96 protein-coding genes and 1 tRNA gene (1 of these 97 running past the window's edge) are annotated in these 114,850 nt (G+C 66.9%); 37 read left to right on the top strand and 60 right to left on the bottom strand.

The genetic code is table 11. From position 1 onward, the window contains the following. Positions 1-108: 108 nt before the first annotated feature. From RI032_RS13455 to aspS, 4 genes are all read right to left on the bottom strand, one after another. On the bottom strand, positions 109-741 hold the full coding sequence (locus RI032_RS13455; RefSeq protein WP_029379762.1) for an esterase/lipase family protein: 633 nt from the start codon (positions 739-741) through the stop codon (positions 109-111). A gap of 75 nt (positions 742-816) precedes the next feature. Then, positions 817-1,338 (bottom strand): GNAT family N-acetyltransferase, encoded by a 522-nt coding sequence (locus RI032_RS13450; protein WP_019337539.1) that lies wholly within the window; start codon positions 1,336-1,338, stop codon positions 817-819. 31 nt (positions 1,339-1,369) lie between these two features. After that, the gene (locus RI032_RS13445) at positions 1,370-1,696 is read right to left on the bottom strand and encodes a DNA primase (protein WP_322547139.1); all 327 of its coding nucleotides are present in this window, start codon (positions 1,694-1,696) and stop codon (positions 1,370-1,372) included. A 16-nt stretch (positions 1,697-1,712) separates the two neighbouring features. Beyond that, a complete protein-coding gene (gene aspS, locus RI032_RS13440) occupies positions 1,713-3,464 on the bottom strand; it encodes an aspartate--tRNA ligase (RefSeq protein WP_257472210.1) in 1,752 nt (583 codons plus the stop codon). A 158-nt stretch (positions 3,465-3,622) separates the two neighbouring features. Between aspS and RI032_RS13435 the strand changes: the two genes are divergently transcribed. Beyond that, positions 3,623-4,366, top strand: coding sequence for a DUF3011 domain-containing protein (locus tag RI032_RS13435; RefSeq protein WP_322547138.1), 744 nt, complete (start codon positions 3,623-3,625; stop codon positions 4,364-4,366). A gap of 76 nt (positions 4,367-4,442) precedes the next feature. Here the strand turns inward: RI032_RS13435 and RI032_RS13430 are convergent, their stop codons facing one another. The 3 genes from RI032_RS13430 to blaL2 all read right to left on the bottom strand — a co-directional run bounded on the left by RI032_RS13430 (position 4,443) and on the right by blaL2 (position 7,354). Beyond that, entirely contained in the window at positions 4,443-5,087 is a 645-nt protein-coding gene (locus RI032_RS13430; protein ID WP_322547137.1) for a hypothetical protein, read from the bottom strand. Positions 5,088-5,142: 55 nt separating this feature from the next. Next, positions 5,143-6,357 (bottom strand): cation:proton antiporter, encoded by a 1,215-nt coding sequence (locus RI032_RS13425; protein WP_322547136.1) that lies wholly within the window; start codon positions 6,355-6,357, stop codon positions 5,143-5,145. A gap of 85 nt (positions 6,358-6,442) precedes the next feature. Continuing rightward, positions 6,443-7,354 carry a L2 family extended-spectrum class A beta-lactamase gene (gene blaL2, locus RI032_RS13420; RefSeq protein ID WP_322547135.1) on the bottom strand — a complete coding sequence of 304 codons (912 nt, stop codon included), beginning with the start codon at positions 7,352-7,354 and terminating at the stop codon, positions 6,443-6,445. 175 nt (positions 7,355-7,529) lie between these two features. On the opposite strand from blaL2, the gene ampR reads away from it, so the two are divergent. Continuing rightward, positions 7,530-8,393, top strand: a complete 864-nt coding sequence (gene ampR, locus RI032_RS13415; RefSeq protein ID WP_010481573.1) for a LysR family transcriptional regulator AmpR — start codon at positions 7,530-7,532, stop codon at positions 8,391-8,393. Between the two features lie 91 nt (positions 8,394-8,484). Here the strand turns inward: ampR and RI032_RS13410 are convergent, their stop codons facing one another. Then, on the bottom strand, positions 8,485-10,350 hold the full coding sequence (locus tag RI032_RS13410; protein ID WP_322547134.1) for an ABC-F family ATP-binding cassette domain-containing protein: 1,866 nt from the start codon (positions 10,348-10,350) through the stop codon (positions 8,485-8,487). Positions 10,351-10,684: 334 nt separating this feature from the next. Here RI032_RS13410 and RI032_RS13405 point away from each other — a divergent pair, with 334 nt between their 5' ends. Both RI032_RS13405 and ybaL read left to right on the top strand, forming a co-directional pair. Then, positions 10,685-13,072, top strand: a complete 2,388-nt coding sequence (locus tag RI032_RS13405) for a TonB-dependent receptor plug domain-containing protein (protein WP_053443412.1) — start codon at positions 10,685-10,687, stop codon at positions 13,070-13,072. A 209-nt stretch (positions 13,073-13,281) separates the two neighbouring features. Further along, the gene (ybaL, locus tag RI032_RS13400) at positions 13,282-14,979 is read left to right on the top strand and encodes a YbaL family putative K(+) efflux transporter (RefSeq protein WP_010481567.1); all 1,698 of its coding nucleotides are present in this window, start codon (positions 13,282-13,284) and stop codon (positions 14,977-14,979) included. 275 nt (positions 14,980-15,254) lie between these two features. Here ybaL and RI032_RS13395 read toward each other — a convergent pair whose 3' ends face one another. Then, positions 15,255-16,541 carry an O-acetylhomoserine aminocarboxypropyltransferase/cysteine synthase family protein gene (locus RI032_RS13395; RefSeq protein ID WP_322547133.1) on the bottom strand — a complete coding sequence of 429 codons (1,287 nt, stop codon included), beginning with the start codon at positions 16,539-16,541 and terminating at the stop codon, positions 15,255-15,257. 182 nt (positions 16,542-16,723) lie between these two features. Here RI032_RS13395 and RI032_RS13390 point away from each other — a divergent pair, with 182 nt between their 5' ends. The 3 genes from RI032_RS13390 (at position 16,724) to RI032_RS13380 (ending at position 19,688) form a co-directional block, all read left to right on the top strand. Beyond that, positions 16,724-17,461, top strand: coding sequence for a winged helix-turn-helix domain-containing protein (locus RI032_RS13390; RefSeq protein ID WP_010481563.1), 738 nt, complete (start codon positions 16,724-16,726; stop codon positions 17,459-17,461). Then, entirely contained in the window at positions 17,458-18,747 is a 1,290-nt protein-coding gene (locus tag RI032_RS13385; RefSeq protein WP_010481562.1) for an ATP-binding protein, read from the top strand. The genes RI032_RS13390 and RI032_RS13385 overlap by 4 nt, the downstream gene beginning before the upstream one ends. A gap of 140 nt (positions 18,748-18,887) precedes the next feature. Continuing rightward, complete coding sequence (locus RI032_RS13380; RefSeq protein ID WP_134957840.1) at positions 18,888-19,688, top strand: MipA/OmpV family protein; 801 nt, start codon at positions 18,888-18,890, stop codon at positions 19,686-19,688. A 72-nt stretch (positions 19,689-19,760) separates the two neighbouring features. On the opposite strand, the gene clpB is transcribed toward RI032_RS13380, so the two are convergent. After that, positions 19,761-22,346 carry an ATP-dependent chaperone ClpB gene (clpB, locus tag RI032_RS13375; RefSeq protein ID WP_164194028.1) on the bottom strand — a complete coding sequence of 862 codons (2,586 nt, stop codon included), beginning with the start codon at positions 22,344-22,346 and terminating at the stop codon, positions 19,761-19,763. Between the two features lie 181 nt (positions 22,347-22,527). Next, positions 22,528-23,349 carry a DUF3014 domain-containing protein gene (locus RI032_RS13370; RefSeq protein WP_260363526.1) on the bottom strand — a complete coding sequence of 274 codons (822 nt, stop codon included), beginning with the start codon at positions 23,347-23,349 and terminating at the stop codon, positions 22,528-22,530. A gap of 170 nt (positions 23,350-23,519) precedes the next feature. On the opposite strand from RI032_RS13370, the gene RI032_RS13365 reads away from it, so the two are divergent. Next, a complete protein-coding gene (locus RI032_RS13365) occupies positions 23,520-24,230 on the top strand; it encodes a glutathione S-transferase (RefSeq protein WP_322547132.1) in 711 nt (236 codons plus the stop codon). A 27-nt stretch (positions 24,231-24,257) separates the two neighbouring features. On the opposite strand, the gene RI032_RS13360 is transcribed toward RI032_RS13365, so the two are convergent. The 4 genes from RI032_RS13360 to RI032_RS13345 all read right to left on the bottom strand — a co-directional run bounded on the left by RI032_RS13360 (position 24,258) and on the right by RI032_RS13345 (position 29,683). After that, positions 24,258-25,868 carry a SulP family inorganic anion transporter gene (locus tag RI032_RS13360; RefSeq protein ID WP_322547131.1) on the bottom strand — a complete coding sequence of 537 codons (1,611 nt, stop codon included), beginning with the start codon at positions 25,866-25,868 and terminating at the stop codon, positions 24,258-24,260. Between the two features lie 610 nt (positions 25,869-26,478). Next, on the bottom strand, positions 26,479-28,197 hold the full coding sequence (locus tag RI032_RS13355; protein WP_164193724.1) for a thiamine pyrophosphate-dependent enzyme: 1,719 nt from the start codon (positions 28,195-28,197) through the stop codon (positions 26,479-26,481). 109 nt (positions 28,198-28,306) lie between these two features. Then, positions 28,307-29,164 carry an SH3 domain-containing protein gene (locus tag RI032_RS13350; RefSeq protein WP_322547130.1) on the bottom strand — a complete coding sequence of 286 codons (858 nt, stop codon included), beginning with the start codon at positions 29,162-29,164 and terminating at the stop codon, positions 28,307-28,309. Positions 29,165-29,200: 36 nt separating this feature from the next. Then, positions 29,201-29,683, bottom strand: a complete 483-nt coding sequence (locus RI032_RS13345) for a DUF3574 domain-containing protein (protein WP_322547129.1) — start codon at positions 29,681-29,683, stop codon at positions 29,201-29,203. Positions 29,684-29,897: 214 nt separating this feature from the next. Between RI032_RS13345 and RI032_RS13340 the strand changes: the two genes are divergently transcribed. From RI032_RS13340 to otsA, 4 genes are all read left to right on the top strand, one after another. Next, positions 29,898-32,333, top strand: coding sequence for a TonB-dependent receptor plug domain-containing protein (locus RI032_RS13340; RefSeq protein ID WP_322547128.1), 2,436 nt, complete (start codon positions 29,898-29,900; stop codon positions 32,331-32,333). Positions 32,334-32,499: 166 nt separating this feature from the next. Next, positions 32,500-33,258, top strand: coding sequence for a trehalose-phosphatase (otsB, locus tag RI032_RS13335; RefSeq protein WP_010481547.1), 759 nt, complete (start codon positions 32,500-32,502; stop codon positions 33,256-33,258). 39 nt (positions 33,259-33,297) lie between these two features. Continuing rightward, positions 33,298-35,079 (top strand): glycoside hydrolase family 15 protein, encoded by a 1,782-nt coding sequence (locus tag RI032_RS13330; protein WP_029550881.1) that lies wholly within the window; start codon positions 33,298-33,300, stop codon positions 35,077-35,079. Then, entirely contained in the window at positions 35,076-36,440 is a 1,365-nt protein-coding gene (gene otsA, locus RI032_RS13325; protein ID WP_043402878.1) for an alpha,alpha-trehalose-phosphate synthase (UDP-forming), read from the top strand. The genes RI032_RS13330 and otsA overlap by 4 nt, the downstream gene beginning before the upstream one ends. Before the next feature lie 72 nt (positions 36,441-36,512). On the opposite strand, the gene RI032_RS13320 is transcribed toward otsA, so the two are convergent. From RI032_RS13320 to rluD, 4 genes are read right to left on the bottom strand one after another with little or no spacing between them, the layout of a single operon-like run. Beyond that, positions 36,513-36,950: a thiol-disulfide oxidoreductase DCC family protein gene (locus tag RI032_RS13320; protein WP_322547127.1), complete on the bottom strand. Its 438-nt coding sequence runs from the start codon at positions 36,948-36,950 to the stop codon at positions 36,513-36,515. Further along, positions 36,925-37,431, bottom strand: coding sequence for a DUF4166 domain-containing protein (locus RI032_RS13315; protein WP_019338720.1), 507 nt, complete (start codon positions 37,429-37,431; stop codon positions 36,925-36,927). The genes RI032_RS13320 and RI032_RS13315 overlap by 26 nt, the downstream gene beginning before the upstream one ends. Positions 37,432-37,451: 20 nt before the next feature. After that, positions 37,452-38,222, bottom strand: coding sequence for a peptidoglycan editing factor PgeF (gene pgeF / locus RI032_RS13310; protein WP_057504401.1), 771 nt, complete (start codon positions 38,220-38,222; stop codon positions 37,452-37,454). Further along, positions 38,222-39,211: a 23S rRNA pseudouridine(1911/1915/1917) synthase RluD gene (gene rluD, locus RI032_RS13305; RefSeq protein ID WP_010481528.1), complete on the bottom strand. Its 990-nt coding sequence runs from the start codon at positions 39,209-39,211 to the stop codon at positions 38,222-38,224. The genes pgeF and rluD overlap by 1 nt, the downstream gene beginning before the upstream one ends. Positions 39,212-39,325: 114 nt before the next feature. Here rluD and RI032_RS13300 point away from each other — a divergent pair, with 114 nt between their 5' ends. Further along, positions 39,326-40,213 (top strand): outer membrane protein assembly factor BamD, encoded by an 888-nt coding sequence (locus RI032_RS13300; RefSeq protein ID WP_029379759.1) that lies wholly within the window; start codon positions 39,326-39,328, stop codon positions 40,211-40,213. Positions 40,214-40,403: 190 nt separating this feature from the next. Next, positions 40,404-41,606, top strand: a complete 1,203-nt coding sequence (locus RI032_RS13295) for a lipase family protein (protein ID WP_322547125.1) — start codon at positions 40,404-40,406, stop codon at positions 41,604-41,606. 120 nt (positions 41,607-41,726) lie between these two features. Here the strand turns inward: RI032_RS13295 and RI032_RS13290 are convergent, their stop codons facing one another. The 3 genes from RI032_RS13290 to sucC all read right to left on the bottom strand — a co-directional run bounded on the left by RI032_RS13290 (position 41,727) and on the right by sucC (position 45,651). Then, a complete protein-coding gene (locus tag RI032_RS13290; RefSeq protein WP_322547124.1) occupies positions 41,727-43,361 on the bottom strand; it encodes an NAD+ synthase in 1,635 nt (544 codons plus the stop codon). A gap of 224 nt (positions 43,362-43,585) precedes the next feature. Continuing rightward, a complete protein-coding gene (gene sucD, locus RI032_RS13285) occupies positions 43,586-44,461 on the bottom strand; it encodes a succinate--CoA ligase subunit alpha (RefSeq protein ID WP_005410793.1) in 876 nt (291 codons plus the stop codon). A gap of 20 nt (positions 44,462-44,481) precedes the next feature. Next, a complete protein-coding gene (gene sucC / locus RI032_RS13280) occupies positions 44,482-45,651 on the bottom strand; it encodes an ADP-forming succinate--CoA ligase subunit beta (protein ID WP_004154430.1) in 1,170 nt (389 codons plus the stop codon). Positions 45,652-46,056: 405 nt separating this feature from the next. Between sucC and RI032_RS13275 the strand changes: the two genes are divergently transcribed. Continuing rightward, a complete protein-coding gene (locus RI032_RS13275; RefSeq protein WP_019336430.1) occupies positions 46,057-47,670 on the top strand; it encodes a sensor histidine kinase in 1,614 nt (537 codons plus the stop codon). Between the two features lie 60 nt (positions 47,671-47,730). Beyond that, positions 47,731-49,104 (top strand): sigma-54-dependent transcriptional regulator, encoded by a 1,374-nt coding sequence (locus RI032_RS13270; protein ID WP_322547123.1) that lies wholly within the window; start codon positions 47,731-47,733, stop codon positions 49,102-49,104. Between the two features lie 130 nt (positions 49,105-49,234). On the opposite strand, the gene pilB is transcribed toward RI032_RS13270, so the two are convergent. Continuing rightward, a complete protein-coding gene (gene pilB, locus RI032_RS13265; RefSeq protein ID WP_322547122.1) occupies positions 49,235-50,962 on the bottom strand; it encodes a type IV-A pilus assembly ATPase PilB in 1,728 nt (575 codons plus the stop codon). 291 nt (positions 50,963-51,253) lie between these two features. Further along, the gene (locus tag RI032_RS13260; RefSeq protein ID WP_322547121.1) at positions 51,254-51,697 is read right to left on the bottom strand and encodes a pilin; all 444 of its coding nucleotides are present in this window, start codon (positions 51,695-51,697) and stop codon (positions 51,254-51,256) included. A 361-nt stretch (positions 51,698-52,058) separates the two neighbouring features. Here RI032_RS13260 and RI032_RS13255 point away from each other — a divergent pair, with 361 nt between their 5' ends. From RI032_RS13255 to coaE, 3 genes are read left to right on the top strand one after another with little or no spacing between them, the layout of a single operon-like run. Beyond that, positions 52,059-53,318: a type II secretion system F family protein gene (locus RI032_RS13255; RefSeq protein ID WP_322547120.1), complete on the top strand. Its 1,260-nt coding sequence runs from the start codon at positions 52,059-52,061 to the stop codon at positions 53,316-53,318. Positions 53,319-53,326: 8 nt separating this feature from the next. Then, entirely contained in the window at positions 53,327-54,190 is an 864-nt protein-coding gene (locus tag RI032_RS13250) for a prepilin peptidase (RefSeq protein WP_032128827.1), read from the top strand. A gap of 11 nt (positions 54,191-54,201) precedes the next feature. Then, on the top strand, positions 54,202-54,813 hold the full coding sequence (gene coaE / locus RI032_RS13245) for a dephospho-CoA kinase (protein WP_322547119.1): 612 nt from the start codon (positions 54,202-54,204) through the stop codon (positions 54,811-54,813). Positions 54,814-54,871: 58 nt separating this feature from the next. On the opposite strand, the gene RI032_RS13240 is transcribed toward coaE, so the two are convergent. The 6 genes from RI032_RS13240 to rimK all read right to left on the bottom strand — a co-directional run bounded on the left by RI032_RS13240 (position 54,872) and on the right by rimK (position 59,935). Next, entirely contained in the window at positions 54,872-55,258 is a 387-nt protein-coding gene (locus RI032_RS13240) for a hypothetical protein (protein WP_049481722.1), read from the bottom strand. A 496-nt stretch (positions 55,259-55,754) separates the two neighbouring features. Next, positions 55,755-57,122 (bottom strand): sensor histidine kinase, encoded by a 1,368-nt coding sequence (locus RI032_RS13235; protein WP_322547118.1) that lies wholly within the window; start codon positions 57,120-57,122, stop codon positions 55,755-55,757. Continuing rightward, on the bottom strand, positions 57,085-57,762 hold the full coding sequence (locus RI032_RS13230; RefSeq protein WP_005410804.1) for a response regulator transcription factor: 678 nt from the start codon (positions 57,760-57,762) through the stop codon (positions 57,085-57,087). The genes RI032_RS13235 and RI032_RS13230 overlap by 38 nt, the downstream gene beginning before the upstream one ends. Positions 57,763-57,770: 8 nt before the next feature. After that, positions 57,771-58,244, bottom strand: coding sequence for a hypothetical protein (locus tag RI032_RS13225; RefSeq protein ID WP_019336437.1), 474 nt, complete (start codon positions 58,242-58,244; stop codon positions 57,771-57,773). An 89-nt stretch (positions 58,245-58,333) separates the two neighbouring features. Continuing rightward, on the bottom strand, positions 58,334-58,810 hold the full coding sequence (locus RI032_RS13220; protein WP_010481495.1) for a hypothetical protein: 477 nt from the start codon (positions 58,808-58,810) through the stop codon (positions 58,334-58,336). A 246-nt stretch (positions 58,811-59,056) separates the two neighbouring features. After that, on the bottom strand, positions 59,057-59,935 hold the full coding sequence (gene rimK, locus RI032_RS13215) for a 30S ribosomal protein S6--L-glutamate ligase (RefSeq protein ID WP_164136207.1): 879 nt from the start codon (positions 59,933-59,935) through the stop codon (positions 59,057-59,059). Between the two features lie 167 nt (positions 59,936-60,102). On the opposite strand from rimK, the gene RI032_RS13210 reads away from it, so the two are divergent. Further along, a complete protein-coding gene (locus RI032_RS13210; RefSeq protein ID WP_224328455.1) occupies positions 60,103-60,468 on the top strand; it encodes a hypothetical protein in 366 nt (121 codons plus the stop codon). Positions 60,469-60,532: 64 nt separating this feature from the next. Here the strand turns inward: RI032_RS13210 and RI032_RS13205 are convergent, their stop codons facing one another. Continuing rightward, the gene (locus RI032_RS13205; RefSeq protein ID WP_322547117.1) at positions 60,533-61,717 is read right to left on the bottom strand and encodes a hypothetical protein; all 1,185 of its coding nucleotides are present in this window, start codon (positions 61,715-61,717) and stop codon (positions 60,533-60,535) included. 19 nt (positions 61,718-61,736) lie between these two features. Between RI032_RS13205 and RI032_RS13200 the strand changes: the two genes are divergently transcribed. Next, positions 61,737-62,690 (top strand): PoNe immunity protein domain-containing protein, encoded by a 954-nt coding sequence (locus RI032_RS13200; RefSeq protein ID WP_322547116.1) that lies wholly within the window; start codon positions 61,737-61,739, stop codon positions 62,688-62,690. 1 nt (position 62,691) lies between these two features. On the opposite strand, the gene RI032_RS13195 is transcribed toward RI032_RS13200, so the two are convergent. Continuing rightward, a complete protein-coding gene (locus tag RI032_RS13195) occupies positions 62,692-63,096 on the bottom strand; it encodes a DUF805 domain-containing protein (RefSeq protein ID WP_322547115.1) in 405 nt (134 codons plus the stop codon). A gap of 294 nt (positions 63,097-63,390) precedes the next feature. Here RI032_RS13195 and RI032_RS13190 point away from each other — a divergent pair, with 294 nt between their 5' ends. Next, on the top strand, positions 63,391-64,125 hold the full coding sequence (locus RI032_RS13190) for a hypothetical protein (RefSeq protein ID WP_322547114.1): 735 nt from the start codon (positions 63,391-63,393) through the stop codon (positions 64,123-64,125). Positions 64,126-64,261: 136 nt separating this feature from the next. Here the strand turns inward: RI032_RS13190 and RI032_RS13185 are convergent. Together RI032_RS13185 and RI032_RS13180 are read right to left on the bottom strand one after the other, a co-directional pair. Continuing rightward, positions 64,262-64,335, bottom strand: a tRNA-Gly gene (locus RI032_RS13185). Positions 64,336-64,463: 128 nt separating this feature from the next. Next, complete coding sequence (locus tag RI032_RS13180; protein ID WP_049454768.1) at positions 64,464-66,317, bottom strand: autotransporter domain-containing esterase; 1,854 nt, start codon at positions 66,315-66,317, stop codon at positions 64,464-64,466. Between the two features lie 207 nt (positions 66,318-66,524). Here RI032_RS13180 and thiS point away from each other — a divergent pair, with 207 nt between their 5' ends. The 4 genes from thiS (at position 66,525) to RI032_RS13160 (ending at position 70,235) form a co-directional block, all read left to right on the top strand. Further along, entirely contained in the window at positions 66,525-66,725 is a 201-nt protein-coding gene (thiS, locus tag RI032_RS13175; RefSeq protein WP_010481472.1) for a sulfur carrier protein ThiS, read from the top strand. 106 nt (positions 66,726-66,831) lie between these two features. Beyond that, positions 66,832-67,626, top strand: a complete 795-nt coding sequence (locus RI032_RS13170) for a thiazole synthase (RefSeq protein ID WP_010481470.1) — start codon at positions 66,832-66,834, stop codon at positions 67,624-67,626. After that, positions 67,626-68,360 carry a tRNA (guanosine(46)-N7)-methyltransferase TrmB gene (trmB, locus tag RI032_RS13165; protein WP_010481468.1) on the top strand — a complete coding sequence of 245 codons (735 nt, stop codon included), beginning with the start codon at positions 67,626-67,628 and terminating at the stop codon, positions 68,358-68,360. Before RI032_RS13170 ends, trmB begins: the two co-directional genes overlap by 1 nt. Before the next feature lie 27 nt (positions 68,361-68,387). Then, a complete protein-coding gene (locus RI032_RS13160; RefSeq protein ID WP_049413367.1) occupies positions 68,388-70,235 on the top strand; it encodes an SLC13 family permease in 1,848 nt (615 codons plus the stop codon). A gap of 337 nt (positions 70,236-70,572) precedes the next feature. Here RI032_RS13160 and RI032_RS13155 read toward each other — a convergent pair whose 3' ends face one another. Further along, positions 70,573-70,908 carry a Rieske (2Fe-2S) protein gene (locus RI032_RS13155; protein ID WP_134959206.1) on the bottom strand — a complete coding sequence of 112 codons (336 nt, stop codon included), beginning with the start codon at positions 70,906-70,908 and terminating at the stop codon, positions 70,573-70,575. 178 nt (positions 70,909-71,086) lie between these two features. Between RI032_RS13155 and RI032_RS13150 the strand changes: the two genes are divergently transcribed. From RI032_RS13150 to RI032_RS13135, 4 genes are all read left to right on the top strand, one after another. Continuing rightward, positions 71,087-71,368, top strand: coding sequence for a hypothetical protein (locus RI032_RS13150; RefSeq protein WP_010481462.1), 282 nt, complete (start codon positions 71,087-71,089; stop codon positions 71,366-71,368). 75 nt (positions 71,369-71,443) lie between these two features. After that, positions 71,444-72,160, top strand: coding sequence for a fumarylacetoacetate hydrolase family protein (locus tag RI032_RS13145; RefSeq protein WP_322547113.1), 717 nt, complete (start codon positions 71,444-71,446; stop codon positions 72,158-72,160). Positions 72,161-72,214: 54 nt separating this feature from the next. Next, on the top strand, positions 72,215-72,619 hold the full coding sequence (gene mscL / locus RI032_RS13140) for a large-conductance mechanosensitive channel protein MscL (protein WP_010481458.1): 405 nt from the start codon (positions 72,215-72,217) through the stop codon (positions 72,617-72,619). Between the two features lie 243 nt (positions 72,620-72,862). Then, positions 72,863-74,284 (top strand): M28 family peptidase, encoded by a 1,422-nt coding sequence (locus RI032_RS13135; protein ID WP_109814713.1) that lies wholly within the window; start codon positions 72,863-72,865, stop codon positions 74,282-74,284. A gap of 184 nt (positions 74,285-74,468) precedes the next feature. On the opposite strand, the gene RI032_RS13130 is transcribed toward RI032_RS13135, so the two are convergent. The 8 genes from RI032_RS13130 to RI032_RS13095 all read right to left on the bottom strand — a co-directional run bounded on the left by RI032_RS13130 (position 74,469) and on the right by RI032_RS13095 (position 86,285). Continuing rightward, positions 74,469-75,302 carry a TrmH family RNA methyltransferase gene (locus tag RI032_RS13130; RefSeq protein WP_071306356.1) on the bottom strand — a complete coding sequence of 278 codons (834 nt, stop codon included), beginning with the start codon at positions 75,300-75,302 and terminating at the stop codon, positions 74,469-74,471. Further along, the gene (locus RI032_RS13125) at positions 75,295-76,812 is read right to left on the bottom strand and encodes an alanine/glycine:cation symporter family protein (RefSeq protein ID WP_010481454.1); all 1,518 of its coding nucleotides are present in this window, start codon (positions 76,810-76,812) and stop codon (positions 75,295-75,297) included. Before RI032_RS13125 ends, RI032_RS13130 begins: the two co-directional genes overlap by 8 nt. 180 nt (positions 76,813-76,992) lie before the next feature. Then, positions 76,993-77,532, bottom strand: coding sequence for a GNAT family N-acetyltransferase (locus tag RI032_RS13120; RefSeq protein WP_029379754.1), 540 nt, complete (start codon positions 77,530-77,532; stop codon positions 76,993-76,995). Further along, the gene (locus tag RI032_RS13115; protein WP_010481452.1) at positions 77,525-80,650 is read right to left on the bottom strand and encodes an efflux RND transporter permease subunit; all 3,126 of its coding nucleotides are present in this window, start codon (positions 80,648-80,650) and stop codon (positions 77,525-77,527) included. Before RI032_RS13115 ends, RI032_RS13120 begins: the two co-directional genes overlap by 8 nt. Next, complete coding sequence (locus tag RI032_RS13110; protein ID WP_010481451.1) at positions 80,647-81,753, bottom strand: efflux RND transporter periplasmic adaptor subunit; 1,107 nt, start codon at positions 81,751-81,753, stop codon at positions 80,647-80,649. The genes RI032_RS13115 and RI032_RS13110 overlap by 4 nt, the downstream gene beginning before the upstream one ends. Positions 81,754-82,026: 273 nt before the next feature. Further along, complete coding sequence (locus RI032_RS13105) at positions 82,027-84,090, bottom strand: TonB-dependent copper receptor (RefSeq protein ID WP_322547112.1); 2,064 nt, start codon at positions 84,088-84,090, stop codon at positions 82,027-82,029. Between the two features lie 72 nt (positions 84,091-84,162). Continuing rightward, positions 84,163-84,594 carry a DUF2946 family protein gene (locus RI032_RS13100; protein ID WP_071306359.1) on the bottom strand — a complete coding sequence of 144 codons (432 nt, stop codon included), beginning with the start codon at positions 84,592-84,594 and terminating at the stop codon, positions 84,163-84,165. Between the two features lie 707 nt (positions 84,595-85,301). Beyond that, on the bottom strand, positions 85,302-86,285 hold the full coding sequence (locus tag RI032_RS13095; protein WP_010481448.1) for a LysR family transcriptional regulator: 984 nt from the start codon (positions 86,283-86,285) through the stop codon (positions 85,302-85,304). 207 nt (positions 86,286-86,492) lie between these two features. On the opposite strand from RI032_RS13095, the gene cysK reads away from it, so the two are divergent. Continuing rightward, positions 86,493-87,452 carry a cysteine synthase A gene (gene cysK, locus RI032_RS13090; RefSeq protein ID WP_010481445.1) on the top strand — a complete coding sequence of 320 codons (960 nt, stop codon included), beginning with the start codon at positions 86,493-86,495 and terminating at the stop codon, positions 87,450-87,452. A 211-nt stretch (positions 87,453-87,663) separates the two neighbouring features. Further along, on the top strand, positions 87,664-88,263 hold the full coding sequence (locus RI032_RS13085; RefSeq protein ID WP_010481443.1) for an O-acetyl-ADP-ribose deacetylase: 600 nt from the start codon (positions 87,664-87,666) through the stop codon (positions 88,261-88,263). A 92-nt stretch (positions 88,264-88,355) separates the two neighbouring features. Here the strand turns inward: RI032_RS13085 and RI032_RS13080 are convergent, their stop codons facing one another. The 8 genes from RI032_RS13080 to gap all read right to left on the bottom strand — a co-directional run bounded on the left by RI032_RS13080 (position 88,356) and on the right by gap (position 100,158). Continuing rightward, the gene (locus tag RI032_RS13080; protein WP_010481441.1) at positions 88,356-89,504 is read right to left on the bottom strand and encodes an iron-sulfur cluster assembly protein; all 1,149 of its coding nucleotides are present in this window, start codon (positions 89,502-89,504) and stop codon (positions 88,356-88,358) included. A gap of 129 nt (positions 89,505-89,633) precedes the next feature. Further along, the gene (locus RI032_RS13075; RefSeq protein WP_010481439.1) at positions 89,634-90,638 is read right to left on the bottom strand and encodes a class I fructose-bisphosphate aldolase; all 1,005 of its coding nucleotides are present in this window, start codon (positions 90,636-90,638) and stop codon (positions 89,634-89,636) included. Between the two features lie 196 nt (positions 90,639-90,834). Further along, complete coding sequence (gene pyk / locus RI032_RS13070) at positions 90,835-92,301, bottom strand: pyruvate kinase (RefSeq protein ID WP_322547111.1); 1,467 nt, start codon at positions 92,299-92,301, stop codon at positions 90,835-90,837. Positions 92,302-92,511: 210 nt separating this feature from the next. Further along, positions 92,512-93,165 carry an HAD hydrolase-like protein gene (locus RI032_RS13065; protein WP_010481434.1) on the bottom strand — a complete coding sequence of 218 codons (654 nt, stop codon included), beginning with the start codon at positions 93,163-93,165 and terminating at the stop codon, positions 92,512-92,514. Next, positions 93,162-94,337, bottom strand: a complete 1,176-nt coding sequence (locus tag RI032_RS13060; protein ID WP_010481432.1) for a phosphoglycerate kinase — start codon at positions 94,335-94,337, stop codon at positions 93,162-93,164. The genes RI032_RS13065 and RI032_RS13060 overlap by 4 nt, the downstream gene beginning before the upstream one ends. 639 nt (positions 94,338-94,976) lie before the next feature. Further along, entirely contained in the window at positions 94,977-96,353 is a 1,377-nt protein-coding gene (locus RI032_RS13055) for a DUF3999 domain-containing protein (RefSeq protein WP_010484085.1), read from the bottom strand. Then, the gene (locus RI032_RS13050; RefSeq protein ID WP_197657448.1) at positions 96,353-99,028 is read right to left on the bottom strand and encodes a DUF2339 domain-containing protein; all 2,676 of its coding nucleotides are present in this window, start codon (positions 99,026-99,028) and stop codon (positions 96,353-96,355) included. Before RI032_RS13050 ends, RI032_RS13055 begins: the two co-directional genes overlap by 1 nt. A 125-nt stretch (positions 99,029-99,153) precedes the next feature. Further along, positions 99,154-100,158 (bottom strand): type I glyceraldehyde-3-phosphate dehydrogenase, encoded by a 1,005-nt coding sequence (gene gap, locus RI032_RS13045; protein WP_010484083.1) that lies wholly within the window; start codon positions 100,156-100,158, stop codon positions 99,154-99,156. A 193-nt stretch (positions 100,159-100,351) separates the two neighbouring features. On the opposite strand from gap, the gene RI032_RS13040 reads away from it, so the two are divergent. The 3 genes from RI032_RS13040 (at position 100,352) to RI032_RS13030 (ending at position 103,031) form a co-directional block, all read left to right on the top strand. Continuing rightward, the gene (locus RI032_RS13040; RefSeq protein WP_322547110.1) at positions 100,352-100,981 is read left to right on the top strand and encodes an OmpW/AlkL family protein; all 630 of its coding nucleotides are present in this window, start codon (positions 100,352-100,354) and stop codon (positions 100,979-100,981) included. Positions 100,982-101,400: 419 nt separating this feature from the next. Beyond that, a complete protein-coding gene (locus RI032_RS13035) occupies positions 101,401-102,219 on the top strand; it encodes a S1/P1 nuclease (protein WP_322547109.1) in 819 nt (272 codons plus the stop codon). An 11-nt stretch (positions 102,220-102,230) separates the two neighbouring features. Then, entirely contained in the window at positions 102,231-103,031 is an 801-nt protein-coding gene (locus RI032_RS13030; protein ID WP_257472278.1) for an MBL fold metallo-hydrolase, read from the top strand. A 57-nt stretch (positions 103,032-103,088) separates the two neighbouring features. Here the strand turns inward: RI032_RS13030 and RI032_RS13025 are convergent, their stop codons facing one another. From RI032_RS13025 to RI032_RS13015, 3 genes are read right to left on the bottom strand one after another with little or no spacing between them, the layout of a single operon-like run. Then, complete coding sequence (locus tag RI032_RS13025; protein WP_049481686.1) at positions 103,089-103,652, bottom strand: hypothetical protein; 564 nt, start codon at positions 103,650-103,652, stop codon at positions 103,089-103,091. Next, on the bottom strand, positions 103,649-104,890 hold the full coding sequence (locus tag RI032_RS13020) for a M56 family metallopeptidase (protein ID WP_049437102.1): 1,242 nt from the start codon (positions 104,888-104,890) through the stop codon (positions 103,649-103,651). The genes RI032_RS13025 and RI032_RS13020 overlap by 4 nt, the downstream gene beginning before the upstream one ends. Further along, the gene (locus tag RI032_RS13015) at positions 104,883-105,248 is read right to left on the bottom strand and encodes a BlaI/MecI/CopY family transcriptional regulator (RefSeq protein ID WP_010484077.1); all 366 of its coding nucleotides are present in this window, start codon (positions 105,246-105,248) and stop codon (positions 104,883-104,885) included. The genes RI032_RS13020 and RI032_RS13015 overlap by 8 nt, the downstream gene beginning before the upstream one ends. Before the next feature lie 118 nt (positions 105,249-105,366). Between RI032_RS13015 and RI032_RS13010 the strand changes: the two genes are divergently transcribed. After that, positions 105,367-105,924 (top strand): flavin reductase family protein, encoded by a 558-nt coding sequence (locus tag RI032_RS13010; RefSeq protein ID WP_019660006.1) that lies wholly within the window; start codon positions 105,367-105,369, stop codon positions 105,922-105,924. Between the two features lie 34 nt (positions 105,925-105,958). Beyond that, complete coding sequence (locus RI032_RS13005) at positions 105,959-107,911, top strand: acetyl-CoA hydrolase/transferase C-terminal domain-containing protein (RefSeq protein WP_312250919.1); 1,953 nt, start codon at positions 105,959-105,961, stop codon at positions 107,909-107,911. Between the two features lie 86 nt (positions 107,912-107,997). Here RI032_RS13005 and RI032_RS13000 read toward each other — a convergent pair whose 3' ends face one another. The 6 genes from RI032_RS13000 to RI032_RS12975 form a co-directional block, all read right to left on the bottom strand. Next, on the bottom strand, positions 107,998-108,303 hold the full coding sequence (locus RI032_RS13000) for a HigA family addiction module antitoxin (protein WP_010484074.1): 306 nt from the start codon (positions 108,301-108,303) through the stop codon (positions 107,998-108,000). A 38-nt stretch (positions 108,304-108,341) separates the two neighbouring features. Further along, positions 108,342-108,593 (bottom strand): type II toxin-antitoxin system RelE/ParE family toxin, encoded by a 252-nt coding sequence (locus RI032_RS12995; RefSeq protein WP_322547108.1) that lies wholly within the window; start codon positions 108,591-108,593, stop codon positions 108,342-108,344. A gap of 271 nt (positions 108,594-108,864) precedes the next feature. Beyond that, a complete protein-coding gene (gene tkt / locus RI032_RS12990; protein WP_228354737.1) occupies positions 108,865-110,862 on the bottom strand; it encodes a transketolase in 1,998 nt (665 codons plus the stop codon). 215 nt (positions 110,863-111,077) lie between these two features. Beyond that, positions 111,078-112,397, bottom strand: coding sequence for a dicarboxylate/amino acid:cation symporter (locus RI032_RS12985; protein WP_043403118.1), 1,320 nt, complete (start codon positions 112,395-112,397; stop codon positions 111,078-111,080). Positions 112,398-112,454: 57 nt separating this feature from the next. Then, entirely contained in the window at positions 112,455-114,170 is a 1,716-nt protein-coding gene (locus RI032_RS12980; RefSeq protein ID WP_322547107.1) for a BatD family protein, read from the bottom strand. Further along, positions 114,167-114,850 carry the 3' portion of a tetratricopeptide repeat protein gene (locus tag RI032_RS12975; RefSeq protein WP_057502250.1) on the bottom strand. Its footprint extends 1,155 nt past the window's final position, so only the last 684 of its 1,839 coding nucleotides appear in the window; the start codon falls outside the window, past its right edge — the gene reads right to left on this strand; it ends in the stop codon at positions 114,167-114,169. Before RI032_RS12975 ends, RI032_RS12980 begins: the two co-directional genes overlap by 4 nt.

The raw sequence follows: 114,850 nt of genomic DNA, 5'->3' as shown, positions 1-114,850 counted from the left end.
GTCTAGGCCCGTATTGTTGTAGAGCCGAGCCCATGCTCGGCTCAATGGGCCCGACGGAATGCAGCCGAGCGTGGGCTCGGCTCTACAGAACGGTCCCACCGCCGGGCCTTACGCGGCCGCCGCGTCGCGGCTGTGGTCGAACTGGCCGTGGCGCAGGAAATGGGCGGTCTGCCGTGCGGCGTCGGGCGACACCACCAGGCCACTGTGGCTGGTGCGGACCACGCAATGGTCGGCCAGACCCGGCAGGCGCGTCTCAGCCAGGGCCACGGTGCCGTCGGAGGCATCGTCGATGGCCCCCAGCAAGCTGCCCAGCCCATGCGGCACCGAACCGGCGATCAGGCCAACCTCGGCCCTGCCCTGCCAGTCCGGCAGGCCATCCAGCAGCAGGTCGCTGCTGCGCCCCAACGCGAGGCCCCAGCCGTGCTCGGACAACGAACGCGCAGTGCCACTGCCGCGCAGCGGCGAGCCCAGGCAGACCACGCGCTGCACATCCAGCTGCGGCTGGCGGCGCAAGGCCTCCAGCGCCAGCAATCCCCCCAGGCTGTGTCCGACCAGCGACAACGGGCCGGCATCGGTCAGCCGCTCCAGCAGCTGCGGCACGGCCACGTCGGGACCACCGAATACCGAGGAATAGCCGAACGCGTGCACCTGGAAACCACGTGCGCGCAGGCGCCAGGCCAGCGGCCCGACCCAGGCACGGGCGTTCCAGATGCCATGCAGCAGCAATACGGGGGGAGTCATGCAAACAGCCTGGCGGTCAGCGGGGCGGGAACGTACGGTGATTGAACACGCGCGCGCAGCAAGCGGCGGTGAACGTCAGGCTGCGCGCGGTGTGCGGCGCAGGATGAATTCAAGATCGTGGGTGTCGCCGACCGGGAACAGATATTCGCCCGCCTTCTCGAATCCATAGCGGGCGTAGAAGCGCTGTGCGCCGAAGTTCTCCGACCACACGCCCAGCCACAGCGTGCGCGGGCCTTCGTGCTCCAGCCAGGCCAGCGCGGTTTCCAGCAGGCGGCTGCCCCAGCCACAGTTCTGCTGGGCCTTGATCAGGTACAGGCGCTTGAGTTCGCCGTCACCGGGTTTCACCTCGGGATGCGGCAGGCCGCAGGGGCCGGCGGCGGCATGACCGACCGCCTCCCCGTCCAGCTCCAGCAGCCACACCGCGTAGTCGGGGTGGGCCAGGATCACGCGCTGGCGCTCGACCGTGTAGGCCTCCTCAAGGAAGGCCTGCAGGTCCTGCGGCGGATACAGATGGCCGAAGGTTTCGGTGAACGTGCGGGCAGCCAGCGCCGACAGGGTCGGCGCGTCGTCCACAGTGGCGCGGCGGATCGAATACATGCAGGAAGTTGACGTCAGGGCGAAGGGCGGGTCAAGCCTTTTCAGGCGACTCCGCTTCTTCTTCCTCGTCCTCTTCCTCGTATTCCTCTTCGTCCTCGTCCTCTTCTTCCTCGCCTTCCTCGTCCTCGTCGTACTCTTCCTCTTCCTCTTCGTCGTCCTCATAATCCTCGACGCCGAAGTCTTCACCGTCCCAACGGCCTTCGCCGTCGGCGACGAAGGTCAGGGCCATCGCCGCCGGGTTGGTACCCACACGAACCAGCCAACCGCCGAACACGCGTGCACGCTCGGTGACCAGATTGGTCTCAGCGCCTTCATTGCCCAGCTTTTCCCACTCCAGCGAAAACGCGAACTCGGTCATTGCCTGGATCTCCTGATCAGTTGGTCTTGGGGCGAACCTGGATGTGCACTTCGGCCAGCTGCGCGTCGACGATCGGCGACGGCGCGTCGGTCATCAGATCCTGTGCACCGGTGGTCTTCGGGAACGGGATGACGTCGCGGATCGACTCGGTGCCGGCCATCAGCGCGGCGATGCGGTCGATGCCGAAGGCGATGCCACCGTGCGGCGGCGCGCCGTAGTTCAGCGCGTCGAGCAGGAAGCCGAACTTGGCGCGGGCTTCTTCGGCACCGATGCCGAGCAGCTCGAACACTGCGCTCTGCATGTCCGGACGGTGAATACGGATCGAACCACCGCCGATCTCATTGCCGTTGAGCACCATGTCGTAGCCGCGCGAGACGGCGGTACGGGCGTTGGCGCGCAGGTCGGCGATGTCGTCCACGGCCGGTGCGGTGAAGGGGTGATGCAGGGCGACGTAGCGCTGTTCTTCCTCGTCCCACTCGAACATCGGGAAGTCGGTGACCCACAGCGGTGCCCAGCCGTCGGCGACCAGGCCGAAGTCCTTGCCGGCCTTCAGGCGCAGCGCGCCCATGAAGTCGGAGACCTTGTTGTAGCCACCGGCACCGAAGAACACGATGTCGCCGTTGCCGGCGCCGACGTGCGCGACCAGCGCAGCGAAGGATTCCTCGCTGAAGAACTTCTGGATCGGCGAGCTGACTTCGCCGTTGTCGGCGATCTTGATGTAGGCCAGACCCTTGGCACCGTACTTGGCGGCATGCGCGGCGTACTCGTCGATCTGCTTGCGGCTGAGCGCTGCACCGCCCGGGATGCGCAGCGCGGCAACGCGGCCTTCGGCATCGTTGGCCGGGCCGGTGAACACGGCAAATTCGCTGTCCTTGACCAGCTCGGCCACGTCCATCAGTTCCAGCGCGATGCGCAGGTCCGGCTTGTCCGAACCGTAGCGACGCATCGCCTCGGCCCAGGTCATGCGCGGGAAGCTGGCGTCCAGCTGCACGTCCACCACTTCCTTGAAGATGGCGCGGATCATGTCTTCGACGAAGTCCTGCACGTCGCGCTCGCGGACGAAGGCGAATTCCATGTCCAGCTGGGTGAATTCCAGCTGGCGGTCGGCACGCAGGGCTTCGTCGCGGAAGCAGCGCGCGATCTGGTAGTAACGGTCGAAGCCGGCCACCATCAGGATCTGCTTGAACAGCTGCGGGCTCTGCGGCAGGGCGTAGAACTCGCCCGGGTGCATGCGCGCCGGCACCAGGAAGTCGCGGGCGCCTTCTGGGGTGGCCTTGGTCAGGATCGGGGTCTCGATGTCCTGGAAGCCCTTCTCGTCCAGGTGGCGGCGCAGGGCCTGCACCAGCTTGATGCGGGTGCGCTGCATGCGCTGCATCTCCGGGCGGCGCAGGTCCAGGTAGCGGTACTTCAGGCGGGTTTCTTCGCCCGGGTTCTCGTGGGCGTGGAACGGCAGCGGCGCGGCCTTGTTCAGCACGGTGATGGCAGTGGCGATCACTTCCACCTTGCCGGTGCGCATCTTGTCGTTCACCGCGTGGCGGGCACGCACCACGCCTTCCACCTGCAGCACGTCCTCATAGCCCAGCGACGCGGCCACGGCAAACACGTCGGCGTTGTCGACTTCCACGGTCACCTGCACGATGCCTTCATGATCTCGAAGATCGATGAAGCAGACGCCGCCCTGGTTACGGGCCACGTCGGTCCAGCCGGCGAGGGTGACAGTCTGGCCAATCAGGGTCTCATCGACCAGGCCGCAGAAGTGGGTACGCATGGGGGGAAGCTCCGCTGGAGAACGCCGGCACCGGATGGGGGCCGGAAAGCCTCGTATTCTGCGGCCGAGGCCCCGGCCGGGGCAAATCCGGCCAGTCACACCGGCTTGATCGCCCCCCTCCCTATAGTCGGGCACCTGCCACCGTATGGGATGCCGCCATGAAACCGCTGTCCCTGGCCAGCCTGGCCGTAACCCTCAGCCTGGGTGCCCTGGGTACCCTTGCCCTGCCCGCCCCTTCCGCGCATGCGCAGAGCGGCGTGGTCCGCTGCGAAAGCCAGAACAACCGCGAACGGGTCTGCAACACCGGCTGGCGCAATGCGCAGCTGGTGCGCCAGCTGTCCGGCTCGGACTGTGATGAAGGACGAACCTGGGGCAGCCGTAACGGCAGCATCTGGGTCACCAACGGCTGCCGAGCGGAGTTCGTCGAGGCCCGCGGTGGCTGGGGCGGCGGCAATGGCGGTGGCCGGGGCGGCAACAACGGCCGGCCCGGCGAGACCATCCGCTGCGAGAGCCAGAACAACCGTGAGCGCAGCTGCCCGGTCGGCTGGCGCAATGCCCGCCTGGTCCGCCAGCTGTCTGGCAGCCCCTGCAACGAAGGGCGTACCTGGGGCGTGCGCAATGGCGCGGTCTGGGTCAGTGGCGGTTGCCGTGCCGAATTCGCCGAAGCCCGTGGCTGGGGCGGTGGCGGCGGTGGCTGGGGCGGCGGAAACAGCAATTACACGGTGACCTGCAGCAGCAACAACAACCGCTCGCAGACCTGCGACTGGGATGAGCGCCAGGGCCGCCCGGTGCTGCAGCAGCAGCTGTCCGGCAGTGCCTGCCAGGAAGGCCGCAGCTGGGGCTACGCGCGTGGCCAGGTGTGGGTGAGCAACGGCTGCCGGGCACGTTTCGGCACGCGGTGAGGGGTAGCGCCGGGCCATGCCCGGCGAGCGCAGTGGCGCGGTCAACTGCAGAAAACCCGCCGGGCACGGCCCGGCGCTACCGGGCTGGCTGCGCGGCCTCATCACCCCAAGGCGGCGGCGGCAGGTCGACCGGCTTGCTCAGATCGAACTGCACGCGGAAGCGGCGGCCCTCCGGGCGCGTCAGCTCGTAGACGAACGTCTGGTCGGGATCGATTTCCATCGCCCAGGTGTTGTGCGTGGAGGCCAGCATGTCGGCGCGGCGGAACATCGCCACCGAATCGGCATCGGCCGGGAACTGCTGGCGCTCGGCAGTGCCCGGCGGCGTGCTGTCGCCACCGTACAGGGTGATCGCGTCGGGGCTGCCGTCTTCGTGGCGATGGTCGTGCTTCAGGCGCAGCCCGTTCGGCGTGCGGATCAGCACCCACGTACGCGAGTGGTCATCCCCCACGTGGAACGGGATGCGCAGCTCATGCGCCGGATCGGCGCAGCCGCGCACATGCATCACCAGGCGCTGCCCGGCGAACGGGTCCTTCCCTGTCGGCGCCGGCGTGTCCTCCACCACCTTGCCGGCGTAAGCCTGGCCGCAATGCGCGGCGATGGCGGCCATGAAGGCATCGGCCGGTGCGGTCGCCAGATCATGGGCGACCGTGTCGGAGCGCTGCGTACAGGCAGCAAGGCTGAGCAGGAGGACGGAAGCGGTGACGGCGGCAGGCAGTTTCATACCCCAACCCTAACGGCCATGGCCGAAGTGCGCAAACCGCACGCGCAGCATCCGCTCAGCGATCGAGGGCAGATGCCGCCGACAGTGTTTCTGTGGCTGCCACCGGCGCGGCTTCGCCTTCACCCGCAGGTTCCTGCTCGACCGGATCGACATCGAACGGGGTACGGAACACCAGCGACGGCAGCAGCGTGGTCAACGCCGCATACAGCAACAGCGCGCCGAACAGCACCGCCGGAATCTGGAAGCGCTCGCGCATGATCGCCGCCAGCACCAGGGTGAAGATGAGGGTCGGAGCCAACGCCAGCGAGACCCGCAGGCTGCTGCGGAAGCTCTCGCCGAACATGACCCGGCGCTGCAGCCAGACCACGCCGATGCGCAGCGGCAGCACCACCAGGGTGATCACGATGCCCAGCCCCAGGGCCTCGAAGCTGAGCGCTTCAGCGGGCACCTTGGTGCCGGCGTTGAAGAAGTAGAACGGCACGAAGAACGAGGCGAACAGGCGCAGCGCATGCAGGTTCTCGTGCGAGGCCAGCAACGGCATGCGCTGGTGCAGCAGGCGCGCGACCAGCCCGGCGATGAACGCGCCGACCAGGTAGTACACGCCCAGCAGGTAGGTGATGTAGGCCGCGACCATGCCCACCATCACCAGCAGCGAGAATTCCGAGCCCGGCGCGTGCGGCGCCACCCAACGGCCCAGGCCGATGAACAGCAGCGGCAGGCCGACCATCATCGCCAGCAGGGCCAGGCTGGACAGCGCCATATGCCCCGGATCGCCCGCCTGCAGCACGATGAACAACGCCGCCAGCGCCAGCAGTTCGCCGGCGATGGCCTTGCTGGTCACCCAGAACCGCTCGTCCTCGCTCAGGCCCAGCCGCGACAGCGAATCCATGATGAAACCGGTGGAGGGCGTCAGCAGCGCCAGGGCCAGCAGGCCGGCAGCCTGCCAGGGCAATCCCGCGTAGCGCCAGGCCAGCCAGCCTACGCCGAACAGCGTGCCGGTACGGATCACCAGATGCGCCAGCAGCGGCCACATGCCACGGCGCAGCGCCTGCAGGTCCACTTCCAGGCCGGCGAACAGGAACAGCGAGGAAATCCCCAGCGTGGCCAGCAGGCCGATCACCGCATCGTGGGCCTGGTCGCCCAGCCAGAGCATGCCGATGATGCCGAACAGCAGGCAGGTCAGGGGTGCGGGCAGGCTGAAGCGCTGCAGCGCGCGCGGGATCACCAGCAGCGCGAAGATCAGCAGCAGGTAGATCAACTCATGGCTCATCGGGGTCTTCCGTGGGGTTCGAACGCGCGCAGGATGCGCGCGCCGAACCGATCCGGCAAGCCACGTTTGAATGACCCCGGTTACCTCACCCAATCAGTCGATCGGCGATCCGGCCCACCTGGGTCAGCACCAGGGCGCGCTGCTCATTGCTGATCGCGCCGGTCTGCAGATAGGCGGTCAGCACCCACGGTGCGCCGCCCGCGCGCGGCCACAACACGGCGATGTCGTTGCGCGCGTCCTCGCCATTGCTGCCGGTCTTGTCGCCAACGCGCCAGCGCTTGCCGAGGCCCGCGCGCAGGCAGGCGTCGCCGGTCTCGTTGTCGATCAGCCAGTCGGCCAGCTGCTGCCGCGATGCCGGCTGCAGCACTGTCCCCAGCACCACACGCTGCAGCGAACCAGCCATCGCCGCCGGTGTGGTGGTGTCGCGCGGGTCGCCTTCGGCGAAGCTGTTCATTTCCGGCTCCAGCCGGTCGCTGCGGCTGACCGCATCACCGCTGGCGCGCAGGAACGCGGTCACCGCCGGCGGGCCACCGACCACGCCGAACAACAGGTTGGCGGCGGTGTTGTCGCTGGTGATGATCGTGGCCCGGCACAGGTCGCGCACGGTCATATCCTTGCCGGCATGACGGCGGGTGACCGGTGCGTGCGAGAGCAGGTCGGCCTCGCGCACCGGTACGCGCCGGTCGAGCAGCGCGGGTGCGCGCTCGGCCTGGCTGAGCACGGTCGCGGCCAGCATGCTCTTGAAGGTGCTGCACATCGGGAAGCGCTCGTCCTGGCGATGGCCGACGCGGCGACTGCTTGCGGTATCGAGCAGGGTCACGCCCAAGCGTCCTGCGCAGGCCTTTTCCAGCGCGGCGAAATCACCGGCGGCGTTGATGGCGGCATCTGTGGGTGCGCTGGCGGCGGCCTTGCCCGCTGCACGTGCCAGCAACGGCAGGGCAAGCGAAGAAGCAACAGCGGCACCACTGAACTGCAGGAATCGGCGACGGGCGAGCATGCGGGGGTTCTCCTGGGGACCGTTCGATTATTGGAACCCACGGCCAGGACGACCAGCGCGAAAATTCAGCACAAGCCATTAGATTTATTGATGCCTATTGCATCAATTCCTGCGATTAGCGGCCTTCCCTGCCCAGGCGTTAGGATCAGCCATCATCCAGGCTCACGACTCGACGATGCTGCATCCCACCCTGCCACTGAACGCGCTGCGCGCCTTCGAGGCCGCCGCCCGCCACCAGAACTTCACCCGTGCCGCGCTGGAGCTGTGTGTCAGCCAGGCCGCGCTGAGCCACCAGATCCGTGGGCTGGAGGACCGGCTCGGCATCCGCCTGTTCCACCGACTGCCTCGCGGCGTGGCGCTCACCGACGAAGGCGCGGCGCTGTATCCGGTGCTCAACGAATCGTTCGAGCGCATCTCCGCCAGCATTGCGCGCTATACCGGCGGGCCGGCCCGTGAAGTGCTGACGCTGGGCGTGGTCGGCACCTTCGCCACCGGCTGGCTGCTGCCACGGCTGGCCGCATTCGAGGCCGCGCACCCGGACATCGAGCTGCGCCTGCAGACCCACAACAACCGCATCGACCTGGCCGGCGAAGGCCTGGACCTGGCCATCCGGTTTGGTGATGGCGATTGGCAGGGCCAGGCCTGCACGGCGATCCTCGACGCGCCGTTCGCGCCGCTGTGCGCGCCGGCACTGGCGCGGCGGCTGAAACAGCCGCGCGACCTGGGCACGCTGCCGCTGCTGCGCTCCTACCGCAGCGACGAATGGCCGCGCTGGTTGCAGGCGGCAGGAGTGAGTGGCGTGGAAGCCCGCGGGCCGGTGTTTGATTCGTCATTGACAGTGGCGATGGCCGCGGTCGGCGGCGCCGGCGTGGCGCTGCTGCCGCTGCGCATGTTCGAGCAGGAGCTGGCCGAAGGTCGCCTGCTGCAGCCGTTCAGCACCACGCTGGAGCTGGGGCGCTACTGGCTGACGCGATTGCGCTCGCGCGCCGAGCGTGAACCGGCGAAGCGATTCCGCGAATGGCTGCAGGCGCAGGGATGAAACGCAGGCGACGTGGGTAGCGCCGGGCCATGCCCGGCGGCTTTTGCGATCCGTTGCGCTCGCCGGGCATGGCCCGGCGCTACCGATGGCATCAGGACTCCAGCAGTTCCATCCACGCTGCCTCAGCTTTTTCCAGCTGGGCGGCGGCGGTTTCGCGGTCACGGCCGATCACCGCCATGCGGGTGGCATCGGCGTAGTTGGCCGGGTCGGCCAACTGGCGGTCCAGCTCGGCCAGCGCGCCTTCCAGCTCGGCCACCTTGGCCTCGGCGGCGGCCAGCTTGTGCGGGTTCACCGGCTTTTTCTGCACCACCTGCGCCACCGGCGCGGTCTTGACCCCCACCGGCTCTTCCACCTGCTCCATGCGGGCCTTGGTGCCCTGTGCCTGCGGGCGGGTACGCAGCCACGCGGCGTAGGCATCCAGATCGCCGTCGAACGGCTCGACCACGCCATCAGCCACGCGCCAATAGGTATCGCAGACCAGGCCGATCAGGTGGCGGTCGTGCGAGACCATCACGATCGCGCCTTCGAAGGTGGCCAGTGCTTCGGCCAGCGCTTCGCGCATTTCCAGGTCAAGGTGGTTGGTCGGTTCGTCCAGCAGCAGCACGTTCGGCTGCTGCCAGGCGATCAGGGCCAGCGCCAGGCGTGCGCGCTCGCCACCGGAGAAACCATCGACCGGCTCGAACGCGCGGTCGCCCGGGAAATTCCACTTGCCAAGGAAATCGCGGAACGACTGGTTCGGCGCATCCGGGGCGATTTCGCGGAAGTGCTCCATCGGCGACTGGCCTTCGTGCAGCGACTCCACCGTGTGCTGGGCGAAGTAGCCGATCTTCAGGTCCGGATGCGCCATGCGCTCGCCGACGATCGGTGCCAGTTCGCCCACCAGGGTCTTCACCAGGGTGGTTTTACCCGCACCGTTCGGGCCGAGCAGGCCGATGCGCTGGCCCGCTTCCAGGCCGAAGCCGACGTTGTGCAGGATCACCGCATCCTTGCCGTAACCGGCCTCGACGTGGTTCAGGCGAATCAATGAGAACGGCAGCTTGGCCGGCGGCGCGAATTCGATGCGGAACTCGCGCTCGGCACGCACCGCTTCGGTACCGGCCAGCTTGGCCAGGCGCTTCATGCGGCTCTGCGCCTGCGCGGCCTTGCTGGCCTGCGCCTTGAAGCGGTCGATGAAGCTCTGCAGGTGGGCGCGCTCGGCCTGTTCCTTCTCGTGCGCGATCTGCTGCTGGCGCAGCTGTTCGGCGCGCTGGCGCTCGAAGTCGGTGTAGCCGCCCGGGTAGAGCTTGGCGCCGCCACCGTGCAGGTGCAGGGTGTGGGTGGCCACGTTGTCGAGGAACTCGCGGTCATGCGAGATCAGCAGCAGGGTGCCCGGGTACTTCAGCAGCCACTGCTCCAGCCAATACACCGCGTCCAGATCCAGGTGGTTGGTTGGTTCGTCCAGCAGCAGCAGGTCACTGGGCATCATCAGCGCGCGGGCCAGGTTCAGGCGCACGCGCCAGCCGCCGGAGAACGAGGACACCGCGCGATGGTGGGTCTCGGCCGGGAAGCCGAGGCCATGCAGCAGCTTGCCGGCGCGCGCTTCGGCGTCGTAGGCATTGAGCTCGGCCATCTTCGTGTGGGCTTCGGCCACCGCTTCCCAGTCTTCACGGGCGGTGGCCTCGGCCTCGGCGGCCAGCACCGCGGCCACTTCGATGTCGCCGCCCAGCACGAAGCTCAGCGCCGGGTCGGGCAGCGACGGGGTTTCCTGGGCAACGCTGGCGATGCGCACCTTGCCGGGCAGATCGACATCGCCCTTGTCCGCCTCCAGCTCGCCCTTCACCGCCGCGAACAGGCTGGACTTGCCAGCACCGTTGCGGCCGACCACACCCACCCGGTAACCGGCGTGCAGGGTCAGGTCGACATTGGACAACAGCAGCCGCTCGCCGCGGCGCAAGGCGAAATTACGAAGGGAGATCATCGGGGGAGGCGTCCATATAACCGAATGGAATGTGCTGGTGAGCACTGTTCCTGCGACGCAATTCTAGCGTTAACGAATACTTGACGCGCCCCGGGATGCGCAGCGGCCGGCGTTTCTCTCTCCCACGTCCTCGCCGCGCGCCTCCCGGGCCCCTCCCCGCAAGCTCCGATCAGGGCTAAATGGTTGCTTCTGCAACGTTTTTCCCGATGACCGGCATTTGACAGCCACTGAATATCCCGTTAATTCCTGCTTTGCGCACCGCAACAACCGCCGTCCGCCTCACCCCCGTGATGTCGATTCCGGTGCCGCCCCCGCCAACCGGAGCCCCATCCCGATGACCCGCAAGACCAGCCTGATCGCCGCCGCCGTCGCTGTCGCACTCGGTGGCTCTCCGTTCGTTGCCGCTGCCCAGCAGGCCGGCACCGCCGCCAACACCCTGGACACGGTGATCGTCACCGGCACCCGCGTGGCTGACCGCACGGTCGCCGAATCGCAGTCGCCGATCGACATCATCACCCCCGAAGCACTGCAGTCCACCGGCACCAGTGAACTGGCCACGGCACTGTCGCGCGCCCTGCCCTCGCTGAACTTCCCGCGCCCGGCCCTGACCGATGGCACCAGCGGCGTGCGCCCGGCGCAGCTGCGCGGCCTGTCACCCGACCAGGTGCTGGTGCTGGTCAACGGCAAGCGCCGCCATACCTCGGCGATGATCAACGTCAACGGCAGCATCGGCCGTGGCTCGTCCGCCGTGGACATCAACGCGATTCCGATCGCCGCCATCGAGCGCGTGGAAGTGCTGCGTGACGGTGCGTCGGCACAGTACGGCTCGGACGCCATTGCCGGCGTCATCAACATCGTGCTCAAGGGCAGCGGCAGTGGCGGCAGCCTGGCAGTGGACTACGGCCAGTACTCGGCCGGTGACGGCAACAAGTACCAGCTCTCCGGCGATACCGGCGTCGAGTTCGGCAACGGCCGTGGCCGCGTGCACGTGGCCGGCCAGATCAGCCAGCAGGACGAAAGCAACCGCGCCGGCCCGTACCGCGGCACCACGCCGAACACCGGTAACTTCCCGAGCATCGGCCAGAAGACCTTCATCGTCGGCGACCCGCGCGTGGATGCGACCGCGGCATCGGCCAACGCGAGCTTCGACTTCAGCGACCACGTGACCGGCTACGCCAGCGCGCTGCTGAGCAACCGCGACATCACCTCGTTCGCGTTCTACCGTTCGCGCAACCACAACGGGCAGAGCGCGCTGCTGGCGCAGACCTACCCGGACGGCTTCGTGCCGGAGATCAACCAGTACTCCAAGGACCGCTCGCTGGTGGCCGGGGTCAAGGGCAACACCGACAACGGCTGGACCTGGGACCTGAGCCTGAACCACGGCGAGAACACTCTGGACTTCCACACCCGCAACAGCATCAACTACAGCCTCGGCGCGACCAGCCCGCGCTCGTTCTACGACGGCACGCTGAAGTACCAGCAGGACATCTTCAATGCCGATCTGACCAAGTCGCTGGACTGGGGCCTGGCCTACCCTGTCACACTGTCCTTCGGCGGTGAGTACCGCAAGGAGAAGTGGGACCAGAACCCGGGCGAACTGAACTCGTACACCGGCAGCGGCGCGCAGGGCTTCGCGGGCTTCACCCCGACCAATGAAGTGCATGCCGACCGCCACAACTACGCGGTCTATGCAGGCCTGGAAGCGGACCTGACCGAGAAGTTCTCGGCGGGCATTACCGGCCGCTACGAGGACTACTCGGACTTCGGCGACCGCTTCTCCGGCAAGCTGTCGGCGCGCTATGCATTCACCGACAAGGTCGCGCTGCGGGCCACCGCCTCCAGCGGCTTCCGTGCACCGTCGCTGGCGCAGCAGGGCTACCAGGCGGTGACCAGCCAGTTCCTCAATGGCGTGTTCGTCGAGCGTGGCACCTTCCCGACCACCAGCCCGGCCGCGCAGGCGCTGGGCGCCTCGCCGTTGAAGGCCGAGACCTCCACCTCCTACAGCCTGGGCCTGGTGCTGCAGCCGGTGGACCGCCTGTACATCACCGTCGATGCGTACCAGATCGACATTGATGACCGCATCGCGCTCTCGTCCAGCATCACCACCAACGCCGCCACCAGCGCGCTGCTGGGCACCCTCGGCCTGCCGCAGGTGACCGCGTTCTCGTACTTCACCAACGGCCTGGATACGCGCACCCGCGGCGTCGACTTCGTCTCCAGCTACACCGTGCCGTTCAGCGCCAGCAGCCTGGAGCTGACCGCCGCCTACAGCTACAACGACACCGAAGTGCGCCGCGTCGGCGGCACCCCGGCGGTGTTTGGCACGCTGGGCCTGACCCAGTCACTGATCGGCCGAGATGAGATCGGCCGCATCGAGGACAGCTACCCGCGCGACAAGGCGATCCTGAGCGGCACCTGGCGTTCGGATCACTGGGAACTGGGCCTGGCGGCGACCCGCTACGGCAAGTTCACCGTGCGCAACTCGGCCACCGCGCTGCGCGACCAGACCTACGGCGATGCCTGGGTGGTGGATGCTTCGGCCAGCTACAAGCCGAGCAGCAACTGGACCCTGACCGTGGGCGCCGACAACCTGCTGGACAAGTACCCGGACCGCACCGAAGACCTGCAGAACTCCACCTTCGGCATGCTGCCGTACAGCAACTACTCGCCGTTCGGCTTCAACGGCGCGTATGTGTACGGGCGGATCAAGTACACCTGGTAAGCGACGCTCTGGTAGTGCCGGCCGCTGGCCGGCAACCCCGGGCCGCATCTGGAGGAGAGCCCCTTCTTGTTGAAGGGGCGCGCCGAAGGCGGCGGTAGAGGAGAAATGCGTGGGCAAACCCGCCCGCCACGGCACGTGGACGGCGGGTTTGCCGTATCTGGCTTCATCGGTGAAAATCGGGGCATCCCCCCGATTTCCTGCGAGTGCCGATGCACCATGACACCGACCTGATCAACATCGTTGCCGTTGGCCTGGGGCTCGCCTTCATCTTCGGCGCGCTGGCCAACAAGCTCCGCTTGTCTCCCCTGGTCGGTTACCTGGTTGCTGGCATCTGCGTAGGACCGTTCACCCCCGGCTTCGTCGCCGACCAGGCGCTGGCCAACCAGTTGGCCGAGCTGGGCGTGATGCTGCTGATGTTCGGCGTCGGCCTGCACTTCTCGCTGAAGGACCTGATGGCGGTAAAGGCCATCGCCATCCCCGGCGCCATCGGCCAGATCGCGGTGGCCACCCTGCTCGGCTGGGGCGTGGCCTCGCTGATGGGCTGGCCGGCCATCCATGGCGTCATCTTCGGTTTCTCGCTAGCCACCGCCAGTACCGTGGTGCTGCTGCGGGCGATGGAGGAACGCCGTCTGCTGGAGACCATGCGCGGCAAGATCGCGGTCGGCTGGCTGATCGTGGAAGACCTGGCCTGCGTGCTGGCACTGGTGATGATGCCGGTGATGGCCGGTGTGTTCGGCCCCGAAGCAGCCAAGGAATCGCACTCGCTGGGCAGCGTGCTGGCCGACATCGGCTGGACCTTCGTGCAGCTGGGCCTGTTCGTGGCGGTGATGCTGGTGGTCGGCCGCCGGGTCATTCCGTGGATCCTGGAGCGTATCGCCGGCACCGGCTCGCGCGAGCTGTTCACCCTGTCGGTGCTGGCGATCGCGCTGGGCGTGGCGTTCGGCTCGGCCATGTTGTTCGGCGTCTCCTTCGCGTTGGGCGCGTTCTTCGCCGGCATGCTGCTCAACGAATCGGAGCTGAGCCACAAGGCCGCGACCGATTCGCTGCCGCTGCGCGATGCGTTCGCGGTGCTGTTCTTCGTCTCGGTCGGCATGCTGTTCGACCCCAACATCCTCGTCCAGCACCCGTGGCAGGTGCTGGCCACCGTGCTGATCATCATGTTCGGCAAGTCGGCCGCTGCGTTCTTCATCGTGCGCGCGTTCGGGCACCCGACCAGCACCGCGTTGACCATCTCGGCCAGCCTGGCGCAGATCGGTGAGTTCGCCTTCATCATCGCCGGCCTCGGCGTGGCACTGCAGATCCTGCCGAAGGAAGGCCAGTCGCTGGTACTGGCCGGTGCGCTGGTGTCGATCATGCTCAACCCGCTGGTATTCGGGCTGCTGGACCGCTGGCAGGCCAAGCAGGAGCAGTCACCCCAGGCCGCCGAGCCCGAAGAGGCCACCGGTCCCTCACGTGACCTGCATGACCACGCCATCGTGATTGGTTATGGCCGCGTGGGCAGCGAACTGGCCCAGGTGCTGCGCGACCGTGGCGTGCCGGTGCTGGTGATCGATGACAACAAGGAGCACGTCGAGCAGGCGCACGCCAAGGGCCTGGCGGCGATCCGCGGCAGCGCCGCCGCCGACCGGGTGCTGGCCGAGGCCCATCCGGAGCGCGCGAAGATTGCGGTGCTGGCGATTCCGCAGCCGCTGGAAGCCGGTGAGGCGCTGGCCAAGCTGCGGGCGATCAACCCGGACCTGACCCTGCTGGCGCGCGCACACAGCGATGCGGAAGTGAAGCATCTGCTGGAACACGGTGCCGATGGCACGGTGATGGCCGAACGTGAGCTGGCGTATTCGCTGGCGGAGATGATCATGTCCACGCCGCCGTACCGGAATCTGGGGCAGCACAGCATTCCGGTGGTGTGAGGGGTGTGGGTGCGGCAGGGCTTGCAGCCCTGCACCTGCCGAGGCAACGGCAAAAGCAAAGGCTGACTATCCGTGGGATGGCGGGGTGGGTCCCCGCTGCTGTTGGTGGGTGTCGACCTTGGTCGACACGGCGACACAAAAAGATCCCCGGTCGACCCGCATCGACCGGGGATCTGGATCGCCACGTTGCCATGCCTTGGAGAGGCAGTTCCACCGTAGCGCATCGCGGTGCCGGTGGTGATCGCCAGTAGCGATGACGACCAAGCGCGTAGCTATCAGGCGCCGGCCAGGGCCTGTTCCAGGTCGGCGCGCAGGTCGCCGATGTGCTCGATGCCGATCGACAGCCGCACGGTGTCTTCGCTGACGCCGGCCTTGGTCAGTTCGGCGGCATCCAGCTGGCGATGGGTGGTGGAGGCCGGATGGGTGGCCAGCGACTTCGCATCGCCCAGGTTGACCAGGCGGGTGAACAGCTTCAGCGCATCAAGGAAGCGCGCGCCGGCTTCACGGCCGCCGGGCAGGCCGAAGGTCAGTACGCCCGAGCCGTGTCCCCCCAGGTAGCGCTGCGCGGCAGCGTGCTCCGGGTCGTCGGCCAACCCGGCGTAGCGTACCCAGGCGACCTTGTCGTGCGCCTTCAGGAACTGCGCGACGGCCAGTGCATTGGCGTTGATGCGTTCCATGCGCAGGGCCAGGGTCTCGATGCCCTGCAGGATCAGGAACGCATTGAACGGCGACAACGCGGCACCGGTATTCCGCAGCGGCACCACCCGCGCGCGGCCGATGTAGGCCGCTGGCCCCAGTGCTTCGGTATAGACCACGCCGTGGTAGCTCGGATCGGGCTGGTTGAGGCGTGCGAAGCGTTTGGGCTGCGCGGCCCAGTCGAAGCGGCCGGAGTCGATGATCGCGCCGCCGAGGCTGTTGCCGTGGCCGCCCAGGTACTTGGTCAGCGAGTGCACGACGATGTCGGCACCGTGCTCGAACGGGCGCAGCAGGAACGGTGTGGCCACCGTGTTGTCCACGATCAGCGGCACGCCGGCGGCATGCGCGACCTCGGCGATGGCGGCAATGTCGGTGACGTTGCCACGCGGGTTGCCGATCGATTCGACGAACACCGCCTTGGTGCGCTCGTCGATCAGCGCGGCGAACGCCGCTGGATCGGCGGGGTCGGCGAAGCGCGCCTGGATGCCGTACTGCGGCAGCGTGTGGGCCAGCAGGTTGAGGCTGCCGCCATACAGCGCGCTGGAGGCAACGATGTTGTCACCGGCCTCGGCGATGGTCTGGATGGCATAGGTGATCGCGGCTTGTCCCGAGGCCAGCGCCAGTGCGCCGATGCCACCTTCCAGGGCGGCCAGGCGCTGCTCCAGCACGTCGGTGGTGGGATTCATGATGCGTGTGTAGATGTTGCCGGGCACCTTCAGGTCGAACAGGTCGGCCCCGTGCTGGGTGTCATCGAAGGCGTACGCCACCGTCTGGTAGATCGGCACCGCCACCGCGCGGGTGGTCGGATCGGGCCGATAGCCGCCATGCACGGCCAGGGTTTCCAGTTGCCACTGCGGGTCGCTCATTGCACCAGGCTCCATCCGGGGAAACCGCCACCATAGGCCAGCCGGGGCGTGGCACTGAGAGCCGCTGGCGATGACGTCCGTACCGCCGGTTATCAGGTTGGCCGCGATTCAGGCAGCCGTCATGGGCCGTTGCTAGGCTTCGCCGCCGGGCGCTCCTGCCCGGGCACGGAGGCCCCACGCGCATGCAGCCATCCCCTTGGACACCCACCGCCAACGGTACCCCGACCCAGGTCTTGTTGGTGGAAGACGATCGCCGCCTGGCCGAACTGGTCAGCGACTACCTGCACGAGCATGGCTTTGCCGTGCAGCACGTCGCCCGTGGCGACCTGGCCGGCGCGGCCTGCCGCCAGCATGCGCCGGAACTGGTGGTGCTGGACCTGATGCTGCCCGGCCTCGGCGGCATCGACGTGTGCCGGCAGATCCGCAGCTTCTCCGACGTGCCGATCCTGATGCTGACCGCGTGCGAGGACGACATCGAGCAGGTACTGGGCCTGGAATCCGGCGCCGACGACTATGTGCACAAGCCGATCGAACCGCGCCTGCTGCTGGCGCGCCTGCGCGCGCTGCTGCGCCGCCGCCACGGCAGCAGCAACACTGGCACGCCCTGCCGGCTGATGCATGGTGAACTGCTGATCGACCGCATGCAGCGCGAGGTGCATCTGCATGGCCAGCCGGTAGACATGGGCACCACCGAATTCGAGATCCTGTGGCTGCTGGCCAGCCAGCCGGGGCAGATCCTGTCGCGCGACCAGATCCTGCAGGCGGTGCGCGGCATCGGCTTCGACGGCCTGGACCGTAGTGTCGATGTCAGCATCGGCAAGCTGCGCCGCAAGCTGGGCGATGACGCGCGCGAACCGCGGCGGATCAAGACCGTGTGGGGCCGCGGCTACCAGTTCAACCCGTCGGCCTGGACCGCATGAAGCGGCTGTTCCTGTGGCTGTGGTTCGTCACTGGTGCCTGCTTCCTGGTGTCGGTGTTTTTCCTCAACCACATCCTGGACGGCATCTACACGCCTGTGCAGGATCGAGTGTTCGTCGAGCAGGTGCGCGGGCAGGTGTACGCCCTGCGCAGTGGCCTGGCCGGCCTGGACGCCGGTCAGCAGCGTGAGCGCCTGCAGCAGTGGCAGCCACACTACGGCATCGCGCTGACCCTGCTCGACAGTCCTCCCGCGCTCGCCCCCCAGGAACAGGCAGCCGTGAAGGCTGATGGCTTCATCGTGCGCGATCAATACCAGCAGGTCCTGCTGCCCATCGAAGGCATCGGAGGCCGCTGGCTGCACCTGCGCCTGCCTGGCGCGGTGCAGATGACGACGTACATGACAATCGCGGCATACCTCAGCATCCTGCTGCTGGTCGGCGCCAGCCTGTACGCCTGGGTGCGCCTGCTCTGGCGCGATCTTGAAGCGCTGCGCCTGCACGCCGACCGCATCGGTGCCGGTGATCTGCAAGCGCGCGCACAGGTCTCGCCGCGCTCGCAGATCCGGGTCATCGTCGAACATTCCAACCGCATGGCCGCGCGCGTAGCCGAACTGGTGCAGCGCCAACGCGACCTGACCCATGCGATCTCGCACGAACTGCGCACGCCGATCGCGCGCGTGGCCTTCGGCCTGGACCTGATGCAGGACAGTGATGATCGCGAACGCCGCGAACGGCTGGCACAGGGCCTGCACGGCGACCTGGCCGAACTCAACCGGCTGGTCAGCGAACTGCTGGCCTATGAGCGTCTTGAGCATCCCAGCGAAGGCGAGCCGATGCAGCGCATCGAAGCCGACGACTGGCTGCAGGCCTGTCTGGCCGATGCACGCCGTGATGCCGAACGCGGCGGCGTGGTCCTGCGCGTGCAGCCCAGTGCGTTGCCACGGGTGGATGCCGAGCCGCGCCTGCTGCAGCTGGCACTGAGCAATCTGGTGGGCAATGCGCTGCGCCACACGCATTCGCAGGTGGAAGTCTCGCTGGTCGGCGTCGGCGGCCGGGCCTGCCTGCGTGTGGATGACGACGGCCCCGGCATCGCCGAAGCCGATCGCGAGAAGGTGATGCGTCCATTCACCCGCCTGGACGACAGCCGCAGCCGCGACACCGGCGGCTTCGGCCTGGGCCTGGCCATTGTCAGCCGCATCGCCGCCCGCCACGGTGGCGAGCTGCGCATCAGCCGCGCCACGCTGGGCGGCGCGCGCCTGGAAATGCACTGGCCGCTGGCTGCCAGCTGAACGCCCACGGGCACGATTACAGTTGATTACAACTCCCGCACAACTGCGGACGGATCGGTCGCCGGCGTATCGCCACGCTAACGACCCTGCAGCACTCGCCGGATGCGCGCGCTGCCTTCCTCCCATTGTCGAGAGTTTCCATGTCCCAGCTTCGCCGTTCCCCTGCCCTGCTCTGCCTGGCCCTGTTGCCGCTGTTCGCCGCACCGATCGCCCACGCCAAGGATGACCACTGGACCTTCGAGGTCGCTGCCGGAGGTGGCGTGGCACCTCGCTACAGTGGCAGCGAGGAGTATCGTGCAACGCCTTCGCTGTCCTTCGATGTCACCTCGCCAGGGGGCTGGTTTCTGGGCACCAGCGGCATCGGCTGGGGCACGTCCATCGGCGAGCACACGCGCGTGCGTGCCTACGTCGGCGCCAGCGGCATCCGCAAGGAAAAGGACTCCCTGCTTGGCGGTTCGGACTTCCTGCGCGGCATGGGCGATATCGATACCCGTCCCCTGGTCGGCGTCTCGGCTGGTTATACGCTGGGCGAAGCCGTGCTGAGCGGTTCCTGGCAGTTCACCCGCAAGGATGAGGACAAGGCCGAGAACGGCCTGGCCACCCAGCAGGTGCACTTGAACCTGACCATGCCGCTGTTCGACCTGGCCGGTGGCGTGGTCAGCGGCAGTGTTTCCACCGACTACGGCAACCGGGGTTACATGCAGACCTGGTACGGCGTCAGTCCGGAACAGGCGGCGCGCACCGGCTTTGCCCAGCACAAGCCGAAGGCCGGCCTGGTCAGCGCCGGTCTCGGCCTGAAGTGGAGCCACCGCGTGGGCCGCAACGGCAACTGGTACATCTCGGCCGAAGGCACGCGCCTGCTCGGCGATGCCGCCGACAGCCCGATCGTGCAGAAGGCGAACCAGTTCGGCTTGATGAGCGGTTATACGCACCGCTTCTGAGTGAGCGCCGGGCATGGCCCGGCGTACTTCGCAGGAAACGGGGCGCTGCGATCAGGCAGCGCCCCGCATGATTCACGCCCTGGCGAATACCAGGTGACCGCCGTCGTTGCCGACTTCGATGGTGTCGCCGTTGACGAAGGCACCGGAGAGGATCTTCTGCGCCAGCGGATTTTCCAGCTGTGCCTGGATTGCCCGCTTCAACGGACGCGCGCCATACACCGGATCGAAGCCAACGTTGCCGAGCAGGTCGAATGCTGCGTCGGACACCATCAGCTTCAGGCCACGCTCGGCCAGGCGCTTCTCCAGCCCACGCATCTGGATGCGCGCGATCTGCTTGATCTGCTGCTTGTCCAGCGGGTGGAACACCACGATGTCGTCCAGGCGGTTGATGAATTCCGGGCGGAAGTGTGCCTGCACCACGCCCATCACCGCCGCCTTCATCTGCGTGTAGGCCTCCGGGCTGTCGTCGGTGCTCATGTCCTGGATCTGGTGCGAGCCCAGGTTCGAAGTCATCACGATGACGGTGTTGCGGAAGTCCACGGTGCGGCCCTGGCCATCGGTCAGGCGGCCATCGTCCAGCACCTGCAGCAGGATGTTGAACACATCCGGATGTGCCTTCTCCACTTCGTCGAGCAGGATCAGCGAATACGGGCGGCGACGCACGGCCTCGGTCAGATAGCCGCCTTCCTCGTAGCCGACGTAGCCCGGAGGTGCACCGATCAGGCGTGCGACGCTGTGCTTCTCCATGAACTCGCTCATGTCGATGCGGATCATCGCGTCGGCGCTGTCGAACAGGAACTCGGCCAGCGACTTGCACAGCTCGGTCTTGCCGACACCGGTTGGGCCAAGGAACAGGAACGAGCCGGCCGGACGATTCGGATCAGACAGGCCCGCACGCGAACGGCGCACGGCATCGGAGACGACCTTGATTGCTTCCTCCTGGCCGACCACGCGGTTGTGCAGCACCTCTTCCATGCGCAGCAGCTTGTCGCGCTCGCCTTCAAGCATCTTGTTGACCGGGATGCCGGTCCAGCGCGACACGACCTCGGCGATCTCCTCGTCGGTGACCCGGTCCTGTACCAGCTTGAAGTCCTTGTGCTCGGCTTCCTGCGCGGCGGCCAACTGCTTCTCCAGCTGCGGCAGCAGGCCGTACTGGATCTCGCTCATGCGCGCGAAATCCTGGCGGCGCTGCGCGGATTCCAGCTCCAGCTTGGCCTGCTCGACCTGCTCCTTGATCTTGGTTGCACCCTGCAGCGCGGCCTTCTCCGACTTCCAGATTTCATTGAGGTCGGAGAACTCGCGCTCCAGCGCATCGATGTCGTTTTCCAGATCGGCCAGGCGCTGCCGCGAGGCCTCGTCCTTCTCCTTCTTCAGCATCTCGCGCTGGATCTTCAGCTGGATCACCCGGCGTTCCAGGCGGTCCAGTTCCTCCGGCTTGGAGTCGATCTCCATGCGCAGGCGCGAGGCGGCTTCGTCCATCAGATCGATGGCCTTGTCCGGCAGCTGGCGGTCGGTGATGTAGCGATTGGACAGCGTGGCCGCCGCCACGATGGCCGGGTCGGTGATCTCCACGCCGTGATGCACGGCGTACTTCTCCTTCAGCCCGCGCAGGATCGCGATGGTGTCCTCCACCGACGGTTCGCCCACGAACACCTTCTGGAAGCGGCGCTCCAGCGCTGCATCCTTTTCGATGTACTTGCGGTACTCATCCAGCGTGGTGGCCCCCACGCAGTGCAGCTCGCCGCGTGCCAACGCCGGCTTGAGCATGTTGCCGGCATCCATCGCACCGTCGGCCTTGCCGGCACCGACCATGGTGTGCAGCTCATCGATGAACAGGATGATCTGCCCTTCGCTCTTGGCCAGGTCGTTGAGCACGCCCTTCAGGCGCTCCTCGAATTCACCGCGGAACTTGGCACCGGCAATCAGCGCGCCCATGTCCAGCGACAGCACGCGCTTGCCGCGCAGGCCCTCGGGCACTTCGTCGTTGACGATGCGCTGGGCCAGGCCTTCGACGATCGCGGTCTTGCCCACGCCGGGTTCGCCGATCAGCACAGGATTGTTCTTGGTCCGGCGCTGCAGCACCTGGATGGTGCGACGGATCTCCTCGTCACGGCCGATCACCGGATCGAGCTTGCCGCTCTCGGCACGCGCGGTCAGGTCGATGGTGTACTTCTCCAGCGCCTGCCGCTGTTCCTCGGCATTTTCCGACTGCACGTTCTCGCCGCCGCGAAGCTTGTCGATGGCAGCCTGCAGGCGGGTCTTGTCGGCACCGGCGGCGCGCAGCGCCATGCCCAGCGTGCCGTTGTCTTCCAGCGCGGCCAGCACGAACCACTCGCTGGCAATGAAGGCATCGCCATTCTGCTGAGCCAGCTTGTCAGTGTGATTGAGCAGGCGGCCGAGGTCATTGCCCATCGAAACGTTGCCGGCCTGGCCGGACACCTTGGGCAGCGCATCCAGCGCCTCGGTCAGGCGCTCGCGCAGCACCGGCACGTTCACCCCGGCCTGGGCCAGCAACGGGCGCGTGCTGCCGCCCTGCTGGTCCAGCAGCGCGCTGAACAGGTGAACCGGTTCGATGATGCTGTTGTCACGGCCCACGGCCAGCGACTGTGCGTCTGCCAGCGCCTGCTGGAAACGCGAGGTGAGCTTGTCCATCCGCATTGCGAATCCTCATCGGTCATCAGGGCCGGCCCGCGCCGGCGATGCTGGAAAGATGCGGTTGCCCCACCCCGTTTCAAGGGTGACTGCGACTGCACCCCGAGGCCAGTCAGCCTGCGGCCAGCATGCCGGAGTGGGTGTGGTCGGCGCGTTGATCCGGATCAGTTCCGCGCGGTGGACGGGTTCAGCGGGTGATCGCGGTGCGGATCGCCCGCAGCTGCTGCTTGACTGCACGTGCCTGCGCTGGATCCATGCGCAGCAGCGCCTTCTGGCCGATCGAGCGCGACTGCAGGGTGGGATCGACGAAGCGGTAACGGCCGCGCTCATCGCGCTGCACCAGCGGCGCCTGGGCCAGTTCCGGGGTATCCAGCAGATGGTCGATCACCGCGACCAGACGGTCGTTGAAGTAGCCCTCAGGCCGGCCCAGGTCGACGTAGGCCTGCTGGATCAGCGGATAGAAGCGCTTGTAGGCGGTGGCCGTTGCCGCCGGGTCGAGCGCGGTAAATGCCTGCACGTAGGGCGCATAGCGCGCCGCGTTGCTGGCGGCGATGCGTTCGCCACCCTCGCCCGGCTCGACCTGCAGGTTGCCCGGCAGCGGCCGCGCGGCCAGCGCGGTCGGCGGCACGCTGGGCTTGTCCAGGTTGTCGACCTGGGTGACCAGACGCTGGATCAGATGATCGCGCAGCAACAGGGTCAGCGGGCCCTCGCTCTGGAACAGCTGGCTCAGTGCGCCCCAGGCAGCGGCATCGCTGTCAGCCAGCTTCGGCAGCGCCGGATCGGCTGCGGCCTCGGTATCCAGCGGATGCTTGATCGGCGGTGGCGCTGGCGCGGGTTCTGCGGCCGCCTGCGGTTGTGGCGGTGCACTGGTACTGGAGGGGGTTGATTGCACCGGCACCGAGACACCGTCTGCCAGGCGCTTCAGCTGATCGCGGAACAACCAACCGCCCGCGCCACCGATCACCACCACACCCAACACCCAGGGCCATACCGCCTTTCCACTCTGCATGATGCAGCACCTCGTTTCACACGCATGGAGAGGGTGTGACCCCACCGATTCCAGCGGGTTCCCAACCTGTTCCGCTGCCGTTCGGGTTCGGGCCTGCAGCAGAGCCGCGCTCACGCCTGCTTTGCACGCCACGCGCGACGCTGCGGGTCTTGTCCTGTGGAGGCACTGCCATGCAGTACGCGCTGTATTACTGGACCGGCATCCAGGGCCGTGGCGAGTTCGTGCGCCTGGCGCTGGAAGATGCCGGCGCCGATTACATCGACATGGCGCGGGTGCACGGCGATGCAGTGATGCAGCCGTTCCTCGACGGTGGCAGCGAAGGTGCGCAGCCCTTCGCACCGCCGTTCCTGAAGGCCGGGCGACAGGTCATCGCGCAGGTCGCGGCCATCCTGGATTTTCTCGGCCCGACGTTGGACCTGGTGCCGCAAGCGGCCTCGCGGCGGATGCAGGCACTGCAGTTGCAGCTGACCATCGCCGACCTGGTGGCAGAGGTACATGACACCCACCATCCGATCGCCGCATCGAAGTACTACGAAGAGCAGAAGACCGAAGCCAAGGCCCGGGCCACGTCGCTGCGCGGCGAACGGTTGCCGAAGTTCCTTGGTTACTTCGAACAGGTGCTGGCCGCCAACGGAGGCCGACATGCATTGCGCAAGCATTCCTATGTGGATCTGTCGCTGTTCCAGCTGCTGAGTGGGCTGGACTACATGTTCCCGCGCCGCATGCAGGCACTGGCGCCGACCCTGCCCCTTCTGCGTGCGCTGCAGGAGCGGGTGGCGAAGCGGCCGAACATCGCCGCCTACCTGGGCTCGGAACGGCGGCTGGCGTTCAACACGAATGGCATTTTCCGCCATTACCCGGAGCTGGACGCCGAACGGTAGCGCCGGGCCATGCCCGGCGTCCCCCGGTCAATGATCGGTGCCTTCACCCAGCGGCTTCACCGGCTGCTTCTGCAACGACAGCAACCCCAGCAGTACCGCCAGTGCCACATACGCGCCTGCGAACTGCCAGCTGATGATGCGCGCCAGGCCTTCCAGATCCCACGGCAGGTAGATGCCACCGCGCGGGTCCACCGAGTGGATCAGGCCGAACAGGGTCAGCACCGCCGCCACCAGCAGGAAACCGCAGGCGCGGCGCAGGCGTCCATCGACCATCGCCGCCACCGCCGAGATCCACAGCATCGAGGTGATGATGAAGCCATTGCCGAGGGTGAAGATCACCGCCAGCTCGGGCAGGCCGTGGCCGTCGAGCTTGGTCAGCAGCTGCGGTAGCTGGTCCGGGGCGATCCAGCCGGGTGCCTTGATCGCCAGCAGGTAGGCCACCGACGGCAGGAAACCGAACACCATCGCACCGGTGTGGTGACGTGGCGTGGCCTGGAAGGCCTGCGTGGTGATGTCGATGGCCACGTACACGATGATCGGTGCCAGCACCGCCAGCGGAAGCCACTGCACCAGCCCGGAAATGATGCCGAGCATGCCGCCGACGCCGACGAACAGGCCGGTCAGCAGCGTATAGCCGCTGCGTGCGCCCATGTGCTTGTAGGCCGGCTGGCCGATGTACGGCGTGGTCTGCGCAACGCCGCCGCAGACACCGGCCACCAGCGTCGCCACCGCTTCCACCAGCAGGATGTCACGGGTGCGATAGTCATCGCCGGCCGCACGTGCGCTCTCGGAGACGTTGATGCCACCGACCACCATCAGCAGGCCGAACGGCAGCAGCAACGGCAGGTAGGTCATCGCCGTGGGCAGGCCTTCAAGGAAGCCCAGCGTCGGCAGCGGCAGCACCACCTGCGGTGGCACCCATTCCGGCACATGGAAGCCCGGTGCACCCAGTCCGGCCACGCCCAGGCCGTAATACAGCACGGTGCCGAACACGAAGGCCAGCAGCACGCCGGGACCACGCACCGGCAGCTTGCCCTTGGCGATCAGCACATACAGCAGCAGGCCCAGCGTGGTGAAGCCGACCAGCGGCGAGCGCAGCGTTTCCAGCAGTGGCAGCAGGCCCATCAGCACCAGCGCGATGCCGGCAATGGAACCCAGCAGCGCCGCACGTGGCAGCGCGCGGGTGACCGCTTCGCCGAAGAACGACAGCACGAACTTGAGCACGCCCATGATGACCAGCGCGGCCATGCCCAGCTGCCAGGTGGCGATGCCCGCTGCGTGCGGGTCCATGCCCTGCTGCTTGAAGACGAGGAAGGCCGGGCCGAGCACCAGCAGCGCCATGCCGATGCTGGTCGGCGCATCCAGGCCCAGCGGCATGGCGGTGACATCGTCGCGGCCGGTACGTGCGGCCAGCCGGCGCGCCATCAGGGTGTACAGCAGGTTGCCGACCAGCACGCCGAAGGCCGTGCCGGGGAACATCCGGCCGAACACCACATCGGCGGGGAACTGGAAGATCCCGACCAGGGCCATGGCGATGAAGCCGAGGATGGAGAGGTTGTCGACGACCAGGCCGAAGAAGCCGTTGAAGTCGCCGGAGACGAACCAGCGACGCGGTGCGGCGGAAGCGGGAGCGGACATGGAAGGGGCGGTGGGGGTGGGGACCGCCGATGGTAGGCCCAGCGGGGCCCGGGCGCCAATTCCGCGGTGGAATGATGGGTTCCAGCCAACGGCGGGGCCCCTCGTGGCTGGACGCGGGTAGAGTCGACTGTTAGTCGAATGGCAATGCGAGTTGGGCCGGTCGGGATGGGCTGCGCAGGACACGCCGTAAACCCGTCCCTGGGGGCTCGATGGCGCCATCCATGGCGCCAACGGTCCTGCGCAGCCCATCCCGACCGGCCTCCCACAGTTTCCTGCGCGTGCCAGCCACGGAAAGGAATCAAAAGATCAAAAGCAAAAGCGGGTCGCTTCGCTTTGAGCCGAGCATGGCTCGGCTCTACACGAACAATTCGATCATTTCCACGCTATCCACGCATGGCGTGGATCTACCGACAGATCGCAGGAAACTGTCGAAGGCGGGGTGGGTCCGGTTGCGGGGGCGTGAGCGCCATGGATGGCGCGATCGAGCTTACATGGACGTACTTGCAGCGTCCCCCGCAACCGGACCCACCCCGCCATCCTCAGGAAACCCGCTTCTGCTCTGGCTCTGGCTCGTAGCGGGTGCAGGGCGCAGCCCTGCATCGACCACCCCCTACTTCTTCAGGAAGTTGTCCACCAGCAGATGCTTCACGTCGTCGAAGCGGCCGTTCAACACCGCCTTGGCCGCATACAGCGCGGTACCGGCCACCTGCTTGGCTTCGATCTGTGGCGGCATCACCAGCTCGGCGCGGCTGGTGTGTACGTCCAGCAATGCCGGGCCACGCTGCGACAGGAAGTCCTGCACCGCTTCCTCCAGATCCTCGCTGCGGGTCACGGTGCGGCCGTGGAAGCCGATCACCTCGGCCAGGCGACCGAAGTCCGGGTTCTTCAGGTCGGTGTAGTTGTCCAGCAGGCCTTCCACCTTCTGTTCCAGCTCGACGAAGTTCAGCGAGCCATTGTTGAACACCACCACTTTGATCGGCAGGTCTTCCTGCACTGCCGTCAGCAGGTCGCCCAGCAGCATTGCCAGGCCTCCGTCGCCGGACAGCGATATCACCTGGCGGCCCGGGAACGCCTTCTGCAGGCCCAGCGCCTGCGGCATCGCGTTGGCCATCGTGCCGTGCAGCAGGCTGGTCAGCGTGCGGCGGCGGCCATTCACCCGGATATGCCGCAGCACCCAGACCATCGGCGAGCCGCCGTCGGCGGTGAACAGCGCATCGTCGGTCGCATACTTCGACAACAACGCGGTCAGGTGCTGCGGGTGGATCAGCTCGCCTTCACCCGGCTGTTCTTCCTGTTCGCGCTTCTTCAGCGCCTTGTCGCGACGCTCGATGCACTCGTCCAGGAAACTGCTGTCCTCGCGCGGCGGCAGCATCGGCAGCAAGGCATCCAGCGTCGGCGCGATATCACCGACCACGCCCAGGTTCACCGGGTGGCGGCGACCCAGATGACTGCCATCGCGGTCGACCTGGATGATCGTGGCCTTGTCCGGGTAGAACTGGCCCCAGGCGAAGTCGGCGCCGAGCAGCAGCAGCGTGTCGCACGCCATCAATGTGTGGAAGCCGGACTCGATGCCGAAGATGCCGGTCATGCCCATGTTGTACGGGTTGTCCGGCTCGACGAAGTCCTTGGCGCGCGAGGTGTGCGCGATCGGCGCCTGCAGGCGTCGGGCCAGTTCCAGCAACTGCGCGTGCGCGCCCTGGCAACCGGCACCCGCGTAGATGCCGATGCGCTTGCCCTGCCCCAGCAGCTCGGCGATACGCTGCAGTTCGGCGTCGGAAGGACGCAATACCGGCTGGGTGTAGTGCACCGAGAACGGCACATCGTGCTTCACCTCGGCCTGGCTGATATCGGCCGGGAGGATCACCACCGCCACGCCGCGGCGGCTGATCGCCGCCTGGCAGGCCAACGTGACCACGCGGCGTGCCTGTTCGGCGCTGTGTACCTGTTCGCAGAACACCGAACAACTGGCGTACACCGCCTTGAAGTCCACTTCCTGCGGGAATTCCATGCCCAGTTCGCTGGTCACCACCTGACTGGCGATCAGCACCATCGGCGCGCGGTTGCGGTTGCTCTCGAACACGCCGTTGATGAAATGCAGGCTGCCGGGCCCGCAGGAGCCGGCGCAGGCGGTCAGTTCGCCGCTCACCAGCGAATCGGCGCCGGCAGCGAACGCTGCCACTTCTTCATGGCGCACGTGCACCCAGGCGATCTCGCTGCCATGCATCGCATCGGTCACATGGTTGAGCGTATCGCCCACGATGCCGTAGCAACGGCGGACACCGGCCTGCTGCAGGGCGTCCACCACGATTTCGGCCACGCGCTTGCTCATCGGATACATCCTCGAACGGGGGAACGCCCGAGGCTAGACCTGATGAAGTGATGCCCCCGTGGGCACGTCGCCCGTCGCCTCGATGTGCAAACTGCGGGCAGAGGTCTCGTCAATCATTGACGTTGATCCAGCCCAGCACCGCGCCCTGCTTCGGGTTGCGGTAGCGCAGCTTCACCCAGCCGTCCTGTTCATCCAGCATTTCCACGCGATCGCCCTGCACGAGGTAACGCTTGGTGCTGGACGCACCGGGCCGGTCGAACAGGAACAGGCGCGCAGGTACCACGGTGGCCTGCTGACCACGCAACGGCCCATCCGGTGGTGCACCCAGGCCATCGGCAATGGCGCTCTCCAGCACACGGCCGGCGGGGTCATAGGTGCGCCAGACCGCCAACGGGCCCTGCTCGTCGGTCTGTTCCCACTGCAGCGCGGCGTTCAATGTGTCGCCCAGCATCAACACGCTCTCGGCGCGGTACAGGTAGAGCTTCGCACCCGCGAACCGGTACTGGTCGGCGTACCACATCGGCCCGCTGCGGCAACTGCTGGTAAGGGTGCGGGTGGCAACGTCCACGCTCAGCCCCATCAGGTCACCGCAACTGTCCTTGCCGTGGGTGTCGGCCTGCAGCACGCGATACGAAGCACTGGCTGGATCGAAGCGGTACACCGTCACCGCTTCATTGACCATGCCCACCGAGGCGCGTGCGACCAGTTCCGGGTAGCCATCGAAATCGACGTCCTCCAGACCCCAGCGCGAATTGCCGTCGGCATCGGCCGCGCCCGCCAGCGTCTGGCGCTTTCCCGACGGCGACAGCTGCACGGCGATGCTGCCATCCTGCTGGGGATCGGCGTGCGCCTGCATGTGCGCGGCCACCTGGAACCGCAGTGTTTCGACGTCGTCGCCACTGGCCTGCGCCGACGGTGCCAGCAATCCCGCCAGCACCAGGCCCAGCACGCATTCCCTGTGTTTCATCATCGCTCCCTGCGGCACCGCGGTGGTGCCTTCAACTCAGAACGATACCTCGACCGGCTGCCGCGACCACAACACCGATTGATGCTTGGTCTGCTGCTTCCACGCCAGGCGGATCGCTTCGATATCGGCGCGGCGCTGCGGGGTGTCCTCGTGCACCACCACCAGCACCTTCGTGCGCAGGCGGTTGGGCGCGGCATCACCGCGGAACAGCCACTGGCCGTAGGCATCGAACACGGTCAGGCCATCCGGGAAGCGCGGGGTCACTTCCTTGTCCAGGAACGTGCGCCACTGCGCCTCGCTGATGGTGTCGGCCTGCGGGCGGTTGCCGGCACCCTGCTCCTCGCCCACGCCGAAGTACAGCTCACTGCGCACCCAGCCATGGCCGGCGGACGGGCGTGCTGCATCGCCCTTCAGTTCGGCGGTGGTGGCCGTGGCATAGGCGCTGGGCGCCTGCGAAGAGAGGCTGGCGCAGCCGCTGGTGGCCAGCAGCACGGCGAAGACGAGGCCAAGGTGTTTCATCGGTACAGCTCCGGGGAAGGGGGACAAGGCGAGCCGGCAGCGTACAGCGCCACCGGCCCGGCGTGCTGATGCCAGCAGGGCATCAGCTCATGCCGGACTGGCAGGGGCTTGCATCGGCACCGGCCATCACGCGAAGATAATATATCGCTTCATCCGGATGGATGTAAGTGAAACTATCTCCCCCTTCCCCGTCGTCGTTGTTGCTGGAGCCCCCATGTCCGCCCGCCTGCCCGCGTCGCCGCTCGGCCTCGCCATCGCCCTCTCGCTTTCCTCCGCCGCCGTCCCGGCCCTGGCCCAGGACGCCACCAACCTGGACACGGTGATCGTCACCGGCACCCGCGCCGCCGACCGCACCGTGCTTGAATCCACCTCGCCAGTGGACGTGCTCACCGCCGAGGACATCCGCAAGGCCGGCGTGGTCAACGGTGAGCTGGGCAGCGCACTGCAGGCGCTGCTGCCGTCGTTCAACTTCCCGCGCCAGTCCAACTCCGGCGGCGCCGACCACGTGCGCGCCGCACAGTTGCGCGGCCTGTCACCGGACCAGGTGCTGGTGCTGGTGAACGGCAAGCGCCGCCACCACACCGCGCTGGTCAACACCGACAGCAAGATCGGCAAGGGCACCACGCCGGTCGACTTCAACTCGATTCCGGTCAGTGCGATCAAGCGCATCGAAGTGCTGCGCGACGGCGCCGGCGCGCTGTACGGATCGGACGCTGTGGCCGGCGTGATCAACGTGATTCTCGACAACGGCGGTGACGGCGGGGAGATCGAGGCCAGCTACGGCGCCAACCACACCGACCTCAAGCCGATCGGCCGCACTCTCACCGACGGCCAGACCGGCAACATCAGCGCCAAGGTCGGCACCTCGCTGGGCGAAGACGGTGGCTTCCTGCGCGTCGGCCTGGAATACAAGCACCGCAACGGCACCAACCGCGCTGGCTTCGACCAGATTCCGCCGTGGGACCAGACCCCGGGCAACCTGGCGCTGCAGGGCAAGCGCAACTACGTGCTGGGCGATGGCAAGAGCAAGGACATCAATCTGTGGCTGAATACCGAGATCCCGGTGGGCCAGACCTCGACGTTCTACGCGTTCGGTACCTTCAACCAGCGGGATACCGAAGGCGCGAACTACTTCCGCTACCCCGATGGCGATGCCAACTGGAAGGAGATCTATCCGAACGGTTACCGGCCGATCTCCGAAGGCGAGAACCGCGACGTGCAGACCGTGGCCGGCGTGCGTGGGCAGTGGGGCGAGTGGAGCTACGACGGCAGCCTGGATTATGGCCAGAACGACTTCACCTACCGCCTGCGCGATTCGCTCAACGCCTCGCTGGGCCCGACCAGCCCGACCCGCTTCAAGACCGCCGATTACGAGTACGCACAGACCGTGGGCAACCTCGACCTGAGCCGCGTGTTCACCCAGAGCGAGAGCATCAGCCACACCCTGGGCCTGGGTGTGGAAGCGCGCCACGAGCGCTACCAGACCCGCCCCGGTGACCCGGCCAGCTACGCGGCCGGCCCGTTCACCGACCGCCCGACCGGTTCGCAGGCCGGTGGCGGCCTGACCCCGCAGGATGCAGCCACCCTGTCGCGTGATGTGGCCAGCGCCTATGCCAGCCTGTCCAGCCAGTTCGGCGAAAAGTTCTCTACCGATCTGGCCGCGCGCTACGAGCACAACGACGATTTCGGCGGTGAACTGACCGGCAAGCTCGGCCTGCGCTACGAATTCACCCCGGCGTTCGCGTTGCGTGGCGCCATCTCCAACAACTTCCGTGCGCCGTCGCTGGCACAGATCGGCTACGAGTCCACCTCCACCGGCTACAACGCTGGCGGCCAGCTGGTGCAGGGCCGTTTGCTGTCGGTCAACAATCCGATCGCGCGTGGCCTGGGTGCGCAGAACCTGAAGCCGGAGAAGTCGATCAACACCTCGCTGGGCTTCACCAGCCGCATCGGCGAGCACTTCGACCTGTCGCTGGACTTCTTCCAGATCGACATCGACGATCGCATCGCGCTTTCGGAGAGCATCACCGGTGATGCGCTGACCGACTATGTGGCGGCCAATTACGGCGTCACCGGCCTGCAGAGCGCCAGCTTCTTCGTCAACGCCGCCGACACCCGCACCCGTGGCGCCGAGCTGGTGACCAACTGGCGCCAGTCGCTGGGCGATGGCCAGCTGCTGCTGACCGGCACCTATGCGTATACCAAGACCACGCTGAAGAACGTGCTGGCCACGCCGGCACAGCTGCGTGCGCTGAACCCGGACTACGTGCTGTTCGGCATCGAAGAAACCAACACGCTGACCGATGCCACGCCGCGTACCCGCGGCAGTTTCTCGGCGGCCTGGAGCAACGACCATTGGTCGCTGAGCACCCGTGTGAACCGCTATGGCAGCGCCACCCGCGTGTTCAACTTCGGTGACGGCTACATCCCGCGCCAGACCTACCAGGCCGAGTGGCAGCTGGACGCGGAAGTGGAGTACCGCATCACTCCGCAGTGGAGCGTGGCCATCGGCGGGCAGAACCTGACCGACAACTACCCGGATCGATCCAACAGCGATATCCACTACTTCGGCAACCTGCCGTACGACGTGCTGTCGCCGATCGGCAGCAACGGCGCCTACTACTACGGCCGCGTTCGCTATACCTTCTGATTGCTCTGGGTGTAATTGCCTTGGGTGGGTGCGGACCGTTGGTCCGCACTGTCTGGGTTCAATGCAGGCTGACCCTTTGTGCCGACCCACGGTCGGCACCCACCGAAGCAAGGCCGTAGCCTGCCCTCGACCCCACGTACACGCCCACGCTGGCAAGCTGGGCGTCATGGCTGAACCGCTCCCCCTGCGTCCGCCACCGCCATTGCTGGACGACGCCTGCGCGTTGTTCCTCGATGTCGACGGCACCCTGATCGAATTCGCTGCGCGCCCGGATGCCGTGCAGCTGCTGCCGGATGTGCGTGAAGCCATCGGCCGCATCAGCGACCGCCTGGAAGGTGCCGTGGCACTGGTCAGTGGTCGCCCGCTTGAACAGCTGGATCAACTGTTCGCTCCCCTGCAACTGCCTGCCGCTGGCCTGCACGGCCATGAACTGCGTGGCCAGGATGGTCGTGTGCTGCGTGACGAACACGATGACGACACCGCCGAGTGGCTGCACGCACTGCACCAGCAGGCGATGCGCTTCGCCCACGGCCATCCCGGCGTGCTGGTGGAAGACAAGGGCGTCGGCCTGGCCCTGCACTGGCGCGGCGCGCCGCATGCCGCCAGCGATGTCCGCGCCTTCGCCGACCGCCACGTGCGTGGCCGTGCCAGCTACCGCCTGCAACCTGGCGACCATGTGGTCGAGTTCGTGCCTGTCGGCACCGACAAGGGCCGTGCCGTGCGCCGGATGATGCAGTACCTGCCCTTCCGCGGCCGCCTGCCGGTGTTCCTCGGTGACGACCTCACCGATGAATTCGGCTTCGACGCCGCCAACGTCCAGCATGGCTGGAGCGTGCTGGTGGGCGAGCGGGAACCGAGCAAGGCGGTGTTCGCGCTGCCCGACATACGCAGCGTGCACGCCTGGCTGCGTGAGAATGCCTATTGACCCGGCCACCCCACGGCCGCAACCGAGATGTACCGCGTGATGACCCAACCCGATCTTGATCTGGGCGTGGTCGGCAACGGCAGCTTCGGCGCCCTGGTCGACAAACGTGCCCGCGTTGTCTGGAGCTGCCTGCCCACCTTCGACGGCGACCCCACCTTCTGTGCCCTGCTCGGTCCCAACCAGCAGACCGGTGGCGACTTCGCCATCGAGTTGGAGGACTTCGCGAGCAGCGAGCAGGAATACCTGACCAACACCGCGATCCTGCGCACCGTCCTGCGCGACGCGCACGGTGGCGAACTGGAAATCCTCGATTTCGCCCCGCGCTGGCGCCAGAACGACCGTTTCTACCGCCCGGTCAGCCTGATCCGCCAGGTGCGTCCGCTGGCCGGCAGTCCGCGCATCACCGTGCGTGCGCGACCACTGGCGGACTGGGGCGCGCGCGTGCCGGAGTCCACCTGGGGCAGCAACCATGTGCGCTGGATCCTGCCCGAGCATGTGCTGCGGCTGACCACCGATGTACCGGTGCGCTTCGTGCGCGACGGCCTGCCGTTCGTACTCAACCATCCCATCCACCTGATCCTGGGCGTGGATGAATCGCTCAACCGCTCGATCAGTGGCTATGTGCAGGAAGCCTTCCAACGCACCCGCGACTACTGGCGCGAATGGGTGCGTTACCTGTCCATTCCGCTGGAATGGCAGGACGCGGTGATCCGCAGTGCGATCACCCTGAAGCTGTGCCAGTACGAGGACAGCGGCGCGATCATCGCGGCAATGACCACCTCCATTCCGGAAGCCCCCGGCAGCGTGCGCAACTGGGACTACCGTTACTGCTGGCTGCGTGATGCCGCGTTCGTGGTGCGCGCACTGAACCGCCTCGGCGCAACACGCACGATGGAGCAGTTCCTCGGCTACATCTTCAACCTGGCCACCACCGACGGCACGCTGCAGCCGCTGTATGGCATCGGCTTCGAAGCCAAGCTGGACGAGGACGAAGTACCCAGCCTGTCCGGCTACCGTGGCATGGGCCCGGTGCGACGCGGCAACCTGGCCTGGGTGCAGCGCCAGCACGATGTGTACGGCAGCGTGGTGCTGGCGTCCACGCAGCTGTTCTTCGACCGGCGCCTGCAGGACCCGGGTGATGCGCACACCTTCGCCCGCCTGGAGCCCCTGGGCGAACAGGCGTTCGCCCTGCATGACGTACCCGATGCCGGCCTGTGGGAATTCCGCGGCCGCACCGAAGTGCATACCTATACCAGCGCGATGTGCTGGGCCGCGTGCGACCGCCTGTGCAAGATCGCCGTGCGCCTGAAGCGTGATGACCGCGCCCGCTACTGGCGCGAGCGCGCCGACACCATCCACGCGCGCATCATGGCCGAATCCTGGAGCGAGGAGCTGGGCCACTTCACCGATACCTTCGGTGGCCATCGGCTGGATGCCTCGCTGCTGCTGCTGGCCGATATCGGCTTCATCGACGCGCTGGATGCGCGCTTCATTGCCACCGTCGATGCCATCGGCCGAGACCTCAAGCATGGCAATTCGCTGTACCGCTATGTCGCGCCGGATGACTTCGGCGAGCCGGAAACCAGCTTCACCATCTGCACCTTCTGGTACATCGATGCGCTGGCAGCAATCGGGCGCATGGACGAAGCACGCGAGATGTTCGAGCTGCTGCTGAAGCAGCGCAACCATCTGGGCCTGCTGTCGGAGGATCTGGCCTTCGACAGTGGCGAGGCCTGGGGCAATTTCCCGCAGACCTATTCGCACGTCGGCCTGATCACCGCCGCGATGCGCCTGTCGCGGTCCTGGCAGGAGGCATCGTGAGTCGCCTGGTCGTGGTATCAAATCGTGTGGCCGTGCCCGGCGAGAACCGCGCAGGCGGCTTGGCGGTCGGCCTGCTGGCCGCCCTGAAGGAGCGCGGCGGCCTGTGGTTCGGCTGGAGCGGCAAGACCGTAAAGGAAGGCAGCGGCACGCTGCACCGGCAGAAGGACGGTGACATCGACTACGTCACCATGGACCTGAGCAAGCGCGAAGTCGACGGCTACTACAATGGTTTCGCCAACCGCACGCTGTGGCCACTGCTGCACTTCCGGCTGGACCTGGTCGACTACGACCGCGGCACCCGCGAGACCTACCACAAGGTCAATGCGCTGTTCGCCGACAAGCTCGCGCCATTGCTGCGAGAGGATGACATCGTCTGGATCCACGACTACCACCTGATCCCGCTCGGCGCACTGCTGCGCGAGCGCGGCATCGGCTGCCGCATCGGCTTTTTCCTGCACATCCCGATGCCGTCGGCCGACCTGCTGCAGGCGATGCCCGACCACCTGCGACTGTTCTCCGCGCTGTACGCCTACGATCTGGTCGGCTTCCAGACCCAGCGCGACGCCGATCGTTTCCAGACCTACCTGCGCCTGTTCGGTGGTGGCCGCGTACTCGACAACGGCGAGCTGGAAGCACCGGGCGGGCGCCGCTTCCGTGCGGCGGCTTTCCCGATCGGCATCGACACCGAGCTGATCGCACGCCAGGCCGGCACCGCCGCCACCAAGGCCGCGGTGAAGAATCTGCGCAACAGCCTGCGTGACCGCCAGCTGGCGATCGGCGTAGATCGCCTGGACTACTCCAAGGGCCTGCCCGAGCGCTTCCTCGGCTTCGAGCGCTATCTTGAGCGCCACCCCGACCAGCGCGGCTCGCTGACCTACCTGCAGATCGCGCCGGTCTCGCGCGGCGACGTCACCGAGTACCGGCAGCTGCGCAGCCAGCTGGAACAGATCGCCGGCCACATCAACGGTGGCCACGCCGAGCCGGACTGGACGCCGCTGCGCTACGTCAACCAGAACTTCACCCATGCCACGCTCACCGGCTTCTACCGGGCGGCGGCGGTCGGGCTGGTCACGCCGCTGCGCGATGGCATGAACCTGGTGGCCAAGGAGTACGTGGCCTCGCAGGACCCGGAGGATCCCGGCGTGCTGGTGCTGTCTCTGCTGGCCGGCGCTGCCGACGAACTGAAGCAGGCACTGCTGGTGAACCCACATGATCTGGACGGCGTGGCCGACGCCATCGCCACGGCAGCGACGATGTCGCTGAGCAGGCGCAAGGAGCGCTGGCACGCGATGATGGACCATCTGCGCACCTACGACATCAACCACTGGCGCCGCAGCTACCTCGACGCGCTGGAAGGCTGAGGGAAAAAGGGGACGGAGGGGATTAAGTCGTTTGTGCACAAACGACTTAATCCCCTCCGTCCCCTTTTTTCTTCAATCCAGGAACCGCGCGGCCTGCTCCGGTGCGGGCAGGTAACAGGCGTCATGCCGCCCGAACCAGCGGTAACGTTTGCGTGCCAGCGCGCGATACGCGGCATCACGCCAGCCGCGCGGCACTGCCCGCAGCACGCCGCTCAAACGCCAGGCGCCGCCCAGCCCCGCCAGCACGCGCAGGATCGCATCGGTATCGGTCCAGGCGCCCTGCGCGTCCAGCAGCAGGAACGACATCGGGTCCTGCGGGTCCAGCCCGTGCGCGCGCAGCATCGCGCTGCCCTGTGCGCCCTGCATCGCCGCAAAGCGATAGCGCCCCCTGCGGTCGAAGCGCAGCAGGAAGCGCACCCAGCGGTTGCACAGCGCGCATACGCCATCGAATACGATCACCGCGCTGCCAACCTCGGCGGCGGCCTCACTGCGGTTCGAGCCAGCCTTCATAGCGGATCAGAGCTCCCACCCAGGGCAGCGTCACATCGACCAGGAAAGTGTAGCGCTCACCCTGCCAGGCTTCGCGGCAACGCACGCCACCAAACCAGCGCCTCGGCAGCGGCAGCAGCCCGAAGGCCCAGACCCGCCGCACAGACCAGTCGATGCCACCTTCGCGGGCCTGCAGATCAAATTCGAAGCGCACCGCGCCCAACTGCTCGCGCAGGTATCCCTCATGCGCCCACAGCCGCGACACCATCGGCCAGCGCCCAAAACGCCGCGCCCACTGCTCGCCCTGCCCGTGTGCCCTGAACGCCACTTCGGTCGGCAGCGCGTCTCCGTCCTTTGGCAACCGTGCCAACGCAGCCAGCAGCGGCACCAGCCAGTGCCACCCCCTCACGATGCGCGCCTGCCCCACGTAGCGGCATGGCAACGGCGCGGCATGCAGCGCCTGCACCGGCGCGGCCAGGGTGGCGAAGGCCGGCCCCAGCACACGTGCGAACAGCGGAGTGGTCAGGGCGCGATCCAGGCCAGGGTTGCCATGCGCCCGGTGCGACGATCGCGCCGGTGCGAATACAGGTCCGGATCGGCCATGGTCGACACCGTGCCGCCATGCACCTGCGCCGGGTCCATGCCCGCCGCCTGCAGGCGCTGGCGGGCCAGCGCGAACAGATCGACCTTCCAGTGACCCGGCCGCGTCGCCACGAACGCCGCTTCGGCCGCCGGATCATGGCCGACGAAGGCGTGGTAGACCTCCTCGCCGATCTCGTAGTCGGCCGGTCCGGCGGCCGGGCCCAGCCAGGCCCGCAGCTGCGCCGGCGGCGTCTGCATGGCGGCCACCGTGGCCTCCAGCATACCGTCGGCCAGGCCACGCCAGCCTGCGTGGGCCGCGCCCACCTCACTGCCATCGGCGGCGGCGAACACCACCGGCAGGCAGTCGGCGGTCAGGATCGCCAGCACCACGCCCGGCACCGAGGTCACCGCGGCATCGGCCACCGGTTCGCTGGCGCCGGGCACCGGCGGCGCGCTGAAGCGCAGCACAGTGCTGCTGTGCACCTGGCGCAGCCAGTGCGGGGCCGACGGCAGCGCCAACCCCTGCTGCAGCAGCTGGCGGTTGTGCTCGACGTTGGCGGGGGTATCACCATCGGCCGCGTGCCGGTTGCCCAGGTTGAACTGCGCGAACGGCGCCGGCGAGATGCCCGCACCGTGCCGGCGCGTGGTCAGCGCATGGACGCCCGGAGGCGCCGGCCAGTCCGCCTGCAGCAAGGGCAGCGCGGCGTCCATCACCAGCGGTCCCGCTCGCGCGCGGCGAAGGCTTCGCTGTCTTCGCGCAGCACCTTCATCAGGTGCAGCATGTCGTCCGGCACCGGCGCGGTGTTGCGCACCGGCTCACCGGTGATCGGGTGCGTGAACTCCAGCGTCTCGGCGTGCAGGGCCTGGCGCTTGAAGCCGCGCAGCGCGGCCACCAGCTCGTCGCTGGCGCCCTTGGGCAGCTTCAATGCACCGCCGTACAGCGGGTCGCCGATGATCGGATGGCGCACGTGCGCCATGTGCACGCGGATCTGGTGGGTACGGCCGGTTTCCAGGCGGCACTCCAGCGCGGTGTGCGCACGGAAGCGCTCGCGCAGGCGGTAATGGGTGATCGCCTCCTTGCCGTCCTCGCGCACGGCCATCTTCAGGCGGTCGCGCGGGTGGCGGTCGATCGGGGCATCAGCGGTACCGCCGGCCACCAGCGCGCCCATCACGATGGCCAGGTACTGGCGGTGCACGTCGCGTGCGGCCAACTGCTCGACCAGCGCGGTCTGCGCTTCCAGGGTCTTGGCCACCACCATCACGCCGCTGGTGTCCTTGTCCAGGCGGTGCACGATGCCCGCGCGCGGCAGTACCGCCACCGAAGGGTCGCGGAACAGCAGGGCATTGACCAGGGTGCCGCTGTGGTTGCCGGCGCCCGGGTGCACCACCAGGCCGACCGGCTTGTTGATCACCAGCAGGTGCTCGTCCTCGAACAGCACGTCCAGCGGGATGTCCTCCGGCTGGGCGTCGGTCTGGGTTTCCAGCACCACGTTGAGGGTCACCACCTCGCCGCCGCGCAGCGGATCGCGCGGACGCACCTGGGCGCCGTCCAGCAGGACCTCACCGGCTTTGATCCACTCGGTCAGGCGCGACCGCGAGTATTCGGGGAACAGTTCGGCCACGACGGCGTCGAAACGGCGGCCGGCAGCGGTGTCGGGGACGATGGCCTGGCGGGCCGATTCAGAGGGTTGTTCAGACATGGCAGGGGGGCATTCTTTGAAATTTTGGGGTCCCGGCGGCCGGTTTCAGTCGCTGGACAGGACACTAGGCTATCATCGACCCTTCGTATTCCAGCCGCGTCCCGCCTCGACCCCATGATCCGACGCTCCGCCATGCTCTCCGCGCCCGTCCGCCTCACCGCCCTGCTGCTGGTGCTGGTCATCGCCGCCACCGGCTGCCACCGTGGTGCCAAGAAGGGCGATCGCCCCGATGAAGGGACGCCGGTCGAACAGTTGTACGAGAAGAGCCACAAGCTGATGCAGGGTGGCAACTGGAGCGGCGCCGAAGCCAGCTTCCGCCGCCTGGTGGCCCAGTATCCGTACGGCCCATACACCGAGCAGGCGATGATCGAGACCGCCTACGCCCAGTACAAGGCCGGCAAGCACGATGACGCGGTGTCCAGCATCGACCGCTTCATCCGTACCTACCCGACCCATCGCAACATCGCGTACCTGTACTACCTGCGCGGCCTGGCCAACTCCAATCGCAGTACGGTTTTCCTTCGTCGCGTATGGTCGCTGGATGCCAGCCGGCGCGATCTGTCCACCCCGCACCAGGCGTATTCGGACTTCAACATCGTGGTGGACCGCTACCCGAACAGCCGGTACGCCGCCGATGCGCGCCAGCGCATGCTGGAGCTGCGTGACGTGTTCGCCCAGCACGAGCTCGACAACGCCCTGTACTACATGCGCCGCGGCGCCTGGGTCTCGGCCGCCGGCCGCGCCAACTACCTGCTGGAAACCTACCCGCAGAGCGCGTTCCAGTACGACGCCGTCGCCGTCCTGGCCGATTCCTACACCCACCTGGGCAACAAGACCCTGGCCGACGACGCCCGCCGCGTCCTGCAGCTGAACCAGCCGGACCACCCGTGGCTGGAAGGCAAGTGGCCGAAGTACCCGTGGATGATCCGCAAGCTGAACCCGTTCGCTGGCGAGAAGTCCGCCAGCACCGGCCAGCGCAACGCGCGACTGGAAAAGAAATAAGAAAAAGGCCCCGCAAGGGGCCTTTTCTTTGTCGGTTATCCACGCCATGCGTGGAGGGTTCGTGCGCCCATGGACCACGACACTAGGAATTCTACGAATCCCCGGCGGATGCGACGCCGGTCCCAATCGGCGCGGGCGAGCCCCTCCACACTGCGGCGCAACGGCCATCCCGGCCGTGAAGGAGCGCCTCATGACCCCACTACCCCGCCGTTTCCGCCCTCTCGCCGGCCTCCTCGCCACTGCCCTGCTGGCGCTGTCCCCGGGCCCCCTGGCCGCCGCACCGGTTGCACCGGGCGACCTGCTGTCTGCTGCCCCCTATCGCGCGTCATGGGTGCCGTCCAAGGCCGCGCAGGCCTACAAGCTGCACTACCGCACCCCGGATCATCGCGGCCAGCTGGCCGAAGGCACCGGCCTGCTGTACCTGCCCGCCGGCGCGGCTCCTGCAGGCGGCTGGCCGGTGGTGTCCTGGGCACATGGCACCCAGGGCATCGCGGATCGCTGTGCGCCCTCGGTGTCCGGCCCCTACCAACCCCAACGCGACGGGCGCTTCCTCGATCAATTCCTGGCGCAGGGCTATGCGGTGGTCGCTGCGGACTACCAGGGCCTTGGCAGTCCAGGTGACCATGCCTATCTGCATGTGCGCACTGCCGCGCGCAACGCCATCGACCTCGTCAAAGCCAGCCGCCAGTACCTGGGCAACGCAGCGTTGTCGCCGCGCTGGGTATCGGTCGGCCATTCGCAGGGTGGCGCCGCCGCGCTCACGGCCGGCCACATCGCCCCCACCTATGGAGGGCCGGCGTTGCACTACCGTGGCAGCTTCACCACCGGTACGCCCACGGCAGTGGAGTTGACCGCGCTGGTGATGAAACCGGACAACCGCAGCCCCAATCCCGGTGCAGTCAACGCGTATCACGCGTATCTGCTCGATGGCCTGCTGCAGGTCGCGCCGCAGATCGACCGCGTCCTCAGCGATGAAGGCCGCGCGCGGGTGGCGGTGGCACGCGAGCAGTGCCTGGGCGAACTGGCCGCCACCCTGGACGGTGCGGATACCGGCAGCATGTTCACTGCAGCGCTGACCAGCGTGCCGGGCATCTGGGCGGTGTTGTACGACTATCTCGGCGTACCGCGCCGCGGCTTCAGCCAACCACTGATGCTGGGCCATGGCAGCGCGGACCGCGATGTGCCCTATCTGACCACGCTGCTGTACGCCGCAGGCCTGGCCCTGCGAGGCGAGCCGGTCGCGTTCCGCCGCTACCCGGTCGACCACCGCGGCACGCTGGACGCAGCGGCGGCGGATGGCCTGGCGTTTGTGCGTGCACGGCTTGAGGACGGCCACTTCAACGACGCTGCGGAAACCGCCGGCCTCGAACAGCTGCTCGGCGAAGCCCGGTAGATCCACGCCATGCGTGGATGATCTTCGACCATCGTGCGGACCAGGGTCCGCACCCACCGGAGAGGGCCAACGGGTTGCCGGCCATCGGCCGGCACTCCCTGTCGTCTTATGGACCGGGCCTCAGCCCTTGTAGCCGTTGCTGATCGGGTAACGACGCTCACGGCCGAACGCCCGGCGCGAGACCTTCGGCCCGGGCGCGGCCTGATGCCGCTTCCACTCGCTGATGCGCACCAGGCGCAGCACGCGGTCGACCACGGTCGCGTCGTAACCGGCCGCCACGATCTCCGTGCGCGACTGCTCCTGGTCGATGTAGCGGTACAGGATGCCATCCAGCACGTCATAGGCCGGCAGCGAATCCTGGTCCAGCTGGTTCTCGCGCAGCTCGGCCGACGGCGGGCGGCTGATCACCGCCGGCGGGATCACCGGTGCGCCGCCCACGGTGTTGCGCCACTTGGACAGCCCGAACACCTCGGTCTTGTAGAGGTCCTTCAACGGCGCATAGCCACCGCACATGTCGCCGTAGATGGTGGCGTAACCAACCGCGTACTCGCTCTTGTTGCCGGTGGTCAGCAGCAGGCCGCCGAACTTGTTGGCCAGCGCCATCAGGATCACGCCACGGCTGCGCGACTGCAGATTCTCTTCGGTCACGTCCGGCGTGGTGCCCTCGAACATCGGCGCCAGCGATTCCATCAGGCCCTTGAACGCCGGCTCGATCGACACCGCCTCCAGCTTCACGCCCAGTGCCTGGCACTGCTCGGCCGCCAGGTCGTTGGAAAGGCCTGCGGTATAGCGCGACGGCAACCGCACGGCGGTGACGTTCTCGGCGCCCATCGCGTCCACGGCCATGGCCAGCACCAGCGCCGAATCGATGCCACCGGACAGGCCCAGCCACACCTTCTTGAAGCCGTTCTTGCGGCAGTAGTCCTGGATGCCACGGGTCACGGCACGCCAGGCCAGCGCGTCCATGCTCTCGTCGCCATCGTCCATCCACACATGCGGCATGAAGCGGCGGGTTTCACCGTCGTACTCCACCACCAGCCACTGGTCGACGAAGGCGGCGGCGGCCGGGTGCACGGTACCGTCGCCATCGGCCACAACCGAGGCGCCATCGAACACCAGCGCGTCCTGGCCACCGACCACGTTGAGGTAGGCAATCGCCACCCCGCTCTCACGGGTGCGCGCGGCCAGCACCGCATCGCGCTGGGCATGCTTGCCGCGCTCGTACGGCGACGCATTCGGCACCACCACCAGCTGCGCGCCGGCGCGCATGGTGTCGGCCAGCGGCTCGGCGAACCACAGGTCCTCGCAGATCAGCAGGCCCACCGGAATACCGTTGACCTCGAACACGCAGCTGCCGCCATCCGGATCGACATCGAAGTAGCGGCGCTCGTCAAACACCGCGTAGTTGGGCAGCTCGCGCTTGCGGTAGGTCTGCTCGACCAGCCCGTCGCGCAGCACGCTGGCAGCGTTGTAGACCACCGCGCCGGCGGCCTGCGGCCAGCCGACCACGGCGGTGATGCCGCGACAGGCGGCAGCGATACGGGTCATCGCCTGCTCGCACTCGTACAGGAAGCCCGGGCGCAGCAGCAGGTCTTCCGGCGGATAGCCGCTCACCGCCAGCTCGGGGAACATCACCAGCTCGGCGCCGTACTCGTCGCGCGCCTGGCCGATCATCTCGATGATGCGCTCGGTGTTGCCGGCGACATCGCCGACCGGGAAGTCGAACTGCGCCATCGCGATGCGGATCGAAGCCATGGGAATCCAGCCTGTGGTTGCAATGCCGCCATTGTAGCGCTGCGCCATGCGCACGCCGGGCGCGCTCACTGCGTGGACAGCCCTGGCTCAGTAGATCCACGCCATGCGTGGATGGGCCGACCAGGCAGCCGCCAGACGCAGAAAAGCCGCCCGAGGGCGGCTTTTCCAAAGCAAGCCGAGCGTGGGCTCGGCTCTACAGAATCGGCTGCCAGAGGCAGTCGTTCTTATTTCACCAGCTTGGCGATGGCAGCGCCCAGGTCGCCCGGCGAGCGGACGGTGACGACACCGGCAGCTTCCATGGCGGCGAACTTGCCTTCGGCCGTGCCCTTGCCGCCCGAGGCGATCGCACCGGCGTGGCCCATGCGCTTGCCGGCCGGAGCCGACGCACCGGCGATGAAACCGACGACCGGCTTCTTCACGTGGTTCTTGATGTACTCGGCGCCGGCTTCTTCGGCGTCACCGCCGATTTCGCCAACCATGATGATGCCTTCGGTCTGCGGGTCTTCGTTGAACAGCTTCAGGCAGTCGACGAAGTTCAGGCCGTTGATCGGGTCACCACCGATGCCGATGCAGGTGGACTGGCCCAGGCCGACTTCGGTGGTCTGCTTGACCGCTTCATAGGTCAGGGTGCCCGAACGCGACACGATGCCGATCTTGCCCGGCTGGTGGATGTGGCCCGGCATGATGCCGATCTTGCACTCACCCGGGGTGATGACGCCCGGGCAGTTCGGCCCGATCAGCACGGTGTCCGGATGCGAACGGGTCAGCACGTTCTTGACGCGCAGCATGTCCAGCACCGGGATGCCTTCGGTGATGCAGACGATGACCTTGATGCCGGCAGCAGCGGCTTCCAGGATCGCGTCGGCCGCGTACGGCGGCGGCACGTAGATGACCGAAGCGTTGGCGCCGGTGCTCTGCACGGCGTCGGCAACGGTGTTGAAGACCGGCAGGTCGATATGGGTGGTGCCACCCTTGCCCGGGGTCACGCCGCCAACAACCTGGGTGCCGTACTCGATCATCTGAGTGGCGTGGAAGGTGCCCTGCTGGCCGGTGAAGCCCTGCACGATCACCTTGGTGTTCTTGTTAATCAAAACAGACATGGGAATTCCTTGGTGTCGAATCAGGCAGCGTTCTTGACAGCTTCAACGATCTTCTTGGCGCCATCGTTGATGTTGTCAGCCGGGATGATGGCCATGCCGCTGTCGCGCAGCAGCTGCTTGCCTTCTTCCACGTTGGTGCCTTCCAGGCGCACCACGACCGGAACCTTGACGCCCACTTCCTTCACGGCGGCGATGATGCCTTCGGCAATCATGTCGCAGCGGACGATGCCGCCGAAGATGTTGACGAAGATGCCTTCAACCTTGTCCGAGGACAGGATCAGCTTGAACGCTTCGATGACGCGCTGCTTGTTGGCACCGCCGCCCACGTCCAGGAAGTTCGCCGGCTCGCCGCCGTTGAGCTTGATGACGTCCATGGTGGCCATGGCCAGGCCGGCGCCGTTCACCATGCAGCCGATGTTGCCGTCCATGGTGACGTAGTTGATGTCCAGCTCCGAAGCGATCACTTCGGTCGGATCTTCCTGGGTCTTGTCGCGCATGGCGACCAGGGCCTTCTGGCGGAACGCGGCGTTGTCGTCGCTGTCGAACTTGCCGTCCAGCGCGTACAGGTTGCCGTCGTCCAGGATGGCCAGCGGGTTGATTTCAACCAGGGCCAGGTCCTTTTCGTTGAACAGGCGGTACAGGTTCACCATGATGCTGGCGAACTGGCCGGCCTGCTTGGCGGTCAGGCCCAGCTTGAAGCCGAAATCACGGCCGTGGTAACCCTGCACGCCTTCGACGAAGTCGACGTTCAGCGAGTGGATCAGCTCCGGGGTTTCAGCAGCGACCTGCTCGATTTCCACGCCGCCTTCCGAAGAGGCGATGTAGGTGATGGTCTTGGTGCCACGGTCGACCAGCACCGACAGGTACAGTTCCTTGACGATCTCGCCGGCGGTGGTCACCAGCACCAGGTTGACCGGCAGTTCAACGCCTGCGGTCTGGTAGGTGGCCATCTTGGTGCCGAGCATCTTGGCCGCAGCGGCCTTCACGTCGTCGGTGGTCTTGCAGAACTTGACGCCGCCAGCCTTGCCGCGGCCGCCAGCGTGGATCTGCGCCTTGACCATCCAGGGGCCCTGGCCCAGGGAGTTGGCAGCGGCAACCGCTTCGTCCGGGGTCGCAGCGACCTTGCCGGCCGGGACCGGGATGCCGTACTCGGCAAGCAGTTGTTTTGACTGGTATTCGTGGAAATTCATGCGTCACCGTGGGAATAGGAACGACCGCACGCAATTCCTCAGGGCCCCGGCGGGGCGCCGGCATGGACCGCGGCGGGCCCACTATTGTGGCCGAGCCAGCGCCGGGGCGCAAAGAAGTCTGTACAAAACGCCAGACCCGGCCAGATTTCCACCGCCATTCAGGCAGTTGCGCCCGGGCCGCCGTTGGCCACCGGTATCCACGGCGGGCCAAATGCGCGATCCGGGCGGCTCCGGCGGCGCCCTGCCGGGGGCCCTATACTGGTCAACCAAGGTGTGTAGTGTCGGGCCTGCCCGGCTGCTTCCACCGCAGGCCACAGAGAAGCGACGTACCCGCCCGGCTTCAGGGGATGCCAGGCAGGACCGCCGCAGATTCCAGACCCAGGCAGCCAGAAGGGGAGTTCCGGCGTGTCACCCAGTGCTTCATTGATCGACCGCATCGAATCGATTCCGCGGCGTGAGCTGTACTTCTTCGCGCTGTACCGGGTGCTGATCGCCGCGGTCATCGCTGGCCTGCTCTACAGCCCCCTGTCCGGCATGGTCGGCGAGGCCCATCACCCGCGCCTGGCCGATACCGTCGCGGCCATCTATCTGCTGCTGTCGCTGCTGGCCCTGGCGATCGGCCGCAACGAACGCTGGCTGCGCCCGATCGTGGTCAGCAGCGTGCTGGTGGACATCATCGCCGCCACCCTGCTGGCGCATGCCCTGCCCGGTGCCAGCGCCGGCATCTCGATGTCGCTGCTGTTCAACATCGCCGCTGCCGCCACCCTGCTGCCATTGAGCTGGGGCCTGGGCCTGGCAATCGTCGCCAGCCTGGCCACCGGTACCGAATACCTCTGGAAGGTGCTCGAAGGCGGCGACCCCACCCGCACGCTGGCCGAGCTGGCCATGTTCGCCACCAGCTACCTGGCGTTGGCCTTCATCAGCTACCAGGTAGGCAACCGCGCGCGCCGCAACCAGCAGCTGGCCAACCAGCGCGGCGACGAAGTGGCCAACCTGTTCCAGATCAACGAACTGATCATCCGCCGCATGCGCACCGGCGTGCTGGTGGTGGACGCCGACAACCGCATCACCCTGGCCAATGAAGCGGCCTCGATGCTGCTCGGCGACAACGACGGCATCGGTGAGACAGGACGCCTGGATCTGGCCAGTGCCGCGCCGGAACTGGCGCGCCGCCTGCAGCGCTGGCGCAACGGCTGGGCGCAGGACGAACTGCCGCTGCAACTCAACCCCGACCAGCCCGAAGTGCAACCACGCTTCGCCCGCCTGCTGGCCGGCAGCGAGCTGGCCCTGGTGTTCCTGGACGATTCCAGCGTGGTGTCCCGGCGCGCCGAATCGCTCACCCTGTCGGCAATGGGCCGCTTCTCGGCCAGCCTTGCCCATGAAATCCGCAACCCGCTGGCGGCAATCAACTACGCCGTGCAGCTGCTGGAGGAAGGCACCGGCTTCAACGAAAGTGACCGCCGCCTGCTGCAGATCATCCGCCAGCAATGCCAGCGCACCAACGGCATCGTCGAGAGCGTGCTGGGGCTGGCACGGCGCGAACGCGCCACGCCCGAGAACGTGGACCTGGTCGCCTTCGTGCGCCGCTTCGTGCTGGAGTACAAGCAGGGCCAGACGCTGGAGACCGACAGCATCGAACCGATCATCAGCGACACGGCGGTGATGGCGCAGGTCGATACCAAGCACCTGTACCAGGTGCTCACCGTGCTGGTGCACAACGCATTGAAGTACGGCCGCATCGGCCAGCAGCCGGCGCGGGTGCGCCTGCGCGTGGCACAACACGAACGCAGCGCGGTGATCGACGTGATGGACCGTGGCCCCGGCATTCCCGAGAGTGTGGCCGCACAGCTGTTCCGTCCGTTCTTCACCACCTCCGAGCACGGCACCGGGCTGGGCCTGTATATCGCCCGCGAGTTGTGCCGCGCCAACCAGGCACGGCTCGACTACATCCCGGTGCCGGCAGGCGGCTCCTGCTTCCGCCTGGTGCTGCCCGGCCCGCACACGCTGTTGCCCACCTGATCCCCAATCTGTGCGTCAAACATTTGTCGCTTCCAGCCCCCTCGTTTATCTTTCACGCCCATGAACGAAACCCGCAGCGCCCTCGTCGTCGACGATGAACGCGACATCCGCGAACTGCTGGTACTGACCCTCGGCCGCATGGGGCTGCGCATCAGTACCGCCGCCAACCTGGCCGAAGCACGCGAGCTGCTGGCCAGCAATCCGTACGACCTGTGCATCACCGACATGCGCCTGCCGGATGGCAACGGCATCGAGCTGGTCAGCGAAATCGCCCAGCACTACCCGCGCACGCCGGTGGCGATGATCACCGCCTTCGGCAGCATGGACCTGGCCGTGGAAGCGCTGAAAGCCGGCGCCTTCGACTTCGTCAGCAAGCCGGTGGACATCTCGGTGCTGCGTGGCCTGGTCAAGCACGCGCTGGAACTCAACAACACCGAACGCCCTGCGCCCGGCCCCGCCACCGAACAGGCTGCACGCCTGCTGGGCGCTTCGCCGGCCATGGACGTGTTGCGCACCACCATCGGCAAGGTCGCGCGCAGCCAGGCGCCGGTCTACATCCTCGGTGAATCCGGGGTTGGCAAGGAACTGGTCGCTCGCACCATCCACGCCCAGGGCGCGCGTGCGGCCGGCCCGTTCGTACCGGTCAACTGCGGCGCCATTCCCGGCGAGCTGATGGAGAGCGAATTCTTCGGCCACCGCAAAGGCAGCTTCAGCGGCGCGCATGCCGACAAGCCCGGCCTGTTCCAGGCGGCGCACGGCGGCACCCTGTTCCTGGACGAAGTGGCCGAGCTGCCGCTGCAGATGCAGGTGAAGCTGCTGCGCGCGATCCAGGAGAAGTCGGTGCGCGCGGTCGGTGCGGCCAACGAAGAGCCGGTGGACGTACGCATCCTCTCTGCCACCCACAAGGACCTGGCCGAGCTGGTCGAAGACGGGCGCTTCCGCCACGACCTGTACTACCGCATCAACGTGATCGAACTGAAGGTGCCGCCGCTGCGCGAGCGCCGCCAGGACCTGCCGGAGCTGGCGGCCGCCGTGCTGGCGCGGCTGGCCCGCAGCCACGGCCGTGCCACCCCGCTGCTGGCGCCGTCGGCGCTGGAGGCGCTGGACCACTATGCGTTCCCGGGCAATGTGCGCGAGCTGGAGAACATTCTGGAACGCGCGCTGGCACTGGCCGAAGAAGACCGCATCGGTGCCGACGACCTGCGCCTGCCGCAGCACGCCCCACGTGCGCCCGGCGGCGCAGCTCCGGCCGAAGCCGTGGCCGACCTGCAGCCCGGCAGCGCCGCCCTGCCCTCGTACATCGAGCAGCTGGAACGCAGCGCCATCCAGCGCGCGCTGGAAGAGAACCGCTGGAACAAGACCCGGACCGCCGCGCAGCTGGGCATCACCTTCCGCGCGCTGCGCTACAAGCTGAAGAAGCTGGGGATGGAGTAGAGCCGAGCCCATGCTCGGCTGCGCGGTGTTCGCCGCCGCGCCATCCACGCATGGCGTGGATCTACTGTAGAGCCGAGCCCACGCTCGGCTGCTCTTCGGGCCATCAGCCGAGCATAGGCTCGGCTCTACCTCAATCCTTGGTCACGCGATTGATCTCGGCCAGGCTGGTCACACCCGCGGCGGCCTTCTTCAACGCCGACTGCCGCAGGTCATTCACCCCGATCTGCTGCGCCGCCTCGGCAATCTGCAGCGCATTGCCACCGGCCAGCACGATGGTGGCGATCTCGTCGGTCATCGGCATCACCTGGTAGATACCGGTTCGGCCCTTGTAGCCTTCGGTGCACTCATCGCAGCCCACCGCCTCGTACAGCTGGATGCCCGCATCCAGCTGCGCCTGGGTGAAGCCCTCGGCCAGCAGCGCATGCTCCGGCAGGTTGGCCGGGCGCTTGCAGTTGCCGCACAACCGGCGTGCCAGGCGCTGCGCGATCACCAGCGTCACCGAGCTGGTGATGTTGTACGGGGCGATACCCATGTTCATCAGGCGCGCGATGGTCTGCGGCGCATCGTTGGTATGCAGCGTGGACAGCACCATGTGGCCGGTCTGCGCCGCCTTGATCGCAATCTCCGCCGTCTCCAGGTCGCGGATTTCGCCGACCATGATGATGTCCGGATCCTGTCGCAGGAACGAGCGCAGCGCCGCAGCGAAGGTCATGCCGCGCTTGTTGTTCTGCTGCACCTGGTTCACACCGGGCAGGCGGATTTCCACCGGGTCTTCGGCGGTGGAGATGTTGCGCGTCTCGTCGTTGAGGATGCCCAGCGCGGTATACAGCGACACGGTCTTGCCCGAACCGGTCGGGCCGGTCACCAGCACCATGCCGTACGGCTTGTGGATGGCGTCGTGGAACAGCTTCTGCTGGTCCGGTTCGTAGCCCAGCTTGTCGATACCCAGCTTGGCCGCACTGCCATCCAGGATACGCAGCACCACCTTTTCACCGAACAGGGTCGGCAGCGTGCTCACGCGGAAGTCGATCTGCTTGGTCTTGGACAGGTTCAGCTTGATGCGCCCGTCCTGCGGCACGCGCTTCTCGGCGATATCCAGCTGCGCCATCACCTTCAGGCGCGCAGCGATGCGCTGGTTCAACTTCACCGGCGCACGCGCCACCATCTTCAGCAGGCCGTCGATGCGCAGGCGCACGCGGTAATCGTCTTCGTAGGGCTCGAAGTGGATGTCCGATGCGCCCTTGCGGATCGCATCGACCAGCACCTTGTTGACGAACTTCACCACCGGGGTGTCGTCGCCCTTGGCGTCGATGCCGGAGTCGCCACCCGCGTTGTCTTCGTCGCCCAGGCCAACGTCGAGGTTGGCCATGCCCTCGTCGTCGCCGCCCAGCGCATCGCCGATGGTGTCGTGGCTGGCGTGCCACTGCTCCAGCGTCCGGCGGATCTGGTCTTCATCAACCAGGATCGGTTCCACCACCAGATTGGTGTGGAACTTGATCTCGTCCAGCGCATGGGTCGGATTGCTGGTACCCACGAACAGCTTGCCGCCGCGTTTGAACAGCGGCAGCACGTTGTGCTTGCGCAGCAGTTCCTCGCTGACCAGGCTCATCGCGTTCTGGCTGGCATCGAAGGTGGACACGTCGAACAAGGGCATGCCGAACTCGACCGCGTTGGCGGCGGCGAGCTGCGAGGCACTGACCAGCTTGTTCTGCGCGAACCAGGTTGGCAGCGGCTGGCGAGCGGCGGCGGCCTTGGCCATGGCGTCGCGGGCGGAAGCCTCGTCCAAGGCGCCGTCCTGGACCAGACGGCGGGCCAGGCCGGTGATGCCGACGAGGTTTGGGGGGGAAGGAGTACTCATATTTTCCTCAAAGCCCTCAGTCTGGAACAATCAAGCGTAGGTTCCTGAAAGCACTTTCAGGAATTCACCTCTGACGTTTTAGGTCCCAGTCACAATAGGTGCAATTAAATACTGCTCAATTGACGTTTTCGCCATTCATCGCCACTTGAAAATACCGATTTATGTCGAGAAAGAGGATCTTAGTGCTATGCCGGGACTTTAGATCGACGGCGCACAGCAGAATGGCTATGCCCAAAAAAGAACAGGGAGCCAACGGCTCCCTGTTCCTAGAACGCGGTACCAATTACCGGATCACTCCTTGGTTTCTTCTTCGCCAGCAGCTGCCTGGCAAGAACCCGGACGATACTTGGCATCGATCGAACCGCCGCAGCTCCAGCTCGGCACAACGCCATTCTTTCCGTCACCGGACGGAGTCAGCGTAATGGTCTTCTTATCGATGAGGTCGTCGCCAACGCCCTTGGCAGTAGCAACGATGGACTTACCATTCCATTCCAGCTTATCCACGTACTGAGTCTGCTGGAAGTCCGGCTTCCAAGTTGTCGGCGGCAGCGAATTGTTGCTGGCCACGTATTCCGACACGTCGGTACGCAGTGAAGAAGCCGCCAGGATCACTTCCGAGACCTTGGCCTTCTTGGTGTAGTTCGAGTACGCCGGCAGCGCGATGGCAGCCAGGATGGCGATGATCGCAACGACGATCATCAGTTCGATCAGGGTGAAGCCCTTCTGGTTCTTCATGGTGGTACATCCCCAAGATAAGTGGTGGTTGATGTCGGGGGTGGCTGCCGGCCGGCCAGATGACCGGATGAGCAGGCTGCCCTTCCCCGCGGGTGGATCAACGCAGGTTACGTGCCAATCTCCCATGGCAGCGTCTCCCCGATTTCCCCGCGCCAATGATGGCAGCAATTTCGCGGATGGGAACCCCCCAGAAGCGAATCTGCGATGGACGCGGCAATGTGACGCGGTACGTCACCTTTCGTCTCGTCAGGTCGAAAACCCTGCGCGGCGTCACGCCAGCAGGCTCCCCGGACGGCCCTGAACCGGCTACCATCGCCGGTCAGGATGCCCGCCTGGGGATGGCGGGCCTTGGGGAGCCAACATGTCTGTCAGTCGCAGTGCGATCAAGAAAGAGCCCGTGGCGCGTAGCACCATGGAGCTGCAGCCGTTTGTCTGGGAGGGGACCGACAAGCGGGGTATCAAGATGAAGGGTGAGCAGTTGGCGAAGAACGCCAATCTGCTGCGCGCCGAACTACGCAAGCAGGGGATCAATCCCGGCCAGGTCAAGCCGAAGCCGAAGCCACTGTTCGGCGCGGCCGGTAAGCCCGTGGGCGCTAAGGACATTGCGTTCTTCAGCCGACAGATGGCCACGATGATGAAATCCGGCGTGCCGATCGTGTCGGCGCTGGAAATCATCGGCAGCGGGCACAAGAATCCGCGCATGAAGAAGATGGTGGACGGGATCCGCGCCGACATCGAGGGCGGCTCTTCGCTGAACGAGGCGATCAGCCGCTACCCTGTCCAGTTCGACGAGCTTTACCGCAACCTGGTGCGCGCCGGTGAAAGCGCCGGTGTGCTGGAAACGGTGCTGGACACGATCGCTTCCTACAAGGAGAACATCGAAGCACTGAAGGGCAAGATCAAGAAGGCGCTGTTCTACCCGGCCATGGTATTGGTGGTGGCTTTCCTGGTCAGCACTGTCCTGCTGGTCTGGGTGGTGCCGCAGTTCGAGGAGGTCTTCAAGAGCTTCGGTGCCGACCTTCCGGCCTTCACCCAGATGGTGGTCAACCTATCCCGGTTCATGGTGTCGTGGTGGTGGCTGATAGCCATCGTCGTGATCGGATCGGTGGTGGCCATCGCCATGACCTACCGGCGCTCGGAGAAAATGCAGCATACGGTCGATCGGCTGGTGCTGAAGGTGCCGGTGATCGGCCAGATCATGCATAACAGCTCGATCGCCCGATTTGCCCGGACCACGGCGGTGACCTTCAAGGCCGGCGTGCCGCTGGTGGAGGCGTTGGGTATCGTGGCTGGCGCCACCGGCAACAAGGTCTATGGCGAGGCGGTACTGCGGATGCGCGACGACGTCTCGGTGGGCTACCCGGTCAACATGGCCATGAAGCAGCTGAACCTGTTCCCGCACATGGTCATCCAGATGACCGGCATCGGCGAAGAGGCGGGCGCCCTGGACGCCATGCTGTTCAAGGTGGCTGAATACTACGAGCAGGAAGTGAACAATGCCGTGGATGCCTTGAGCAGCCTGCTGGAACCGATGATCATGGTGTTCATTGGTACCATTGTCGGTGGCTTGGTCATCGCGATGTACCTGCCCATCTTCAAACTCGGCGCCGTCGTCGGCTAAAGGTATCAATGGCATTTCTCGACCAGCACCCCGGCCTCGGCTACCCCGCCGCGGCCGCCCTGGGACTGCTGCTGGGCAGTTTCCTGAACGTGGTCATCCTGCGGCTGCCCAAGCGGCTGGAGTGGCAGTGGAAGCGCGATGCGCGCGAAGTCCTGGAGGAACCGGACTTCTACGAGCCCCCGCCACCGGGGATCGTGGTGGAACCGTCGCACTGCCCCCACTGCAAGCACAAGCTGAGCTGGTACGAGAACATCCCGCTGTTCAGCTGGATCATCCAGGGCGGCAAGTGCCGACACTGCAAGGCGCCGATCTCGCTGCAGTACCCGCTGGTGGAGGCCCTGACCTCGGTACTGGTGCTGGCCTGCGTCTGGCAGTTCGGCTTCGGCTGGCAGGGCTTCGGTGCCATCGTGCTGACCTGCTTCCTGATCGCGTTGTCCGGCATCGACCTGCGCACGCAGCTGCTGCCCGACCAGCTCACCCTGCCGCTGATGTGGCTGGGGCTGATAGGCAGCATCGACAACCTGTACATGCCGGCCAAGCCCGCCCTGGTGGGTGCGGCGGTGGGTTACCTGTCGCTGTGGACGGTCTGGTGGCTGTTCAAGCAGCTGACCGGCAAGGAAGGCATGGGCCACGGCGATTTCAAGCTGCTGGCGGCCCTGGGCGCTTGGTGCGGGCTGAAGGGCATCCTGCCGATCATCCTGTTGTCGTCGGTGCTGGGCGCCATCATCGGCTCGATCTGGCTGTACAGCCGCGGCCGTGACCGCGCCACGCCCATCCCGTTCGGGCCGTATCTGGCCATTGCCGGCTGGCTCTACTTCATGTGGGGTGCGCCACTGGTGGAGCAGTACCTGGTAATGAGCGGGCTGCGCTGAGGGGAGTCCCCATGAGCCGCTATGTGGTTGGCCTGACCGGAGGCATCGCCTCCGGCAAGAGCGAAGTGACCCGGCGCTTCGAGGCGCTGGGCATCGTGGTGGCCGACGCCGATCTGGCCGCACGGGCCGTGGTGGCCGCCGGCAGCCCCGCCCTGGCCCGCATTGCCGAGCGCTTCGGCGCCGACATGCTGCTGGCCGACGGCAGCCTGGACCGGGCCCGCCTGCGCGCTCACGTGTTCGCCGACCCGGCCGAGCGGACGGCGCTGGAAGCGATCACCCACCCGGCTATCCGCCTGCTGATGCAGCAGCAGTGCGAGCAGGCCACCAGCGCCTATGCGATTGCGGCCATTCCGCTGCTGACCGAGGTGGGCGGGCGGAAGGCCTACCCGTGGCTGGACCGGGTGTTGCTGGTGGATGCGCCCGAAGCCGTGCAGCACGCCCGGCTGATGCGGCGCGATGGTATCGACGCGGCGCTGGCCGACCGGATGATTGCTGCCCAGGCCAGCCGCGCGCAGCGGTTGGCGTTGGCCGATGACGTGGTGGTCAATGATGGGCAGCCGGAGGACCTGCAGGTGCAGGTGGAACAGCTGCATGCGCGGTATCTGGGGTTGGCCGGGGGTTGAGGCCGGGTTGCCGGCCAGCGGCCGGCACTACCAAAGCGCATCCACGCGCGGCGTGGATCTACTCCAGCTGCAGGCGGGCGTAGCGGGCGAGTTCGCGGGCGCCGAGCAGCAGGCCGTCGACCACATCGGGATTGAGTTGCTGGCGGGCACCGCCCTGCTCCCGCGCGAGTTCGGCGGCGTGCAGCAGCTGGATCAGGGTATGCAGACCGGCAAGCGTGCGGCTGAGGCCGGCCATCATGGCTGCCTGCGCCGGGCTGGCCCCCTGCACGTCCAGCGGCTGGCCGTCGGCGGCGTCGCGGCCATCCATGCGCGCCAGCAGCGCGGGCAGCAGGTCCTTGGGGTCATCCAGCAGAACTTCGACACGCTCGGCGACGTCGGCAGGCAGCAGGTTCGCCGCATCGCCGATCAGGGCGTGCAGCTGGGGGAACAGCGGGCGGGTGGACATGGTGGAGCTCCTCGCAGTCGGCAGGCCACCTGCAGATGCAAGGTGGCGGACGGTGCGGGTTGGCGTACCGGACAACTCCCAGATGGATGGAAACTCCGGCGGATTCCCGGGAATCCCCACGCACCGCCCGCCATGAAGCGAGCACAGTGCATTGTCCGCGATGCCGCGCGAGGCATCGGAAGCTTTCCATCTAACAGTTGATTTCAGGACGCCAATCCCGGCCAAGGCACCTGCCCCGGCCAGGCCATCAGGCCATCGCCGCACGCGGCGATCTGTAAGGAAATTCCCAAGTACGGCGCGGGCTTGCCAATGCGTGCGCTGGAACACGCGCGGGGCGCGGCAGCGATCACGGTGGTGTCGTGTTGGGCCTGAGGCCCGATCATCGCGCGAGGGTGATTCGGTGGCACAAGCGACACAGAGCGCCATACAACGTCGGCAGGACTCGTGCCGACCAAGGTCGGCACCCACCAAAGCAGGGGCCCTTAAGCAGGGGCCCTTACAGCGGCTTCGGCGAGAACGTCAGGGTGGCGATCACGCCACGCTGGCCACCGGGGCGCACGCTCACCTGCCAGCCGTACAGATCGCACAGGCGGCTGACGATCGACAGGCCGATGCCGCCGCCCTGCGAATGGCCGGCGTGGGTGCCACGGTAGCCACGCTGGAACAGCTTGGCTGCGTCTTCCTCGCTCAGGCCCGGGCCGCTGTCGGTTACCGACACCGAATTGGTGCCGACGAACACGCGTACCTCGCCGTCCTGCGAGTACTTCACGGCATTGCCGATCAGGTTGCCCAGTGCCACCGACAGCGCCGCCTCGGGCGCATTGATCACCAGGTTGCGCTCACCTTCCAGCAGCAGTTCCAGCGGCTTGCCACCCAGCTGCGCACGATGCGCGTCCAGCAGTTGCTCGGCCACGCGGGCGACGTTGCTGGTGCCCTGCCCGCGCTCGTTGCGCGACAGCAGCAGCAGCGCGCCGATCAGGTCGCTGCACTGCTGTTCGGCACGCTGGATGCGCTGCAGGCGCTGCAGCACCTTCTCGTCCAGGCCGGGCCGGGTCAGCAGCAGCTCGGTGGCGCCACGGATCACCGCCAACGGCGTGCGCAGCTCATGGCTGACGTCTGCATTGAACTCACGGTCGCGCTGCACCACTTCGGTCAGTCGCGAGGAATAGTCGTCCAGCGCCTGTGCCAACTGCCCCACTTCGTCGTCGGGGAAGCGTGGCGCCAGCGGTTCGGGATCGCTGGTGCCGCCGCGATAGGCGCGCAGCCGCGCGGCCAGATCCGACACCGGCTTCATCACCTTCGACGCCGACCACCAGCCCAGCACCAGCGACAGCACGCTGAACACCAGCACCGACAGCACCAGCGCGCGGTTGAGCTGCTTGCCGCCGCGCACGCTGTCGGTCATGTCATAGGCAAGGAAGAACCAGGCGTCGGGCGTCTTGCGCACGGCCAGCTTGTAGGAGTACGGCTCGCCGTGCTCGTCACCGCTGACGCTGTGGATGCCATCGGAGAAGCCCGCCCACTGCGCGCGTTCTTCGCGCACCCGGTCGAACTTGTCCTTGGAATAGGCATAGGCCCTGATCTGCAGCACCGGTGCGTCCGGGTTATGCCCGGGGTGCTCGTAATAGCGGCGCGCATACTCGTCGATGTTGCGGTTCATCAGCTCTTCCACCAGCTGGTTTTCCACGCGCAGGCGGGCCCAGTTGGTGGCGAACGCGAACAGTGTTGTCAGGCAGAAGCCCAACAACACGAACGAAACGATGATGCGGCTGCGCAGGCGCCGCCGATAAGGCGTGCGCCGGCGCTCCCCCTTGGTTGCCACCGAATCAGGCTTCCGGGGTGGCGATGCGGTATCCGATGCCATGGCGGGTCTGGATCAGCGGCACTTCAAACGGCTTGTCGACCACCGCACGCAGGCCATGGATGTGCACGCGCAGGGAATCCGAATCGGGCAGTTCTTCGCCCCACACACGGGTTTCCAGTTCCTGCCGGGTCACCACGGCCGGGGCCGCTTCCATCAGCGCCTGCAGGATCTTCAGTGCGGTCGGGTTGAGCTGCAGCAGCTTGCCCTGGCGGCGCACTTCCAGCGTATCCAGGTTGTATTCCAGATCGCCGGTTTCCAGCACGCGGGTCTGCACGCCCTTGCCGCGCCGCGACAGGGCGTTCAGACGCACTTCCACTTCCTGCAGCGCGAACGGCTTGATCAGGTAGTCGTCCGCGCCGGAATCGAAACCCGCCAGCTTGTTGTCCAGCGAATCGCGGGCGGTGAGCATCAGCACCGGGGTCTGCTTGCGCGCTTCGTTGCGCAACTTGCGGCAGACCTCGATGCCGTCCATGCCTGGCAGATTGAGATCCAGCACGATCGCGTCGAACTCGTGCACCACGGCCAGGTGCAGACCGGTAACCCCGTCAGCCGCGAAGTCCACGGTGTGGCCCCGGTCCTCCAGGTAGTCGCCCAGGTTGGCCGCAATGTCGCTGTTGTCTTCGATTACCAGGATTCTCACTGTCACCTCTAATTGACGAATTTGCCGACGCGCTGGGCCTGGCCCATATCACGCTGTGCCTTGTCCTTCCGCCGGGCGCGCTCGGCAACGGTAGTGCACTGCGTCGTGGCCCGGTTCGAACCCGTGGCCTTTTCACGTTGGCATATTAGACGACTATCTTCACGTGCCTGTGTCAAAACCGTGTTCACGATCTGCTGGTCGTTGAAGACATCGGTTCGTACCTGTTCAGGCATGGAATCGCGGTCAGGGTGCTGCTCGACGGCCGTACGCATGCGCACCAGCGCCTCGCGCACGCGGCTGCGGTCGGTCTGCTTCAGTTCGCTGTAGGTCTCGCCATCGTTGAGTTCGATTTCGATGCGCTCGATCTGCTGTTGCAGCGGCTTGCCGGGGATAAAGACCTCACCGGCCTGGTTCGATGCAGAGGCGGCGGTGGCCAGGGTCAGGCCCGAGACCAGGACCGCCGACATCAGGAGGGACTTCATGACAAACGAATCCTTGTTTGAGTTGAGTGCTGACTGTATTCGCACCACCTTCACGCCAGCAAGTGCCATGCGCAGGGGCATCGGACGGCCTAGTGGTTGGTGGCAGGGTTGAAGTTGTTGAAGGTGCGCTGGTCGTTGAGCAGGGCCTTGCCCTTCTCCTCGATCCGGCGGCGCTCAGCCACGGTCAGGCAGCGGCTTTTAGGCATGTTGCTGCCGGTGGTGCGGGTGTGCTGGCAGATCTGGCGGCTGTCTTCATGGGCGCGGACAAGAACCGTGTTGATCCGCTCCTGGTCGTTGAAGACCTCCGCCTGGACCTGCGGCGGGAGCTCCTGAAGCGTGCGGTGGTCACCCATGCGCTGGGTGATGCGCGCCAGTGCCTGCTGCACCTGGGCACGGTCGTCAGCGGAAATCTCGCTGTATTCGCCGTCATCGAGGGCCTTTTCAACCCGCCGGACCTGCTCGGCCACTGGTGCCTGCCCGTCCATCTGTATGGCGGTCTTCTCCGGCTTGGCGGAGACAGCACCAGACAGCCCCAGCAACAACGCGATCATCGTGATGCGGTACATCGCCAGCCTCCGGATCCATCCAGGAACGATGGGCGCCACTCTACGGCCGTCACGTTGCCTCCACAAGGGACCTGCGGCTGGCATAAAAAAGACCCAGGCGGTGCCCCGCCTGGGTCTGAAGTCGTATCCCGATACCGATCCTGCTGAGAGGCAGAGCTGCGGTTCGCTGAAGGCTACGCCGGCGCCGATTAAAGGCATGTTAAAGCCGGCCTCATTTGCCCATGAGAATTTCAAGATATTGATTAATCATGGCTTTTTGAGCTTCTCGACGTGCTCGATGATGCGCGTGGCCACATCCACCCCGCAGGCGGCTTCGATGCCCTCCAGCCCTGGCGTGGAGTTGACCTCCAGCACCAGCGGGCCGCGCGCGGAGCGGATCAGGTCCACGCCACAGACCGACAGGCCCAGCGCCTTGGCCGAGCGCACCGCCACCTGCTGTTCGGCGCGGCTGGCCTTGGCCGCCACCGCGGTGCCGCCGGCATGCAGGTTGGAGCGGAAGTCCCCTTCCGGCGCCTGGCGCTGCATCGACGCCACCACCTGGTCACCGACCACGAAGCAGCGCAGGTCGGCGCCCTTGGCTTCGCCGATGAACTCCTGCATCAGGAAATTGGCGTACAGGCCCCGCAGGGCCTCGACGATGCCACGCGAAGCACTGGCCTTCTCGGTGAGGATCACCCCCCGTCCCTGGGTACCTTCGTTGAGCTTCACCACATGTGGCGGCGGGCCGAGCATGGACAGCAGGTCGACGGTGTCATCCGGGTTGTCGCCGAACACGGTGACCGGCATGTCGATGCCCCTGGCGGCCAGCAGCTGGTGCGCACGCAGCTTGTCGCGCGAACGCAGGATCGCGTCGGAGGGGTTGGGCGTACGCGCCCCCATCAGCTCGAACTGGCGCAGCACGGCGGTGCCATAGCGGGTGATCGAGGCACCGATGCGCGGAATGACCATGTCCACGCCGGTCATCGGCCGGCCCTTGTAGTGCATCGAGAAGCCATCGGCGGCGATGCGCATGTAGCAGCGCAGCGGGTCGAGGATGCGTACGGTGTGGCCGCGCGCGCGGGCCGCCTCGACCAGCCGGCGGGTGGAGTACAGGGAGCTGTTGCGGGACAGGATGGCGAGCTTCATCGCGGCAGGATCGGACGGCAGGCGCGCAGCATAGCGCGGGCGTGTGGCGGGTGGATGATGCCCAGCAGGCCGCCGCATCTGCGTGCCTGACGGGGCTGTGCGAAGATGCCTTTCGCCGGCTGATGGACAGGACACGACCGGCTTACACACCCCAAGGAGAACCACAGATGCGAATGGGAATTCCGCTGTTGTTGCTGTTTGGCCTGGTGGGAGGCGCCGCAGACGTACAGGCTGCGCCGACCCATGCAGTCTCCCGGCTCTACTTCGATGCCAACAACACGCTGATCGGCCAGGGCCTGCGCTACTGCACAGGCAAGACACAGCACCAGGGCGTTGCCTCACACGCCAATACCCGCTGGATCGATGTTTCCTACGCCTGCCAGGGCGACTCGACCGACGTTTCCTACGGCAGCTGGGTGCCTGCGCAACTTCGGCAGGACTTCTGCACGCTGTATGACGCCTGCACGTCACTGATGCCATGGCCGGAACCCGGCCTGCCCGGCACCCTCGGCAACGGCTTCTACTCTGACTGACGGCCGGTAGCCGCCGCACCGTCTCCGGCGACGGCCACACCGTCGCCGGGGACATCCTCATGGCTCATCCAAGGGATGCGTGGCGCCGCCGAACCGCGCGGGGCAGGCGCAACGAGAAGTGCCCATCGCGGACACGCACGGCCAGTGCGGTTTCCCGCCATTCCACAGGCAAGGCGAGTGCCGTGTGTGGCGTGGGGATGCGTGTGATCGCGTCGAACGTCCAGTGTTCCTCATAGGCGTCGCAGCGAAGCGTACCGTCATCGCCGGCCTCGATCACATCGATCCAGGCCGCACTGCGGGCCTTGCCGCTGCCGCCCGTCGCACGGCGGCCAATGGCCTGCCAACGCCCCTGCCAGTGGACGAGCCATACGCCCTCGATGGGACGCAGATCCCCATCAAGCACGCTGCCCGCCACCACCACGCATCGTCCGGACGGGCTGGTGATCACCGTCTCCAGATCGCAGGCGTGACGGTCACTGGGCTCGCCATCGAGACAGAGCGCGTACGGGCAGATGCGCGCGAACAGGGTCGGATGCGCGGTCAGGCGCAGATCGTCGGGCAGCAGCGGGATGGCCCGCAGCACCCGGGCATCCGGCAGGACATGCCGCAATGCCTGCGGCAGCCCGGCGGCCAGTGCGGGATGCTCCGGTTCCAGCCATAGACCCCGGCAGGGGCGCAGCGTGCTCGATCGGCAGGGAAGATCCCGCAACCACATCGCGGCTTCGGCATCCCCGCCAAGCTGCCGGCGCTCGTGCAGTTCCTGCCAGAACAGGCTGGGAACAATCGTCAGCAGGTGCATCACCTTCTTGTCCGCTTCGTCGTAGACGATCACCGCTTCGCTGCGATCAATGTAGCCACTGGCCACGCGCAGCGCGCTTCCCGCCAGCGTCTGCCACTCGCCACTGGCATCGTGGCTGCCTCCGGTGGATACGCCCTCGACAATGGCGCCATCGCGCAGCATCTGGGTGCTGTAGGCCGGCCCTCCCATGCCCAGCTCCCCCCAATCCAACAGGACATCATGCGTGGGCGGGCGTGTGGCAAAGGGCAGCGTCGCCCGCGAGCGCAGCAGTGCGCCGCCTACGGCATCGCCGACCAGATCGAAGCGCTGCAGCACGCCGCCCACTGCAAGGCACGCGGCCAGGGCGACAACCACGCCCAGCGGCGACCACCAGGCCACGCAGATGGCGACCAGGACCAGGAACGGCAGCCACTGGGTGAAACGGCGGAGGGCGATTCGATCAACGGTCATGCGGGCAGGGTGACTGCGATTGCGCACCATTCAAACCTTCAACGCGGTGCCAGGCAATGGGGGTCGAACCGGCATTGCCGCTAGACTTTCCCTGATGATGGAACCGATGACTGCCGTGAACCGCCGGAATCTGCTGCTGGACGTACTACCGCGATGGAGAGCGCTGGCCAAGGATCCGGGAGTACCGCGCCGCATGCTTCGCCTGCCGGACTGGCAGGCAGACTGGAACGCGGGCATGGCCCTGCTTGCGCGTCATGCGCGCAATGGCGGTGAACCTGCGGAGGAGCCGCTGCAGGGGTATACGGCGCTGGAACATGCCTACGGCTGGGAAGCGGTTGCCCAGACCGGCAGCAACCTGCTGCTGAAAGGCATCGACCGCGGCTTCGCCCCCACGGCATTGCAGCAGATGCATGCCGACGTGACAAAGCTGTGGCTGGAACACGCACGTTTGCTGGCGTTAGCCCGGGACAGCCTGCAACAGCAAGGCCACGACATCGCGCTGGCCGCGTCGTTGCAACCGCGTACAACGCAGCACTACGAATACGCACTACAGTTGTTGTCACTGGGCGTGCTGCTGGATGCGCAGGATCGTCTTCCGGCGCTGGTGGAGCAGGTGCTCTGCTTCGAAACCGACCGCGTGCTGGACTACCTCAGCGCGCCGGCACTCGGCCTTGCCGAAGCAAGCGATGCGATATTCCATCCGCGCCCGTTCGCCGAGCTGTTCGCGCCATTGCGCGACGGTGAAGCGTTCGACCCTTCACTGCTGGCCGGCTACCTGCAGGTGCAGTACCGCGACTTCTTCCTGCTGTCGCCCAAAGCCCAGAAGCGGACCCGACGCCTGACCGGACCGAATGCCTGGGGCTACTGGGCGCTTGAGGTAGCAGCGCTGGTGGTGCTGTATGGCGGCGACGATGCCGCGCTGCGCACCTGCCCGCACTACCCTTCCGACCTGGTGGACTTCGCCCGGCGCTGAGTCAGGCGTCCGGCAGACCGGAAATGCCGCCGAATCGATTCTCTTCCTCGTTGCCCGGCAGCAGCATGACCGGGAAGAGGACGAATACGCCCAACGGGATGAAGGCGATCACGACGTACCAGCCAGACTCGTCGATGTCATGCAGTCGTCGAACGGCCAGGGCCAGCATCGGCGGAAGGAGGACGATGACCGCGCAGACCGTCATGCCCCACCCCAGCATCCGGAACGGCTCGAAGGCCTCCCCATCGAGCAGCACGGTGCCCGTCAGCCAGTATCCGCCGTCCATCAAGGTGTAGCTCGCTGCCACCACAAGCGCAGCAGACAGGGAGTACGACCAGAACTCTTTCCGGTTGGATCGCCCTGAAAAATCAAAGCAACGCCTGAGGGGCAAAAGTGCGGGGATCATTCGCGCTCCGGGCAGCGGACGATGGGTCAACGGTTAACGATCTTTTAGCATCCCCAAGCCCAGCACCAACTGAACCCTGCGGCCCGACGGGCCCGGCAGACAGCGGAGGTTGCAGGAGCCCGCCGCGGCAGCCGCGCAGCCGGAGACGCAGCGCGAACTACCGCACATTTTCATAGGCGTGGGCATTCTGAATCGAATCACTGGCTTGCAGCAGTGGCGGATGGGTCGAATTCCAGTTTTCCAGAATGGCGCCTCTGCTAGCGTCACTGCTCACTCATGGATTCGAGGTTTTGAATGGCTGCGATTTCTTTTCCGCTGATGCTTGCACTGCTTTCCGCGCAGGCTCCGATGGCCGCAAACGCAGAAAGTGACTACGCCAGAGCCGCAGCAGCATCGATCGGGCCTGGCATCTGCGACCCCGGCATGGACATGCTGCCGAACGGCGGAGGCGTGGTGATCCGGCGCTGCGGCAAGAACGGTACGGTCGCGGGCGTTGGCAGCAATATCGATGCTGCGACGGCCAACACCAATGGCTTCCTTGCCGTCGCCGAAGAAGGCCCCGTCTGCAGTGTTTTCGCGCGCGACCCCTATGTCAGCCTCCCGGCACCGGGTGTCGGTATCAAGGCGCAGTGCAGTTCCACGCCGCTTTCCGCCTATGGCATGACGACCACCACTGCGGGACAGAACGTGCTTGAGCTGGCCATCAACCTGGCGGCGACCCAGGCCTGGTGCAATGTCGACTACTACTACGGGTCGGCGCATGGCTATAAGTATCCCTACACCTGCAACCGCCCGGGCCAGTCCTGGAGCGTTGCCGGTCTTGGCTCCAGCGTCGACGATGCAAACGCAATGGCAATGCGGCTTGTGAAGAAATCTTCCAAAACCGGTACGCACTGCTATTTTGACAACGCCCAGTTGAATGGCGTCGTCTTCCGCGCATACCTGCACTGCAACGGATCGACCTATACCGGTTTCGGGAGTTCCGTCACTGCCGCGGCCAAGGACGCCGCTGCGCAAGCGGGCGCATAAGCCGCTTCGGGCTGTGGTTCGGAAGAGCCACAGCCCAACACTGAGGAAAGAGATTCCGGCGCTGCTGCCACACGCTGGACCTGGGTGTGGTTCAACGAGTGCGCCGCGTCTGCCTGGGGTGAATACCCTGGAGACATGGAGCGGGCGATGGGAATCGAACCCACGTCAGTAGCTTGGGAAGCTACAGCTCTACCATTGAGCTACGCCCGCATTGCGGATGAAAGTCTATGCGGAGCGGCCGGTGTTGCGCAATGGTGGCCGCCGCACCCGCCGGGCACGGCCCGGCGCTGCCGTGCAGGCATCCCAGGCACCTTGCGGTGCCCGGGATGTTGCATTCATCAGAAACTGCCACCCACGGTGGCGAAGATCGTCGCGTCACGGGCGCGCTTCTGCGCAGCCGTGGTGCTCAGGCCAACGTTGCCCTGCAGGCCGAACAGGTCCATGCGCGCACCCAGTACGGCGGTGGCGTAGTTCTTGTCGAAGTCCAGGCCCGGCACACGGTAGCTGCCCAGTTCCGGCAGGGTCTGCAGCCAGGCGCTGGCCTGCTTGGTGTCCTCGAACTCGTGGTCGTAGGTCACCTGCACGTAGGGCTTGACGGTGCCGCCATCGAAGCGGGCCTGCCAGCCGACGCGGCCGACGGTCGAGTCGACGTTCTGGCGGTCGTAACCCAGCGCAGTGGCCATGGTGCCGGCGGTGGCGCTTTCGGTGTAGCCGTCGATCTTCACCTTCTGCCAGATCACCGAAGCGATCGGGCCGTGGCGGAAGCCACCTTCGGTGCCGAACTCGTAACCGGCATTCAGTGCAGCGGTCAGGTTGCTGCCATCCGGCGAGCCACCATGCTCACGGGTGGCCGGGCCCAGCTGGACCTTGCGGTTCACGTCATACGACAACCAGGTGTAGCTGACCTGGCCGTTGACCCAGACGCGGTCGCCATACCAGGCAGCGAACAGGCCGGCGGTGGTGTCCTTCTGGGTGAAGTCGCCACGGCTGTTGCCGAAGTCGGCGCTCATGCGGCCGAAGCCGGCGAAGCCACCCACCACCACGCCGTTACGTGCCCAGTCGACACCGAACAGTCCGGCCGGCGCCACGCCGTCGTACAGGTCGGCGTGGTCATAGCGCTGCATGTCACCGCGCACGCCACCCCACCACGACAGGCCATCGGCCGGACGGGCGCCCAGGTGGTTGCTGACCTGGTCGGCACGCGAACGGCCGACCGTCTGTGCCGAGTGGCTCAGCACCTGCTGCAGGCGCGGAGCCTCCAGCACCGAGACGGCGTACTGGCCCAGCAGCTGGTGACCGGTCACAGTGGGATGCACGCCATCGGCGAACAGATAGGTCTGGTATGCATCGGGGCTGACGTAGGTCGTCGGGTTGCAGCCGATGATGCTGCCCGTGGTGTTGGCCGGGTTGATCTTGCAGGCGGTGCCGGTGACGTTGGTGAAGCCGTACATGCCCGGGTTGGCGGTCACTTCACGCAGGATGCTGAAGGTATCGAGCGGAATGAACTCGATGCCTGCCTGCTTCAGGCCGCCGTACAGCGCCTTGTTGTAGCCCACCGACATGGCGGTGGCGGCTGCCGCGTTGGGGCCGCGGAACTGCGGCGTGATGCCCACGTCCGGCAGGTTCGGCACCAGCACGTACTGGGCACCGGCCTGCTTCAGGGCGCCGACCAGCGCGATCTGGTCGGTGACCGCCGCGCCGATGATGCCCTGCACCTGGGCCGGCGACGCACCCGCGCCGGCAGCACCGGCCGCGGCGAACAGGTCGTTGGCGCCGCCCCAGACGGTATACAGGGCATTACGATCAGCCTTGCCGCCGTTTGCGGCCAGGTAACGGGCCGCCTGCGACTTCAACGACGGGATTGCGCCAAGGGCACCACCGCCTTCGACCGACACGCGGGCACCGCCGACAGCGTAGTTGTCGCCGTTCTGACCGTTGCCGTTGGGGTCCTTGTTGAGGCCGTAGTAGTTGGCGACCTGCTGCGACCACACCCAGCCCGGGTTGGTGGTGAACTGGCCGGAGAGCCCCTGGGTGGCCTCAGGCAGCAGCGGGCGGAAATAGCCGGCGTCGGTGAGGCTGTCGCCGAAGAACACCGCCTTGGAATACGGACTTTCGCCTGCCATGGCCGGCAGCGCGGCGAGTGCGATCGCAGCCGCCATCAGGGAGCGGATCGGGTGTTTGCTGAGCTGCATCTAGGAACTCCTGTGGGGTAAATAGGTTGGAATCCGGCGCACGTACGCCGGCGCACGGTCAATGGTTTCACCGCGCCGCCGTTTGCTCACGCTGCGCCGCCGCATGGATTGTCGCCTGATCACGCCGGAACCCGCTGTGCTGGAGCTGGCGCCCGGTTCAAATTGCAAACGTTCCGATCTCGACGGGCTATCAGCGACAATGCAGGGATGAACATCCAGCTCAACGGCGAACCCCGCACCCTGCCCGCCTCGGCGACCCTCCACGACCTGCTCGAGGCCGAGCAGCTGCTGCAGCGCCGGGTGGCGGTGGAGGTCAACGGCGAGATCGTCAGCCGCAGCCGCCATGGCGAGCACGTCCTGGCCGAAGGCGACATCGTGGAGATCGTGCACGCGCTGGGCGGGGGCTGAGACCTGCGCGGGTTTGCCGGCCAGCGGCCGGCACTACCCATGCCGATCCGCGGCCGGCACGCCATTGCGTGATCCCATCTTCAGGCGGATAGGCGATAATCGCGCCATGAACGTTCATGTCTCCCCCGATTCGCTGGTGATCGCCGGCAAGACCTATGGCTCGCGGCTGCTCACCGGCACCGGCAAGTTCAAGGATCTGGAAGAAACCCGCCTGGCCACCGAGGCTGCAGGCGCCCAGATCGTCACTGTGGCCATCCGCCGCACCAACATCGGGCAGAACCCGGGCGAGCCCAACCTGCTCGACGTGCTGCCACCGGAGCGCTACACCATCCTGCCCAACACCGCCGGCTGCTACACCGCCGAAGACGCGGTGCGTACCTGCCGGCTGGCACGTGAGCTGCTGGACGGCCACAACCTGACCAAGCTGGAAGTGCTGGGCGACCAGAAGTCGCTGTACCCGGACGTGGTGCAGACCCTCAAGGCCGCCGAACAGCTGGTCAAGGACGGCTTCGAGGTGATGGTCTATACCTCCGACGATCCGATCCTGGCCAAGCGCCTGGAAGAGATCGGCTGCGCTGCGGTGATGCCGCTGGCCGCACCGATCGGCTCGGGCCTGGGCATCCAGAACAAGTACAACCTGCTGCAGATCATCGAAGACGCCAAGGTGCCGATCATCGTCGACGCCGGCGTGGGCACCGCCTCGGACGCGGCAATCGCGATGGAGCTGGGCTGCGACGGCGTGCTGATGAACACCGCCATTGCCGGTGCACGCAGCCCGGTGCTGATGGCCAGTGCCATGCGCAAGGCGGTCGAGGCCGGCCGCGAGGCGTTCCTGGCCGGGCGCATCCCGCGCAAGCGCTACGCCAGCGCCTCCTCCCCGGTGGATGGGCTGATCGGCTGATGACCAATCCTTTCGACAGCGCCGGCTCCAAGGCTCCGCCCAAACCCTTCACCGTCAGCGAAGGCCGCCGCGAGGTGCGCAGCTTCGTGTTGCGCCAGGGCCGCTTCACCCCCGCCCAGCAGCGCGCGTTCGACGAACGCTGGCCGCGCTTCGGCATCGATTACAACGGCCAGCCGCGTGACCTGGACGCCACCTTCGGGCGCCCGGCGCACAAGGTGCTGGAAATCGGCTTCGGCAACGGTGCCGCGCTGCGCTTCGCCGCCCAGCACGACCCGTCGCGCGACTACATCGGCATCGAAGTGCACGCGCCCGGCGTGGGCCGGCTGCTGAACGCGCTGGCCGACGACAACGCCGACCACGTGCGCCTGTACCACCACGATGCGGTGGAAGTGCTGCAGAACGAGATCGCCGACGGCGCGCTCGATGAAGTGCGCATCTACTTCCCGGACCCGTGGCACAAGAAGCGCCACAACAAGCGCCGCCTGCTGCAGCCGGCGTTCGCCGAGCTGCTGGTGCGCAAGCTGCGCCCGGGTGGCCGCCTGCACTGCGCCACCGACTGGGAAGACTACGCCGAGCAGATGTGGGACGTGCTCGATGCCACCGCCGGCCTGGTCAACCGCGCCGGCCCGCGTGGCAGCGTGCCGCGCCCGGACTGGCGCCCGCAGACGCACTTCGAGACCCGCGGCCAGAAGCTCGGCCACGGCGTCTGGGACCTGCTGTACGACCGCACCTGACGATCGCCTGAGGACGCCGCGCCCTACATGGATACCGCGCTGACGCTGACCAACGACATGAAGCTCGTGCTCGGGCTGGTCGGCTTCACGATGGCGATGTTCCTGTTCGAGCGCATCCGCGCCGACGTGGTCGCGCTGGTGGTGCTGGTGGTGCTGGGTGTCACCGGCCTGATCGCGCCGGAGGAAATCTTCGGCGGTTTCTCCGGTAACGCGGTGATGAGCATCATCGCCACCACCATCCTCGGTGCCGGCCTGGACCGCACCGGGGCGCTGAACCGGCTGGCGGCCTGGCTGCTGCGGCGCGGCCATGGCGTCGAGCAGCGCTTGCTGATGATGACCACGGCCATCGCCGGCCTGAACTCGTCCTTCATGCAGAACCCGTCGGTGATGGCGCTGTACCTGCCGGTCGCCTCGCGACTGGCAGCGCGCACCGGCCTGACCCTGCAGCGCCTGCTGCTGCCGATCTCGGCGGCAATCGTGATGGGCGGCGCGCTGACCATGGTCGGCAACTCGCCGCTGATCCTGCTGAACGATCTGCTGGCCTCGGCCAACAACAACCTGCCCTCGGGCCTGGCCACCATCGAGCCGCTGCGCATGTTCGCGCCGCTGCCGATCGGCGTGGCCCTGCTGATCGCCTCGCTGCTGTATTTCCGCTACTACGGCGACCGCAAGCTGATCGAGGAAGAGAACCTGGTCAACGACGGGGTCACGCCCGCACGCACCGAGAGCTACTTCGCCAAGACCTACGGCATCGAAGGCGATGTGTTCGAGCTGGTGGTCAGCGCGGAAAGCCCGCTGGTGGGCATGACCCTGGGCGAGGCCGAGAACCTGCACGATGCGCCGCTGCTGCTGGCCCTGAAAACCGGCAACGACACCCGCCTGGCGCCGCCGGCGGAAATGCGCATCTGGGTCGGCAGCGTGCTCGGTGCGATGGGCCCGCGCGAGCAGATCCACGATTTCGCGCAGAACCAGTTCCTGCGCATGTCTTCGCGCCTGAAGCACCTGGGCGACCTGTTCAACCCGAGCCGTGCCGGTATTTCCGAGGCGGTGGTGCCGCCGACCTCCAACGTGATCGGCAAGAGCGCCGCCGACCTGCGCCTGCGCAAGGAGCGCGGCATCAGCCTGCTTGCGATCAACCGCGACAAGCAGGTGATCCGCGAGGACGTGCGCGACGTGCAGCTGCGCGCCGGCGACATGCTGGTCTTCCACAGCATCTGGACCGATCTGGCGCAGGCCGCGCGCAGCCGTGACTTCGTGGTGGTGACCGACTACCCGACCGGCGAGCAGCGCCCGCACAAGTTCAAGATCGCGATGGCGATCTTCGCGCTGACCATCCTGATCGCGCTGACCAGCAAGCTGCCGGTGGCGCTGACGCTGATGACCGGCGTGGCCGGCATGCTGCTGACCGGCGTGCTGCGCATGGACGAGGCCTATGCCTCGATCAACTGGAAGACGGTGTTCATGATGGCCGGGCTGATTCCGCTCGGCTGGGCGATGGATTCCAGTGGTGCGGCGGCATGGGTGGCCGGCCATACCATCGACAAGCTGCCGACCGGCATCCCGGTGTGGGTGCTGGAGGTGGCGCTGGCGCTGCTGACCACGGCGTTCTCGCTGGTGATCAGCCATGTGGGCGCAACCATCGTGATGGTGCCCATTGCGGTGAACCTGGCACTGGCGGCGGGTGGCAACCCGACGGCGTTCGCGCTGATCGTGGCGCTGTCGGCGTCCAACAACCTGATGACGGCGTCCAACCCGGTGATCTCGATGATCACCGGCCCGGCCAATTACACCCCGCGCGAGATGTGGCGGGTCGGCGGACCGTTGTCGCTGATCTACACCTGTGTGGTGGTGTTGATGATCAACCTGATGTTCTGACGGTTGGGTTTGTTGGCAGGGCTGCGCCCTGCACCCGCCGAAGCCGAAGCCGAAGCAACAGCAACAGCAACAGCGTGCATTCCGTGGGATGGCGGGGTGGGTCCGGTTGCGGGGGACGCTGCAAGTACGTCCATGTAAGCTCGGTCGCCGCATCCATGCGGCTCACGCCCCCGCAACCGGACCCACCCCGCCTTCGACAGTTTTCCGCGAGCTGTCGGCGTTCTGCTCTGGTGGGTGTCGACCTTGGTCGACACGGTGGATCCACACCATGCGTGGATGAATCTCTGGATCCCCATTGATCCTGTGAGTGCGAACCTTGGTTCGCGCACCGGTTACATCAGGCCAGGTAAACCTGCCCGTCGCGCACGTCCACCGGTACGGCGCGCAGGCGGTCGCCCTTGCACGGGCCGGCAATGCAGTCGCCGCTGTCCAGCGTGAACGAGGCGCCATGCGCGGCGCACACCAGGTGGCCTTCGCGGCTCTTCAGGAACTGGCCCGGGGCCCAGTCCAGGCGTCGGCCGGCGTGCGGGCAGATGTTCAGGAAGGCACGCACCTGCGCGCCGTCGCGGTACAGCACCAGCGATTCGGCATCGCCATCCACCACCGCTTCGACCTCGGCAAACGCGCCATCGGCAATGGCATCAAGGGCGATCAAGGAAGCAGCGGCAGTCATGGCGAAGGCTCGGACAGTAAACCCGCATTGTCGCATGCCCACTCAGGTGACTGGCTGCGACATGAACACAAGTCATTGATCCGTAATAAGCACAGGCTATATTTAACGAGTTTTTCACTCAATGACAGTGGCGCGTCCCGATACTCTGTTTTCGCTGATCCCAGCCTATCGAGCCGCCATGTTCAATCGCGCATCCGCCTTCAACCAGTTCCGCACCCTGTTCGCGCCGCGCAAGCCGCGTCACCCGCTGGTGCGCGTTGCCGTGGGCCTGCTTGGCCTGGCGATCCTGGCCGCGATGGTGTTCATCGGCGTGTTTGTTGGTGCGGCGATGATCATGGTCGGCCTTGCGTGGAAGCTGCTGGCCTCGCGCAAGCCGGGTGCCGCGCGTCCGGTCGACCCGACCGTGGTCGAGGGCGAGTACCGCGTGGTGCGCAAGCCGGTGTTGCCGGTCTCGCGCTGACCTACGCCATCCGCGCCCGCTGACGGCGGGCGCCATGCGTTCTAGACTGCGGGCACGCCCTTCCTGGATGCCCGCATGTCCGATGTCTCCGATGTGATCCCTGCCGTAGCCCTGCCGCGTGTGCCGGTAGCCGGTGGCGGCAGTTTCCCCGTGCACCGCATCTACTGCGTCGGCCGTAACTTCGCCGACCACGCCCGCGAAATGGGCGCAGCGGTGCCAGCGGCCGATGACCGCGGCCGCCCGATGTTCTTCAGCAAGCCGGCCGATGCGATCGTGATCGGCCACGACGATGCCATCCCCTACCCGCCGGCGACTGCCAACCTGCACCACGAAGTGGAACTGGTGGTGGCGATCGGCCGCGATGCGCCTGCCGGTGAGCTGGCCGTGGCCGATGCCGATGCACTGGTCTACGGCTACGCCGTGGGCCTGGACCTGACCCGCCGCGACCTGCAGGCCGCCGCCAAGGACAAGGGCCACCCGTGGGACGCGGCCAAGGGCTTCGATGCCTCCGCGCCGATCAGCGAAATCGTCCACGCCGAGGAAGTGGGCGACCTGGCCGCGCTGAACCTGTCGCTGGAGGTCAACGGCGAGGTGCGCCAGCAGGCGCTGCTGGACCAGATGATCTGGAACGTGCCGGAGATCCTGCACGAGCTGTCCAAGCTGTGGCAGCTGCGTGCCGGCGACCTGGTGTTCATGGGCACCCCGTCCGGTGTGGCCGCACTGAAGCCCGGCGACCGCTTCAGTGCCCGCCTGGAAAACGTGGCCGAGCGCCACGGTGTGATCGCCGGCTGACATCACCTGCGCTACCCTGCGCGCTGTCCACTTCCCCATCGGAGAAAAACAACAATGGGAATGCTCACCGAGTTCAAGGAATTCGCGATGCGCGGCAACGTCATCGACCTCGCCGTCGGCGTGGTGATCGGCGCGGCCTTCGGCAAGATCGTGACGGCGCTGGTCGAGAAGATCATCATGCCGCCGCTGGGCATGCTGATCGGCAAGGTGGATTTCTCGCAGCTGGCGTGGACGCTGTCGCCGGCCCGCATCGGGCCGGACGGCAAGGAGATTCCGGCGGTGGTGATCGGCTACGGCGACTTCATCAATACGCTGATCCAGTTCGTGATCGTGGCCTTCGCCATCTTCCTGGTGATCAAGGTGATCAACCGCCTGTCGCGCAAGAAGGAAGCCGCTCCCGCTGCGCCGGCCGAGGAAGTGGTGCTGCTGCGCGAGATCCGCGACAGCCTGAAGAAATAAGGTATCGGGCGCCTACCGGCGCCCCTCCCACCTGTAGAGCCGAGCCCACGCTCGGCTGATCTGCAAAAGGCAGCCGAGCATTGGCTCGGCTCTACAGAAGCAGGCGAAAGCCCCGCCCCGGCGGGGCTTTCGCTTTGCTGCATCTGGCGGAAAACAGCATCCGCGCCAGCCATGACCTCCCGCCCATGCACCGGGCTGAACGACTGTTAAGCTCCAAGGCTTGGTCCCTTCCCGGAGCTGTCCATGCGTCGCCGCGTCCTTGCCATCGCATCCTCCCTCGCCCTGCTGGCCGCCCCGGCCTTCGCGGCGCCGCACACCACCACCCTGGCCCCGGCGTCGCTGGCCACCGCCGCACAGCTGCGCGACCAGGCGCTGGCCGATGACACCGGCTGGAAGGTGGTCGAATCGCTCACCACCGAAATCGGCCCGCGCATTGCCGGCAGCGAGGCTGACGCCCGTGCCGTGGCCTGGGCCGAGGCCAAGTTCAAGGCACTCGGTTTCGACAAAGTCTGGAAGGAGCCGGTGACCTTCCCGAAGTGGGAACGCCGCAGTGAGCACGCCGCCGTGACCGGCAAAAACCCGCAGCCGCTGCAGATCACCGCACTGGGCGGCAGCCCGGGCGGCACGGTGGAAGCGGAAGTGGTGCGCTTCGCCGACCTGGCCGCACTGCAGGCCGCACCGGCCGGTTCGCTGAAGGGCAAGATTGCCTTCGTCGATTACCAGATGCTGCCGTTCCGCGATGGCCGCGACTATGGCCGTGGCGGCGCGATCCGCAGCAAGGGCCCGTCCGAAGCGATCCGCAAGGGCGCAGTCGGTTTCCTGATGCGCTCGGCCGGTACCGACTCGCACCGCGTGCCGCACACCGGCATCACCCGTTTCGATGACGGCCTGACGCCGGTGCCGTCGGCGGCGCTGTCGGTGCCCGATGCCGACCAGCTGGCGCGCCTGCTGGCCCGTGGCAGCACCACGGTGAAGGTCGCGCTGGATTGCGGTTGGGATGGTACCGCCACCTCTTACAACGTGATCGGCGAGATCACCGGCCGCAGCCTGCCGAAGGAAGTGGTGGTGATTGGTGGTCACCTGGATTCATGGGACCTGGGCACCGGCGCGGTGGATGACGGCGCGGGCGTGGGCATCACCATGGCCGCAGGCCACCTGATCGGCCTGCTCAAGCAGGCGCCGAAGCGCACCATCCGTGTGGTCGCCTTCGCCAACGAAGAACAGGGCCTGTACGGCGGCAAGGCCTACGCCGAGGCGCATGCCAAGGACGTGGCGCTGCACCAGCTGGCTGCCGAGAGCGATTTCGGTGCGGGCCGCATCTACGCCTTCAACACCGGTTCGCCGAACCCGGAAGGCTCGCGCGAAGCGACGAAGCAGATTGCCGAAGTGATGAAGCCGCTGGGCATCGAGTACCAGGCCGACAAGGGTGGCCCGGGCCCGGACGTCGGCCCGCTGGCCGCCAAGGGCGGTGCGTGGGCGTGGCTGGCGCAGGATGGTTCGGACTACTTCCACCTGCACCACACCGCCGACGACACGCTGGACAAGATCGATCCGAAGGCGCTGGCGCAGAACGTGGCTGCGTATACCGTGTTCGCGTACCTGGCGGCGGAGGCTGATGGCAACTTCGGCAGCGAAGCCAAGGCGACCACGCCACCGAACGAGTGATGCGGTAGCGCCGGGCCATGCCCGGCGAGCGCAGTGGCGGGAGCGGTGCGAACCAAGGTTCGCACCCACCACGGCAGATCCCGCATCGGTAACGCCGGGCCATGCCCGGCGAGTGAAGCGGCAGGAGCGGTGCGAACCAAGGTTCGCACCCACCAAGGCAGATTTCGCACCCACCGGGCGCCACTCAGCTGCGGCGGTTTGCCCACTGTGCCAGCAAAACCGCCGTGGCCGAGGCAACGTTGAGGCTTTCCACCGCACCACTGCCGGGAATCGAGACCTGCAGATCGCACTGGCTCGCCAGGCCACGGTCCATGCCTTCGCCTTCAGCGCCCATCACGTACACAAGCCGTTCCGGCAGGGACGCACGGAACACGTCGTCGCCACCATCAACGAGGGTCGCGGCCAGCCCGAAGCCGGCCGCACGCAGCTGTGCCATCGCCTCTGCGGTCTCCGGCAACTGCACCAGCGGCACCGCCTCGGCACCGCCCTCGGCCACGCGTGCGGCGGCACCGGACAGCGCCAGCGTGCTGCCGGCCGGCAGCAGCAGCGCCTTGACCCCGAAGTGTGCGGCCGAGCGCAGGATCGCGCCGAAGTTGTGCGGGTTGCCGACACCATCAAGCCACAACGCCAGCGCCGGACCTTCGCCCAGATCCGCCAGCCACTGCGCCAGCGGCACGACCGGCGCGCGCAGCACGTCGGCCACCAGGCCTTCGTGGTGCGTGGTAGCGGCCAGCTTGTTGAGATCGCCCTCTTCCACCACGCGATAGCCCACGCGGTTGGCCACGCACCACTTCAGCACCGGCTGCATGCGCGGAATCAGCGCGTCCACCAGGTACAGCTTGCGCAGCGCCTGCGGGCGCTTGGCGAACAGGGCCTGCACGGCGTTCCAGCCATACAGGCGCAGTTCGTCGTTGCCACGCCCCGGCGGTGGCGGGGTACCGCCCTCACGCGGTGGCAGCGGGGTGGCCCGCGGCGGTCGCGACGACGGGCGGCGGGCGTTCTTCCAGGGATCATTCACTACGGGACAACTCCAGCTTGCGTTGACGCCAGAAATCGGCGTTCTTGATGCCCAGGGCATCGGGGTCGAAGATCGGATCGAGGCCGAGCTTCTTCTGTCGTTCGTAATCACGCAGGGCCAGCATGGCCGGCTTCTGGATGATGAGGATGGCAATGATGTTCAGCCAGGCCATCAGGCCCACGCCGATGTCACCCAGCGCCCAGGCCAGGGTGGCGTTATGGAACGCGCCGAACACCACCATGCCGATGATGCCCAGGCGCAGCAGCAGCACGGTCAGCGGGCGCTTCTTGTTGTGGTTCACATAGCTGAGGTTGGTCTCGGCCATGTAGTAGTACGCCATGATGGTGGTGAAGGCGAAGAAGAAGATGGCGATGGACACGAACGCCGAGCCCCAGCCCGGCAGCACGGCTTCAACGCCGGCCTGCGCGTAGCCTGCGCCTTCCGGGATGCCGGCCAGGCCCTGGAAGATCGGCGCGGCGCCGGGCACCGGCGAGTACACATTGTAGGTGCCGCTGGCCAGGATCAGGAACGCGGTGGCGGTGCACACCATCATGGTGTCGAAGTAGATGGCGAAGGCCTGCACGTAGCCCTGCTTGGCCGGGTGCGAGACTTCCGAGGCGGCTGCAGCATGCGGGCCCGAGCCCTGGCCGGCTTCGTTGGCGTAGATGCCGCGCTTGATGCCCCACTCCACTGCCAGGCCCATCATCGCGCCGAACGCGGCGTGGGTGCCGAAGGCGCTCTTGAAGATGATGCCGAACATTTCCGGCACGCGGTCGTAGTTGATGATCATGATGACGATGGCCATCAGGATGAAGCCGGCGGCCATGAACGGCACCACCACTTCGGCGAAGTTGGCGATGCGCTTGACGCCACCGAAGATCACCACGCCCAGCAGCAGCGCGACCACGATGCCGATGCCCAGCTTCAGCGCCTGCACCGACTCCATGCCGAAAGCCTGGCCATCGAGCGGACCGCACAGCGCGGTGCCACGGCAGGCGTTGATGATGCTGTCGGCGATGGCATTGGCCTGCACGCCCGGCATCAGGAAGCCGGCGGCGATGATCGTGGCGATGGCGAAGGCCAGCGCGTACCACTTCAGGCCCATGGCCTTTTCGATGTAATACGCCGGGCCACCGCGGTAGCGGCCTTCGGCGTCCTTGGTCTTGTAGATCTGCGCCAGGGTGCATTCCACATACGACGTGGACGCGCCGAGGAAGCCCATCACCCACATCCAGAAGATGGCACCGGGGCCGCCGAAGGCGATGGCGGTGGCCACGCCGGCGATGTTGCCGATGCCCATGCGGCCGGCCATCGACATGGCCAGGGCCTGGAACGAGGACACGCCGGCGTCGGATTTCTCACCCTTGACGGTGAGGCGGCACATCTCGACGAAACCACGGATCTGCATGAAGCGCGTGCGCAGGCTGAAGAACAGGCCGGCGGCCAGGCACATGAAGATCAGCGCCTTGCTCCAGATGATGCTGTTGATGAAATGTACGGTAGCTTCCACGCGCGCTCTCTCCAGTCGGCGGGTTGTAAGGACGTCCCGTCGGCTGGAGGGGACCGGTCGATTCTCCCTGATCGAAGGCCGCTGCGGTAGCGCTGTTTTGCAGGGCCGAGCCCATCCTCGGCTGCCGTCAGGGGCCCAAGCCGAGCATGGGATCGGCTCTACAGCGGCCAGCCCGCGCGCTCAGGGCAGCTGCGTGCGTACCCGGGCGAAGCGGCGCAGGTCGTGCAGCTCACCCCGCTTGTAGATCGCGCAGCGATCCACGCCCTCTTCCTGGAAGCCGTTCTTTTCCAGCACCCGTGCCGAGCCGAGGTTGAAGTCGACCACCCCGGCCTGCAGCCTGAACAGGCGCAGTTCGTCCATCACCCACGGCGCGAACAGGCCGACCACGCGGGTCATCAGGCCCTGGCCCCAGTAGGCCTGGCCCAGCCAGTAGCCAAGTTCAGCCATATGACCGCGCTCTGCCACGCCCTGCTGGGCGCCGACACTGCCGCAGGCCTGGCCGTCGATCTCGATGGCCAGGTTCAGGGTGCCGGGGGCCAGTACGCGGCCGGCGAGGAAGGCCTCGCCATCCTCGCGCGTGTACGGGTACGGGAAGCGATCACGCAGGCCCCGCGACACCTCGGCATCGTTGGCATGGCGCAGCAGTGATTCCAGATCATCCGCGCGCCAGGGGCGCAGCTGGAAGCCATCGCCCCGCAGCAACGTGGTCGGATCAGGCATGGCCACCCACCGAGGGCGATTCCGCTTCCTGCTTCTCCAGCTCGCGTTTCACCGCTTCCGGCGAACGGGTGTACGGGGCCAGCCGCGCGTAGAACGCCGGCACCACGAACAGCGACAGGAAGGTCGAAAGGGTCACGCCGAAGATGATCACGATGCCGATCGTGCCACGGCTGGCCGAACCGGGGCCACCGGCCACCACCAGCGGGATCGCGCCGACCACGGTGGCGATCGAGGTCATCAGGATCGGGCGCAGGCGCACCATCGCCGATTCGATGATCGCCTCGCGCACGGTTCTTCCGTCGTCGCGCAGCTGGTTGGCGAATTCGACGATGAGGATGCCGTTCTTCGCGGCCAGGCCGACCAGCATGACGATGCCGATCTGGCTGAACAGGTTCACCGTGCCGCCACTCACCCACAGGCCGACCAGCGCACCGAGCACACCCAGCGGCACGGTCAGCATGATGGTGAGCGGGTGGATGAAGCTTTCGAACTGCGCGGCCAGCACCAGGTAGACCACCAGTAGGGCCATCGCGAAGGTCAGCAGCACTGCGCCACCGGCACTCTGGTACTCGCGCGATTCGCCCTTCCAGTTCACCTGCGCATACTGCGGCAGCTCTTCACGCGTGACCTGCTGCGCCCAGGCGATGGCCTCACCCAGCGGATACCCCGGCGCCAGGCCAGCGTTGATGGTGATCGAGCGCAGGCGGTTGAAGCGGTTCAAGGTGCCGGCCTCGGCCACTTCGCTCAGCGTGACCAGGTTGGACAGCGGTACCAGTTCGCCGGAAGTCGCGCGCACGCGGATCGCAGCCAGGTCGGCCGGGCTGGCGCGGCCGTCGCGACCGGCCTGCACGAGCACGTCGTACTCCTCGCCGTTGTCGACGAAGGTGGTGACGCGGCGCGAACCCATCATGGTTTCCAGCGCCGATCCGATCGCGGTGACCGGCACGCCGAGGTCGGCCGCGCGCTGGCGGTCGATGTTGACCCGCATCTGCGGCCGCGTTTCCTTGTAGTCCGAGTCCGGGCCGACCAGGCCGGGATTGTCGGCCATGCGCAGCAGGATGCGGTCGCGCCACTGCGCGATCTCGGCGTACTCCGGCCCACCCAGCACGATCTGGAACGGCTGCCCGCCGCTGCGCACCAGGCCACCACCGACCTGGGTACGCACGCGCACGCCGCGGATGGTGTCCAGTTCCTTCTGCAGCTCATTGGCCACATCCGGCGTGCCCTCGCTACGCTGGCGCCACGGCTGCAGGAAGATGCTGACGCGGCCGGTGTGCATTTCCTCGCTGGCGCCCCAGCCGCCCGGCACGCGCGGGTTGGCACGCACGATGGGTTTGTCCGGGCCGACATGCGGTGCCAGCATCGCTTCCACCTGCTGCACCTGCTGCACGGTGTAGTCGTAGCCGGCGCCCTCCGGGCCGTCGATCATGATCTGGAACGAACCGCGGTCTTCGGCTGGCGCCAGCTCCGACGGCAGCAGCTTGAGCAGGCCCCAGCTGGCAGCCAGCGCGGCCACCATCACCAGCAGGTAGATCCAGGTGCGGTCGACATGGTGGTCGAGCACGCGGCCATAGCCCGAGGCCAGGCGCTCCAGATTGCGGTTGATGAAGCCATGCAGGCCACGTGGTGCCTGTCCGGTATGCGGCTTGAGCAGCTTGGAGGCCATCATCGGCGTCAACGTCAGCGCCACGAAGGCGGACAACGCCACCGCCGCCGCCAGCGCCACCGCCAGTTCGCGGAACAGGCGCCCGGTATTGCCTTCCAGGAAACCGACCGGCAGGAACACCGCCACCAGCACGGCGGTGGTGGCGATCACCGCGAAGGCAACCTGCGTGGTACCGCGTTTGGAGGCCACCAGTGGGGGCTCGCCCAGGTCGATGCGGCGCTGCACGTTCTCCACCACCACGATCGCATCGTCCACCACCAGGCCGATGCACAGCACTAGCGCCAGCAGGGTGAGCAGGTTGATCGAGAAGTCGAACGCATACAGCGCGATGAACGCCGCGACCAGGCACACCGGTACCGTCACCGCCGGAATCAGTGCGGCGCGGAAGCTGCCGAGGAACAGCCAGATCACCGCCAGCACCAGGATCATCGCCTCCACCAGCGTGGCGTAGACGCGGTCCACGGCGGCTTCGATGAAGGTGGTGTTGTCGAACGCAACAAAGATCTGCGTGCCCTTGGGCAGCGACAGCGCCACCCGCTCGGCTTCAGCGCGCGCGGTGCGCGCCACGTCCAGCGAGTTGGCGGTGGAGGTTTTGACGATACCCAGGCCGATGCCCGGCTCGCCGTTACTGCGGTAGTAGGCGCGGCGCTCGGCCGAGGCCAGTTCGATCTTCGCCACGTCGCCCATGCGCACCACATAGCCGTCGCGGCCCTTGCCCAGCGGGATGGTCGCGAAGTCTTCCGGCTTGATGTAGTTGCGCTCCACGCGCAGGGTGAAATCGCGGTCGGTCGACTCGATGCGGCCGGCCGGCAGTTCCACGTTCTCGTTGCGCAGTGCGGTTTCCACATCGCCGGTGGTCAGCCCTCGTGCGGCCAGCTGGTCACGGTCCAGCCAGATGCGCATTGCATAGCGCTGGCGGCCGCCGATGCGGACCTGGGCCACGCCGTCGAGGCTGGAGAAGCGATCGACCACGTAGCGGTCGGCGTAATCGCTCAGCTCCAGCGTGTCCATGGTCGAGGAGACCATGTTGAACCAGATGATCGGGTCGGCATCGCTTTCGACCTTGGCGATTTCCGGCGGCCGCGCTTCTTCCGGCATGCGGTCGGCGACACGGCTGACCGCATCGCGCACGTCATTGGCCGCCGCTTCGATATCGCGGTTGGAAGTGAACTCGATGCTGACCTGCGAGCGGCCGTTGGTGCTGCGCGCATTGATCGTATCGATGCCTTCGATGCCAGCCAGTGCATCTTCCAGAACCTGGGTGATGCGGCTTTCGATGACCGCCGCCGAGGCGCCGGTGTAGTCCACCGACACCGACACGATCGGCGGATCGATGGCGGGCAGTTCGCGCAGGGTCAGGCGGGTGAAGGACATCACGCCCAGCACCAGCAACAGCAGGCTCATCACCACGGCGAACACCGGCCGCTGGATGGAGATGTCGGACAGCTTCATCCGCCGTGGCCCTCGGCCGCGACCGGCGCCGGCGCGTCAGCCGGCTTCGCACCGCTGGCCGGTGCCGCATCCTTGGCCGCGACCTTCAGGCCCGGGCGCAGCTTGCCGGTGCCATCGACCACGATGCGCTGGCCCGCTTCCAGGCCCTGCTTGATCTCGACCACGCCGGCACGGCGTGCGCCGGTGATCACGTCCACGCGCTCGACGCTGTCGTCGGCGGTGATGCGGTACACGAAGGTATCGCGACCGACCTGCACCACGGCGATTTCCGGAATCACCAGCGCCGGGCGCTCGGGGTGGAACAGGCGCACGTCCAGCAGCATGCCCGGGCGCAGGGCATGGTCACCGTTGGCGAAGTCGGCACGCACGGTCACCGCGCGGGTGGCCGGATCGATGCGTGCGTCGATGGTGCTGACCACGCCCTCGAAAGTACGGCCCGGCCACGCCACGCTGGTGGCACTGACCTTGTCACCGACGCCCAGCGCGGCCAGCTCCACTTCCGGCACCTGGAAATCGATGTGCATGTGCTCGATGTCATCGAGCGTGGCGATCACCGTGGTCGGCGTCAGCAGCGTGCCCGGGCTGACCTGGCGGATGCCGAGCACACCGGCGAACGGCGCACGCACGCGACGGTCACCGATGTCCGACTGCATCTGCGCCACACGCGCCTCGGCAGCATCGCGGATCGACTTCTGCGTATCCAGCGTGGCGCTGGAGACCAGCCGCTGCGCGGCCAGCTCGCGCTGGCGCTTGTACAGCTGGTCGGCCTCATGGAAGGTGGCCTGCGCCTGCACCAGCGCGGCCTCCTGGGCCTGCCCGCGCAGGGTTACGATCGGCGCACCGGCAGCAACATGCTGGCCGCTTTCGAAGTGCACCTTCTCGACGATCTCGCTGACCTTGGCGGTGACGCTGATGGATTCGCGCGCCTTGGCCGTACCCAGTGCCTGCAGCGTGTCGTTCCACTGCGTGGACTGCACGACCTGCGCGGTGACCGGCACCGCTTCTCCCTGCCGACGGGCGGCGGCCTCCTGTTTGCCCGCGCACCCGGCCAGCACGGCCAGGCAGAGGCCAAGGGCCAGGGTCGAAGCGATGCGAGCCAACATGAACGGTCCTGAGTGATCCACGGCCGCCGAGTGTAGGCAAGCGCCCGCAGAAGCGATATGTGCCAAGCGTTTACCGGCGTGGAACCGGCGTCGCGATAGCGCCGTGAACCCGTTCCGTGCAAGGCTGGCAGCAGCGGTGTCGGCATGTGTCGAGGTGTATCCAGCCGTGCACCGCAGGCGTTGCCATCGTAGAGTCGAAGCTGCCCGGCAGAGGGCGTCGGGCGGGGACGGATCCTGGCGGGGATCCGGCCCCGGTTTTTTTCATCCGGCGGATCAGTACCGGTAGTTCACCTTCATCCACAGGCTGCGGCCCGGCTCGTTGATGCGCACCGGATCGGCCGGGAAACCGAAGTCGGCGCTGCCGGCCAGATTCAGGTGCTCGCTGTAGGCGCGGTCGAACAGGTTGTCGACGCCCGCACTGAGCTGCAGCTGCGAACTGAAGCGGTAGGCTGCGTTGAGCCCGAAGGTGGCGAAGCCGGCACTCGGCCCCAGGTCCTGCGCGACCACATTGCCCTGGCCATCGGCGACGCGATGCTGGTGGGTCACCGCGCGCAGCAGCGCACCGGCACTCCAGCGCTCGCCTTCCCAGTTCGCGCTCAGGCGTGCTTCCAGCGGTGGCATCTGCGGCAACGGACGCTGCTGGTCGCGGTTCTCGCCCCAGGCATAGGCCAGCGTGCCACCCAGCTTCCACTGCTCGGCCAGGCTCACTTCCAGCCCGGCTTCGGCACCGGCAATGCGCGCATCGACGTTGCGGGCCTGGCTCATGCCCATCATGCCGCTGCCGTGGTAGGTGAACAGGATGTAGTCCTGGATCTGCCCGGCGTACGCCGAAACCCACGCCTGCACGCGCGGCCCCTTGTACTGCAGGCCGACGTCGAGCTGGGTGGTGCGCTCGGGCTGCACGCCGGTGAACGCGTTCACTGCACCGGCCGGGCCATGGTTGGGCGAGAACAGCTCCCAGTAGTCGGGCATGCGCTCACTGTGACCGAGGCCGGCGTACCAGGTCAGGCCATCGGCCAGGTCCTGCTCGTAACGCAGGAAACCGCTGCCGAGCCATTCCTTGCGCGTCTGCCCGGCGCTGGGATTGGGCCGGTTGCCCATCATGCCGCGGATCGATTGCCGCTCATCGCGGGCGCTGGCACGGTCGATGCGCAGGCCACTGATCCAGCGCTGGTCGGTGCCGACGCCCAGGGTCAACTCGGTGAACACGCCGTAGCGGCGGAAGTTGGCATCGGTCTCCCAGGCGGCCTGGCGGTAGGTGTCGCGGCCCATGCCCATGCGGCCACGATGGCGGCTGTCTTCGCCATCCACACCGGCCACCAGCTGTACGTCCTGCCAGCGCCACTCGGAACTGACCCGGCCGCCCTGGGTACGGCGGTCCACGTTCGAGGCCATCGGCATCGGCATCATGCTGTGCGGGTTCGGCGTGCGCAGCGTGTAGTTGTCCATCACATGGTCGGCTTCGTTGTAGTACACGTTGGCCTGCAACGTATCCCACGCACCGGGCAGGTTGCGCTTCTCGAAGCGCGCGGCATAACTGGTGCGTTCGAACGCAGCACCGTCCATGCCGCGCCCGGCGTAGCGCGCAATGGCATCGCCGGCACCGGCGGAGATTTCCAGCAGCGTGTCGGCATCCGGCGTCCAGCCGATGGCCACGTCACCGTTCCACTTGCGCCACTTCGACGGCACCACATCACCGTGGCCGTCCTTGTAGTCATCGGCCTCGGAACGGTTGCCGCTGGCGCGCACGTAGCCGGTCGGATTGCCCAGGGTCAGGTCCAGCACCTGGTCATTGCGGTGGCGCGAACCAACCAGCGCACTGGCATCGGCACGCAGCCCCGGTTCGTCGAAGCGCGGCGTATCGCGCTCGAAACGCACGGTGCCAGCCGACGCACCTGCGCCCCAGCGCACGCTCTGCGGCCCCTTGATGATGGTCAGCCGGTCGAAGCTCTCCGGCGCGATGTAGGACAGCGGATTGTCCATGCGCGACGGGCAGGCACCGATCAGGTTGCCATCGTTGCTGAGGATGTTCAGCCGCGAACCGAACATGCCGCGCAGCACCGGGTCGCCGTTGGTGCCGCCATTGCGGATGGCGGAGAAGCCGGGGACGGTCTTCAGGTAATCGGCACCGTCGCTGGCCGGCACAGGCTGCCGCGGCAGGCGCGGATCGGTCACCCAGTGCAGCGGCGAGGACGGTGCGGCGGCGGTGACCACCATCGTGTCGAGGGTGCGCGCCTGCTCGGCAGGCGCAGCATGGGCCAGTGACGCGGCCACGGCCAGGCCCAGGGCAACCGGCAGGCGCGCGCAGGCGCCCGCGGGGCGGGAAGTCATTTTCATCGGAACAGCTCCAAAGTACGCACGCGCGCACGGCGCCCGGTCAGGCGTCGTGCGGCAGATTCGATAGGGACATCAGCGGACGATGGCGGGGCGCGGTGGCCCACGAGCGGCGTGCGCCGGCCAACGCAGTGCCGGCAGCACCTGTTGCGACCACGGGAACACCAGGCGCGGCCGCCACAGCAGCGGCAACAGCAGCACCAGCACTGCAAGCCACGGCAGCAGGCGCATGGCCAGCACGCAGTATTCGCAGGCTTCGCCGTGCATGGCGTGGGGGTCGGCGGGGCGGTTGGGCGCTGCCGGCGCAGCACCGTGCCGATCGTGCCCGGCCATGGTCATGCCGTGCATGTCATGGCCCATGGCGGCGTGGTCCATGCCTGCCATCGCGGCGTACTCCATCGGCGGCGCCTGCAGCGCGCGGCTGACCAGTGGCGCAAGCACCATCAGCAGCGTCGCCAGGACGGCGAGCTGGAGCAGAAGGCGCTGCGGGCGGGACAGGCGGGTCACCCCGCTAGTGTAGAGCCGGGTCCAGGGTTGCCCTGTGCGACGAACCGTCGCAGGAGGGATTTATCGGCAGGGCTGCGCCCTGCACCCGCCGAATCAACGTCAACGTCAACGTCAACGTCAAAAGCGGGCAATCCGTGGGATGGCGGGGCGGGTCCGGTTGCGGGAGACGCCGTAAACCCATCCATGGGGGCTTGGCCGCGGCATCCATGCCGCGGACACTCCCGCAACCGGACCCACCCCGCCTTCGACAGATCTCCGCGATCTGCAGTAGATCCACGCCATGCGTGGATGAATCTCCATCGGAATCGAATATTTCGAATTGGAATCGAAAAGAATCCACGCATGGCGTGGATCTACCGTGTCGACCAAGGTCGACACCTACCAACAGCCATCGGAATCTGTCAGAGGTGGGGCGGTGTGGGCAGGCAGGACCGTTGGCGCCATGGATGGCGCCATCGAGCCCCCAGGGGTGAGGGCGCTTTGCTTGCGAAGCACTGCTTCGCAAGCGCCCGAACGCACAGCCGCCAGCGGCTGGGCCGGACCCCGGAGGGGGGTTTACGGCGTGTCCTGCCTGCCCACACCGCCCCGCCCCCCACGGAAGCCAGCTGTTGCTGTTGCTTCAGCTGTTGCTTCAGCTGTTGCTGTTGCTTCGGCTTTTGCCATTGATTCGGCAGGTGCAGGGCTGCAAGCCCTGCTCGACCAACCCCTCACACCGTGATGGTCTGGGTCAGTGACTCCCACGTCGGTGGCACCGGCCACGCTGCCGCCTGGTTGCCATCCAGCACCCGCCGCAGATCGCGCGGATCAATCTGCGGTGCCAGCACATGCACCAGCTCCAGCGCGTAATCACGTAGCACGCGGTCGCGCGGCAGCACCGCCCAGGCAATGCACTCGCTGATCGGGTCCGGCGCCGGCCACGAGCGCAGGTCTTCATCGTTGGAACTGACCGCCATCTCGGCCAGCAGGCCTACGCCAAGACCCGTACGCACGTAGGTCTTGATCAGGTCCGCATCGAGCGCGGTCAGTGCCAGGTCGGGCACCAGCCCATTGGCGGCGAAGGCGCGTTGCAGCGACGAGTTCGGACGGGTCGAGGATTCGTAGCTGATCAATGGCTGGCGGGCCAGCGCGGCCAGGTCCGGGGCGCGGCCGGCGCGGTCCAGCGGGTGGCCCTTCGGCACCACCACCAGACGCCGCCAGCGGAACAGCGGCACCGCGATGCCATCGGTGGGCTCACCGCCGGCGGTGCTGATGATGGCGATATCCGCGTCACCCTGGTTCAAGCGGTCCAGCGCGTCGGCTTCGCCGGCCTGCTGCAGGTGCACGCTGACCTGCGGGTAGGCCTGCTTGATCGCTGCCACCGCCGGCGGCAGCACGAAGCGCGCCTGGGTGTGGGTGGTGGTCAGGATCAGCTGGCCCTGGCTCTCGCGGCGCTGGTTGGCCGCGTAGGTGCGGATGTTGTTGGCCTCGGCCAGCACCGCGCGGGCGCGGGCGATCACTTCGGTGCCGGCCGGAGTGACCGACTCCAGGCTGCGGCCCTTGCGCACGAACAACAGGAAGCCGAGCTCGTCTTCCAGCTGCTTGAGCTGCTTGGACAGGCCAGGCTGGGTGGCATGCACGCGCGAGGCGGCGAGCGTGATGTTCAGCTCGGCGTCGGCGATGGCAACCAGGTAGCGCAGCTGGGTCAGCGTCATGGGAGGCAGGCGGCGTGGGGCGGAAGTCCACTCTAGGGTCATTTGCCGTCACCAGCTTATAACCAAAGGTTGTTTAAGAAAGGTATCTGGTCATTTCCGGGCGTCATATGCCGGCGCTACGGTCAGCCGGCAGCCGCTGGCCTGAACAGCCAGCCCTCCCCCTTCGCCCGCCGAAGCCCGGCGCGGCCCCGTTTCCGGAGCGCTTCCATGGCCCTGTACGACTCCATCCTCGATACCGTCGGCAACACCCCCATCGTCAGGCTGCAGCGCCTGGCGCCCCCGCAGGTCAGCGTCTACGCCAAGGTCGAGTCGTTCAACCCGGGCGGCTCGGTGAAGGACCGCCTGGCGCTGGCGATCATCCTCGACGCCGAAGCGCGTGGCGTGCTCAAGCCGGGCGACACCATCGTCGAAGCCACGTCAGGCAACACCGGCGTGGCACTGGCGATGGTCGCCGCCGCGCGCGGCTACAAGTTCGTGGCGACCATGGTCGAAACCTTCTCGGTGGAGCGCCGCAAGCTGATGCGCGCCTATGGCGCCAAGGTGATCCTGACCCCGGCCGCCGAACGCGGCAGCGGCATGGTGCGCAAGGCCGCCGAACTGGCCGAACAGCACGGTTGGTTCCTGGCCAGCCAGTTCGCCAACCCGGCCAACCCGGCGTACCACCGCAACACCACCGCCGCCGAGATCCTGCGCGACTTCGCCGGCAAGCGGCTGGACTACTTCGTCAGCGGCTGGGGCACCGGCGGCACGCTCACCGGTGTTGGCGAAGTGCTGAAGGTCGCGCGCCCGCAGACCCGCATCATCGCCACCGAACCGGCCGGCGCCGCACTGTTGAAGGGCGATGACTGGAAGCCACACAAGATCCAGGGCTGGACGCCGGATTTCGTGCCGGACGTGCTCAACCGCGATGTGGTGGATGAACTGGTAACGGTGGACGATGACCGCGCGATCGCCACCGCACGCCGACTGGCTGCAGAAGAAGGCATCTTCGTCGGCATCTCCGCCGGCGCTACCGTGGCCAGCGCGCTGGACGTGGCGGCCCGTGCTGAACCGGGCGCGGTGATCCTGGCGATGCTGCCGGACACCGGTGAACGCTATTTTTCCACGCCGCTGTTCGCCGATGTGAATGAGGGTTCCGACGACGACTGGCTGGCCGGCCTGCCGTAATGCACAGGGTCGGATCCTTTTTCCGTCGGAAAAAGGCTCTGCCCCGCTTGTGCTTCAGCCTGCGTGAAGGCGTCGCCCGCCATCGTGCGTGAAGGCCGTCGGATCGCAGCGCGTGAGACGGTCATGACGCAGTATCGATGCCCTGTCCCCTACCGTGGGAACAGCCGGCGCAGATGCTGCGCGGAACACCTCACAGGCAGGAGACGGACGCATGAAGATCGAAGTTTGGCAGGGCGACATCACGACCCTGGCGGTGGATGCGATCGTCAACGCGGCCAATGAAACACTGCTCGGTGGCGGCGGTGTCGACGGTGCGATCCATCGTGCCGCGGGCCCTGCGCTGCTGGCCGAGTGCGAGCAACTGCCGGAGCTGCGCCCGGGCGTGCGTTGCCCGACCGGCGAAGTGCGCGCCACCGACGCTTATGCATTGCCGGCGCAGCATGTACTGCACACGGTGGGCCCGGTCTGGCACGACGGCCAGCGCGACGAACCGGCATTGCTGGCCAACTGCTACTGGAAATCGCTGCAGCTGGCCGAGTCGCTGGGCGTGCAGTCGATCGCGTTCCCGGCGATCAGCTGCGGTGTGTATGGCTATCCGCTGTACCAGGCCGCGCAGATCGCAGTGACGGAAACACTGGCGTGGCAGCGCAGCCATGCACAGCCGATGCGCATCGTGCTGGTGGCGTTCAACACTGCCACGGCAAAGGCCTACCAGCAGGCATTGAGCGCTGCGGGACAAAGCACGGACAACGAACCGCGCGGGTCGGTGCTGCCGCCGCTGGGCGATGCAGGCTTCGCCGCTGCGCACTGAACCGCAGCGCTGCTGGTAAAAGAAAAGGCCGGGCATTGCCCGGCCTTTTCCGTTGCATCGTTGTCGTCATCCACGCGCGGCGTGGATCACGCTCAACGGCTGGCAGCTTCCACCGCAGCAGCGGCGTCATCGGCCACAGCAGCGGCAGCATCGGCCGCGGCACGTGCCGCCGAGGCCGCAGCTCCGTCGGCGCTGGCACCCTCGACCTGCACGCGCACTTCCACCATGCCCGCACCATTGTTCAGGCTGGACACGTCCACGGTGTAGTGACCGGCCGGCAGGGTCTCTTCCAGGCGCGAATTGGTACCGCTGCCACCGTCATCATCGGTCAGCTCGACGTCGCCGCCGACCACGCGCAGCACGGTATCGACCTGGCTGGAAATCGCATCCAGGCGCACGTCGGCCGGGCGATCCAGGGTCAGCAGGAAGCGGCGGCGGCCGTCGTTGTCGAGCATCGTGTACACGCTGCCCGACTTCGGCAGCGCTGTGCCATCGCGTTCCACCAGATTGCCGGGCAGCTCGATGCGGTTGGCCGACAGGGTGAACATGCCGTTGACGCCGTCGCCCAGACCGCGTGCAGTGAGGGTGTACTTGCCCGGCTTCAGTGACAGGGTCAGGCGCGAGTTGGTGCTGTCCCCGCCATCGTCATTTTCGGCGTCCACGCCCTGGCCCGACAGCTTCAGCACCGGATCGAAGACATCCGACACCAGGCGGATCTCGTACAGGCCGGCCTTGTCCACCTGCAGGGTGTAGTCCTGGGAACCACCGGCCAGCATGTCGACGATCTCGCCGCTGCCCGCCAGCGGCTTGCCGTCGTACGGCACCAGCTTCTCGGCGCGCAGGCGGTACGGACCGTAATCGGTCGAGCCGTTGGCGTTGACCGCTACCTGGTAGGTGCCGCCACCGTTGGCACGGAAGGCCAGCGAGACGTCGCCCTCGCGCTCGTAGCCGGTGTTGCTGCTGGCCACCAGGCTGCCGTTGTTGAAGACGGCGATCGAGCCGCTCAGCGAGCCGGTCAGCTTCAGCCCAACCAGCTGCTTGTCTTCCAGCTTGATCTGGTAGAGCTGGTGATGGCTGCCGTCGTTGTAGTTGATGCCGCTGCGCGAGGTGATCTCGCCGGACACCGGCTTGTCGAAATCGAGCGACGCGGCCTTGCCTGCGTCACCACCGCCGCCGAGACGGTTGCAACCGCCGGCGACCAGGACCGTGGCGACGGCCAGTGTGATTGCTGCCAAACGCATGTTGTTTCTCCTTGGCCTTCCATGTGGTTCCCACGCACCGGCCGGGCGCGTGGGGGCGGAAACGATACCCGCAAAAGCAAACGCCGGCGTGATGCCGGCGTTGCCTTGTTCATCCAGCGATGGGACGGATCAACCGTTCCACTTGCCCAGCGCGGCCAGGCCGTTGTCCTTGGCGCGCTCGTACACGGTCTTCTGGGCAGCAGCGTAGTTGCCCTTCATGTCCTTGGCCCACAGCTTCAGCGCGGCCTGCTGCATGGCGCGGCCGTAGGAGAAGCTCAGCGGCCACGGCAGGTTGCCCAGCTGGTTCATCGCGTTCAGGTGCTCGGTGGACTGCTCGTCGCTCTGGCCACCGGACAGGAACACCACGCCCGGCAGGATGGCCGGCACGGTGCTCTTCAGGCACATCACGGTCGACTCGGCCACTTCCTCGACGTCGGCCTGCTCATCGCAGCCCTTGCCGGAGATGACCATCGAGGCCTTCAGGATGGTGCCTTCCAGCAGCACGTTCTGCTGGTACAGGGCGTCGAACAGCGAACGCAGGGTGGCTTCGGTGACTTCGTAGCAGGTCTCGATGTCGTGGTCGCCGTCCATGATCACTTCCGGCTCGACCATCGGCACCAGGCCACATTCCTGGCACAGCGCGGCATAGCGGGCCAGCGCGTGGGCGTTGGACTCGATGCAGGTGCCCGACGGAATGCTTTCGCCGATGTTGATCACCGCACGCCACTTGGCGAAGCGCGCACCCAGCTTGTAGTACTCCTGCAGGCGTTCGCGCAGGCCGTCCAGGCCTTCGGTCACCAGCTCGCCCGGGCAGCCGGCCAGCGGGTGCGCACCCTTGTCCACCTTGATGCCCGGAATCATGCCGTGGTCGGCCATGTACTTGGCGAACGGCACGCCGTCCTTGGTCGACTGACGGATGGTTTCGTCAAACAGGATGGCGCCGGAAATGTGCTCGTTGAGCTTCGGCGTGGTCAGCAGCAGTTCGCGGTAGGCACGACGGTTCTCCTCGGTGTTCTCGATACCGACGCCAGCGAAACGCTTGGCGATGGTAGCGGTGGATTCGTCGATCGCGATGATGCCCTTGCCCGGGGCAACCATGGCCTGGGCGGTTTCAGCCAGCTGTTCGATGCTCATGTACTTCCTGTGGCGGGTGCGGGAAAAACGTAAGTATAGCCCCGCCGCCCGTTGCGCCGACGTGCAGGCCAGTCTGGAAACGATTCCAATGTCCGCACCGGACAGGCGATGTCCTGTTGCGCCGGGTCAGAGCCCCTTTGCGGATCTGACCCTGGGTCGAATCCGCACGGCGGCTCCGACCCGGGGCCGACGGGGTTTACAGATCGCCCAGGCCGCTGGCGCGGCCGTCTTCACCCACTTCCAGCAGGCGCAGGGTGTTGGTCGCGCCCAGGGTTTCCATGTGCTCACCGCTGGTGAACACGACGCGGTCACCGGCCTGCAGCAGTTCGGCTTCCACCAGCAGGCGGATGCTGCCGCGCGCGGCTTCGCGCGGGGTCAGGCCACGGCTGTCGAAGTTGATCGGGAACACATCGCGCATCAGGGCCATCTGGCGGCGCGCGCCGTCGTGGCGGGTGACTGCGAACACCGGCGCCTTGGCGCGGAAGCGCGACAGGTAGCGGGCGGTGCCACCGGATTCGGTCATCGCCACGATCGCACGCACGCCCACGTGCTGCGACAGGAACATGGTGGCCATGGCAATCGCCTGGTCGGCACGTTCCAGATTACGCGGCGAGGCGTTGAAGTCGGTCTCGGTCTGGAACTGGCGCTCGGCACCCAGGCAGATACGCGCCATCGCTTCCACCGCCTTGACCGGGTACGCACCGGCAGCGGTTTCAGCCGACAGCATCACCGCGTCGGTACCGTCGATGACCGAGTTGGCCACGTCCAGCACTTCGGCGCGGGTCGGGATCGGGCTTTCGACCATCGACTGCAGCATCTGCGTGGCCGTGATCACCACCTTGTTCTGTGCCAGCGAGGCCTTGATGATCTTCTTCTGCAGGCCCGGCAGTTCGGCGTCGCCGATTTCCACGCCGAGGTCGCCACGGGCCACCATCACCACGTCGCTGGCCTCGACGATCTCTTCCAGGTTCTCGATCGCTTCGGTGCGCTCGATCTTCGACACCAGCGCAGCATCGCAGCCATGCGAGCGGGCGATGTCACGGGCGTCGTTCATGTCCTGCGCGTTGCGGCAGAACGACACGGCGATGAAGTCGACACCGATCCTGGCGACGATGCCGATCAGCTCCTTGTCGCGCTCGGTCAGTGCGCCCAGCGAGAGGCCACCGCCCTGCTTGTTCAGGCCCTTGCGATCAGACAGCGCGCCGTCATTGAGCACGGTGTTGATGATGCGCTCGCCCTGCACCTCGACCACCTGCAGCTGCATCAGGCCATCATCGAGCAGCAGGACATCGCCCGGGCCGACGTCCTGCGGCAGGCCGAGGTAGCTGACGCCCACCTGGGTCGCATCGCCGGGGCCGGCGTTGGCGCTGGCGATCAGGTCGAAGCGGTCACCCGCCCTGAGCTGCACCTTGCCTTCGGCGAAGCGCTCGATGCGGATCTTCGGGCCCGGCAGGTCAGCCAGGATGCCCACTTCCACGCCCACGCGGGCCGCAGCGGCACGCACTTCGGCGGCACGCTTGGCCTGGCCGGAGGGATCGCCGTGGCTGAAGTTGAGGCGCACCACGTTGACGCCGGCGCGGAACAGATCCTCCAGCACGCCCGGCGGATCAGTGGCCGGACCGAGGGTGGCAAGGATCTTGGTGCGACGCTGACGCTCGAACATGGTGAATGGGCCTCTCCCGATAAAGAACGGAAATTAGCACATCCTTCACGCCGCATGTATACGGTTACAGCCTTGTGCTGCCTGACTTCGCGGGTCATGGAGCGGACATCGGCCGGACATACGCTGGCGCAGGCAGTTCTGTAGAGCCGAGCCCATGCTCGGCTGGGCATAGGCCGAAGCAGCCGAGCATGGGCTCGGCTCTACAGGAGCCTAGGCCAACAGCGTCGTCAGCTGCGCCGGCTCACGGGCCAGCTGGCCGGCACCGGCTTCGGTGAGTTCGACCTCACCGCCGAAACCCCACAGCACACCGACACTGCGCAGACCGTGGTGGCGTGCGCCTTCGATGTCCATGCGGCGGTCGCCGATCATCCAGCACTGCGCGGGCTGCACCTGCAGCCGACGCAGCGCCTCGCCCACCAGCTCCGGCTTGTGGCTGCGCGAGCCGTCCAGGGTCGAACCGACGATCTCCTCGAACAGCCCGCCGAACGGCAGGTGGGCGAGGATGCGGCGCGCATGCGGCTCGTTCTTGGCCGTGACCACCGCCAGGCGGTGGCCACGACCGTGCAGCGTGCGCAGGGTGTCTTCCACCTGCGGGTACACCGTATGCTCGCGCCAGCCCTCGGCGTCGAAGCGCTCACGGTAGTAGCCCACCGCCTGTTCCACCCGCGCCGGTTCAACGAACAGCGGCGCGAAGGTGGTCCGCAGCGACGGACCGATCCAGCCCAGCAGCGTCTCCTGCGGCGGCACCGGATGGTCCATCTTCTGCAGCGCGTAAGCGATGCAGGCGGTGATGCCCACCTGCGAATCGATCAGCGTGCCATCGAGGTCGAAGAACAGCACATCCTTGCCGCGCTCGGCACTCATGCGCCACGCGCGTCGAGTGCGGCCACCGCCGGCAGGGTCTTGCCTTCCAGGAACTCCAGGAACGCACCGCCGCCGGTGGAGATGTAGCTGACCTGCTGGGCGATATCGAACTTGTCGACCGCGGCCAGGGTGTCGCCGCCACCGGCGATGGAGAATGCCGGCGAGCTGGCGATGGCGCGGGCCAGCGCTTCGGTGCCCTTGCTGAAGGCTTCGAACTCGAACACGCCGACCGGGCCGTTCCAGACCACGGTGCCGGCCTTTTCGATCAGCTGCGCGTACTGCGCAGCGGTCTGCGGGCCGATGTCCAGGATCAGATCGTCTTCGGCAACCGCGTCGACCGCCTTCACTTCGGCAACCGCGTCCGGCATGAACTGCTTGGCGGTGACCACGTCCACCGGCAGCGGAATGTCGGCGCCACGCGCCTTGGCATCGGCCACGATCTTCTTGGCGGTATCCAGCAGGTCCGGCTCGTACAGCGACTTGCCGACGTTGTAGCCGGCGGCAGCAATGAAGGTATTGGCGATGCCACCACCGACGATCAGCTGATCGACCTTGCCGACCAAGTTGGCCAGCAGTTCCAGCTTGGTGCTGACCTTGCTGCCGGCGACGATGGCCAGCAGCGGCTTGGCCGGTGCATCCAGCGCCTGCGCCAGCGCGTCCAGTTCGGCCATCAGCAGCGGGCCACCGGCAGCCACCGGGGCGAAGCGGATGACACCGTGGGTGGAGGCCTGCGCACGGTGCGCGGTGCCGAAGGCATCCATCACGAACACATCGCACAGCGCCGCGTACTTCTTCGACAGGGCTTCATCGTCCTTGCCCTCGCCGACGTTCATGCGGCAGTTTTCCAGCAGCACCAGCTGGCCCGGCTGCACGTCGACGCCGTCGACCCAGTCGCGCACCAGCGGAACCTCGCGGCCGAGCAGCTCGGACAGGCGCTGGGCGACCGGCGCCAGCGACTCGGCTTCGCTCCACACGCCTTCCTTCGGGCGCCCCAGGTGCGAGGTGACCATCACCGCCGCGCCCTGCTCCAGCGCGCGCTTGAGCGTCGGCAGCGAAGCGGTGATGCGCTGTTCGGAAGTGATGCGGCCATTCTCGATCGGCACGTTCAGATCCTGGCGGATCAGCACGCGCTTGCCGGAGAGGTCGAGGTCGGTCATGCGGACGATGGACATGGGCAACTCTTTGGCTCAGGGACGGGGATGCCGGGTACGGCAGACGGCCATTGTATCGGGTGCGGGTGGTGGGAGGGTCGATGCCTGCGGCAGGCAGAGGCGCACGGCAACGGCAACAGCAACTGCCAAAGCGCTGACGCTTCATGATGCTGGGGGTGGGCCGGGGTGGTGTGGGCTCGCGGGGGCGTAAGCGCCATGGATGGCGCGCCCGAGCCTCCAGGGATGGATTCACGGCGTCCCCCGCGAGCCCACACCACCCCGGCCTCGACAGGTTCATGAGGCGGAGCGGACGGCAAAGGCAAGAGCGGTTTCTGATGTCGGAGAAAAATGTAGAGCCGAGCCCGTGCTCGGCTGGGTCTATCGCGAACAGCAGCCGAGCGTGGGCTCGGCTCTACAAAGAGCGCCCTGCCAAGCAGCTTTTGCTCTTCTTTTTTTCTTTCCGTGGGTGGACGCACACGGAAATTGTCAGAGGCCGGGCGGGGTGGGTTCGCGGGAGTGTCCGCGGCATGGATGCCGCGGCCAAGCCCCCAGGGACGGGTTCACGGCGTCTCCCGCGAACCCACCCCGCCCGGCCAAGCACGGCTTTTGCTTTACGCGACCAACCGCCCACCCACGAGGGGCTGCGCCGTTCGCCGGAACCTACGCCGAAGGCGCCGGCTTCTGCCGAAGCAGACTGACCGCCAGGCCGCCCACTACCAGCACACCCAGACCCAGCAACGCCCACAGCAACCACGACTTCCAATCGTGCTGCGGTTTCAGCGCCGCGTCGCCGGCCAGCGGCTCCGGGCTGCCTTCCAGGCGCGCCAGCGTCGGCTGCCACGACGGGTCGTTGCGCAACCGCAGTTCCTCGATCAGCACGCCAATCGGCGCCTCCGTGCGGCGCGCGGTCGAGCTGCCCACCGCCAACGCGTAGGGCGCCGCGCCCTGGCTCAGGAATACCAGTACTTCGGGCTGGTAACCCAGGCGCAGAGTCGGTGCGGTGGCCGTTTCGGCGGGGTTCGCCACCAGCTTCCAATAGCGATCCCGATGCACCCCGCCCAGCGGCTGCGCGGCCGATTGCTGCCGTTGGCCCTGCGCACCCTGCTGCAGCTGATAGGCAATCCACGGTGCACTGCGGCGCTGCCATTCCGCGCTCTGGTCATCACGGCTGAACAATGTCCACTGCACCAGGCTGTTGTCGGTGCTGGCCACGTCGGCACGTGCCGCCGGGAAGCGGCCATCCATCTCGAAGGTGTATTCGCCCTTGCCCTTCGAGGTCGGTTCCAGCGACAACCATTCCCACGGCAGCGTCGCCGGTGCCGGCGGCAGCTCGGCCAGTACGCTGCGCAGCGTCGGCAGACGCGCATCGCCTTGCGCCAGCACGCGCAGATAGCGCGCTTCACCATCCACCTGCAGGCGGCGCTGCAGCAGGCGCTTGCCGGCGCGCTGCAGATCCACCAGCGGAATGTCGCGGCCAATCGCACGCCAGTGCTGCAGGTCGTCGCTGACGTCCAGCTGCACCTGAGCCTGCAACGGCTGGCCACTGTCAGCCCAATCCAGCACCAGCGCCGCCAGCGGCTGCTGGCCCAGCACACTGGCGTCGATCAGCCAGCCACCCTGCCCGCTCGCCGCCGCACCACCACTCACGCGGGCTTCCACGCGACGCACACGGCCATCGGTATCGCGCTCGGTCAGCAACTGCAGGTCGTTGCGCTGTGCTTCGGCCAGTGGCGGCAACGCGAACCACGGCAGCTCACGCTGCACCGGCGGCTGTGCCAGCGGCTGATCCGGCGCCAGCAATGCCGACGGCAGCGATTGGCCGGCGGCATTGAACACCTGCACATCGCCCAGGTCCGCACTGCCGGCGCGACGGTAGATCGCCGGTTCCAGCACAACACGGTAGGCACCCGATTGTGCGCTGGACAACGTAAGCGGCCACTGTTCGGCGTACTGGGTACGGTAATCGGCGGCCTGTGCGGTGACGGCGGCCAGCATGCCGAACATCGCCGGCAGCAGCGCCCTGCTCCACGTCTTCATTATTGTTTTTCCTCCACGGTCGGCGCCGCGCTCGGCGGTGCCGGTGCCAGATAACCCACGACCGTGCACAGCAGGCCGTAGGCGATGAACGATGCAATGCCCAGCAGGTTGCCCAGGTGCTGGCGATCAACAATGACCAGTTTGGCCAGTACCACACCCATCAGCACGGCACCGACCATCCACAACACGCGCTGGCCGCGGCGCGAACCCCATACCCAGGCGATCACGCCGAGCACACTCCACAGCACGGTCAGGCTGGTCTGCGCCAGGCTGGAACGCATCATCGACGAACTCCACGACAGGCCGCCCCACTGATGCACGCCGTGCAGCACCAGGCTGGTCAGCGCGACGAAGGTGGCCAATGCCAACAGCGGCAGCCGGATCTTCACCAGTGCCTGCGGCGCCTGCCCGCTGTACAGCCAGCGCGCCAGCAGCGCCAGGCTCAACCACTGCCCCAGCTCGGCCGGGTTCAACACCGGCAGCCACAGCAGCGGCGCTGCGTCACCCGGCAGCAACTGGCCGAACAGCCAGCCTGCGGACAGCAGGCCGAACAGCACGCACTGCAACGGCAGGCGCACGCTGTCGAAGGCAGCCCCCAACGGCCAGCGCAGTGCATCCCAGCGCCACAACGACAGCGCCGCCATCAGCAGCCACGGCAGCGCGAACAACAGCAGCGTCCAGCCCTGTGCCAGCCCGGCCTCGCCGCCGCCCCACAGGGCCAGCAACGAAAGCAGCGACGGCCACAGCAGCCACCACAGGAACTGCGCGATGCGTGCCACGGTGTTGCCGCCCTGGCGCAGGCACAGCAACGTACGTACGCCCAGCGCCGCGAACACCGCCCAGGCCAGTGCGCCATAGCCGGCGAACGGCTGCTGGTGCGCATCGCTCTGCATCAGCGCAAGCGGGAAGCCCAGGGCCAGCATCGCCAGGGCGGTTACGCCCAGCGCGCGTGCCGGCTGGCGGCGCTGCATTTCAGCCGCCAGCCAGGCCGTGGCCGCGACCAGCACCAGCAACGCATCGGCCTGCGTGCGGTGCGGGAAGAAGCGGAAGATCTCGTGCACCAGGCCGCCCAGCCACCACAGCAGGCCCCACAGGTAGTAGACCAGTGCGATCTCATGGCGCTCCCTGCGCTGGTAACTCCACGCCGACGCGAAGCCGGCAATGGCCAGCAGCAACGCGCCGATGGCGGTCGGGTTGAGCAGGAAGCGTGCGTCTTCGAGCCAGTGGTCGGCGCCGGCCACAAAGGCGAACGCAGCACCGATCTGCAGCAACGCGCCGGACACCTGCGGCAGCCAGCGTTTCTGGCGCAGGCCCAGCCAGGCCAGGCCCGCACCTTCCAGCGCGAACACCGCGCCGGTGGCACGCGCAGACAATGCCAGCGGCACCGCCAGCGTGGCGAAGCCCACCGCCAGCACCGCATGCGACTGCGCCAGCACGGTGTAAGACGCGCGCGCGATCAGTGCCCGCGCCAGTACGGCGTAGATCGCCGCCAGGCCCAGCGCGCACAGCGCCAGCGTCATCGGCTGCTCGTGCAGCATGCCCGCCTGCATCGAGAAGGCGACCAAGGGCGTGCCGAACACCAGGCTGCCGTCGACCAGATCACGTCGCCCGGCGGGCTGCCGGCGCGCGTACAGCAGCGGGATCAACAGGTAGAAGGCGAAGAACAGCAGCAGGAACGGCTCGGTGCTGCTGAACTTGTCCGGCGCGTACTGCAACACGCCCCAGAACGTACCGATGCCGAAGGTAAAAGCGAAGCCAAGCAGGTTCAGCGCACGCCACGGACGGAACCAGGCAATGGCGAAGATGCCAGCGTTGAGCACCGCGTAGTAGCTGAACAGCCCCACGTGGTTGCCACTGCCGGTGGACAGCCACAGCGGTGCCATGAAGCCGGCGAGGATGCCCAGCACCGCCAACGTGCGCGAGTTCTGCACCACCGCCAGCACGCACAGGCCGGCCACCAGCGCGATCGAACTGGCGAAGGCAAACCCGGGGTTGAGCAGCTCGAACCGTTTGAATGCGGCGAAGATGGTCAGCAGCAACACGCCAATGGCACCGCCCTGCAGCGCCAGTGCGAACAGGCGCCGGCGCACGCGCTGGTGCCAGCCGAACGCCAACAGGCCCAGCGCACCCACGGTGACACCGGCCAGGCGCAGCTCGATCGGCAGCACCAGCCAGCCCTGGTCGCTGACGTACTTCAACAGCGCGGCAACACCGGCCAGCAGCACCAGCATGCCGATCTTGACCGGCACGTTGCCCTCGGTGAACCAGCGCTTGACCGCTCCGATGCCGCGCTCGATGAAGTTGGGCAGCGCCGGCTCGGAAGGCAACGGCGGCTGCAACGGCGCGTGTGGCACCGGCGGTGGTGCGACCGGGCGCGGCACCTCCGTTGCTGCAGGCACCACTTCGCGCACCGGCGGCGGCGTTGGCTGGGACGGAGGCGGTGCGGCAGCCGCCACCGGCCGCAGGAACGGCGGATCGGCGCCGGCCGCAGGCATGGGCGCAGCCCGTTCTGGCGCAGGCTCGGCTGCAACCGGCCGGACGGCCGGCGCGGCGGCCAGGGCACCTTCCAGCGCGGCCACACGGCGGCGCAGGCCGGCAATCATCACCAGCGCTACCACCAGCAGCAGCGGGATGGCCAGCAGGACCAGTACCACCAGGGCGATCAATGCTTCCATTGCATGCTTCCATTGCAATCCCGCGCCCCAGCGGCAGCGGTCGACCGGCCCATGCTACGACAGGGCTGGCCCCATAAACGACGAACCCCGGCCAGGCCGGGGTCCGCGTGCGATCTTCGCCGGCCTTACTTGGCGGCGACGACCTTGGCCATTTCCAGGCACTTGTTCGAGTAGCCCCACTCGTTGTCGTACCAGGTGACCAGCTTGACGAAGGTGCCGTCCAGGGCGATGCCGGCCTCGGCGTCGAACACCGAGGTGCAGGTCTCGCCGCGGAAATCGGTGGCCACCACCTTGTCTTCGGTGTAGCCCAGGATGCCCTTCAGCGGGCCTTCGCTCTGTGCCTTCACTTCGGCGCAGATCTCGGCGTAGGTGGCTTCCTTTTCCAGCTCGACGGTCAGGTCGACCACCGACACGTCCGAGGTCGGGACGCGGAAGCTCATGCCGGTCAGCTTCTTGTTCAGTTCCGGAATGACCACGCCGACGGCCTTGGCCGCACCGGTGGACGACGGAATGATGTTTTCCAGGATGCCACGGCCACCGCGCCAGTCCTTGTTGGACGGGCCATCGACGGTCTTCTGGGTGGCAGTAGCCGCATGCACGGTGGTCATCAGGCCACGCTTGATGCCCCACTTGTCATTGATGACCTTGGCCAGCGGGGCCAGGCAGTTGGTGGTGCACGAAGCATTGGAGACGATCGCCTGGCCGGCGTAGGTCTTGTCGTTCACGCCGTAGACGAACATCGGCGTATCGTCCTTCGACGGGGCCGACATGATGACCTTCCTGGCGCCGGCATCGATGTGCTTCTGCGCGGTTTCCTTGGTCAGGAACAGGCCGGTGGACTCGATCACCACGTCCACGTCCACTTCGTTCCACTTCAGGTTGGCCGGGTCGCGTTCCTGGGTCAGGCGGATCTTCTTGCCGTTGACCAGCAGGTCGTTGCCCTGCACCGCCACGTCGGCCTTGAAACGACCGTGCACGGAGTCGTACTTGAGCATGTACGCCAGATAGTCCGGCTCCAGCAGATCGTTGATGGCCACGATTTCGATGTCGTCGCCGAAGTTCAGCACCGCCGAGCGCAGGACGTTACGCCCGATGCGACCGAAACCGTTGATACCAACCTTGATTGCCATGTTCTCAAGCTCCTGCGGCCGCGACGGGTGCGGCGGGATGGATAGGGCCCACAAGTCTAGCAAACCGGGGCTGGCCACCGCGGGCCAGCCCCGGCGGGCGGCGGGCCGGCAGACAGGATTTGATCCGGATCAAAGCGTTAGCGCGGCGTGAGGCCGAGACTGTCGCCATCCACCCAGCAACGAGATCACCCCCATGCGCAAGACCTCCCCCCTGATCCTGGCCGGCCTGGCCGCCGCCCTGCCCCTCGCCGCCGCCCCGGCCATGGCCCAGTCCAAGGGTGACTGGACCCTTTCCGCCGGCGTGCACCAGGTGGCCCCGAAGTCGAACAACGGCTGGCTGGCCGGCCACACCCTGAAGGTCGACGTCGACAACGACGTCAAGCCGACCATCACCGGTGAGTACTTCATCGCCGACAACCTGGGCATCGAAGTGCTGGCCGCGCTGCCGTTCAAGCACGACATCAACATCAATGGCCTGGGCCGCGTGGGCAGCACCAAGCAGCTGCCGCCGGTGGTGACCGTGCAGTACCACTTCAACAGCAAGGGCAAGGTGTCGCCGTTCATCGGTGCGGGCGTGAACTACACGACCTTCTTCAGCGAAGACACCACCGGTGCGCTGAAGGACAGCCGCCTGAAGCTGCAGGATTCGTGGGGCCTGGCCGCGCATGCGGGCGTGGACTTCGCGATCGGCGAGAAGGGCGCGCTGCGCGTGGACATGCGCTGGATCGACATCGACAGCAAGGTGAAGTTGAACGGCGAGAAGATCGGCACGGTCAACATCGATCCGCTGGTCTATGGCGCTTCGTACGTCTTCAAGTTCTAAAGCGGTGTGTTGAGCGCGGGGGCTTCGCCCCCGCTGCTCCGCTACACGCAAAACCCTCGCAGCATGTTGCCCCGGTGATTGCCGGGGCTTTTTTGTGCCTGGGACTGAAGCGGTTCCGGAGCTGGGGCAAGGCGGGGAGCCTGCACATCCGAGGCGTAATGGTTGCCTGCAATTGCAGAAGGCGGATTTTGATCCTGCATTTGTTCTTGATGTTGCCTTTGACGTTTGCATCCGCCTCCGCGGCCATGTTTGGAGGGGAGCGCAGAGGGAGGGGCGGCGGGACCGTTGGCGCCATGGATGGCGCCATCGAGCCTCCAGGGACGGATTCACGGCGTGTCCCGCCGCCCCTCCCTCTGCGCTCCCACTTCGGAACAGGAACGCGCCGCTCTTCAATCCACCTACCCCGCTAGAATGTGCGCATGAAAGCCCTGCACTCCCTGTTCCTCGCCGCCGCCCTGGCGCCGGCCCTGCTGTCCGTCTCCGCCCCCGCACATGCCTGGGGCGCGCAAGGCCACCGCCTTGTCGCCGAAGTCGCCGACGCCCGCCTCAGCCCCGCCGCCCGCGCCGAAGTGGACCGCCTGCTGGCCACCGAACCGGACGCCACGCTGGCCAGCATCGCGCCGTGGGCCGACCAGCTGCGCGCCAAGGACCCGGGCCTGGGCCGCCGCTCGGCCGGCTGGCACTACGTCAACATCGCCGAAGACAACTGCCATTACGAAGCACCGAAGCACTGCAAAAACGGCAACTGCATCGTCGAGGCCCTGAAGGCACAGAGCGCCATCCTCGGCGATCGCAGCCTGACCGACGGCGAGCGCCTGCAGGCGCTGAAGTTCGTGGTGCACCTGGTCGGCGATATCCACCAACCGATGCACGCCGGTTACGCCCACGACAAGGGCGGCAACGATTTCCAGCTGCAGTTCGGCAACCGCGGTACCAACCTGCACTCGCTGTGGGACAGCGGCATGCTCAATACCCGCAAGCTGGACGATGCGGGCTATCTGCCGCTGCTGCAGAGCCAGCGCGCGCCGAAGCTGGCGCGCCAGTCCAACCCGCAGCGCGACCCGCAGACGTGGGCCGAGGCCAGCTGCCGCATCTCCATGCAAGCTGGCGTTTATCCGGCCACGCGTAAAATCGGTGACGAATACACCGAACGCTACCGGCCGCTGGCCGAAGCGCAGCTGCGACTGGCCGGTGAGAACCTGGCGCAGTTGCTGAACCGCGTGCTCGGCACGCGCTGAGGAGAGTTCCGATGTCGGTCCAGGTGCAGTCGTTCTTCCACCGTGACAGCAACACCTTCAGCTACTTGGTCAGCGACCCGGCCAGCGGCGAGGCGGCGCTGATCGACCCGGTCCTGGACTACGACCCGGATACCGATGCCAGCAGTGAAGCGCCGTTGCATGCCGCGTTGCAGGCCATCGAACACCAGGGCCTGCAGCTGCGCTGGCTGCTGGAAACCCATGCCCACGCCGACCATGTGTCGGCCGGGCGCCGGCTCAAGCAGCGCTTCCCGCAGGCCACGCTGGCCATCGGTGAAGGCATCCGCGCGGTGCAGGCCACGTTCGCACCGCGCTATGGCCTGCAGCTTCCCGCGGCCGATGAGATCTTCGACCACCTGTTCAGCGATGGCGAGACCTTCGCTTTGGGTGAACTGCGCTGCCAGGTGATCGCCGTGCCCGGCCACACCAGCGACAGCATCGCCTATCTGATCGACAATGCGCTGTTCACCGGCGACTCGCTGTTCATGCCCGACGGCGGCACTGCCCGCTGCGATTTCCCGGGCGGCGATGCCGCGCAGTTGTACCGCTCGATCCAGCGCCTGCTGGCCCTGCCCGATGCGACGCGCGTGTTTGTCTGCCACGACTACGGCCCCGGTGGCCGCGGGTTCGCCAACGAAACCACCATCGGCCAACAGCGCGCGCACAACATCCACGTGCACGACGGCGTAGCCGAGGCAGAGTTCGTCAGCGTGCGCCAGGCCCGCGATGCGACGCTGGAAGAACCGAAGCTGATGCAGCCCGCAGTGAAGGCCAACATCCAGGGCGGGGCCTGATCCACGCCGCTGCGCCCGCCGGGCATGGCCCGGCGCTACCCCGGTCATCGCGAGCGATCATTTTCCCTGCGTGCGCACCACGTGCTGGCCCTTCACGATCTCGAAGGTAAAGGCATATTGCAGGGTGACGGCCACCGGTTCGACACGCTCGGCGCCCCGGCAGTCACCGCGATTGGCAGGCACCTTGCCGGCCGCGAAGTGGCAGACCGCTGCGGACGAGTACTTCCACATCGCCACGGCTTCCTGCGCTGCCTGCAGCAGGGGCGCATTCTCGCCCGCAGCACCTGCCGCGCACTCCGGGCGGTCGGTCAATGGCAGGCTGCGCTCGACGTCGCCGTTGGCATCAACCACCACCTGCAGGCAGATGGTGGTCGGCGCCAGTTCCGCGCGCGGGTCGCGATCACCGACCTCCGGGTCCGGTGCCGCGTACAGTTGCGGCATCCGGTAGCCCTCGGTCGCACCCAGCGAATACACCTGCAGCTGCCCACTGCCGCCGCCCGTCTGCGGCTGCAGGCGCTGGTGACCGACATTCTCGCTGCGGGTATCGACGGTGGTCAGGCGATCCTGGGTTGCACACCCCACCAGCAGCGCCGCCATCATCAACAGCGGCGCGGACTTCACTTCGCGTCCTCGGTGTCATCCATGGCGTAGGTGATCGGAATGCGTACGGCACCGGCCACCGGCTTGCCGTTCTTCACCGCGGGACGATAGGTCCAGCTGCGCGCGGCGGCGACGGAGACGGCGTCGAACACCCCCGGATTGGTCGCACTGAGTACCCGCACATCGGTCGGATGGCCCTGTGCGTCCACTTCGATGCGCAGATTGACCACGCCTACCTGGCGTTGCTCGACGGCGGACTTCGGATAGGACGGCGGCGGCATCTTGTCCACCTGGATCGGCCGGTCCAACCCCGCCTTGGCCGCATCGTCCTGCGCATGTTCGAACGGCTCGACACCGATCCGGGTGCCACCGGCCGCACCGCCCTGGCTGGCCCATGCCACCGCCCCCATGCCCACACACAACCCGACCACCAGCACCTGCCCGGACACCCACGGCAATGCCTTCCGCTTGGACTGCTTCAACATGGCGATACGCTCCTTCAACACGGGTTGGCTGCGCCAATGGCAAACCGCGGGCGCAACCGGGTGGACCAGCTGCGCCTTCAGCAGCGTGCTGGCATAGAGGCCGCGCAGCGCAGGCTGCGGACCGATGGTGCGGGCATCGCAGGCCAATTCCTGATCGCGCAGGAAGCGGCGTGCCGCCCATGGCAGCAGCGGGTGGAACCAGAACACCGCGCGCGCCAGCAGCAGCGCGCCGTTGGCCCAGTGATCGCCATGGCGGCGATGGCTGCGCTCGTGCTGCAGGATCAGCCCCTGTTCCTGTGCGCTGAACTGCTGGTCGAATGCCGGACCGACCACGATGCGCGGCCGCCACAGGCCAACCAGGGCCGGCAGGCCGGGGTCGCCGCTGGCCTGCCAGCTGCCATCGGCGCGCGGCTTCAGTGGGCCCATCCGCCGTTCAAAACGACGCTGTGCGCGCAGGTCGCGCAGCAGGCACAGGCCCGTGCCCAATGCCCACAGCACCAGCAACAGCCCGGCCCATGGCAACGACGGCCCGTTCAGGGCATCGATGGCACCGGGCATCACTTTCAGCGGCAGCGTGGGCACCTGCTGCAACAACGCAACCTGCGGCAACGGCAGCATCAGTGCCACCAGCAGCATCGGCAGCAGCCACCAGCTGCGGTAGGCCAGCCCCGCGCCGCCCATCCGCACCAGCAGCGGTCGCATTACTGCCAGCAGGACCGCGCCCACCGCCAGCCACAGGCTGGCCTGCCACAATCCGTCGAGCAGCTCAGTCATGGTCCAGCTCCTGGATCAGCTTCTTCAGTTCGGCGATGTCCTGCGCGCTCAACTGACCACGTTCGCTGAAGTGCGCGACCAGCGGCGCCACGCGCCCTTCAAAGACGCGCCCGATGAAATCCTGGCTCTGCGCCTCCACCCATGCCTGGCGCTGCAGCAGCGGCCGGTACAGGTAGCGCCGTCCATCACGTTCGGCGGCGATCGCGCCCTTGGTCAGCAGGCGGTTGAGCAGGGTCTTGATGGTCGGCTCGGCCCAGTCGCGGTGGGCCAGCGCGGCCACCACGTCATCGGCGCTACGCGGTGCCTGCTGCCACAGCACCTCCATCACAACGGCTTCGGCTTCGCTGATCGGGGTCATGGTTTACATCCGTAATCGACAGCACGATTACGCGCGTAATCGAATCATCTGTCAAGCCCCTCGACTCCGGGTTCATCCCGGCTGCGCCAGCATCGATTCCTCCCGCCCCAGGCCCCGGATGAAAGCGCTGTCCAAGAAGGATTTCCCGGTCGAGCAGGCGCGCCGCTTCCTCGAACCCGGCCCGATCGTGCTGGTCAGTACCGCGTGGCAGGGCCAGCGCAACCTGATGACGATGGGCTGGCACATGGTGATGGGCTTTTCGCCGTCGCTGGTCGCTACCTACCTGTGGAATGAAAACCACAGCCATGCACTGGCCGTCAGTAGTGGCGAGTGCGTGATCAACGTACCCGGCGTGGAGCTGCTCGATACCGTGGTCGACATCGGCAACTGCAGCGGCCGCGAGGTCGACAAGTTCGCGCGTTTCGGGCTGGATGCAGTACCTGCGCGCGAGGTTGGCGCGCCGCTGGTCGGACAATGCCATTCGTGCTTCGAATGCCGTCTTTACGACGACAGCCAGGTGCAATCGAGCAACCTGTTCATCTGGGAAATCGTGCGCGCCCACGTCGCGCCCCGGCCGAAGCTGCCGCGCACGGTGCATTACCGCGGCGATGGGCAGTTCATGGTGTCCGGCGCGGAAGTCTCGCGTCGACGGCGGTTCAAGCCCGACATGCTGTAATGCCAGCACTCCCCCACACGCAGGACCGCCCCGCATGACCGAACACCTCACCGACCTGGACGCCGCCGTCGACTGGTTGTTTGCGCGCGTGGACGGGCCGCTGCGGATCGGGGCACCGCTGGCACTGGGCAAGCCACACCGGCTGCTCAATGCCCTCTACGCACGCGTCGAGCACGACCCTTCGCGGCCGCTGCAGCTGTATACCGCACTGTCGCTGAATCCGCCGAAGGCGCGCGGCACCGGCCTGGAGGCGCGCTTCCTGGCACCGTTCGCGCAGCGCCATTTCGGCGACGATTTCCCGCGCCTGGCCTATGCCGATGCGATCGCGCGCGACGCGTTGCCGGCACATGTGCAGGTGGAAGAGTTCTACATGCAGTCCGGCGCCCTGCTCGGTTCGCGGCAGGCGCAGTCCAGCTACACCAGCCTGAACTACACCCACGCCGCCGATGCGGTCGCCCAGCGCGCGCCGCAGGTGATCGTGCAGAAGGTGGCGATGCGGCCGGATGACCGCCGGCTGTCGTTGTCGTGCAACAACGACATCACCCAGGACACCCTGGATGCGATGACCGCGCGCGGCCTGCCGCGCCCATTGATGATCGCCGAGATCGATCCGCAGCTGCCCTATCTGGGCGGCTCGGCGACGGTCGATGTGTCGTTCTTCGATCTGGTGATCACTCCGCCACCGCCGTACCCGGCGCTGTTCGGGCTGCCGCGGCAGCCGGTCGGCGATGCCGACTACGCCATCGGCCTGTACGCCAGCACGCTGGTGCGCGACGGCGGCACCCTGCAGATCGGTATCGGCACGCTGGCCGATGCACTCAGCCATGCGCTTGTGCTGCGCCACACCGACAACGCCCGCTACCGCCGCGTGCTGCACGCGCTGGATCCGCAGCTGGCCAGCCACCCGCTGGTGCAGGAGATCGGCGGGCTGGATCCGTTCGAAGTGGGCCTGTACGGCTGCAGCGAGATGCTCAACGAGGGCTTCCGCCGGCTGGTGCAGACCGGGGTGATCAAGCGCAAGGTGCACGACGACCTGGCGCTGATGCAGCGCATCGAAAATGGCAGCACGCTGTCCATCGACCACGCCACCCTGGCCGCCGAGGGCGAGTACCTGCACGGCGCGTTCTACCTGGGCTCGCCGGAGTTCTACGAGTGGTTGCGCACGCTGCCGGAAGATGAGTGTCGTGCGATCGGCATGCGCCGCATCAGCGAGATCAACCAGCTGTACGGTGGCAACGAAACGCTGGAACGCCTGCAGCGCCGGCACGCGCGCTTCTTCAATTCCTGCATGATGGCCACCGCGCTGGGTGCAGCGGTGTCGGACGCGCTGGACGATGGCCGCGTGGTGTCCGGCGTGGGTGGCCAGTACAACTTCGTGGCGATGGCACATGCCCTGCCGGAAGCGCGCAGCGTGCTGATGTTCCGCGCCGCGCGCGATGACAAGGGCCGGCGCGAGTCCAACGTGCGCTGGAACTACGGGCACACCACCATCCCGCGCCACCTGCGCGATATCTACCTGAACGAGTACGGCATCGCCGACCTGCGAGGTCTGACCGACGAGGACTGCGTGCATGCGATGACCGCGATCACCGAAGCCCCGTTCCAGGGCGATCTGCTGCAGCAGGCACATGCCGCGCGCAAGCTGCTGGCGACCGCGCAACCGCACCCGGCGCGCCTGCAGCGCAATACGCCGCAGGCATTGGCGGCAGCGCTGGCACCATTCCGCGCCGATGGCAGCCTGCCGGACTATCCGCTGGGCAGCGACTTCAACGAGATCGAGCAGGTGCTGGTGAAAGCGCTGGGTTGGCTGAAGGCCAACACGCAGACCCGCGGCGACAAGCTGCGTACCGTCTGGGCAGCGTTGCGGCAACCGGCCGGCGACGGCGATGCGGTGTACCTGCAGCGCATGGGTCTACAGGCCCCGACGGATTTCGCAGAGCGCCTGGACGCGCGACTGCTGCGCCTGGCGCTGGCACGCACTGCCTGAGAAAGGGGGACGGAGGGGATCAAGTCGTTCATGCACAGACGACTTGATCCCCTCCGTCCCCTTCTTTATTCATGCATGGCGCGGATCTACTGTCCGATCCTCACTGCATCCTCAAGATACAGGCGGGCAATGGGCGGATGCTCTCGATGCTCGACCTGCCACAGGTCATAGGCCGCCTGCATCGCCAGCCACATACGAGCACTGCCGAGGCCCGCAAGTTCAAGACGGTACGCGAGTTCAGCAGAGATGCCGGCGTGCCCGTTGATGATGGTCGACAGCTGTCCACGGGAATAACCAAGGTGCTGCGCCAGCGCACTGATGGACATGCTGATCGCCGGCAGGATGTCTTCGCGCAGCGATTCTCCTGGATGCGGCGGATCATGCAACGGCATCGAGCAGACTCCTAGTGGTAATCAAGGTAATCGACCAGTTAGACGTCGGGCCCACGAAAGCGGAACACCAATCGCCAACTCGCCGAGACATTCACAGCCCAGTAGCCGCTATAGCTTCCGTGCAGGGGATGCAGGCGATTTCCGGGCAGCCCCATGTCTCCAGGCAGCCGGGCTTGATCCAACTGCAGAAGCAAACGCCGCAACCGAGCCACATGATCGGCACGGACTCCGGAAATGTCGCCCCGCTCATAGAGCGCCTTCAGGCCCTTATGCCTGAAGCTGACGATCATGCAGCACCAGTGTAAGGCCACACCTTACACTCCGCAAATCCAGTATAGGTTTCTGCGCCGCGCTTGTTGACCATTTTTACTATTGAGGTTGTCTCGGCAGACTCTCCTTTTCGCAAGGAACGCAGGCCAGATGAAGAGGCCAACGCGACAGCGGCGCCGTCAGGCGGAACACGCCGTCCCCTTTTCTCGTCCACGCATGGCGTGGATCTACCCAGGAAAACGAGAAAGGCCGGCTTGCGCCGGCCTTTCCTTCATCACGCTGCGATGCTGCTTACAGCGCCTTGGCGGCTTCCACCACGTGGGCGGTGGTGATGCCGAAGTGCTTGTACAGCTGGTCGGCCGGGGCCGAGGCACCGAAGGTGTCGATACCGATCACTGCACCGTCCAGGCCGACGAACTGGCGCCAGAAGCCGGTGACGCCGGCTTCCACGGCCACGCGCTTGCGCACGGCGTTCGGCAGCACCGATTCACGGTAGGCCGCATCCTGGCGCAGGAACACGTCCGTGGACGGCATCGAGACCACGCGGGTCTTGAGGCCGGCCGCGTCCAGCTGGGCCTTGGCTTCGGTGGCCAACGAGACTTCCGAACCGGTGGCGATCAGGATCACATCCGGGGTACCGGCGGCATCGGCCAGCACGTAGCCACCGCGCTCGATCTGGGCGATCTGCTCGGCGTTGCGCGGCTGGTGCGGCAGGTTCTGGCGGCTGAACACCAGGCAGCTCGGGCCGTCCTGGCGGGTGATCGCGGCCTTCCAGCTCACCGCCGACTCGACCGCATCGCACGGGCGCCACACGTCGTTGTTCGGGATGTAGCGCAGCGAGGCCAGATGCTCCACCGGCTGGTGGGTCGGGCCATCTTCGCCCAGGCCGATCGAGTCGTGGGTGTAGACGTGGATGGCGTGGGCCGGGATCAGCGCGCTCATGCGCACGCCGTTGCGGGCGTAGTCGCTGAACACCAGGAAGGTGGCATCGAACGGAATGAAACCACCGTGCAAGGCCAGGCCATTGGCAATGGCGGTCATGCCGAACTCGCGCACGCCGTAGTACACGTAGTTGGCGTTGGCGTCGTCGCTGGCGACCGACTTGCTGCCCTTCCACAGGGTCAGGTTGGAGTGCGCCAGGTCGGCCGAGCCGCCGACGATTTCCGGCAACAGCGGGGCATAGGCTTCGATGGCCAGCTGCGAGGCCTTGCGCGAGGCGATCGTCGGGCCTTCAGCCGCCACCTGGGCGATGTAGGCATCGGCCTTGGCAACGAAGTCGGCCGGCAGTTCGCCGTGCGAACGACGGGTCAGTTCGGCGGCCTCGCCCGGGTACTGGCTGGCGTACTTGTCGAACAGCTGTTCCCACTCGGCCTGGCGCAGGATGCCGGCGCCATTGGCGCGCCAGCCGTCGTAGATCGCCTGCGGGATCTCGAACGGACCGTACTCCCAGCCCAGCTGCTTGCGGGTGGCTTCCAGTTCGTCCTTGCCCAGCGGTGCGCCGTGGCTGGATTCCTTGCCCGCCTTGTTCGGCGAACCAAAACCAATGGTGGTGCGGCAGCAGATCAGGGTCGGCTTGTCGCTCTGCGACAGCGCGGCCTCGATGCCGGCCTTGATGCTTTCCGGGTCGTGGCCATCGACGTCACGGACCACGTTCCAGCCATAGGCTTCGAAACGCTCCGGGGTGTTGTCGGTGAACCAGCCCTCGACGTTGCCGTCGATGGAGATGTGGTTGTTGTCCCAGAAGCAGACCAGCTTGTGCAGGCCCCAGGTACCGGCCAGCGACGCCGCTTCATGCGACACGCCTTCCATCAGGCAGCCATCGCCCATGAACACCCAGGTGCGGTGGTCGACCACTTCCAGCTCCGGGCGGTTGAAGCGCTGTGCCAGCAGCTTCTCGGCCAGGGCGAAGCCCACGGCGTTGGCGAAACCCTGGCCCAGCGGGCCGGTGGTGGTTTCCACGCCCGGGGTCTCATGGCGTTCCGGGTGGCCGGCGGTGTGGCTCCCCAGCTGGCGGAACAGCTTCAGCTGCTCGATCGGCAGGTCGTAACCGCTCAGGTGCAGCAGCGCGTACTGCAGCATCGAACCGTGGCCGTTGGACAGCACGAAACGGTCGCGGTTGAACCAGTGCGGATTGCTCGGGTTATGGCGGAGGTAGTCGTTCCAGAGGACTTCGGCGATGTCGGCCATGCCCATGGGCATGCCGGGGTGGCCGGACTTTGCGGTTTCAACCGCATCGGCGGCAAGGAAGCGGATGGCGTTGGCCAACTGGCGACGGGTAGGCTGCGTCATGGTTCTGTCGGAATCGGGAGGCGGCCGCGGACGTGCGGGCGGCCTATTGTCCCATAGTCGCCGGGCGGGGGGTCGGTTCACCTTGTCCGGTCGTGCCGACCGCTGGCCGGCAGCGTCGTGATCTCCGCTGGATTCCGCATGTGAAAAGGGGTCGGATACCTTTCCCTGCGGAAAGGAATCCGACCCCGATCAGGTCGCCAGCAGTGGCCTTGGACTCAGTCCTGGTGGGGCGTAAGCGCCGGGCCGTCGTGGGACTCGCCCTTGGCCACCAGGGTGGTCAGGGCCAGGTCGCCGGTCACGTTCAGGGCGGTACGGCACATGTCCAGGAAGTGGTTCACGCCCAGGATCAGGCCGATGCCCAGCGGGTTCACGCCCACCATCGCGCAGATCATCGCCACCACCGGCAGCGAGCCCGACGGCACGCCGGCCGTGCCGATGCCACCGAGGATGCAGACCGCCATCACCATGATCTGCTGGCCGATGCTCAGGTCCACGCCAAAGAACTGGGCCAGGAAAATCACCGTCACGCCCTCGAACAGCGCAGTGCCGTTCTGGTTGGCGGTAGCGCCCACGGTCAGCACGAAGCGCGACACGCGCTGCGGCAGGCCCATCTGGTCGGCCACGCGCAGCGCGGTCGGCAGGGTGGCGTTGCTGGAGGCGGTGGAGAACGCCATCACCGTCGCTTCCTGGGTATCGCGGAAGAACGACAGCGGCGAGCGGCCGGACAGCCACACGGCGGTGCCGTAGGTCACGATCATGTGCAGGCCCAGCGCGAGCACCACCACGCCCACGTAGGCGCCCAGGCGGATGATCAGTTCGAAGCCGAACAGCGCGGCCAGGTTGAACATGAAGCAGGCCACCGCATACGGGGCCAGGCGGATGACCAGGTTGATCAGGGTCATCGAGATTTCGAACACGCCTTCGATGGCGCGGCGCAGCGGTGCGACCTTCTCGTTGTCGGTCAGCACCATGCCGATGCCGAACATCAGCGCGAAGAACATCAGCGACAGGATCGCACCGTTGTCCGATGCAGCCTGCAGCACGTTGCTCGGCACGATCGACAGCAGCATGTCCATGCCCTTCGGCGTGCCATGGATGCCTGCAACGATTTCCTTGCTGCGCTCGGCGTTCTCCGACAGCATCATCGCGGCGACCTGCGGATCGACGCCGGCGCCCGGCTTGAGCAGGTTGACCAGCACCAGGCCGATGCCCACGGCGATGCCGGACAGCAGCACGGTGTAGGCAAGGGTCTTCCAGCCGATGCGACCGAGGGCGCGGATGTCGCCCATCTCCGACACGCCCATGATCAGCGCCGAGAAGATCAGCGGCACGATCAGCATGAAGATCAGGTTGAGGAACAGGCCCGACGCCGGGGTGGTGATGTAGTCCATTACCCACTTGGCACCGGCCTGCAGACCATCGACGCTGCCACCCAGGGCGTGCACGATCAGTCCCAGGATCAGGCCGATCGCAAAGCCGATGCCCATCTTCCAATGCAGGGGCAACTTCTTCTTGTCGGCAGCAGCTGCTGTCATGCGCGGGTTTCCTCGAAAAATGAATGCACTCTAACAAAGCGCGCAAGCGGCGCCGGTTCAGGTTCGCCGCGGCGGATACAGCGGCGCCAGGCCAGTGTCAGCGGGGCCGGCAGCCGCCGACCAGTGCGGTCCGTCACGGAAGACCCCGCGCAGGCGCGTGCGCAGCGGCGCCAGATCACCCTGCCCGCCCCAGCGGGCCTGTTGCAGGTCCTGCAGCACCTGGCGCTGGGCCGGGTCATCCAACCGCGCGATGACCTGCTCAATGCGTTCAACGCCGGCCATCGCGCATAGCTGAGCTTCTACCTGATCGAAGCCTTCACCATCCAGCGCGCGGCGCAGTTCGGCCAGGCCGGCACGTCCAGTCGCCACAGCCGGCACAGCCCCCCTGCCCGCCTCAGGCGTCGCCACGCGCGGGCGACGGCCACGCTGCCAGCCCCACAGCAGGGTCAGCAGCCACAGCAGCGCCAGGCCGATAGCGGCGCCCATCCATGGCCACGGACGCTCGGCCAGGCCGCTGGCGCGCGGATCGGTAGCCGCGATACGGCTGTCCTGGCCATCGCCCCCCGGCAGCGCAGCATCTGTGTCGATCGGCGGCAGCGGCGCAGGTGAAGCACTGCCACCGCCATTACCGGCTGCGACGGCGAGTGTCAGGTCCGGCAGCTTCGCTTCCTGTGGCTTGCCCGCACGAACATCCCACCACGGCAGGCGCGGCCCCGGCACCACCAGCGAACCCGGCTGGCGCGGCACGATCGAATAACGGCGGGTGATCTTCAGGCGCGGCGTGCTGCCGTTGAAGGTCTCTTCGTACTGCGCCGGTTCGGCGAACACCTGTGCGGCGCTGCCGACGTCGGGCACCGGCAGGTCGGTGAACTGCGCGCGGGTGGCACCGTCGGCAATCGCCTCGACCACCACGTTGGCCGCCTCACCGGTACGTGCGCTGGTCGGTGCACTGGTGTAGCGCAGCTGCAGGCCCTGCAGCGGCAGCCACGGCTGCGGCGCCTGTGCCGGCTGTGCCTGTACCTGCAACGTGCGGTCGGCGCCGGTGGCATTCATCCGCCCGTCGCCGCCGCCAAAGAAGTCGTCGAAGAAGCCACCGGCACTGCGCCCACTGAAACGCGCACCGGCCAGCCGAAGTGCACCGCTGCGCTCAGGAATCAGCAGGAAGCGCCGCTCGACCACGTTGTAGCGGCGGCCATTGACCTGCCGCACATCGGTGCGGTCATCGCCCACCCGCTGCAACGACGCACCGGCCGGGGTATCCAGCACCAGTTCGCCGGAGGCCAGCTGCGAAGCGAAATACAACCGCACCACCACGCCTACGCTCTGCTGCACATACGGCGTCTCGTCATCGACGACGGTTTCGATGAAGGCCACTGCGTTGCTGTCGGGGCCGGCCACGGCAGCGGCATCCACCTGCAGGGTCAACGGCGCAGTACGTACGCTGCCCACCTGCAGGCCCGGCACCACCAGTGCACCGCTACGCCGCGGCGTGAGTGCCACGCCATACAGATTGCGCTGCTGCATGCTGCCATTGCTCCACTCCACCTGACGGCTGCTGGTCTGGCCGCTGAGATCGAAGTCGGTACGCAACGGCGTGAAGTCTGGCGCGCCCTGATCGCTCTCGACATTGAGGGTGACCGTGTCGCCCATCGCGATGCGGTCGCGGTCCAGCCACGCGCGCGGCTGCGCCCACGCCAGCAGCGGCAGCCACAGCAGTAGTGCCGCCAACACCTGCAGCGGCCAGCGCCCGTGCATGTTCGTCGCCCGCGTCATCGCCCTTCCCTCTTCCTGCGTTCGTTTTCCAGCTGGAACTTGGCCCGCAGCAATGCGCCCGGATCATCCGGTACGCGCCGCATCCACGCCTCCACCGCCTGTTGCTCCTCGCGTTGGCGCGGGGTGGTGCCGTCGCTGCCTGGCACGGGCTTGCCATCCTGTTCGCCCTTACCCTCACGTGCCTGCTGCATTGCCTGCTGCATGCGCTGGCGCTGCTGCTCATCCGCCTGGGCCTGTGCCTTGGCATCCTCCACCTGTGGTGGCGCCTGCTGTCCATCGCGCCCGCGCTCGCCGGGCTGCGGGCTCGACGGGTTCTTGTCGTCACCGGGCTTGGGCTGCCCCTGCTGGCCCGGTTGCGGCTGGCCCTGGCCGGGATTCTGCTGGCCCTGCTGCGGCTGCTGGCCCTGCGGATTCTGCTGCCCCTGGCCGTTCTGCGGTGGCTTCTGCTGCCCGTTCTGCGGTGGCTTCTGCTGATCCTGGCCTTTGCCACCCGACTGCTTGCGCTTGCGCGCGGCATCGACCACGGCGCGGTTGGCGACCGCGTCGGCCATGCCGGGATGCAGTGCCAGCGCGCGGTCGTAGGCGGCAATGGCTTCGTCGTAGTTGCCTTGGCGGGCCAGTGCATTGGCCAGGTTGTACCAGCCCGCATCGCTGTCGATGCCCTCGAACTGCTTGCGGGC

It is taken from the genome of Stenotrophomonas geniculata (assembly GCF_034508895.1).
Lineage (GTDB): Bacteria > Pseudomonadota > Gammaproteobacteria > Xanthomonadales > Xanthomonadaceae > Stenotrophomonas > Stenotrophomonas geniculata.
This window is presented reverse-complemented; position numbering and strand designations above follow the sequence as displayed.

What these genes read in the sequence shown, in the direction of transcription:
- RI032_RS13160 (WP_049413367.1), top strand. Translation starts at nt 68,388, where the DNA reads ATGGATACCGCGCTGACGCTGACCAACGACATGAAGCTCGTGCTCGGG.
- RI032_RS13255 (WP_322547120.1), top strand. Translation starts at nt 52,059, where the DNA reads ATGTCTGTCAGTCGCAGTGCGATCAAGAAAGAGCCCGTGGCGCGTAGC.
- trmB (WP_010481468.1), top strand. Translation starts at nt 67,626, where the DNA reads ATGACCAATCCTTTCGACAGCGCCGGCTCCAAGGCTCCGCCCAAACCC.
- rluD (WP_010481528.1), bottom strand. Translation starts at nt 39,211, where the DNA reads ATGTCTGAACAACCCTCTGAATCGGCCCGCCAGGCCATCGTCCCCGAC.
- RI032_RS13430 (WP_322547137.1), bottom strand. Translation starts at nt 5,087, where the DNA reads ATGAAACTGCCTGCCGCCGTCACCGCTTCCGTCCTCCTGCTCAGCCTT.
- RI032_RS12995 (WP_322547108.1), bottom strand. Translation starts at nt 108,593, where the DNA reads ATGATCGTCAGCTTCAGGCATAAGGGCCTGAAGGCGCTCTATGAGCGG.
- RI032_RS13360 (WP_322547131.1), bottom strand. Translation starts at nt 25,868, where the DNA reads ATGTCCGCTCCCGCTTCCGCCGCACCGCGTCGCTGGTTCGTCTCCGGC.
- RI032_RS13110 (WP_010481451.1), bottom strand. Translation starts at nt 81,753, where the DNA reads ATGTTGGCTCGCATCGCTTCGACCCTGGCCCTTGGCCTCTGCCTGGCC.
- aspS (WP_257472210.1), bottom strand. Translation starts at nt 3,464, where the DNA reads ATGCGTACCCACTTCTGCGGCCTGGTCGATGAGACCCTGATTGGCCAG.
- RI032_RS13030 (WP_257472278.1), top strand. Translation starts at nt 102,231, where the DNA reads ATGTCGGTCCAGGTGCAGTCGTTCTTCCACCGTGACAGCAACACCTTC.
- RI032_RS13155 (WP_134959206.1), bottom strand. Translation starts at nt 70,908, where the DNA reads ATGACTGCCGCTGCTTCCTTGATCGCCCTTGATGCCATTGCCGATGGC.
- RI032_RS13250 (WP_032128827.1), top strand. Translation starts at nt 53,327, where the DNA reads ATGGCATTTCTCGACCAGCACCCCGGCCTCGGCTACCCCGCCGCGGCC.
- RI032_RS13355 (WP_164193724.1), bottom strand. Translation starts at nt 28,197, where the DNA reads ATGAGCAAGCGCGTGGCCGAAATCGTGGTGGACGCCCTGCAGCAGGCC.
- RI032_RS13340 (WP_322547128.1), top strand. Translation starts at nt 29,898, where the DNA reads ATGTCCGCCCGCCTGCCCGCGTCGCCGCTCGGCCTCGCCATCGCCCTC.
- RI032_RS13035 (WP_322547109.1), top strand. Translation starts at nt 101,401, where the DNA reads ATGAAAGCCCTGCACTCCCTGTTCCTCGCCGCCGCCCTGGCGCCGGCC.
- RI032_RS13410 (WP_322547134.1), bottom strand. Translation starts at nt 10,350, where the DNA reads ATGATCTCCCTTCGTAATTTCGCCTTGCGCCGCGGCGAGCGGCTGCTG.
- RI032_RS13205 (WP_322547117.1), bottom strand. Translation starts at nt 61,717, where the DNA reads ATGACCGTTGATCGAATCGCCCTCCGCCGTTTCACCCAGTGGCTGCCG.
- RI032_RS13425 (WP_322547136.1), bottom strand. Translation starts at nt 6,357, where the DNA reads ATGAGCCATGAGTTGATCTACCTGCTGCTGATCTTCGCGCTGCTGGTG.
- RI032_RS13240 (WP_049481722.1), bottom strand. Translation starts at nt 55,258, where the DNA reads ATGTCCACCCGCCCGCTGTTCCCCCAGCTGCACGCCCTGATCGGCGAT.
- blaL2 (WP_322547135.1), bottom strand. Translation starts at nt 7,354, where the DNA reads ATGCTCGCCCGTCGCCGATTCCTGCAGTTCAGTGGTGCCGCTGTTGCT.
- RI032_RS13300 (WP_029379759.1), top strand. Translation starts at nt 39,326, where the DNA reads ATGATCCGACGCTCCGCCATGCTCTCCGCGCCCGTCCGCCTCACCGCC.
- RI032_RS13220 (WP_010481495.1), bottom strand. Translation starts at nt 58,810, where the DNA reads ATGTACCGCATCACGATGATCGCGTTGTTGCTGGGGCTGTCTGGTGCT.
- tkt (WP_228354737.1), bottom strand. Translation starts at nt 110,862, where the DNA reads ATGACGCAGCCTACCCGTCGCCAGTTGGCCAACGCCATCCGCTTCCTT.
- ybaL (WP_010481567.1), top strand. Translation starts at nt 13,282, where the DNA reads ATGCACCATGACACCGACCTGATCAACATCGTTGCCGTTGGCCTGGGG.
- RI032_RS13195 (WP_322547115.1), bottom strand. Translation starts at nt 63,096, where the DNA reads ATGATCCCCGCACTTTTGCCCCTCAGGCGTTGCTTTGATTTTTCAGGG.
- RI032_RS13180 (WP_049454768.1), bottom strand. Translation starts at nt 66,317, where the DNA reads ATGCAGCTCAGCAAACACCCGATCCGCTCCCTGATGGCGGCTGCGATC.
- coaE (WP_322547119.1), top strand. Translation starts at nt 54,202, where the DNA reads ATGAGCCGCTATGTGGTTGGCCTGACCGGAGGCATCGCCTCCGGCAAG.
- RI032_RS13350 (WP_322547130.1), bottom strand. Translation starts at nt 29,164, where the DNA reads ATGAAACACAGGGAATGCGTGCTGGGCCTGGTGCTGGCGGGATTGCTG.
- RI032_RS13150 (WP_010481462.1), top strand. Translation starts at nt 71,087, where the DNA reads ATGTTCAATCGCGCATCCGCCTTCAACCAGTTCCGCACCCTGTTCGCG.
- pyk (WP_322547111.1), bottom strand. Translation starts at nt 92,301, where the DNA reads ATGTTCGAGCGTCAGCGTCGCACCAAGATCCTTGCCACCCTCGGTCCG.
- RI032_RS13455 (WP_029379762.1), bottom strand. Translation starts at nt 741, where the DNA reads ATGACTCCCCCCGTATTGCTGCTGCATGGCATCTGGAACGCCCGTGCC.
- sucC (WP_004154430.1), bottom strand. Translation starts at nt 45,651, where the DNA reads ATGAATTTCCACGAATACCAGTCAAAACAACTGCTTGCCGAGTACGGC.
- gap (WP_010484083.1), bottom strand. Translation starts at nt 100,158, where the DNA reads ATGGCAATCAAGGTTGGTATCAACGGTTTCGGTCGCATCGGGCGTAAC.
- RI032_RS13445 (WP_322547139.1), bottom strand. Translation starts at nt 1,696, where the DNA reads ATGACCGAGTTCGCGTTTTCGCTGGAGTGGGAAAAGCTGGGCAATGAA.
- RI032_RS13120 (WP_029379754.1), bottom strand. Translation starts at nt 77,532, where the DNA reads ATGCCTGATCCGACCACGTTGCTGCGGGGCGATGGCTTCCAGCTGCGC.
- RI032_RS13050 (WP_197657448.1), bottom strand. Translation starts at nt 99,028, where the DNA reads ATGGAAGCATTGATCGCCCTGGTGGTACTGGTCCTGCTGGCCATCCCG.
- RI032_RS13345 (WP_322547129.1), bottom strand. Translation starts at nt 29,683, where the DNA reads ATGAAACACCTTGGCCTCGTCTTCGCCGTGCTGCTGGCCACCAGCGGC.
- thiS (WP_010481472.1), top strand. Translation starts at nt 66,525, where the DNA reads ATGAACATCCAGCTCAACGGCGAACCCCGCACCCTGCCCGCCTCGGCG.
- RI032_RS13190 (WP_322547114.1), top strand. Translation starts at nt 63,391, where the DNA reads ATGGCTGCGATTTCTTTTCCGCTGATGCTTGCACTGCTTTCCGCGCAG.
- RI032_RS13040 (WP_322547110.1), top strand. Translation starts at nt 100,352, where the DNA reads ATGCGCAAGACCTCCCCCCTGATCCTGGCCGGCCTGGCCGCCGCCCTG.
- RI032_RS13390 (WP_010481563.1), top strand. Translation starts at nt 16,724, where the DNA reads ATGCAGCCATCCCCTTGGACACCCACCGCCAACGGTACCCCGACCCAG.
- RI032_RS13450 (WP_019337539.1), bottom strand. Translation starts at nt 1,338, where the DNA reads ATGTATTCGATCCGCCGCGCCACTGTGGACGACGCGCCGACCCTGTCG.
- RI032_RS13105 (WP_322547112.1), bottom strand. Translation starts at nt 84,090, where the DNA reads ATGAAAATGACTTCCCGCCCCGCGGGCGCCTGCGCGCGCCTGCCGGTT.
- RI032_RS13145 (WP_322547113.1), top strand. Translation starts at nt 71,444, where the DNA reads ATGTCCGATGTCTCCGATGTGATCCCTGCCGTAGCCCTGCCGCGTGTG.
- pgeF (WP_057504401.1), bottom strand. Translation starts at nt 38,222, where the DNA reads ATGGACGCCGCGCTGCCCTTGCTGCAGGCGGACTGGCCGGCGCCTCCG.
- RI032_RS13020 (WP_049437102.1), bottom strand. Translation starts at nt 104,890, where the DNA reads ATGACTGAGCTGCTCGACGGATTGTGGCAGGCCAGCCTGTGGCTGGCG.
- RI032_RS13085 (WP_010481443.1), top strand. Translation starts at nt 87,664, where the DNA reads ATGAAGATCGAAGTTTGGCAGGGCGACATCACGACCCTGGCGGTGGAT.
- mscL (WP_010481458.1), top strand. Translation starts at nt 72,215, where the DNA reads ATGGGAATGCTCACCGAGTTCAAGGAATTCGCGATGCGCGGCAACGTC.
- RI032_RS13260 (WP_322547121.1), bottom strand. Translation starts at nt 51,697, where the DNA reads ATGAAGAACCAGAAGGGCTTCACCCTGATCGAACTGATGATCGTCGTT.
- RI032_RS13270 (WP_322547123.1), top strand. Translation starts at nt 47,731, where the DNA reads ATGAACGAAACCCGCAGCGCCCTCGTCGTCGACGATGAACGCGACATC.
- RI032_RS13385 (WP_010481562.1), top strand. Translation starts at nt 17,458, where the DNA reads ATGAAGCGGCTGTTCCTGTGGCTGTGGTTCGTCACTGGTGCCTGCTTC.
- otsB (WP_010481547.1), top strand. Translation starts at nt 32,500, where the DNA reads ATGGCTGAACCGCTCCCCCTGCGTCCGCCACCGCCATTGCTGGACGAC.
- pilB (WP_322547122.1), bottom strand. Translation starts at nt 50,962, where the DNA reads ATGAGTACTCCTTCCCCCCCAAACCTCGTCGGCATCACCGGCCTGGCC.
- RI032_RS13135 (WP_109814713.1), top strand. Translation starts at nt 72,863, where the DNA reads ATGCGTCGCCGCGTCCTTGCCATCGCATCCTCCCTCGCCCTGCTGGCC.
- RI032_RS13055 (WP_010484085.1), bottom strand. Translation starts at nt 96,353, where the DNA reads ATGAAGACGTGGAGCAGGGCGCTGCTGCCGGCGATGTTCGGCATGCTG.
- sucD (WP_005410793.1), bottom strand. Translation starts at nt 44,461, where the DNA reads ATGTCTGTTTTGATTAACAAGAACACCAAGGTGATCGTGCAGGGCTTC.
- RI032_RS13010 (WP_019660006.1), top strand. Translation starts at nt 105,367, where the DNA reads ATGAAAGCGCTGTCCAAGAAGGATTTCCCGGTCGAGCAGGCGCGCCGC.
- RI032_RS13370 (WP_260363526.1), bottom strand. Translation starts at nt 23,349, where the DNA reads ATGCAGAGTGGAAAGGCGGTATGGCCCTGGGTGTTGGGTGTGGTGGTG.
- RI032_RS12985 (WP_043403118.1), bottom strand. Translation starts at nt 112,397, where the DNA reads ATGACAGCAGCTGCTGCCGACAAGAAGAAGTTGCCCCTGCATTGGAAG.
- RI032_RS13115 (WP_010481452.1), bottom strand. Translation starts at nt 80,650, where the DNA reads ATGAAGCTGTCCGACATCTCCATCCAGCGGCCGGTGTTCGCCGTGGTG.
- cysK (WP_010481445.1), top strand. Translation starts at nt 86,493, where the DNA reads ATGGCCCTGTACGACTCCATCCTCGATACCGTCGGCAACACCCCCATC.
- RI032_RS13080 (WP_010481441.1), bottom strand. Translation starts at nt 89,504, where the DNA reads ATGCGTTTGGCAGCAATCACACTGGCCGTCGCCACGGTCCTGGTCGCC.
- RI032_RS13395 (WP_322547133.1), bottom strand. Translation starts at nt 16,541, where the DNA reads ATGAGCGACCCGCAGTGGCAACTGGAAACCCTGGCCGTGCATGGCGGC.
- RI032_RS13435 (WP_322547138.1), top strand. Translation starts at nt 3,623, where the DNA reads ATGAAACCGCTGTCCCTGGCCAGCCTGGCCGTAACCCTCAGCCTGGGT.
- RI032_RS13095 (WP_010481448.1), bottom strand. Translation starts at nt 86,285, where the DNA reads ATGACGCTGACCCAGCTGCGCTACCTGGTTGCCATCGCCGACGCCGAG.
- RI032_RS12980 (WP_322547107.1), bottom strand. Translation starts at nt 114,170, where the DNA reads ATGACGCGGGCGACGAACATGCACGGGCGCTGGCCGCTGCAGGTGTTG.
- RI032_RS13060 (WP_010481432.1), bottom strand. Translation starts at nt 94,337, where the DNA reads ATGTCCATCGTCCGCATGACCGACCTCGACCTCTCCGGCAAGCGCGTG.
- RI032_RS13235 (WP_322547118.1), bottom strand. Translation starts at nt 57,122, where the DNA reads ATGGCATCGGATACCGCATCGCCACCCCGGAAGCCTGATTCGGTGGCA.
- RI032_RS13015 (WP_010484077.1), bottom strand. Translation starts at nt 105,248, where the DNA reads ATGACCCCGATCAGCGAAGCCGAAGCCGTTGTGATGGAGGTGCTGTGG.
- RI032_RS13075 (WP_010481439.1), bottom strand. Translation starts at nt 90,638, where the DNA reads ATGAGCATCGAACAGCTGGCTGAAACCGCCCAGGCCATGGTTGCCCCG.
- RI032_RS13210 (WP_224328455.1), top strand. Translation starts at nt 60,103, where the DNA reads ATGCGAATGGGAATTCCGCTGTTGTTGCTGTTTGGCCTGGTGGGAGGC.
- rimK (WP_164136207.1), bottom strand. Translation starts at nt 59,935, where the DNA reads ATGAAGCTCGCCATCCTGTCCCGCAACAGCTCCCTGTACTCCACCCGC.
- RI032_RS13065 (WP_010481434.1), bottom strand. Translation starts at nt 93,165, where the DNA reads ATGAGTGCCGAGCGCGGCAAGGATGTGCTGTTCTTCGACCTCGATGGC.
- RI032_RS13320 (WP_322547127.1), bottom strand. Translation starts at nt 36,950, where the DNA reads ATGAAGGCTGGCTCGAACCGCAGTGAGGCCGCCGCCGAGGTTGGCAGC.
- clpB (WP_164194028.1), bottom strand. Translation starts at nt 22,346, where the DNA reads ATGCGGATGGACAAGCTCACCTCGCGTTTCCAGCAGGCGCTGGCAGAC.
- RI032_RS13405 (WP_053443412.1), top strand. Translation starts at nt 10,685, where the DNA reads ATGACCCGCAAGACCAGCCTGATCGCCGCCGCCGTCGCTGTCGCACTC.
- RI032_RS13290 (WP_322547124.1), bottom strand. Translation starts at nt 43,361, where the DNA reads ATGGCTTCGATCCGCATCGCGATGGCGCAGTTCGACTTCCCGGTCGGC.
- ampR (WP_010481573.1), top strand. Translation starts at nt 7,530, where the DNA reads ATGCTGCATCCCACCCTGCCACTGAACGCGCTGCGCGCCTTCGAGGCC.
- RI032_RS13225 (WP_019336437.1), bottom strand. Translation starts at nt 58,244, where the DNA reads ATGAAGTCCCTCCTGATGTCGGCGGTCCTGGTCTCGGGCCTGACCCTG.
- RI032_RS13005 (WP_312250919.1), top strand. Translation starts at nt 105,959, where the DNA reads ATGACCGAACACCTCACCGACCTGGACGCCGCCGTCGACTGGTTGTTT.
- RI032_RS13170 (WP_010481470.1), top strand. Translation starts at nt 66,832, where the DNA reads ATGAACGTTCATGTCTCCCCCGATTCGCTGGTGATCGCCGGCAAGACC.
- RI032_RS13380 (WP_134957840.1), top strand. Translation starts at nt 18,888, where the DNA reads ATGTCCCAGCTTCGCCGTTCCCCTGCCCTGCTCTGCCTGGCCCTGTTG.
- RI032_RS13330 (WP_029550881.1), top strand. Translation starts at nt 33,298, where the DNA reads ATGACCCAACCCGATCTTGATCTGGGCGTGGTCGGCAACGGCAGCTTC.
- RI032_RS13000 (WP_010484074.1), bottom strand. Translation starts at nt 108,303, where the DNA reads ATGCCGTTGCATGATCCGCCGCATCCAGGAGAATCGCTGCGCGAAGAC.
- RI032_RS13365 (WP_322547132.1), top strand. Translation starts at nt 23,520, where the DNA reads ATGCAGTACGCGCTGTATTACTGGACCGGCATCCAGGGCCGTGGCGAG.
- RI032_RS13295 (WP_322547125.1), top strand. Translation starts at nt 40,404, where the DNA reads ATGACCCCACTACCCCGCCGTTTCCGCCCTCTCGCCGGCCTCCTCGCC.